107 protein-coding genes, 1 tRNA gene and 1 other RNA gene (1 of these 109 running past the window's edge) are annotated in these 113229 nt (G+C 63.5%); 46 read left to right on the forward strand and 63 right to left on the reverse strand.

Annotated elements, in window-relative coordinates; genetic code table 11:
* Positions 1-300, reverse strand: partial view of a DUF6013 family protein gene (locus L0U80_RS07680; RefSeq protein ID WP_233863363.1) — the 5' portion only. The gene continues 261 nt to the left of window position 1, outside the view; only the first 300 of its 561 coding nucleotides appear in the window; its start codon is at positions 298-300; the stop codon falls past the left edge of the window.
* Positions 301-618: 318 nt separating this feature from the next.
* Positions 619-1671 carry a non-homologous end-joining DNA ligase gene (ligD, locus tag L0U80_RS07685; RefSeq protein ID WP_373322121.1) on the reverse strand — a complete coding sequence of 351 codons (1053 nt, stop codon included), beginning with the start codon at positions 1669-1671 and terminating at the stop codon, positions 619-621.
* Positions 1672-1980: 309 nt separating this feature from the next.
* Between ligD and serB the strand changes: the two genes are divergently transcribed.
* Positions 1981-2820, forward strand: a complete 840-nt coding sequence (gene serB / locus L0U80_RS07690) for a phosphoserine phosphatase SerB (RefSeq protein WP_233863364.1) — start codon at positions 1981-1983, stop codon at positions 2818-2820.
* A gap of 167 nt (positions 2821-2987) precedes the next feature.
* Here serB and L0U80_RS07695 read toward each other — a convergent pair whose 3' ends face one another.
* The 6 genes from L0U80_RS07695 to rimO form a co-directional block, all read right to left on the reverse strand.
* Entirely contained in the window at positions 2988-3374 is a 387-nt protein-coding gene (locus L0U80_RS07695; RefSeq protein ID WP_233863365.1) for a hypothetical protein, read from the reverse strand.
* A gap of 538 nt (positions 3375-3912) precedes the next feature.
* Complete coding sequence (locus L0U80_RS07700; RefSeq protein WP_233863366.1) at positions 3913-5112, reverse strand: cystathionine beta-lyase; 1200 nt, start codon at positions 5110-5112, stop codon at positions 3913-3915.
* A gap of 4 nt (positions 5113-5116) precedes the next feature.
* Positions 5117-5758 carry a hypothetical protein gene (locus L0U80_RS07705; protein WP_373322188.1) on the reverse strand — a complete coding sequence of 214 codons (642 nt, stop codon included), beginning with the start codon at positions 5756-5758 and terminating at the stop codon, positions 5117-5119.
* Between the two features lie 98 nt (positions 5759-5856).
* On the reverse strand, positions 5857-7041 hold the full coding sequence (gene bktB, locus L0U80_RS07710; protein WP_233863368.1) for a beta-ketothiolase BktB: 1185 nt from the start codon (positions 7039-7041) through the stop codon (positions 5857-5859).
* Between the two features lie 63 nt (positions 7042-7104).
* Positions 7105-8031 (reverse strand): sugar kinase, encoded by a 927-nt coding sequence (locus L0U80_RS07715; protein WP_233863369.1) that lies wholly within the window; start codon positions 8029-8031, stop codon positions 7105-7107.
* A 5-nt stretch (positions 8032-8036) separates the two neighbouring features.
* Positions 8037-9374 carry a 30S ribosomal protein S12 methylthiotransferase RimO gene (rimO, locus tag L0U80_RS07720; protein ID WP_233865753.1) on the reverse strand — a complete coding sequence of 446 codons (1338 nt, stop codon included), beginning with the start codon at positions 9372-9374 and terminating at the stop codon, positions 8037-8039.
* A 265-nt stretch (positions 9375-9639) separates the two neighbouring features.
* Between rimO and L0U80_RS07725 the strand changes: the two genes are divergently transcribed.
* Both L0U80_RS07725 and L0U80_RS07730 read left to right on the forward strand, forming a co-directional pair.
* The gene (locus L0U80_RS07725) at positions 9640-9954 is read left to right on the forward strand and encodes a transcriptional regulator (RefSeq protein ID WP_233863370.1); all 315 of its coding nucleotides are present in this window, start codon (positions 9640-9642) and stop codon (positions 9952-9954) included.
* Positions 9947-10231, forward strand: coding sequence for a helix-turn-helix domain-containing protein (locus tag L0U80_RS07730; RefSeq protein ID WP_124150592.1), 285 nt, complete (start codon positions 9947-9949; stop codon positions 10229-10231). The genes L0U80_RS07725 and L0U80_RS07730 overlap by 8 nt, the downstream gene beginning before the upstream one ends.
* A 38-nt stretch (positions 10232-10269) precedes the next feature.
* On the opposite strand, the gene phaR is transcribed toward L0U80_RS07730, so the two are convergent.
* The 6 genes from phaR to L0U80_RS07760 all read right to left on the reverse strand — a co-directional run bounded on the left by phaR (position 10270) and on the right by L0U80_RS07760 (position 17609).
* Positions 10270-10857: a polyhydroxyalkanoate synthesis repressor PhaR gene (phaR, locus tag L0U80_RS07735; RefSeq protein ID WP_233863371.1), complete on the reverse strand. Its 588-nt coding sequence runs from the start codon at positions 10855-10857 to the stop codon at positions 10270-10272.
* 142 nt (positions 10858-10999) lie between these two features.
* Positions 11000-11740, reverse strand: coding sequence for a 3-ketoacyl-ACP reductase (locus L0U80_RS07740; protein ID WP_233863372.1), 741 nt, complete (start codon positions 11738-11740; stop codon positions 11000-11002).
* A gap of 226 nt (positions 11741-11966) precedes the next feature.
* Positions 11967-13148, reverse strand: coding sequence for an acetyl-CoA C-acetyltransferase (locus L0U80_RS07745; protein ID WP_233863373.1), 1182 nt, complete (start codon positions 13146-13148; stop codon positions 11967-11969).
* A gap of 80 nt (positions 13149-13228) precedes the next feature.
* Complete coding sequence (gene phaC / locus L0U80_RS07750; RefSeq protein ID WP_233863374.1) at positions 13229-15067, reverse strand: class I poly(R)-hydroxyalkanoic acid synthase; 1839 nt, start codon at positions 15065-15067, stop codon at positions 13229-13231.
* A gap of 383 nt (positions 15068-15450) precedes the next feature.
* Positions 15451-16311, reverse strand: a complete 861-nt coding sequence (gene pgeF / locus L0U80_RS07755; RefSeq protein WP_233863375.1) for a peptidoglycan editing factor PgeF — start codon at positions 16309-16311, stop codon at positions 15451-15453.
* Positions 16308-17609 carry an RluA family pseudouridine synthase gene (locus L0U80_RS07760; RefSeq protein WP_233863376.1) on the reverse strand — a complete coding sequence of 434 codons (1302 nt, stop codon included), beginning with the start codon at positions 17607-17609 and terminating at the stop codon, positions 16308-16310. Before L0U80_RS07760 ends, pgeF begins: the two co-directional genes overlap by 4 nt.
* Before the next feature lie 81 nt (positions 17610-17690).
* Between L0U80_RS07760 and L0U80_RS07765 the strand changes: the two genes are divergently transcribed.
* A complete protein-coding gene (locus L0U80_RS07765) occupies positions 17691-18569 on the forward strand; it encodes an outer membrane protein assembly factor BamD (protein WP_233863377.1) in 879 nt (292 codons plus the stop codon).
* Positions 18570-18687: 118 nt separating this feature from the next.
* Here the strand turns inward: L0U80_RS07765 and rlmD are convergent, their stop codons facing one another.
* On the reverse strand, positions 18688-20031 hold the full coding sequence (rlmD, locus tag L0U80_RS07770; protein ID WP_308444866.1) for a 23S rRNA (uracil(1939)-C(5))-methyltransferase RlmD: 1344 nt from the start codon (positions 20029-20031) through the stop codon (positions 18688-18690).
* A gap of 361 nt (positions 20032-20392) precedes the next feature.
* Here rlmD and L0U80_RS07775 point away from each other — a divergent pair, with 361 nt between their 5' ends.
* Together L0U80_RS07775 and L0U80_RS07780 are read left to right on the forward strand one after the other, a co-directional pair.
* Complete coding sequence (locus L0U80_RS07775) at positions 20393-20683, forward strand: outer membrane protein assembly factor BamE (RefSeq protein WP_233863378.1); 291 nt, start codon at positions 20393-20395, stop codon at positions 20681-20683.
* Between the two features lie 118 nt (positions 20684-20801).
* On the forward strand, positions 20802-21662 hold the full coding sequence (locus L0U80_RS07780; protein ID WP_233863379.1) for an endonuclease/exonuclease/phosphatase family protein: 861 nt from the start codon (positions 20802-20804) through the stop codon (positions 21660-21662).
* Between the two features lie 19 nt (positions 21663-21681).
* Here the strand turns inward: L0U80_RS07780 and L0U80_RS07785 are convergent, their stop codons facing one another.
* The 5 genes from L0U80_RS07785 to surE are packed head-to-tail and all read right to left on the reverse strand — an operon-like array spanning position 21682 to position 26299.
* Positions 21682-22458: a 3'-5' exonuclease gene (locus L0U80_RS07785; RefSeq protein ID WP_233863380.1), complete on the reverse strand. Its 777-nt coding sequence runs from the start codon at positions 22456-22458 to the stop codon at positions 21682-21684.
* Positions 22459-22479: 21 nt separating this feature from the next.
* A complete protein-coding gene (gene rpoS, locus L0U80_RS07790) occupies positions 22480-23562 on the reverse strand; it encodes an RNA polymerase sigma factor RpoS (RefSeq protein ID WP_233863381.1) in 1083 nt (360 codons plus the stop codon).
* Between the two features lie 12 nt (positions 23563-23574).
* Positions 23575-24450, reverse strand: coding sequence for a peptidoglycan DD-metalloendopeptidase family protein (locus L0U80_RS07795; protein ID WP_233863382.1), 876 nt, complete (start codon positions 24448-24450; stop codon positions 23575-23577).
* A 5-nt stretch (positions 24451-24455) separates the two neighbouring features.
* Entirely contained in the window at positions 24456-25541 is a 1086-nt protein-coding gene (locus L0U80_RS07800) for a protein-L-isoaspartate(D-aspartate) O-methyltransferase (protein WP_233865771.1), read from the reverse strand.
* Positions 25538-26299, reverse strand: a complete 762-nt coding sequence (surE, locus tag L0U80_RS07805) for a 5'/3'-nucleotidase SurE (RefSeq protein ID WP_233863383.1) — start codon at positions 26297-26299, stop codon at positions 25538-25540. The genes L0U80_RS07800 and surE overlap by 4 nt, the downstream gene beginning before the upstream one ends.
* Before the next feature lie 230 nt (positions 26300-26529).
* Between surE and L0U80_RS07810 the strand changes: the two genes are divergently transcribed.
* Positions 26530-27501 carry an NADPH:quinone oxidoreductase family protein gene (locus L0U80_RS07810; RefSeq protein ID WP_233863384.1) on the forward strand — a complete coding sequence of 324 codons (972 nt, stop codon included), beginning with the start codon at positions 26530-26532 and terminating at the stop codon, positions 27499-27501.
* 83 nt (positions 27502-27584) lie between these two features.
* On the opposite strand, the gene L0U80_RS07815 is transcribed toward L0U80_RS07810, so the two are convergent.
* The 8 genes from L0U80_RS07815 to ffs all read right to left on the reverse strand — a co-directional run bounded on the left by L0U80_RS07815 (position 27585) and on the right by ffs (position 35759).
* On the reverse strand, positions 27585-28409 hold the full coding sequence (locus tag L0U80_RS07815; RefSeq protein ID WP_233863385.1) for an ABC transporter permease: 825 nt from the start codon (positions 28407-28409) through the stop codon (positions 27585-27587).
* A 42-nt stretch (positions 28410-28451) separates the two neighbouring features.
* On the reverse strand, positions 28452-29264 hold the full coding sequence (locus tag L0U80_RS07820) for an ABC transporter ATP-binding protein (protein WP_233865773.1): 813 nt from the start codon (positions 29262-29264) through the stop codon (positions 28452-28454).
* Between the two features lie 89 nt (positions 29265-29353).
* Positions 29354-30394, reverse strand: a complete 1041-nt coding sequence (locus tag L0U80_RS07825; protein ID WP_233863386.1) for an ABC transporter substrate-binding protein — start codon at positions 30392-30394, stop codon at positions 29354-29356.
* 62 nt (positions 30395-30456) lie between these two features.
* A complete protein-coding gene (locus tag L0U80_RS07830) occupies positions 30457-31695 on the reverse strand; it encodes a CaiB/BaiF CoA transferase family protein (RefSeq protein WP_233863387.1) in 1239 nt (412 codons plus the stop codon).
* 159 nt (positions 31696-31854) lie between these two features.
* Positions 31855-32451 (reverse strand): recombination mediator RecR, encoded by a 597-nt coding sequence (gene recR, locus L0U80_RS07835; RefSeq protein ID WP_233863388.1) that lies wholly within the window; start codon positions 32449-32451, stop codon positions 31855-31857.
* A 143-nt stretch (positions 32452-32594) separates the two neighbouring features.
* Positions 32595-32921 (reverse strand): YbaB/EbfC family nucleoid-associated protein, encoded by a 327-nt coding sequence (locus L0U80_RS07840; RefSeq protein WP_233863389.1) that lies wholly within the window; start codon positions 32919-32921, stop codon positions 32595-32597.
* Positions 32922-33000: 79 nt separating this feature from the next.
* On the reverse strand, positions 33001-35394 hold the full coding sequence (locus L0U80_RS07845) for a DNA polymerase III subunit gamma/tau (RefSeq protein WP_233863390.1): 2394 nt from the start codon (positions 35392-35394) through the stop codon (positions 33001-33003).
* 266 nt (positions 35395-35660) lie between these two features.
* An RNA gene (gene ffs, locus L0U80_RS07850) (signal recognition particle sRNA small type) lies at positions 35661-35759 on the reverse strand.
* Positions 35760-36220: 461 nt separating this feature from the next.
* Between ffs and trxA the strand changes: the two genes are divergently transcribed.
* From trxA to L0U80_RS07900, 10 genes are all read left to right on the forward strand, one after another.
* The gene (trxA, locus tag L0U80_RS07855) at positions 36221-36547 is read left to right on the forward strand and encodes a thioredoxin TrxA (protein ID WP_027797264.1); all 327 of its coding nucleotides are present in this window, start codon (positions 36221-36223) and stop codon (positions 36545-36547) included.
* A gap of 307 nt (positions 36548-36854) precedes the next feature.
* Entirely contained in the window at positions 36855-38117 is a 1263-nt protein-coding gene (rho, locus tag L0U80_RS07860; protein WP_233863391.1) for a transcription termination factor Rho, read from the forward strand.
* A 179-nt stretch (positions 38118-38296) separates the two neighbouring features.
* The gene (locus L0U80_RS07865) at positions 38297-38827 is read left to right on the forward strand and encodes a MerR family transcriptional regulator (protein ID WP_233863392.1); all 531 of its coding nucleotides are present in this window, start codon (positions 38297-38299) and stop codon (positions 38825-38827) included.
* A complete protein-coding gene (locus L0U80_RS07870) occupies positions 38824-40380 on the forward strand; it encodes an MFS transporter (protein WP_233863393.1) in 1557 nt (518 codons plus the stop codon). The genes L0U80_RS07865 and L0U80_RS07870 overlap by 4 nt, the downstream gene beginning before the upstream one ends.
* Before the next feature lie 44 nt (positions 40381-40424).
* Positions 40425-41273, forward strand: coding sequence for a M90 family metallopeptidase (locus L0U80_RS07875; RefSeq protein WP_233863394.1), 849 nt, complete (start codon positions 40425-40427; stop codon positions 41271-41273).
* A gap of 151 nt (positions 41274-41424) precedes the next feature.
* Positions 41425-41688 (forward strand): type B 50S ribosomal protein L31, encoded by a 264-nt coding sequence (locus L0U80_RS07880; protein ID WP_233863395.1) that lies wholly within the window; start codon positions 41425-41427, stop codon positions 41686-41688.
* Between the two features lie 399 nt (positions 41689-42087).
* Entirely contained in the window at positions 42088-43842 is a 1755-nt protein-coding gene (locus tag L0U80_RS07885; RefSeq protein ID WP_233863396.1) for an ArnT family glycosyltransferase, read from the forward strand.
* A 7-nt stretch (positions 43843-43849) separates the two neighbouring features.
* Positions 43850-45229 carry an MATE family efflux transporter gene (locus L0U80_RS07890; RefSeq protein ID WP_233863397.1) on the forward strand — a complete coding sequence of 460 codons (1380 nt, stop codon included), beginning with the start codon at positions 43850-43852 and terminating at the stop codon, positions 45227-45229.
* A gap of 387 nt (positions 45230-45616) precedes the next feature.
* Positions 45617-46204 carry a ComEA family DNA-binding protein gene (locus L0U80_RS07895; protein ID WP_233863398.1) on the forward strand — a complete coding sequence of 196 codons (588 nt, stop codon included), beginning with the start codon at positions 45617-45619 and terminating at the stop codon, positions 46202-46204.
* Positions 46205-46344: 140 nt separating this feature from the next.
* Complete coding sequence (locus L0U80_RS07900) at positions 46345-46785, forward strand: YidB family protein (protein WP_233863399.1); 441 nt, start codon at positions 46345-46347, stop codon at positions 46783-46785.
* A 126-nt stretch (positions 46786-46911) separates the two neighbouring features.
* Here L0U80_RS07900 and clpB read toward each other — a convergent pair whose 3' ends face one another.
* Both clpB and L0U80_RS07910 read right to left on the reverse strand, forming a co-directional pair.
* Positions 46912-49509, reverse strand: coding sequence for an ATP-dependent chaperone ClpB (clpB, locus tag L0U80_RS07905; RefSeq protein ID WP_233863400.1), 2598 nt, complete (start codon positions 49507-49509; stop codon positions 46912-46914).
* Positions 49510-49729: 220 nt separating this feature from the next.
* Positions 49730-50236, reverse strand: coding sequence for an Rrf2 family transcriptional regulator (locus L0U80_RS07910; RefSeq protein WP_233863401.1), 507 nt, complete (start codon positions 50234-50236; stop codon positions 49730-49732).
* 133 nt (positions 50237-50369) lie between these two features.
* Here L0U80_RS07910 and L0U80_RS07915 point away from each other — a divergent pair, with 133 nt between their 5' ends.
* Entirely contained in the window at positions 50370-50936 is a 567-nt protein-coding gene (locus tag L0U80_RS07915; RefSeq protein WP_233863402.1) for a group III truncated hemoglobin, read from the forward strand.
* Positions 50937-51125: 189 nt separating this feature from the next.
* Here L0U80_RS07915 and L0U80_RS07920 read toward each other — a convergent pair whose 3' ends face one another.
* From L0U80_RS07920 to L0U80_RS07945, 6 genes are all read right to left on the reverse strand, one after another.
* Positions 51126-51608: a molybdenum cofactor biosynthesis protein MoaE gene (locus tag L0U80_RS07920; protein WP_233863403.1), complete on the reverse strand. Its 483-nt coding sequence runs from the start codon at positions 51606-51608 to the stop codon at positions 51126-51128.
* A 19-nt stretch (positions 51609-51627) separates the two neighbouring features.
* On the reverse strand, positions 51628-51885 hold the full coding sequence (gene moaD / locus L0U80_RS07925) for a molybdopterin converting factor subunit 1 (RefSeq protein WP_233863404.1): 258 nt from the start codon (positions 51883-51885) through the stop codon (positions 51628-51630).
* 10 nt (positions 51886-51895) lie between these two features.
* On the reverse strand, positions 51896-53122 hold the full coding sequence (locus L0U80_RS07930) for a molybdopterin molybdotransferase MoeA (RefSeq protein WP_373322189.1): 1227 nt from the start codon (positions 53120-53122) through the stop codon (positions 51896-51898).
* Positions 53123-53309: 187 nt separating this feature from the next.
* Positions 53310-54761 (reverse strand): threonine synthase, encoded by a 1452-nt coding sequence (gene thrC / locus L0U80_RS07935; RefSeq protein ID WP_233863406.1) that lies wholly within the window; start codon positions 54759-54761, stop codon positions 53310-53312.
* 10 nt (positions 54762-54771) lie between these two features.
* Positions 54772-56103, reverse strand: coding sequence for a homoserine dehydrogenase (locus L0U80_RS07940; protein WP_233863407.1), 1332 nt, complete (start codon positions 56101-56103; stop codon positions 54772-54774).
* A 98-nt stretch (positions 56104-56201) separates the two neighbouring features.
* Positions 56202-57449: a pyridoxal phosphate-dependent aminotransferase gene (locus L0U80_RS07945; RefSeq protein WP_267954776.1), complete on the reverse strand. Its 1248-nt coding sequence runs from the start codon at positions 57447-57449 to the stop codon at positions 56202-56204.
* 753 nt (positions 57450-58202) lie between these two features.
* Between L0U80_RS07945 and L0U80_RS07950 the strand changes: the two genes are divergently transcribed.
* From L0U80_RS07950 to L0U80_RS08005, 12 genes are all read left to right on the forward strand, one after another.
* The gene (locus L0U80_RS07950) at positions 58203-58577 is read left to right on the forward strand and encodes an Mth938-like domain-containing protein (protein ID WP_233863409.1); all 375 of its coding nucleotides are present in this window, start codon (positions 58203-58205) and stop codon (positions 58575-58577) included.
* A gap of 118 nt (positions 58578-58695) precedes the next feature.
* Positions 58696-60387 (forward strand): glycosyltransferase family 39 protein, encoded by a 1692-nt coding sequence (locus tag L0U80_RS07955; protein ID WP_233863410.1) that lies wholly within the window; start codon positions 58696-58698, stop codon positions 60385-60387.
* Positions 60388-60539: 152 nt separating this feature from the next.
* Positions 60540-60911: an SMR family transporter gene (locus tag L0U80_RS07960; RefSeq protein ID WP_233863411.1), complete on the forward strand. Its 372-nt coding sequence runs from the start codon at positions 60540-60542 to the stop codon at positions 60909-60911.
* A gap of 118 nt (positions 60912-61029) precedes the next feature.
* Positions 61030-62184: a DegT/DnrJ/EryC1/StrS family aminotransferase gene (locus L0U80_RS07965; protein WP_233863412.1), complete on the forward strand. Its 1155-nt coding sequence runs from the start codon at positions 61030-61032 to the stop codon at positions 62182-62184.
* Between the two features lie 137 nt (positions 62185-62321).
* Positions 62322-63380, forward strand: a complete 1059-nt coding sequence (locus tag L0U80_RS07970; protein WP_233863413.1) for a glycosyltransferase — start codon at positions 62322-62324, stop codon at positions 63378-63380.
* On the forward strand, positions 63377-64333 hold the full coding sequence (locus tag L0U80_RS07975) for a formyltransferase (RefSeq protein ID WP_233863414.1): 957 nt from the start codon (positions 63377-63379) through the stop codon (positions 64331-64333). The genes L0U80_RS07970 and L0U80_RS07975 overlap by 4 nt, the downstream gene beginning before the upstream one ends.
* Positions 64330-65376 (forward strand): bifunctional UDP-4-keto-pentose/UDP-xylose synthase, encoded by a 1047-nt coding sequence (locus tag L0U80_RS07980; RefSeq protein ID WP_233863415.1) that lies wholly within the window; start codon positions 64330-64332, stop codon positions 65374-65376. Before L0U80_RS07975 ends, L0U80_RS07980 begins: the two co-directional genes overlap by 4 nt.
* Before the next feature lie 23 nt (positions 65377-65399).
* Positions 65400-66296 (forward strand): polysaccharide deacetylase family protein, encoded by an 897-nt coding sequence (locus L0U80_RS07985; RefSeq protein WP_233863416.1) that lies wholly within the window; start codon positions 65400-65402, stop codon positions 66294-66296.
* A 139-nt stretch (positions 66297-66435) separates the two neighbouring features.
* Positions 66436-66897 (forward strand): peroxiredoxin, encoded by a 462-nt coding sequence (locus L0U80_RS07990; protein ID WP_233863417.1) that lies wholly within the window; start codon positions 66436-66438, stop codon positions 66895-66897.
* A gap of 378 nt (positions 66898-67275) precedes the next feature.
* Positions 67276-69105, forward strand: coding sequence for a PhoH family protein (locus L0U80_RS07995; RefSeq protein WP_233863418.1), 1830 nt, complete (start codon positions 67276-67278; stop codon positions 69103-69105).
* 220 nt (positions 69106-69325) lie between these two features.
* A complete protein-coding gene (locus tag L0U80_RS08000) occupies positions 69326-70405 on the forward strand; it encodes a C40 family peptidase (RefSeq protein ID WP_233863419.1) in 1080 nt (359 codons plus the stop codon).
* A 106-nt stretch (positions 70406-70511) separates the two neighbouring features.
* Positions 70512-71330: an SDR family oxidoreductase gene (locus L0U80_RS08005; protein WP_233863420.1), complete on the forward strand. Its 819-nt coding sequence runs from the start codon at positions 70512-70514 to the stop codon at positions 71328-71330.
* 81 nt (positions 71331-71411) lie between these two features.
* On the opposite strand, the gene L0U80_RS08010 is transcribed toward L0U80_RS08005, so the two are convergent.
* The 10 genes from L0U80_RS08010 to L0U80_RS08055 form a co-directional block, all read right to left on the reverse strand.
* Positions 71412-72422 (reverse strand): inorganic phosphate transporter, encoded by a 1011-nt coding sequence (locus L0U80_RS08010; protein ID WP_233863421.1) that lies wholly within the window; start codon positions 72420-72422, stop codon positions 71412-71414.
* A gap of 10 nt (positions 72423-72432) precedes the next feature.
* Positions 72433-73059, reverse strand: coding sequence for a DUF47 domain-containing protein (locus tag L0U80_RS08015; protein ID WP_233863422.1), 627 nt, complete (start codon positions 73057-73059; stop codon positions 72433-72435).
* Positions 73060-73238: 179 nt separating this feature from the next.
* The gene (locus L0U80_RS08020; RefSeq protein WP_233863423.1) at positions 73239-74621 is read right to left on the reverse strand and encodes a replicative DNA helicase; all 1383 of its coding nucleotides are present in this window, start codon (positions 74619-74621) and stop codon (positions 73239-73241) included.
* A 157-nt stretch (positions 74622-74778) separates the two neighbouring features.
* A complete protein-coding gene (gene rplI / locus L0U80_RS08025) occupies positions 74779-75231 on the reverse strand; it encodes a 50S ribosomal protein L9 (protein WP_233863424.1) in 453 nt (150 codons plus the stop codon).
* A 27-nt stretch (positions 75232-75258) separates the two neighbouring features.
* A complete protein-coding gene (gene rpsR / locus L0U80_RS08030) occupies positions 75259-75534 on the reverse strand; it encodes a 30S ribosomal protein S18 (RefSeq protein WP_233863425.1) in 276 nt (91 codons plus the stop codon).
* A 2-nt stretch (positions 75535-75536) separates the two neighbouring features.
* Positions 75537-75836, reverse strand: coding sequence for a primosomal replication protein N (gene priB / locus L0U80_RS08035; protein WP_233863426.1), 300 nt, complete (start codon positions 75834-75836; stop codon positions 75537-75539).
* A 46-nt stretch (positions 75837-75882) separates the two neighbouring features.
* Positions 75883-76254, reverse strand: a complete 372-nt coding sequence (gene rpsF, locus L0U80_RS08040) for a 30S ribosomal protein S6 (RefSeq protein ID WP_028204897.1) — start codon at positions 76252-76254, stop codon at positions 75883-75885.
* Positions 76255-76490: 236 nt separating this feature from the next.
* Complete coding sequence (locus L0U80_RS08045) at positions 76491-77375, reverse strand: zf-HC2 domain-containing protein (RefSeq protein ID WP_233863427.1); 885 nt, start codon at positions 77373-77375, stop codon at positions 76491-76493.
* On the reverse strand, positions 77372-78127 hold the full coding sequence (locus tag L0U80_RS08050) for an RNA polymerase sigma factor (RefSeq protein ID WP_233863428.1): 756 nt from the start codon (positions 78125-78127) through the stop codon (positions 77372-77374). Before L0U80_RS08050 ends, L0U80_RS08045 begins: the two co-directional genes overlap by 4 nt.
* 212 nt (positions 78128-78339) lie before the next feature.
* The gene (locus L0U80_RS08055) at positions 78340-79254 is read right to left on the reverse strand and encodes a LysR family transcriptional regulator (RefSeq protein WP_233863429.1); all 915 of its coding nucleotides are present in this window, start codon (positions 79252-79254) and stop codon (positions 78340-78342) included.
* A 145-nt stretch (positions 79255-79399) separates the two neighbouring features.
* Here L0U80_RS08055 and gcl point away from each other — a divergent pair, with 145 nt between their 5' ends.
* The 4 genes from gcl (at position 79400) to lysM (ending at position 84068) form a co-directional block, all read left to right on the forward strand.
* Positions 79400-81181 carry a glyoxylate carboligase gene (gene gcl / locus L0U80_RS08060; RefSeq protein WP_233863430.1) on the forward strand — a complete coding sequence of 594 codons (1782 nt, stop codon included), beginning with the start codon at positions 79400-79402 and terminating at the stop codon, positions 81179-81181.
* A 93-nt stretch (positions 81182-81274) separates the two neighbouring features.
* A complete protein-coding gene (hyi, locus tag L0U80_RS08065) occupies positions 81275-82072 on the forward strand; it encodes a hydroxypyruvate isomerase (protein ID WP_233863431.1) in 798 nt (265 codons plus the stop codon).
* A gap of 72 nt (positions 82073-82144) precedes the next feature.
* Positions 82145-83029, forward strand: coding sequence for a 2-hydroxy-3-oxopropionate reductase (locus tag L0U80_RS08070; protein WP_233863432.1), 885 nt, complete (start codon positions 82145-82147; stop codon positions 83027-83029).
* A gap of 553 nt (positions 83030-83582) precedes the next feature.
* Entirely contained in the window at positions 83583-84068 is a 486-nt protein-coding gene (gene lysM / locus L0U80_RS08075; protein WP_233863433.1) for a peptidoglycan-binding protein LysM, read from the forward strand.
* A 76-nt stretch (positions 84069-84144) separates the two neighbouring features.
* Here the strand turns inward: lysM and L0U80_RS08080 are convergent, their stop codons facing one another.
* The 6 genes from L0U80_RS08080 to L0U80_RS08105 all read right to left on the reverse strand — a co-directional run bounded on the left by L0U80_RS08080 (position 84145) and on the right by L0U80_RS08105 (position 90449).
* Entirely contained in the window at positions 84145-85176 is a 1032-nt protein-coding gene (locus L0U80_RS08080; RefSeq protein ID WP_233863434.1) for an asparaginase, read from the reverse strand.
* 84 nt (positions 85177-85260) lie between these two features.
* Entirely contained in the window at positions 85261-86187 is a 927-nt protein-coding gene (locus L0U80_RS08085) for a CysB family HTH-type transcriptional regulator (RefSeq protein WP_233863435.1), read from the reverse strand.
* A gap of 66 nt (positions 86188-86253) precedes the next feature.
* On the reverse strand, positions 86254-87315 hold the full coding sequence (locus L0U80_RS08090; RefSeq protein WP_233863436.1) for a sulfate/molybdate ABC transporter ATP-binding protein: 1062 nt from the start codon (positions 87313-87315) through the stop codon (positions 86254-86256).
* Between the two features lie 126 nt (positions 87316-87441).
* Positions 87442-88428, reverse strand: a complete 987-nt coding sequence (gene cysW / locus L0U80_RS08095; RefSeq protein ID WP_233863437.1) for a sulfate ABC transporter permease subunit CysW — start codon at positions 88426-88428, stop codon at positions 87442-87444.
* Entirely contained in the window at positions 88425-89327 is a 903-nt protein-coding gene (gene cysT, locus L0U80_RS08100) for a sulfate ABC transporter permease subunit CysT (protein WP_233863438.1), read from the reverse strand. Before cysT ends, cysW begins: the two co-directional genes overlap by 4 nt.
* Positions 89328-89414: 87 nt before the next feature.
* Positions 89415-90449 carry a sulfate ABC transporter substrate-binding protein gene (locus L0U80_RS08105; RefSeq protein WP_308444846.1) on the reverse strand — a complete coding sequence of 345 codons (1035 nt, stop codon included), beginning with the start codon at positions 90447-90449 and terminating at the stop codon, positions 89415-89417.
* Positions 90450-90743: 294 nt separating this feature from the next.
* Between L0U80_RS08105 and lexA the strand changes: the two genes are divergently transcribed.
* The 3 genes from lexA (at position 90744) to L0U80_RS08120 (ending at position 92554) form a co-directional block, all read left to right on the forward strand.
* Positions 90744-91394, forward strand: coding sequence for a transcriptional repressor LexA (lexA, locus tag L0U80_RS08110; RefSeq protein WP_124150659.1), 651 nt, complete (start codon positions 90744-90746; stop codon positions 91392-91394).
* Between the two features lie 27 nt (positions 91395-91421).
* A complete protein-coding gene (locus tag L0U80_RS08115; protein ID WP_233863439.1) occupies positions 91422-91820 on the forward strand; it encodes a hypothetical protein in 399 nt (132 codons plus the stop codon).
* A 131-nt stretch (positions 91821-91951) separates the two neighbouring features.
* Positions 91952-92554: a DUF2939 domain-containing protein gene (locus tag L0U80_RS08120; protein WP_233863440.1), complete on the forward strand. Its 603-nt coding sequence runs from the start codon at positions 91952-91954 to the stop codon at positions 92552-92554.
* Positions 92555-92616: 62 nt separating this feature from the next.
* Here the strand turns inward: L0U80_RS08120 and L0U80_RS08125 are convergent, their stop codons facing one another.
* Positions 92617-93087, reverse strand: a complete 471-nt coding sequence (locus tag L0U80_RS08125) for a universal stress protein (protein ID WP_233863441.1) — start codon at positions 93085-93087, stop codon at positions 92617-92619.
* Between the two features lie 252 nt (positions 93088-93339).
* Between L0U80_RS08125 and nodI the strand changes: the two genes are divergently transcribed.
* Positions 93340-94254 carry a nodulation factor ABC transporter ATP-binding protein NodI gene (gene nodI / locus L0U80_RS08130; protein ID WP_233863442.1) on the forward strand — a complete coding sequence of 305 codons (915 nt, stop codon included), beginning with the start codon at positions 93340-93342 and terminating at the stop codon, positions 94252-94254.
* Positions 94255-94309: 55 nt separating this feature from the next.
* Positions 94310-95146 carry an ABC transporter permease gene (locus L0U80_RS08135; protein ID WP_233863443.1) on the forward strand — a complete coding sequence of 279 codons (837 nt, stop codon included), beginning with the start codon at positions 94310-94312 and terminating at the stop codon, positions 95144-95146.
* A 55-nt stretch (positions 95147-95201) separates the two neighbouring features.
* Here L0U80_RS08135 and L0U80_RS08140 read toward each other — a convergent pair whose 3' ends face one another.
* From L0U80_RS08140 to L0U80_RS08155, 4 genes are all read right to left on the reverse strand, one after another.
* Positions 95202-95624 (reverse strand): hypothetical protein, encoded by a 423-nt coding sequence (locus L0U80_RS08140; RefSeq protein ID WP_233863444.1) that lies wholly within the window; start codon positions 95622-95624, stop codon positions 95202-95204.
* A 218-nt stretch (positions 95625-95842) separates the two neighbouring features.
* Positions 95843-96904, reverse strand: coding sequence for a permease (locus tag L0U80_RS08145; RefSeq protein WP_233863445.1), 1062 nt, complete (start codon positions 96902-96904; stop codon positions 95843-95845).
* Positions 96905-97122: 218 nt separating this feature from the next.
* Positions 97123-98175 carry an NADP(H)-dependent aldo-keto reductase gene (locus tag L0U80_RS08150; RefSeq protein ID WP_233865784.1) on the reverse strand — a complete coding sequence of 351 codons (1053 nt, stop codon included), beginning with the start codon at positions 98173-98175 and terminating at the stop codon, positions 97123-97125.
* A 200-nt stretch (positions 98176-98375) separates the two neighbouring features.
* Positions 98376-98696, reverse strand: coding sequence for an RcnB family protein (locus L0U80_RS08155; protein ID WP_233863446.1), 321 nt, complete (start codon positions 98694-98696; stop codon positions 98376-98378).
* 238 nt (positions 98697-98934) lie between these two features.
* Here L0U80_RS08155 and L0U80_RS08160 point away from each other — a divergent pair, with 238 nt between their 5' ends.
* Entirely contained in the window at positions 98935-99141 is a 207-nt protein-coding gene (locus L0U80_RS08160; protein ID WP_233863447.1) for a hypothetical protein, read from the forward strand.
* 89 nt (positions 99142-99230) lie between these two features.
* Here the strand turns inward: L0U80_RS08160 and L0U80_RS08165 are convergent, their stop codons facing one another.
* The gene (locus L0U80_RS08165; RefSeq protein ID WP_233863448.1) at positions 99231-99494 is read right to left on the reverse strand and encodes a hypothetical protein; all 264 of its coding nucleotides are present in this window, start codon (positions 99492-99494) and stop codon (positions 99231-99233) included.
* 372 nt (positions 99495-99866) lie between these two features.
* On the opposite strand from L0U80_RS08165, the gene dusA reads away from it, so the two are divergent.
* Positions 99867-100892 carry a tRNA dihydrouridine(20/20a) synthase DusA gene (gene dusA, locus L0U80_RS08170; protein ID WP_233863449.1) on the forward strand — a complete coding sequence of 342 codons (1026 nt, stop codon included), beginning with the start codon at positions 99867-99869 and terminating at the stop codon, positions 100890-100892.
* A gap of 94 nt (positions 100893-100986) precedes the next feature.
* Positions 100987-101062, forward strand: a tRNA-His gene (locus L0U80_RS08175).
* Between the two features lie 519 nt (positions 101063-101581).
* Here L0U80_RS08175 and L0U80_RS08180 read toward each other — a convergent pair.
* From L0U80_RS08180 to L0U80_RS08190, 4 genes are all read right to left on the reverse strand, one after another.
* The gene (locus L0U80_RS08180; protein WP_233863450.1) at positions 101582-101854 is read right to left on the reverse strand and encodes a hypothetical protein; all 273 of its coding nucleotides are present in this window, start codon (positions 101852-101854) and stop codon (positions 101582-101584) included.
* Positions 101855-102235: 381 nt separating this feature from the next.
* Entirely contained in the window at positions 102236-102469 is a 234-nt protein-coding gene (locus L0U80_RS31795; RefSeq protein ID WP_373322124.1) for a DegT/DnrJ/EryC1/StrS family aminotransferase, read from the reverse strand.
* Positions 102470-102486: 17 nt separating this feature from the next.
* Positions 102487-103722, reverse strand: a complete 1236-nt coding sequence (locus tag L0U80_RS08185) for a heme-binding protein (protein WP_233863451.1) — start codon at positions 103720-103722, stop codon at positions 102487-102489.
* Positions 103723-104174: 452 nt separating this feature from the next.
* Entirely contained in the window at positions 104175-104477 is a 303-nt protein-coding gene (locus tag L0U80_RS08190; RefSeq protein WP_373322190.1) for a LysR substrate-binding domain-containing protein, read from the reverse strand.
* Positions 104478-105117: 640 nt separating this feature from the next.
* On the opposite strand from L0U80_RS08190, the gene L0U80_RS08195 reads away from it, so the two are divergent.
* From L0U80_RS08195 to L0U80_RS08205, 3 genes are all read left to right on the forward strand, one after another.
* The gene (locus L0U80_RS08195) at positions 105118-106695 is read left to right on the forward strand and encodes an efflux transporter outer membrane subunit (RefSeq protein ID WP_233863452.1); all 1578 of its coding nucleotides are present in this window, start codon (positions 105118-105120) and stop codon (positions 106693-106695) included.
* Between the two features lie 338 nt (positions 106696-107033).
* Entirely contained in the window at positions 107034-108185 is a 1152-nt protein-coding gene (locus L0U80_RS08200) for an efflux RND transporter periplasmic adaptor subunit (RefSeq protein WP_233863453.1), read from the forward strand.
* Between the two features lie 11 nt (positions 108186-108196).
* Complete coding sequence (locus tag L0U80_RS08205; protein WP_233863454.1) at positions 108197-111250, forward strand: efflux RND transporter permease subunit; 3054 nt, start codon at positions 108197-108199, stop codon at positions 111248-111250.
* 87 nt (positions 111251-111337) lie between these two features.
* Here the strand turns inward: L0U80_RS08205 and L0U80_RS08210 are convergent, their stop codons facing one another.
* Entirely contained in the window at positions 111338-112234 is an 897-nt protein-coding gene (locus L0U80_RS08210; RefSeq protein ID WP_233863455.1) for a LysR family transcriptional regulator, read from the reverse strand.
* 95 nt (positions 112235-112329) lie between these two features.
* Here L0U80_RS08210 and L0U80_RS08215 point away from each other — a divergent pair, with 95 nt between their 5' ends.
* On the forward strand, positions 112330-113217 hold the full coding sequence (locus tag L0U80_RS08215; protein WP_233863456.1) for an aldo/keto reductase family oxidoreductase: 888 nt from the start codon (positions 112330-112332) through the stop codon (positions 113215-113217).
* Positions 113218-113229: the final 12 nt, after the last annotated feature.

Consider the following 113229-nt stretch of genomic DNA (forward strand, 5'->3'; position numbering starts at 1 on the left):
ATCAAGCGGAAGCGTGGCGAGGTCAGGGCAGCCTTCCGGCGCGGGTACGGCGCCACCGGGCGGCGTAGTGCGCCAGGTGAAGTCGTCGGTGTCGCCCGAGCGCAGCGTGCGCGTCTCCGATGCATTGCCGAACTGCTTCGACGTGACCTTGACCGTGTAGTGGATCGGCCCGTCGGTAGCGGCTTTGGATGTGACCTTGATCGGCGTGGCCGCGAGCGCCGGCAGCGCAATCGCGCACGATGCGGCGAGGGCAACACGGACAAAAGCCGCGCGAGCGCGGCGGGAGCGGCGGCAATGCATGCGTCACCTCCTGAGGGGCGCTGCCGCGCGTCGCAATTCCGGGCGACACGCGCAGTACGAGGCGGATCGTGGCGAATGATCCGTTCCTGAAGTCTAGCGCGCCACGCGAAGGCGTGCGCCGAGCGTATGCAACTCACGGACCAGGTTTTATCCCGCTTGTCACGCCGCGAATTCTGCTGGCGACGATCCGGCGAGCCCCGCCGGACGCCGGAACCTCAGCGCACGCGCCATGCAAACTTGCCGATTGAGTGATTGGGACGTCCGGCCTCGTCGACGCCTAGGCCCACTTGCGAACGCCCCACCCGCCAGGGCTCCACGCTACCTGCCACGCTCTTCGAGCCCGATCGTCAGTTCCGCCGTCACCTTCTGTTTCACGTGTCCGTATCCAGCCCACGGATCGGCCGCCTCAACCGCCGCAAGGCGCTCGTCGATGTTGTGCAACGTCCACTGTGCACCGCCGGTCGTTTCTGCGAGTTCGTCCCAGCTAATCGGCACCGACACGCCCATCCCGGGCCGAGCCCGCACCCCGTATGCCACGACTGTGCTCGCACCACGCGCGTTGCGCAGGTAATCGACGAAAATTCTCTTCTTGCGATGCTCGGGGCCCATCGTCGCCGTGATCCATGTCGGCGAATCCCAGGCGAGACGCTGCGCGACCGCGCGCGCAAACGCCTTCACGTCGTCCCAACCCGCCTCCGGTGTGAGCGGCGCGACGATATGCAGTCCTTTGCCGCCACTCGTCTTGCAGAACGCCTCCAGGCCCAGTTCGCGCAGTAGTGCGCGCGTCAAAGTGGCGGCCTCGATCATGCAGTCCCAGCCGAGCGCCGGATCAGGGTCGAGGTCGAATACCACGCGGTCGGGCCGCTCGATTTCGGCGACGCACGCGTTCCACGTATGCAGTTCGATGGTGTCCATCTGGGCGGCACCGACGAGCGCCACCTCTGAATCGATCGTGAGCAGCGGCGGATGACCGGGATCGAGTCCTTCGTACTGCGTGAGTCCCGGGATCGGCGCACGCGCAGCATGACGCTGGAAAAACATCTCGCCCGCAAGGCCATGCGGTGCACGCACGAGCGAAACGGGCCGGTCAAGCAAATGTGGCAGCAGCCAGCGCGATGCACGCTCGTAATAACGGACGAGGTCGATCTTGCGGATACCGCTCGCCACATCGATGACGCGTCGCGCGCTAGTGATCTGAACACCCGCGACGTCGGCGTCGGCCGGGGTATCGGGGACATGTCGACCGGCGCGCGTGGTGCGCTGCACGAACACGGCCTGCGTTGCCGGCGCGACCGCGTCCTGAACCTGCCCACGCGCGCCGCGCGGTGTTCGGGCTCGTGTCGTCTGTTGGGATCTGCGAGCGTCCTGCATACCGGTTCCCCTTGCGCGCATCGGCGCACGTGACGCGTCGCACGACGCGAACGGTTGACGGCACGCGACGGTCGTCCCCGTCGGACCACCGCGCAAGCTTTCATTATGAAACGAATGAGCGCGCAAGTCGGCGAAAGGTGCGCGAAGGGCCGGATCGTCAGACTGGTCGTCGTAAATCGCGTGCCGCCGCCAGACCTGAACCGCCTTGTGTCGATGAACCGTCCGCGGTCCGGACGGGATCGGCGAGCAGTTACAATGTCACGATTTGCCGCGCCCTCGTCCGTTTTTCGCCCGATTTTCGTCCACGTCATGAATCTCGTCATACAGAGTCTTGCCCCGCTGCCCGTCGCCCACCACAAGCCGCTTCTCGCGCTCGCACGCGGCAGCAGCCTCACGCCGATTGACGATTGCTCGATCCGCATCGAGAACGCTGTTCCCGCACAACGCGCGGATCTCGACGTCTATTGCGGCACGCATCAGCTCGATTACGCGTTTATCGGAGCAGGTCGCGCACTCGCGGACTTCGGCCTCGTCGCGATGGACATGGACTCGACGCTCATCACGATCGAGTGCATCGACGAGATCGCCGACTTCTGCGGGCTGAAGGCCGAAGTCGCGGCGATCACCGAAGCGTCGATGCGCGGCGAGATCAAGGACTTCAACGAGAGCCTGACGCGCCGCGTGGCGCTGCTCAAGGGGCTCGACGCGAGCGCGCTGGAACGCGTCTACGAGGAGCGGCTGCAACTGTCGCCGGGCGCGACGCAGATGCTCGCCGGTGCGAAGGCCACTGGGCTGAAGACGCTGCTCGTCTCGGGCGGCTTCACGTTCTTCACGGAGCGCCTCAAGGCGCGGCTCGGCCTCGACTACACGCGAGCAAACACGCTCGAGATCGTCGACGGGAAGCTGACAGGCCGCGTGATCGGCGAGATCGTTAACGCCGACGTTAAAGCACGCACGCTCGTCGAAACCTGCGCGGAACTCGGCATTGAACCGCGCCGTGCAATTGCGATGGGCGACGGTTCGAACGATCTGAAGATGATGGCTGAAGCGGGTTTGTCGGTGGCTTTCCGTGCGAAACCCGTCGTGCGCGAGGCAGCAAGCGTGGCGTTCAACTACGTCGGGCTCGACGGATTGTTGCGACTCTTCTGATCGTCGCTCCCCCCGCCTGATTCACACGGCCGTTGCGTATGTGAAGCGCAGCGGTCGTACAGCAATACGCAATTGCGGTTGCTCATCAGATCTGAGTGACGGCGCCGGGGTTATCCAACCGTTCCGATACCCACCAGAACCATTAGTTGCCGGGCTCGATCCTCGCATCAGAAATACACGGTCAGCGATGACAGCGTATAGGGCTGCGCCAAGGGATAGGGCTGCGAGGAATAGTCCACGCTGTTGTTGGTTAGAGCGGGCGAAACGGTTGTCGACCGATCAGGTTCGTTAAGTGAAGGCAAGCCGAATGCTTGTCGCTCACTGTCGTCCACGAGCCATTCCTCCAGTGACGTATCACCAAGGGTCAGATACGGGGTATCCGCAAGCGATATTTTTTGCCCGTAGCGTTTTCTGAGCTGTGCAAGCACGAATTTGCCAAGTATCAGCGTGCACTGTTCCTCGATTTTCATTTTCTGCTCGCGGGCTATTGCCCACTCCCGTTCAAGTACGAACATCCGGGCGTTAATCTGAGGCAGTGAAAATTCGTTATCCATAGTGAACTAACATGGCACACGGCCCGGCGAGAAAATCGGGACGACGATCTGGCAGACGTCTCGCCACGCGCATACAAGACACTTCGTAATTAAGGCCCCCGGGATAAACGATGCAGCTTCGCCGTCTTTTTCGCGGGGAACTGAGGGAGATCATGACAGCATGAGGCGATCGATTGAGACTCCCACCCCGACAGGGTGACGGGAAGTCCGCATGAGACTCTATACGATAGCTGACAGCGGCCGAAGCGAAATTACACGTCTAGTCCATGCAGGACAAATCTTGCTTGATTATCTAAAAATAAGATAAGCGGTGGAAACTGATATTCATCGAATTATCAATTCCCATTTAACAGATTAGATTGACTGATTTGACCGGCTTGCGCAGACCGCCCTGCGGAAATCGATCATCGGCGCTGCGATGCCGCCGAAAAGATGGCACAACTACGAAGCGTTCGATGAGGCGCCGGGCTCTGCGAATGGAAACCTCGTTGCGACGGGCGGTTGTCCCCGTCGCCGTCGCATTCACGTTCTCAGTGTCTCAGACCGACTTTCCGTGACAGGCCCGCTCCAACGCTTGTTCGAGGTCGGCGCGCAGGTCGGCCTCGTCTTCGAGCCCCACGTAAAAACGCACCAGCGTGCCGCGATGCGGCCAGTGCGAGGCCGTGCGCATCGACCCGATGTGGTACGGCATCACGAGACTATGCGCCCCGCCCCAGCTCCAGCCGATCGAAAACAGTTCGAGCGCTTCGCAGAAGGCGTCGACCTGCTCGTGGCTGTATCGATCGTCGAAGACCACCGAAAAGAGACCGCCCGCGCCGGTGAAATCGCGCTTGAATGATTCGTGGCCCGGACAGTCGGAGAACGCGGGATGCAACATGGCCGCAATCTCGCCGCGCGTCTTGAGCCAGCTCGCCAATGCGAATGCACTGCGATCGTGCGCCTCAAAACGGGCCTTCATGCTCGGCAGCGCGCGTAGCACGAGCGAACAGTCGTCCGACGAAACGCCGATGCCAAGGCGCATGCGCGCCTGCTTGAGTTTCAGGTGCAGTTCGCGATCGGTCGTGATCGCCGCGCCCATCAGCACATCGCTGCCGCCCGACTGATACTTCGTGAGCGCCTGCACCGAGATGTCGATGCCATGCTCGAACGGCTTGAACGCAAGCCCCGCCGAATACGTGTTGTCGATCGCCGTGACCACGTTGCGCGCGCGAGCCGCGGCCGTGATGGCGCGCACGTCGGGGACTTCCATCGTCACCGAGCCCGGTGCTTCCAGCCAGATCAGCTTCGTGTTGGGCCGGATCAGGTCTGCGATGCCGGCCCCGATCAGCGGATCGTAGTAGCGCGTCGTGATGCCGAAATCGCGGGCGAGCCAATCGCCGAGTTCCCGATTCGGCGAGTAGACGTTATCGGGAATTAGTACGTCGTCGCCTGCCTTCAGGATTCCGAAGTAGACATTCGAGATCGCAGATAGCCCGGACGGCTGCAAGAGCGCGTACTCGCCGCCCTCGATGGCCGCGAGGCGCTGGGTCAGCATCGCCGAGGTCGGCGTCGCGTGCAGGCCGTAGCGCCACTGTGCGTCGTTGCGCCAGTCGAGCGAGCGCAGCGTCGCGAGATCGGGGAACACCACCGTCGAGGCGCGCGTGATGGGCGCCGCGAACGATTCGAAACCCGGCGTGATCTCGCCCTCCGGGTGGACGATGCGCGTCTGCAGCGCGCGGCTGGAGTCGTTTTTCTTCATCGCGTTATTCGCCGGTCCTGAGATTGCTGACGCCGCCCACCGGCTGGCCGCCCTTGACCGCCGGCGTCGCCGATGGAGGCCCGCCGGCAGGCACCGGCTCCGCTTGCTCAGCCTTCGTAGCAGCCCTGGGCGCAGCCACAGACGCGGCCGGCACCGGCAGCCCGGCCGCGATCGGCTTCAGATTGAAGGCTACAGGGTCGGAGTCGTCCACTTCCATCCGGTCGCCGGACAGCGAGCCGTCGTCGGCGAACGTGCCGACCCAGTTGCCCGTGATATGCGTGCCGTCGCTCGACTCCTCGGCCTCGAGCGTGCTGCCCGCGCGGTCGCCCGCGATCAGGATCACTTCGCCCGTGTCGGTGAACTGATACTCGCCGTGGACGCCGGTCGGATCGTCCGACTTCGCTGCGAGGCGCATCACGATCTGGCGTTCGCCGAGCATGCCGACATAGCGCGGAAACTGCGCGAACTCGGGGCTCGGTTTGAGCGGCAATTCAGGCGCGGGCGGCGCGGCGAGCGCTTTCACAGGATCGACAGCGCCCTGTGCGAAGGCCGCCGACGAGAGCGCAATCTGTAGCGCAAACACCGCTGCAGCGAACGCGGACGCGCGCACCGGGCGCACCGGGCGCACCGGGCGCACCGGACGCATCACGCCGCGCGGCGCGGCGACTTGTTGCTTCGAGGTCGTTACTTCCATCCGATTCCTTCCTTCAAGTACACCGCGCGACAATCCGCCATTCCAACGCATCAGATGCGTTCGAACACAGCGGCAATACCCTGTCCGCCGCCAATACACATCGTCACGAGCGCGTAGCGGCCGCCGATCCGATGCAGTTCATAAAGCGCCTTCACGGTGATCAGCGCGCCGGTTGCGCCGATCGGATGGCCGAGCGATATGCCCGAGCCGTTCGGGTTGACCTTGGCGGGATCGAGCCCGAGTTCCTGCGAGACGGCGCAGGCCTGCGCTGCGAACGCTTCATTCGCCTCGATGACGTCGAGATCGGCGGCTGTGATGCCCGCGCGCTCCAGCGCCTTCTGCGTGGCCGGTACCGGGCCGATGCCCATGTACGCCGGATCGACGCCCGCATGCGCGTACGCCACGAGACGCGCGAGCGGCTTCGCACCGCGCGCGCGGGCCGCTTCGCCGCTCATCAGCAGGACCGCGGCGGCGGCGTCGTTGATGCCGGAGGCGTTACCCGCCGTCACCGTGCCGTTTTCCTTCGCGAACACGGGCTTGAGCTTCGTAAAGTCTTCGAGCGTGGCATCGGTGCGGACGTGCTCGTCAGTGTCGAACACGACTTCGCCCTTCTTCGACTTGAGCGCGATCGGCAGGATCTGGTCCTTGAAGCGACCTTCGGCGATCGCCTTCGCCGCGCGGCGATGCGATTCGAGCGCAAGCGCGTCTTGTGCCTCGCGAGTGATACCGAACTTCTTCGCGACATTTTCCGCCGTCACACCCATGTGGATCGACTGGAACGGGTCGTGAAGCGCGCCGACCATCATGTCGATGAGCGGAGCGTCGCCCATGCGCTGGCCAAAACGCGCGGCCGGCACCGTATAGGGCGCGCGGCTCATGCTTTCGGCACCGCCGCCGATGGCGATATCCGCATCGCCGAGCAGGATCGTCTGCGCCGCCGACACGATCGCCTGCAGACCCGAGCCGCACAGGCGGTTCACGGTCAATGCGGGCGTGTGCTGCGCGACACCACCGTTCAGCGCCGCGACGCGCGCGAGATACATATCCTTCGGCTCGGTGTGGATGACATTGCCGAACACCACATGACCGACCGCGTCACCCTCCACGTTTGCCCGCGTGAGCACCTCGCGCACGACGCGGGCACCGAGGTCGGTCGGCGCGAAATCCTTCAGACTGCCGCCGAAATCGCCAATTGCAGTACGAACTCCGCTCACCACCACTACGTCTCGTTGCATCGCTTGCTCCTCGTCTATCTGAGTGGAATTTCGTTATTCTGCTTGCGCGACGGTGCCAGGCATTCAGGTGACCAGCGCCCTCTCGACGACCTCGCGGCGTGGAATCGGCGCGACCGCGCCGTAACCTTGCGTCGAGAGCGCGGCCGCCGCGTTCGCGTAGCGGGCCGCCGCGAAGGGATCGTCGCCCGACACGAGCCGCGCGATAAACGCCCCCCCGAAACAGTCACCCGCGCCCGTCGCATCGACAGCCGCGACGACACGGCCCGGCACCATGCGGCGTTCGCTCTGCGTCGCCACATAGGCGCCTTCTTTGCCGAGTTTAAGCGCAACGACCTGCGGCCCCCGCGCCAACAGCCAGTCGACGATCGCGTCGCGATCGTCGAGGCCGGTCAGTACCGCGACATCGTCCCAACTCGGCAGGCAGATATCGGTCGCACGCAGCACTTCGATCATCACGGCCCTGGCGCGAGAAAGCGGCCAGAGCTTCAGCCGCAGGTTCGTGTCGAAGCTGATTTTGCCGCCATTCGCACGCACACGATCGACGGCTGCGAACGCTGCATCGCAGGCGCTCGTGCTGATCGCCACGCTGATGCCCGACAGATGCAGCACGCGCGCCGCAGCGAGCGCGTCGAGCGGCAAATCGCGCGGCGCGTACCGGCTTGCTGCCGACCCGGCCCGCAGGTAGTCGAATGCATGCCCTTCTGGGCCATGCGATACGAAATAGACGCCGGTCGGCGCGTTCGCATCGATTCGAACATTGGTCGTATCGACGCCTTCATGCGCCCACAGATCGAGCAGCAGGCGCCCGAACTGATCGTCGCCGACGGCCGAGACAAAACCCGTGCTCACACCCTGGCGCGCGGCGGCAATGCAGAAGTTGGAGGTATCGCCGCCAAAGCCTTGCAGGTACTCGGGCTTGCCCTTCGACGCCTGGTTGAACTCGACCATCGCCTCGCCGAACGCCAGAACCTGCGGTGCGCCTGCGCTCATACGGCTCAGACCTCGCCCCACAGATCGTGGCCGTCCGCGCCGGTGATCTTCACCGACACGAAATCGCCGACCTTGTAGCGCTTCGACGCCTTCGTCGAAGGCGCAACGTAGACGACGCCATCGATCTCGGGCGCATCGGCCGCGGTGCGGCCGATGCCGCCGTCGGCGTTGATTTCGTCGATCAGCACCTTGAGCGTCTTGCCGACCTTGCGCTGGATGCGCTTCGCCGACACGGCCTCGGCGACTTCCATGAAGCGCGAACGGCGCTCCTCGCGCACTTCGTCCGGCAGTGCGCCGTCGAGTTCGTTGGCGCTCGCGCCCTCGACCGGCGAATACGCGAAACAGCCCACGCGATCGAGTTCTGCTTCGCGAATGAAGTCGAGCAGCGTCTCGAACTGCTCTTCCGTCTCTCCGGGGAAGCCCGCGATGAACGTGCTGCGAATCGTGAGGTCTGGGCACATCGCGCGCCAGGCCTGCACGCGCTCGAGCACTTTCTCGGCGTTCGCCGGGCGCTTCATGCGCTTGAGCACTTCGGGGTGCGCGTGCTGGAACGGCACGTCCAGATACGGCAGCAGGTGACCCTTGTACGGGCCTTCCGCCATCATCGGAATGACTTCGTCCACGCTGGGATACGGATACACGTAATGCAGGCGCACCCATGCGCCGTACTGTGCGGCCAGCTCGCCGAGTGCACCGACGAGTTCGGTCATGCGCGTCTTCAGCGGACGGCCGTTCCAGAAGCCGGTGCGGTACTTGACGTCAACACCGTAGGCGCTCGTGTCCTGCGAAATGACGAGCAACTCCTTCACGCCCGACTTGAAGAGATTTTCGGCTTCGAGCATCACTTCGGCGACGGGACGCGAAACGAGATCGCCGCGCATCGACGGAATGATGCAGAACGAGCAGCGATGGTTGCAGCCTTCCGAAATCTTCAGATAAGCGTAATGGCGGGGCGTGAGCTTCACGCCTGCGGGCGGCACGAGATCGACGAAGGGATCGTGCGGCTTGGGCAGATGCGTATGCACGACCTGCATGACTTCGCCAACCGCGTGCGGGCCGGTGACAGCCAGCACTTTCGGATGCACATCGGCGATGAGGTTGGTACCGCTCGCGCTCTGCTTCGCGCCGAGACAACCCGTGACAATCACCTTCCCGTTTTCGTTGAGCGCCTCGCCGATTGCGTCGAGGCTTTCCTGCACGGCTTCGTCGATGAAGCCGCACGTGTTGACCACGACCAGGTCGGCGCCATCGTAGCTACCCGAGATTTCGTAACCCTCTGCGCGCAACTGGGTAATGATCTGCTCGGAGTCCACGAGGGCCTTCGGGCAGCCGAGGGAAACCATCCCGACACGCGGTGCGGGATTCTGGGAGGTCGTTGATTCAACAGGGTTTTTCACGTGTACGTCCGGATGTGGGGCGCAGGGCGGAACCGCGCCGCGCGAGATCAAGCCAATCCGCCATTTTAACCGTATGTCATATGGAGCGCCGATGCTTTGCCGGGTAGCCTCGGAGAAGTCGGGCCGGATGAGGGGCGCGCCGTGCGTCCTTCTTGTTCGTGCTCACTTTTCCAATATACGGCAAAGCCGTATAATCACTCACGATTCGTTCATGCTTACAGTCATCGAAACGGAAACGTTTCAACGCTATGCCGCCGATATCTGGAGCAACAGCGAACGCGAGGCGTTCATCACATGGCTCGCCGATCACCCGCTCGCCGGCGATGTGATCCCGGGCACTGGCGGACTTCGCAAGGTGCGCTGGAGACGTTTCGGGTTCGGCAAGCGCGGCGGCACGCGCGTGATCTACTACAACATGCTGGGTCAGGGCTGTATCTGGCTGCTGATCGTCTACGCGAAGGCGAAATTCGATAACCTGCCGGCGGCATTCCTCAACCGGCTCCGCGAAGAGGTGGAATATGGATAAGGAAATGGAGCAATTCCAGGCGGACCTGCTCAAATCCGTCGGAGAGATGAAGACGGGACGCGCTGCGCGCGTCACACGTGTCGAACCCACGGCTGCCGCGCTCGCGCGTGCGAAAGTGGGCCTTTCCCAAAGCGCGTTTGCCGCACTTCTGGGCGTGTCGACGCGTACGCTGCAAGACTGGGAGCAAGGGCGACGCCAGCCGACCGGTGCCGCGCAGACACTGCTGCGCGTCGCAGCGCTCCATCCCGAAGCGCTGCGCGACCTGAAGACAGTCTGACCGGCATCTCTGTCTGCCGGCCACTGCCACCCTCGGTTTTACTTCTTCTCGTCCTCGCTGCTCTCGGGCGCACTTTGCGCCGGAGCAGCCGGCTTGAACGGGAAACTGCTGAACATCGACTTCGCCTGGTTCTGCATCTGCTCCTGCATCTGCACGAACATGTTTTTCGACTGCTCGATGTAGCTCGTCATCATGCCTTGCATCATCGGCGCCTGCATATTCATAAACTGCGACCAGACTTCCGGGTTCATCGCGTTGCCTTCGTAGAGGCTCTTCGACTGATCAGCGAGCTTGTTCTGGATATCGATGAATGCCTGGATGTTCTTTTCCAGGTAAGTGCCCATCATGCCCTGCATCGCATGACCGTAGAACCGGATGATTTGCGACAGCATCGACGACGAGAACATCGGCAGACCGCCGCTCTCCTCTTCCAGGATGATCTGCAACAGAATGCTGCGCGTCAGATCTTCGTTGGTCTTCGCGTCAATGACCTTGAACTCCTCCTGATCGAGCACGAGTTGCTTCACGTCGCTCAACGTGATGTACGTGCTCGTCTCCGTGTCGTACAACCGACGGTTCGGATATTTCTTGATCAGTCGTTCGGCGGTTTTCTTTGTAGTCGTCATATGTCGCCCTTGTTCGCCCGTCACGCCCCTCGCGCGCGGAACTTGCCCGGTAGCGGCGCCTGCCCCGGTGAGCAAACAGGCGCGCTTCCGTTGTGGATCCATGCTGTGCCGCACGCCCCGAAAGGATGCGCGGCGCGCCGGATCAGCCCATGTGCAACCCGCCGTTAAGCGAGAAGTCAGCACCGGTTGCGAAGCCCGACTCCTCGGAGGCGAGCCACGCGACGATCGACGCAATTTCCTCGGGTGCGCCGAGACGGCGCACAGGAATCGTCGCAACGATTTTCTCCAGCACGTCGGGACGGATCGACTTGACCATATCCGTGCCGATATAGCCCGGCGAGACGGTATTGACGGTGACGCCCTTGGTCGCCACTTCCTGCGCGAGCGCCATCGTGAAGCCGTGAATGCCGGCCTTCGCCGTCGAATAGTTGGTCTGGCCAAACTGGCCTTTCTGACCATTCACCGACGAGATATTGATAATGCGGCCCCAGCCGCGCTCGACCATGCCGTCGATCACCTGCTTGGTGACGTTGAACAAGCTCGTGAGATTCGTGTCGATCACGGCGGTCCAGTCTTCGCGCGTCATCTTGCGAAACACGACGTCGCGCGTGATACCCGCGTTGTTGACCAGCACGTCGACCTCGCCGACCTCGGCCTTGACCTTGTCGAAGGCCTGGCGCGTGGAGTCCCAGTCGCCGACGTTGCCTTCCGAGGCGACGAATTCAAAGCCGAGCGCCTTCTGGTCCTCGAGCCACTTCGCACGGCGCGGCGAATGCGGGCCGCAACCGGCGACCACGATAAATCCTTGCTTCGCGAGGCGCTGGCAGATTCCGGTTCCGATTCCGCCCATGCCGCCGGTTACATACGCTACACGTTGTGACATAAACCCAACTCCATTATCGTTTCCCAGAGCGCCTGACGACGGCTCTGGCCTGGCCCCTCATGCGGTACCACCTGTGTTGCCGCTCAGGGCCTGCCTGCTGCGTCTCCACCATGCACCACTTTTCCCACACACGCCGATTCTGCACGTGCTGCCATCGCCCGAATCCCCCCGCGATGGCATCGAAGCGCATCGAAGCGGGCCACCGCGGCCCGCTTCGTTCACCACTTTACGGACGCTCGACCGCGAGCGCCACACCCATACCGCCGCCGATGCACAACGACGCGAGACCACGCTTCGCGTCGCGACGCTGCATTTCGTGCAGCAGCGTAACGAGGATCCGGCAACCCGACGCGCCGATCGGGTGACCGATGGCGATCGCGCCGCCGTTCACGTTGATCTTCGACGTGTCCCAACCCATCTGCTTGTTCACGGCGAGCGCCTGCGCGGCGAACGCTTCGTTGATTTCCATGAGATCGAGCTGCGCCGGCGTCCAGCCCGCGCGTTCGAGGCAGCGCTTCGAGGCCGGCACCGGGCCCATGCCCATGACCTTCGGATCCACGCCCGCGTTCGAATACGCCTTGATGCGCGCGAGCGGCTTGAGACCGAGTTCTTCCGCCTTCTTGGCGGACATCACGACCACCGCCGCGGCGCCGTCGTTGAGACCCGACGCATTCGCCGCCGTCACCGTGCCCTCCTTCTGGAACGCTGGCTTCAGGCCCGAGAGCGCATCGGCCGTGACGCCGTGGCGCACGAATTCGTCGGTCTTGAAGAGGAGCGGCTCGCCCTTTCTTTGCGGAATCTCGACCGGCACGATTTCGTCGTCGAAGCGGCCCGCCTTCTGCGCGGCCTCGGCCTTGTTCTGCGACAGTGCCGCAAACGCATCCTGTTCTTCGCGCGTGATGCCGTATTCCTTCGCGACGTTCTCCGCCGTCACGCCCATGTGGTACTGGTTGTACACGTCCCAGAGCCCATCGACGATCATGCTGTCGACGAGCTTCGTATCGCCCATGCGGAAGCCGTCACGCGAGCCCGGCAGCACATGCGGCGCGGCGCTCATGTTTTCCTGGCCACCCGCGACGACGATTTCCGCGTCGCCCGCGATGATCGCGTTCGCCGCAAGCATCACGGCCTTCAGGCCCGAGCCGCAGACCTTGTTGATCGTCATCGCCGGAATCGCGGAGGGCAGGCCCGCCTTGATTGCCGCCTGGCGCGCAACGTTCTGGCCCGACGCAGCAGTCAGCACCTGACCCATGATCACTTCGCTGACCTGCTCGGGTTTCAGGCCAGCGCGTGCGAGCGCCGCCTTGATCACCACGGCGCCCAGATCGGGGGCCGCGATCTTTGCAAGCGAACCGCCGAATTTGCCCACCGCGGTACGCGCGGCCGATACGATCACGATGTCCGTCATTTTCAGTTCCTCCGGGCAGCACGCCGTCGCGAGAGGCGCCGCCCCGTCAAGTTAAAAACGCATTTCCACAGCAACGCGCGTCAGTCGCGCTGCTGAACGTAACGCCCCGGCGCCGGCTCGATTGCCGGGAATTCCGCCGATCCTGCCTGTGCGCGCGGCTTCACTTTCTTGCCGCCAAACTGATCGAGCCATCCGGCCCACGTCGGCCACCAACTGCCGGGCTTCTCGTCGGCCACGCCAAACCACTCGTCGGCATCGGCCGGCAAATGCTTCGCGTCGGTCTCGACGCTCCAGAAGCTGCGCTTGTTCTTGGAAGGCGGATTGATCACGCCCGCAATGTGTCCCGACGCGCCCAGCACGAAGGTGATCGGCCCCGAAAGCAGCGGCACCGATGCATAGGCCGTGCGCCACGGCACGATGTGATCCTCGCGCGAACCGTAGATAAAGGTCGGCACGTCGATGCGCGAGAGGTCTACCTCTTCGCTGCACACTGTGAGCGCACCCGGTTCGCGCAGCTTGTTCTCGAGGTACGTATTGCGCAAGTACCACGCATACGCCGGGCCGGGCAGGCTCGTCGAATCGCTGTTCCAGAACAGCAGGTCGAATGGCGCAGGCGTGCGGCCCTTCAAGTAGTTGTCGACGACGTAATTCCAGACCAGATCGTTCGGACGCAGGAACGAGAACGTGTTCGCGAATTCGACGCCGCGCATGACACCCGGCACCGCACCGTTCTTGCCGCCGATGGTCTGCTCGCGCATCTGCACGTGAGCCTCGTCGACGAACACATCGAGCACGCCCGTATCCGAGAAGTCGAGCATGGCCGTCAGCAGCGTCATCGACGATGCCGGGTGTTCGCCGCGCGCAGCCGCGACAGCGAGCGCCGTAGCGAGCATCGTCCCGCCGATGCAGAAGCCGAGCGTGTTGATCTGCTCGCGGCCGCTGATGCTGCGCACCGTATCGATCGCCTCAAGCACGCCGTCGTCGATGTAGTCATCCCAGGTCTTGTGCGCAATCGACGCGTCGCCGTTACGCCAGGACACCAGGAACACCTGCTGGCCCTGATCGAGTGCATACGCGACAAGCGAATTCTCGGGCTGCAGATCGAGGATGTAGAACTTGTTGATGCAAGGCGGCACGATCAGGAGCGGTCGCTCGCGCACACTCGCCGTATGCGGCTTGTACTGGATCAGCTGGAACAGTTCGTTCTCGAAGACGACCGATCCCTCGGTCGTTGCGAGATTGCGGCCCACCACGAAACGCGATTCGTCGGTCTGCGAAATCTTTCCGCGCGTGAGGTCCCCGAGCAGGTTCATCACACCCTGGCGCAGGCTCTCGCCGTGCGACTCGAGCAAGGCGTTCTGCGCGTCGGGATTGAGCGCAAGGAAGTTGCTGGGCGAAGTCGCCGCGGTCCACTGCTGGACGGCGAAGCGAATGCGCTCGCGTGTCTTCGGATCGGTATCGATTGCGTCGACGAGTTCGTGCAGATAGCGCGCGTTCAGCAGATACCACGCCGCCGTGAACGCATACGCGGGCGTGGTTTTCCACGCGTCGGAACTAAAGCGCCGGTCCTTGAGCTCCGGTGCTTTCGGCGCGGTATCGGTGGCACCGCGCAGCAGTTCTAGCGCATCGCGCGAGTAGTCGGCCTGAAGTTGCTGCAGACGGGCAGGCTCGAACGATGCATTCGGGAGCTTGAACGCGCCGAACGGCGCCGCGCCATTAGCGGCATGCGGCCACCAGCCGTTCGGCATCGGCGCCGCCGCGCCCTGCGCCTGTTGGGCCGCATTCATGGCGTTGCGCCATGCGGACGTCCAGGCGTCGAGTATCTGCTGCATTCCGGCGGCGTCCGGAGTGAATTGTTGCGCACCGTTAGTTGAAGCGCCCGTACCCGGGGAGTTCGTGGAACGTTGAGATGCCGTCATGCCTGCTTTTGACCGATGTGTCCCGAAGGACTGGTTGAGAGGCAGGTGGAACGCAAGCGGGTGCGATCGCGTCGCACCCCGTTACGTCCTGTCCCGTAGGTGAAGGACATTCTTGCTCCCCGTTGCAAAGCATGTCAATGCTTGTGCCCGATTTTGCCGCACTGCGATATTTTTTTAATTATCGTTTTCCCGATGTAATCGTCCGGTCGTTCGATCCGGGCGAACGCCCGCTGGTGCACGCGAGAAAAAAAGTGCCTTAGGGCCAAGTGCTTGCAGCACGATGGCTCCGTGCGGGCACTCTCCTCGTTTCCGATGCTGCGGCGTGCTCCGCCGGGTTCGATGCAGTGCAGCAAAATATGGTCAGACGAGCCGCGAAAAGCTCCTCAGGGCGTCATCCACACCAGCGCAGCCATGCGCCCCGTGACGGGCTCCCGGCGATACGAGTAGAACCGGTCGCGCTGCGTGTAGGTGCACAGATCGCCGCCGCTGATCCGCTCGACACCCAGCGCAGCGAGCCTCAGACGTGCGAGTGCGTAGAGATCCGCGAGATATTTACCGGACGCTTCCGGCCGCGCAACGAACGCTGCGGCGGTCGCATCGCGTTGTGCACCGCCGACAGCGGCCGCGTGAGTCATGAAGGCGTCACGTACGTCTGCCCCGACTTCGAAGGCGCTCGGTCCGATCGCCGGACCGAGATACGCATGGAGGTCTTGTGGCGCGCAGCCCGCGAGCGCGGCCACGCGCTGCGCAGTCTTTTCGATGACGCCCGCGGCGAGTCCGCGCCATCCAGCGTGCGCCGCGCCAACGGAGCGGCCCGCGCTGTCGCAGAGCAGGACCGGCATGCAGTCTGCAACCATCACGGTGCACGCGATGCCCGGACGATCCGTCACGCTGGCATCGGCGCTGAGGAGTTCGCCGGCATGCACGGCATCGAGCGCAACCGCTGCATCGACGACATCCGCGCCGTGCACCTGCTTGAGCCACGCAGCCGGCACGCCCGCATACGCGATGAGGCGCGAGCGGTTCACCTCGACATGGTCGAGATCGTCACCCGAGAGCCGGCCCAGATTGAGCCCGCCCGACAGTTCGCGCCCTTCTCCGCTTGCGTCTGTCACCATCCAGCGCCCGAACGGTGGCTCGCTTACGCCACCATTGCGAGTCGTCACCACCGCACGCACATTCGGCGGAGCGTCCCATCCGGGATGCAGCAGATCCGCAGCGCTCAGTTCAGGCGTGATCGTCATGCGTGCGGATCCTCGCTGTCGTCATCGTGTTCTTCGTCGTAGTCGTCTTCATCGCTGCCGATGACGTAGCCTTCGTCCGTGTACGCGCTGTCGAAGACTTCGTCGTCGTAGCCGTACTCATCGCTCTCCGCACCAAAACCCAGGGCGGCGATCAGTGCGTCCATGTCGTCGGGAACGTCGGCGCGCCATTGCATCGCGCGGCCGGTGACCGGATGAACGAGCCCGAGGCGCCACGCATGCAGGGCCTGACGCGCGAACCCGTCGGGCAACGCCGCGACGGAGCGGCGTCCGCGCGCGTGCCCGTAGACCGGATCGCCAAGCAGCGGATGCCCGATATGCGCACAATGCACGCGGATCTGGTGCGTGCGGCCCGTCTCGAGATCGCAATGGATCGCGCTGACCGGCTGGCCGTGCCAGAGCGTCGAGTCGACCCGCCGGAAGTGTGTGCGCGCAGGTTTGCCCGCCGAACCCTGCACCACGGCCATGCGGGTGCGCTCGCGCGGATCGCGGCCGATCGGGGCGTCGATCGTACCCTCGTCGGCCATGTTGCCCCAGACGAGCGCCAGATAGCGGCGCTTGACCGTGCGCGCCTGCAGCTGGCGCACAAGGTCGGTCTGCGCCTCGAGCGTGCGCGCGACCACCATCAGCCCCGAGGTCTCCTTGTCGAGCCGGTGCACAATGCCCGCGCGCGGCAGTCCGGCGGCGCTTTCGCCATACCGGTGCAGGAGGCCGTTGAGGATCGTCCCGCTCCAGTTGCCCGCTGCCGGATGCACGACGAGCCCGGCGGGTTTGTTGATGACGACGAGCGCGTCGTCCTCGTAGATGACGTCGAGCGGAACGGGCTCGGGCGTAAATGCAAGCTGCTCGGGCAGCAGATCAGGCACGAGTTCGATCGTCGCGCCGAGCGGGACCGGCTGGCGGACCTTCGCCGGTGCGCCATCGACGCGCACGCGCTGCTCCTCGATCCAGCCCTGCAGGCGGCTACGGGAAAACTCGGGGAAGACTTTGGCGAGCACCTTGTCGAGCCGCTCGCCGGCTAGATCGTCGGGCACTTGCGCACGACGTGGCGCCTCTTCGGTACGCTTGCGAGCGCCGGCTGCGCCGCCGCCGGACGCGTTCGCGACGGCGTCGAGGTCGTCGTCAATCGAGTCACCGGGCGGTGCGTCATTGGGCACTTCGCCCAGGCTATAATGGTCGATGCTGTTTGGGGCGCCGGGGGCGCCGCCTGTCGGAAGCACGTCGGAAAGCCCCTCGGGAAGAACCCCGGGAAGCGCCGAGCGGTTAACTGAGCGGGTCATTGAGTCTGGGTCAACTGGGACCTGAAGCTGAACTGGAAAATGCGAGCCTTGAACACGATTACGAGATTGGCCCAACTTGCGATGGCCCGAAGCGCTGCACCTAATTCGGTCACTGCGTCAATCACTGCATCGAGCACGACGGCGATCGGCAAGATCGTCAACGTCGTTCGCATCGCTGCGTGCGGCGCCGCGCTAGCCGTTGTCGCGGCCTGCCATGGCCTGCCGCAAAAGACCGACGAAACGGCCGCGTGGAACAACAACAAATTATATACGGAGGCCCAGGACGCGCTATCCAGTGGCGACTGGGGCAAGTGCGCGAAGTACTTCGAGGCGCTTCAGGGCCGCGATCCGTTCGGCCATTTTGCCCAGCAGGCGCAGATCAACGTCGCCTACTGCAACTGGAAGGATAACGAGAACGACGCCGCCGACCAGGCGATCGACCGCTTTATCCAGTTGCATCCGGATCACCCGGACATCGCCTATGCGTACTACCTCAAGGGCATGATCCACTTCAACGACGACCTCGGCCTCTTCGGCCGTTTCTCGGGTCAGGACATGAGCGAGCGCGATCCGAAGTCGCTGCGCGAGTCCTATGACGCGTTCAAGGTCGTCGTCGATAAATACCCGCAAAGCAAGTACGCGCCTGACGCGGCGCAGCGCATGCGTTACATCGTGAACGCACTGGCGTCGCACGAAGTACACGCGGCCGACTACTACTACCGCCGTGGCGCCTACGTCGCCGCGATCAACCGCGCGCAGCTCGCAATCAAGGAGTACCAGAGCGCGCCGGCGATCGAAGATGCGCTGCACATCATGATCCTTTCGTACCAGAAGCTGGATCAGCCGCAGCTCGCCGAGGACACCCGCCGCGTGCTCGCCGCCACGTTCCCGGACAGCCCCTATATCACCGGCCACGCCCGCGCGGGCAAGGAAACGAAGTCCTGGTGGCAGATCTGGTGATCGTGGTTTTGGCCTGCTTCTGGCCTGATTCCGGTCTGAAAAAAAGCCCCGCGGACGCGGGGCTTTTTTATTTGCGTCGCGCCGCGCCATGATTCCGGCGCGACGCTATCTCCGGCGCTCAGTCGCGCTCGAACAGCGCAATCGACTCCACGTGCGACGTGTGCGGAAACATGTTCACGACGCCCGCCCCCTTGAGCCGATAGCCTGCCTCGTGCACGAGCAGGCCTGCGTCGCGCGCGAGCGTGGACGGATTGCACGAAACGTAGACGATGCGCTTCGGCAGCGGACCGTCGCCGCTCTGCGCGATGTCCGCAAGCGCCCTTGACACCGCGAACGCGCCTTCGCGCGGCGGATCGACGAGGAACTTGTCGAAGGCACCGAGCGCACGCATGTCGTCGGCGGTCACTTCAAACAGGTTGCGGCAAGCAAACGATGTGTGGCCGTCCACGCCGTTCTCGCGCGCGTTCTCGAGCGCACGCGCCGTCAGCGCGTCACTGCCTTCGATCCCCACCACCTCGCGCGCGAGCCGCGCGAGCGGCAGCGTGAAGTTGCCGATCCCGCAGAACAGATCGAGCACGCGGTCGCCCTTGTGCGGCGCGAGCAGGCGCAGCGCGCGGCCGACCAGCACGCGATTGATCTGATGATTGACCTGCGTGAAATCCGTCGGCTTGAACGGCATCCGGATGTCGAACTCGGGCAGCGTGTAATCGAGCTGCGCGTCGAGCGGATAAAACGGGAACACCGAGTCCGGGCCCTTCGGCTGCAACCAGAACTGCACGTTGTGTTCGTCGGCGAAGATGCGCAGCAATGCTTCGTCGGCTGCGGTGAGCGGCTCCAGGATGCGCAGCACGAGCGCTGTCACGCTCGAACCGACGGCCAGTTCGATCTGCGGCATGCGATCGCGGATCGACAGCCCTTCAACCAGCTTGCGCAGTGGCACCAGCATCGCCGAAACGTGCGGCGGCAGCACCTCGCAGCTCGTCATATCGGCAACGTAGCTGCTCTTCTTCTCGTGGAAACCGACCAGCACGCCGCCCTTCTTCGGCACGTTGCGCACGGTGAGACGAGCGCGGTAGCGGTAACCCCACGAAGGACCGTGAATCGGCCGGAACATCGATTCGGCGCGGACCTTGGAAAGATGTGCGAGGTTGTCTTCGAGCACACGCTGCTTGACCGCGATCTGGGCGCGCACGTCCAGATGCTGCATGGAACAGCCGCCGCAGATGCCAAAAAACTGGCACTGCGGTTTCGTGCGGATCGAGCTTTCGCGCAGCACATTCACCACCTGCGCCTGCTCAAAGCTTGGCTTCTTGCGGTAGCTCGAGTAGGTCACGCGCTCGCCGGGCAGCGCGCCCTCGACGAAGATCACCTTGCCCGGCTCGCCGGTCTCGGTGACGGTGCGGCCGACGCCGCGCGCTTCCATGTCGAGTGACTCGATCTCCAGAATCGGGGCATGAAGCACCGACGCGTCCGCGGCAGCGCGCCGTTCGGCCCGACGCTCGCGCTTCGAGCGCTTCGCGGGAACGGCAGCGGCATCCTGAGCGGGAGCGGCGTGGACGGGATCGGCTTGAGGGTCGGGGGCAGCTTGAGACACCAGCGGGTTCCTGACAAACAGTGGGGATGAAATATGGGCGAAGGCGAGATTGTAGACGAACTCGGCACCGCTACCCTCGACGAGCCGTAGCGGAGTCCACGTTGCCGCACCCTGGGGATTCCCCAATACGTCCGGCAAGGGGTAGCGCTGGCGTTTTCAGGGTAATTCGATGGAAAATCACGCGTGCAACATTGACTGATAACACCCCACTTTCATCGCTGGAGCCGAATTGAGCAAGTTATTACGCTTTGCGGCGGCCGTCGCGCCGCTTCTCGTCCTCGCCGCCTGTGCCTCGTCCGACAAGGAGCCCGAACGGCTGATCGCCTCCGTTACGCCGGGGCTCACGCAAACAGAAGTGATGCGACATCTTGGACCGCCTGATCACGTCTACGATTACGCCGGCCGTGACTGCTTCCAGTATGCGCTCGGCGACAAGAATGTCCCGCTCGCGGTCTATTTCGACGATCAAGGGCGAGTGGTCAGCTCCGTGCGCGAAGCATGCAAGGGCCGCATGCGCTGACGTTCGTTACGGCGGGCGTCGCTATTGTGCGCACCTGCCCGCTGCCGCGTTCTCTGGCGCTCCCGCGGTTTGCCTTTGGGCTACAGTGAAGCGATACCGCTTTGCGTCTGGATGGCCCATGAAACTGCTCAACTGGAACATTCAATGGGGCCGCGACGCAGCGGGTGTCGTGGATCTCGCGCGCACGGTGCGCGAGGCGCGACGGATTGTCGACTTCGACGTGCTTTGCCTGCAGGAAGTCACACGCGGCTTTGGCGCGTTGCCGGGCGCCCCCGGCGACGATCAGTTCGCGGAACTGGCAGCGCTTCTGCCCGGTTTCACGATCGTCGAGGGAATCGGCGTCGATCTTCCCGCGCCGCAAGACACATCGGGTGCGCGCCGGCGCCAGTTCGGTAACGCCATCGCGAGTCGTTTTCCCGTCGCACAGGTGTGGCGCCACCTGCTGCCGTGGCCCGCCGAACCAGCCGCACCGTCGATGCAGCGCGTGGCGCTCGAAGCGGTACTCGACGCGCCGGGCGGCGCGCTACGCGTGCTGGTCACCCATCTCGAGTATTACTCCGTACGTCAGCGCCTCGCGCAGGTCGACGAACTGCGGCGCTTGCAGCAGGAAGCCGCGGCACACGCCGCGTACCCGGCGCCGGCCGAAAACGACGCGGGTCCGTTCGCGTCGACTGCGCGTCCTGCGAGCGCCATCGTCTGCGGCGATTTCAACAGTGCGTGGGGCAGCGAAGCCTACACGCGCATGCTGGAACCGATCGCCGATAGCCTCTCGTTCGTCGACGCGTGGACAGCACTGCATCCGGGCTCGACACCGCCACCGACCGCCGGTGTCTACGACACCGTGCAATGGTCGTCCGGCCCGCTCGCGTGCGATTTCATCTTCGTCACGCAAGACCTGCTCGGGCGGCTTACACGCTGCGAGATCGACGGCGCGACGCAGGCGTCAGATCATCAACCGATCGCGCTGGAACTGGACTAAGACGTTTGGCGAATGCCGCTCAGGCGCCGAACGCCGCGAGATACTCGGCCCAATGCGGCGCGGGTTCGATGGCGAGCGCATTCTTGACGTGCGTGATCTCGTCTTCGTATTCGCGTTCGGTAAAGCCGCCGCGCATCAACTGGAAGCGGCAGTACAGCAGATACGTATTCACGACGTCGGTCTCGCAGTAGTTGCGAATTTCCTCGATGCGTCCCTGCTGGAACGCCGACCACACCTGGCCGCCGTCCATGCCGAGCTTGCCCGGAAAGCCGCAGAGTTTCGCGAGTGCATCGAGTGGCGCGTTGGCGCGCGCCTGATACATCGCGAGCACGTCCATCAGGTCGGTGTGACGCGAGTGATAGCGGCTGATGTAGTTGTTCCACTTGAAATCGCGGTCGTCTTCGCCGAGATCCCAGTAGCGGGACGCACGGATGCCGTGCACGAGCGCGCGATAGTGCAGCACGGGCAGATCGAAGCCGCCGCCGTTCCACGAGACGAGCTGCGGCGTGTACTTCTCGATGGTGCGATAGAACGACTGGATAAGCGCGGCCTCGCCGTCTTCGGGCGTGCCGAGGGAGCGCACGCGAAAACCCTGGCCATCGCGGAACACGCAGGAAATCGCGGCGACGCGCTGCAGATGATGCGGCAGGAAATCGCTGCCCGTTTTCTCGCGGCGCGCGGCGAACGCATGTTCGGCCACTTCGGCGTCGGTCAGCGAGGCGGGAAGATCTTCGAGACGGCGAATGCCGTCGACATCGGGAATCGTCTCGATGTCAAATACAAGGACAGGTGTCATCCGGTTCAGGTGCGCAGCAATTTACAGGACGGCGTCTTTACGCACGCCGTTGGAAGCGAAAAAGCGCTTGAGGCGCACCAGTGCTTCCTGCTGGATCTGCCGCACGCGCTCACGGGTCAGGCCCATCTCGTCGGCGAGTTCTTCGAGCGTCGCCGGTTCGATGTGATTCAGCCCGAAGCGGCGCTCGATCACGTGGCGATGCTTGTCGGACAGCCGCCCAAGCCAGGCGCGCGTAAGCGTTTCCAGTTCGCGATGTTGCACTTCCGCGTCGGGTGACTGGCTCTGGTCGTCGGAAAGGAGATCGAGCAGGCTGCTCGCGGGATCGAGGTCGAGCGGCGCGTCGAGCGAGGCCGTATGCTCGTTGAGTGCGAGGATGTCGGTGACTTCCTCGGTCGTCTTGCCCGTGAGGTAGGCGATGTCGTCGATGCTCGCGTCGCGCCGCTCGGACGCCGAGTCGGCGTTCAGCGAATTCTTCTCCAGGTGACGCTTCGCGCGCAGCACCTGGTTCAGTTCGCGGATCACGTGCACCGGCAGCCTCACCGTGCGCGCCTGATTCATGATCGCGCGTTCGATGCTCTGGCGGATCCACCACGTCGCATAGGTCGAGAAGCGAAACCCTCGCGCCGGATCGAACTTCTCGATCGCGTGCATGAGGCCGAGGTTGCCTTCCTCAATCAGGTCGAGCAGCGGAACGCCACGGTTCAGGTAACCCTTCGCAATGCTCACCACGAGCCGCAGATTGCGCTCGATCATCACCTGGCGCGCATCGAACTCCCCCGCCTTCGCGAGGCGCGAATAGCGCTGCTCCTCTTCGACGGTGAGCAGCGGCTTCACGCTGATGCGGTTCAGATAATGCTGGATCGTGTCGGCCGTGAGTTCGGCCTGCAGGATCGCGCGGAAATCGTCGGCGTCGGAAGCGGGTTCGGCAGCTTCGCGACCGCTTCCCTCCTCTTCAGCCGCTGTTTCGCGCTCTTCGAATTCGCGCGAATTGTCGAGTTCGGACAGCGTCTCGTCGTCGCCCGACGCAGCGCTGTCCTCCACCGAAACCGGGGTGGCCTCGCTGTCAGTCTCGGTTTGCTCCAGACGGCGCTTCGATTTCGGCATAGTCGGCTCGCTTCATTGCGGCGGCAAGTACTTCAGTGGGTCGACGGGCTTGCCCTGACGGCGGACTTCGAAATGCAGCATCACGCGGTCCGAATCGCTATTACCCATTTCAGCGATTTTCTGACCTTTCGAGACCGCATCCCCTTCTTTTACCATCAAAGCGCTGTTGTGTGCATACGCGGTCAAAAACGTCGCGTCATGCTTGATGATAATGAGATTGCCGTATCCGCGCAGCCCATTTCCGGCGTAAACCACGCGTCCATCGGCGGCGGCCTTGATGGGATCTCCGGCTGCACCACCGATATTGATGCCTTTGTTCTGCCCGTCGTCGAACCGGTTGAGCATCGGACCGCGCACCGGCCAGCCCAACGCGATACTGCTCGACACCGCTGCTGCGTCAACTGCATTGGCCAGCGGCGGCACCGTCGCGGCGTTCGCTCCCGGACCGGCGACCGGCGGCGTCACGGAGCCCGGCCCGATACTTTGCACATTGCCGGCCGGCACCGGTGCGGTGACCACGCCCGGCGTCGCCGCGGCAACGTTTGCTCCCGGCGGCGCAACGCGCAGCAACTGGTCCACTTCAATCTGATTCGGGTTCGCGAGATTATTCCACGCTGCGATGTCGCGGTAGTTCTGCCCGTTTTCTAGCGCAATTCGATAGAGCGTGTCACCCGGCTTTACCCGATAGTACCCCGGAGGCGCCGGCCCGAGCGGCACAGCAGGCTGCGCTGCGGCTGTGCCGGACGGCGCGGTGCGGTCTTCCACGGGTGCCAGATCGAACCGCGATGCGCAGGCCGTCAAGAGACAGAGCGCGATGACCGAGAGGCTGCGCTGGACTAAGGTCAGATCGACATTCAGGCGGTTTCCTGGCATCACGACAATATTCATCGGTTTCAGATCACTCCGGATTTTAAGGGGACAAAGAAAACGCGATCAAGCCGCGACTCACGCCATTGCGCAGGGCCCGTGCGCTCGACCAGCGTGAGCACCTGGGTCGCCTCGCCGCCGGCAGCGGCGGGCGACGCGACGGGCGCCACGAGCCTCCCGCCAATGGCGAGTTGTTCGAGCAGCGCCTGCGGCACGTCGAAGCCCGCGGCCGCGATCACGATCGCGTCGAACGGTGCAGCCGACGGCAATCCGAGCCGTCCGTCACCATAGTGCAGACGGATGTTCGGGATGCGCAACGGGCGAAGATTGGTCTTCGCCCGTTCGTACAGCGGCTTGATGCGTTCTATCGAATAAACATCGCGTGCGATCTGGCTCAGCACGGCCGCCTGATACCCGCAGCCGGTGCCGATCTCGAGCACGCGGTCGAGCGTACGGCCGGCGCCCGCGAGTTCGAGCATGCGGGCCACGACCGAAGGCTTCGAGATCGTCTGCTGATGGCCGATCGGCAGCGCCGCATCTTCGTAGGCCTGAGTCGCGAGACCCGGATCGACGAACATGTGGCGCGGCACGCCCGCGAGTGCCTGAAGCACGCGCGCATCGGCGAGGCCATTCGCACGCAGGCGTTCGACCATCCGCTCGCGAACGCGTTCCGAAGTCAACGCAAGTGCACTGTTGAGCGGCACGCCTGGCGCGCCGGATGTCGGCGTGCCACTCGTGCGCTGTGGAGCATTGGAGCGTATTGCGACCGAGCGGTTCGCGCTCGCCGGCGAAAGATGCGTAGCGGGTTGCGCTGCACGCGGCGCGGCATCACTGCGGCGCACATCGTTCGGACGCGCGGGCGCAGTCGATGCGCCGCTCATCGGGCTCTTGCTGACGGCGCCCTGCGGACGCCCTGGCATGCCGGCACCGACCCCGCCACCTGTGCGCGGCACCGATGGCTTTGCCACGTCCTTCGCCATGCCAGTCTTGCCCGCACCGCCGAGCGAGCCACGTGCTTCGCCGTGACGCGAATCGAGACCGTCGCGACGGCGCGGCTCGCGCACGAGGTCCGCGAGTCCGAGCGGAAAACGCTTCGTGCGCTCGCCAGTCATGAAGCGCTGTCGCCCCGACGCACCCATGCTTGCGTCTCTGGCAACATCTGCGTGTGGGTCAGATCGAGTTGCAGCGGCGTTATCGACACGTTGCCGTGTGACACCGCATGGAAATCCGTGCCCTCGCTCGCGTCGCGCGCGCTGCCCGATGGGCCGATCCAGTAGATCGGCTCGCCGCGCGGATTGGTCTGCCGGATCACCGGCTGCGACGGATGACGCTTGCCGAGGCGCGTAACGGACCATTCGCCGAGTTCGTCGTAGGGCAAGTTCGGAATGTTGACGTTCAGGAGCGGATGCCCCCGCAGTGGATTCGCGAGGTAATGCGACACGATTTCGGCAGCGACTCGCGCGGCGGAATCGAGATGGGCCCAGTCCTTGTCGACGAGCGAGAACGCAATGGCCGGCACGCCGAACATGATGCCCTCGGTAGCCGCGGCCACCGTGCCCGAGTAAAGCGTGTCCTCGCCCATGTTCTGGCCGTTGTTGATACCGGAGACCACGAGATCGGGCTTGTGCTCGAACATGCCTGTGAGCGCGATGTGCACCGAATCGGTGGGCGTGCCGTTCACGTAGTAGAAGCCAGTGGTCGCGGAGCGCAGCACCGAGAGCGGCCGCCACAGCGTGAGCGAGTTCGATGCGCCGCTGCAGTTCTGCTCCGGCGCCATCACCGTGACTTCGCCGAGCGGCTTGAGCGCCTCATAGAGCGCAGCGAGTCCGGGGGCGAGATAACCGTCGTCATTGCTGAGTAGTATTCGCATCGGACGATTGTAACCGAGGAAAGAAGGCAGGCGAACGACAGTCCGGGAAGCCCGCGCGAGGCGCTGCGCACACGCCGGTGTGCCACAAGCCTCGCTCCATTCCCAGCGCTCTTCTTCCCGATTTTTAGAGCCCGCACTGAATGAAACGATCGTTCGCGTCGCGGTCTGGTGCCGTACACTGTCCGCTGATCCCGGCTTCATGAACGACGCGACAGAACACAGGAGACACGATGCGCGCCATCCGCTGCAACCAGTACGGTCCGCCCGATTCGCTCACGCTCGAGGAGCTGCCCGACCTTACGCCCGACGCGGGTCAGGTCGTGATCGACGTGAAGGCAGCGGCCGTCAATTTCCCCGACGTGCTCATCATCGAGAACAAGTATCAGATGAAGCCGCCGCTGCCCTTTACGCCGGGTGCCGAGGTAGCCGGCGTCGTGCGCGCGGCAGGCGTCGGTGTGAAGCTCGCGCCGGGCACACGTGTGGCCGCCTACGTGGCTACTGGCGGTTTCGCCGAGCAAGTCATCGCCGATGCCTCCGCGTGCGTGCCGCTGCCCGATGGCGCCGATTTCGCGACAGCCGCCGCGTTCACGCTCGCCTATGGCACATCGCATCACGCTGTGGTCGATCGCGCGGCGCTGCGTCCGGGCGAGACGATGCTCGTGCTCGGCGCCGCGGGGGGGGTGGGCCTCGCGGCGGTCGAAATCGGCAAGGCGCTCGGCGCGCGCGTGATCGCTGCGGCATCGAGCGAGGAAAAGCTGGAGGTCTGCCGGCGCTTCGGCGCAGACGCCACCATCAACTACAGCACTGAAGATCTGCGTGAGCGCGTCAAGGCGCTCACCGACGGCAAAGGCCCGGACGTGATCTACGATCCGGTCGGCGGCGTCTACGCGGAACCTGCTTTTCGCAGCATCGGCTGGAGGGGGCGCTACCTGGTCGTGGGCTTCGCCAACGGCGAGATACCGAAGCTGCCACTCAACCTCACGCTGCTCAAGGGGGCGAGCATCGTCGGCGTGTTCTGGGGTGATTTCGCGCGCCGCGAGCCGCAGAACAACGCGGCGGCGTTCGCGCAGATGGTCGGCTGGATCGGAGAAGGCAAGCTCAAGCCGTATGTCTCGAAACGCTACAACCTCGCCGACACTGCTCAAGCGCTGAAGGACATGGCGTCACGTCGCGTGATGGGTAAGATCGTGATCGAACCCTGAGCCGGCGCTCTGCGGCCGGAACGAATACGGCGCGCCATGGCGCGCCGTTTTTTTTCGCCGACGGCAGCAGGCGCCGCCGCTCGTTAGAGCTTCTCGATGTCTGCCGTCCTCGGCTGCCACTTCATCAGACGCCTCTCCGCGAACCCGACAAGCGCATCGAGAACCAGCGCGAATGCCGTCAGCACGAGAATGCCCGCGAACACGGTATTGATGTCGAATGTGCCTTCGGCTTGCAGGATCAGATAACCGACGCCGCTCGCAGAACCGAGATACTCGCCCACCACTGAACCCACGAACGCAAGCCCCACTGAAGTGTGCAGGCTAGAAAACACCCAGCTCGTCGCACTGGGCAGATAGACGTGGCGCAGCAGTTGCTTGCGGTTCGCACCGAGCATGCGCGCGTTTGCGAGCACGACCGGGCTCACTTCCTTCACGCCCTGATAGACATTGAAGAACACGATGAAGAACACGAGCGTGACGCCGAGCGCCACCTTCGACCAGATACCGAGCCCGAACCACACGCCAAAAATCGGCGCGAGAATCACGCGCGGCATGGAGTTCGCAGCCTTGATGTAGGGATCGGAGAGCGCACTTGCCATGGGTGCGAGCGCGAGCCACAGGCCAACGCCGAGCCCACTGACGGTGCCGATCACGAACGCGAGCACCGTCTCGATCAGCGTGACCCACAGATGCAGCCAGATCTCGCCGCCCGTGAACCACTGCCAGATGCGCACGAGGACCTTCTGCGGCTCGCCGAAAAGGAATGCGGCCTTGTCGGGGTCATCGAAGTAGAACGGCGGCAGGATCGACGGACTCGTCAGTACATACCAGAGCGCGAAGCACGCGACGAGCAGCAGCCACTGCCACACGATGAGGTTGCCCCGGTTCGGGCGCAGCCGTTTCCACATGATGTTGTCTCTCCTGCTTTTCTTGTTCGGGCGCAGCGCGCTTCAGCCGGCGGCGAGCTGCTGCTGGTAGCCCTTGAGTACCTCTTCGCGCAGTACACCCCAGATCTGCGCGTGCAGCTCGACGAATCGCGGATGCGAGCGCACTTCCGCGACGTCGCGCGGACGCGGCAGATCGATCGCGAACTCGCCGATCGGATGCGTGCCCGGCCCCGCCGACAGCACGATGACGCGGTCGGACATCGCAATCGCTTCATCGAGATCGTGCGTGATGAACAGCACGGCCTTGCGGCGTGCGGCCCAGAGGTCGAGTAGCTCGTTTTCCATGAGCTGCCGCGTCTGGATGTCGAGCGCAGAGAATGGCTCGTCCATGAGAATGATGTCGGGATCGAGGATCAGCGTCTGGGCCATCGCAACGCGTTTGCGCATGCCACCCGAAAGTTGATGCGGATATCGGTCGCCGAAGCCACCGAGCCCCACGCGCTTGAGCCATTCCTCGGCCTCCCCGCGAGCCTCGCTGGCCGCTACGCCGCGAAACGTGAGGCCAGCCATCACGTTGTCGCGTGCGCTGCGCCACGGCATCAGCGCATCGGCCTGGAACATGTATCCCGCGCGACGGTTGAGGCCCGAAAGCTGCTCGCCGAACACGCTAACCGTGCCCTCGCCCGGCTCAAGAAGCCCCGCGCCGATGTTGAGCAACGTGGACTTGCCGCAGCCGGTCGGCCCGACAACCGAGACAAATTCACCCGGTGCGATGCGCAGCGTCGCATTCGCGACGGCGGTGTAGCGCTGCGAGCGGTTGTCGCGCGACGCGAAGGTGCAAGTAATATTCTCGAGCGCGAGTGCGGGTACGGTCATCGTCATTCAGGAACTACGCGGATTCGGGGAGTGGAAACGCCGCGGCGCGCGCGGCGTCCTCGCAATCGTGACAACGCGATCGCGCGACTTCAGCTTTTGACGGTCGCGAGCGCCTTCGTCACGAAGTCGTTGGTCCACGTCTTCGAGAGGTCGATGGGCTTGCCCTTCACGTTCGGATCGAACGCCTGCAGCGTCTTGAGCGATGTACCGGGACCGCCGGCCGGCATCAGACCGTCCGGCGAAAGCGCTTCCTTCACGTGGTCCCACGCCGCCAGATAGAGCGCGCGATCGCCGAGCAGATAGCTCTCGGGCACCGTTTCGATCAGCTGCGCACCGGTCGCCGCCTGCAGCCACTTCAGAGCACGAACCATTGCGTTGGTGAGCGCCTGCGTGGTGTTCGGATTCTTCGTGATGAACGCCTGCGACGCGTAGAGGCAGCCCGCCGGCATGTCGCCGCCGAACACCGCGTGCGTATCGGCGAGCGTGCGCGTATCGGAAACGATATGAATGTCGCCCGCGCGATCAAGCTTCGTCATCACCGGATCGAGATTGGCGAGCGCATCGATCTGGCCCGACTGCAATGCGGCCACCGCGCCGGCGCCCGCGCCGACACCGATGAACGACACATCGTTCGCCGTGAGACCGGCTTTCGCGAGCACGAAGCTCGCCATGATCGACGTTGACGACCCCGGCGCCGTGACACCGATCTTCTTGCCCTTCAGGTCAGCGATCGACTTGTAGCCAGACATCGTCTTCTTCGAGACGGCGAGCACGATCTGCGGCGCGCGGCCCTGCAGCACGAATTCGCGGAACATCTGGCGCTGGGCCTGCAGCAGGACGATGTGCTCGAACGCACCCGAAACGACATCGGCGCTGCCGCCCACGGCAGCCTTCAACGCCTGCGAGCCACCCGCAAAGTCGGAGATCTCGACTTCGAGGCCCTCGTCCTTGAAGAAGTTGCGGCGCTCGGCAATGGTCAGCGGCAGGTAATAGAACAGATTCTTGCCCCCGACGGCGATCGAAACTTTTTTCGTTTCCAGTTGGCCCGACTGCGCAAAAGCCAGCGACGGACCCGCGAGCGTGGCGCCCGCGAGCGCGGCGGTACCGGCGAGGAAGGTTCTTCGTTGCATGTGCGAGTCTCCTGTGGTCGCTGTGCTTGTCTTTCTTCGCGGCCGCGCCTCGCTCGTGCTACCTAGACGATCTGTTGTGCGCGCAACCGCTCTATTTGCTCTGCATCATAACCCAGCGCCTGAAGGACTTCATTGGTGTGTTCACCCAGCTCGGGGCCGAGCCAGCGCGTGTCGCCGGGCGTGGCGGAGAGCTTCGGCGTAACCGACGGCAACGCGACGTCGACCTTACCTTGCCAGCGGAACTGCTGGATCATCTGGCGCGCCATGAACTGCGGATCCGCGAACATGTCGGCGACGCTGAAGATGCGGCCCACCGGCACGTCGGCCGCATTGAGCACGTCGAGTGCTTCGTCGATCGTGCGCGTCGCCAGCCATGCGGCGATCGCCCCGTCGATCTCCTGCGTGCGCGGCACGCGGCCGTCGTTGTGCGCGAGGTCCGGATCGTTGGCGAGGTCTTCGCGGTCGATGGCCGTCATGAGACGCTTGAAGATGGGATCGCTGTTGCCCCCGATCACGATGCTGCCGTCCTTGCACGGATAGGTGTTCGACGGCACGATGCCGGGCAGCGACGCGCCCGTGCGCTCGCGCACCAGGCCATAGACGCCGTACTCCGGCACGACGCTTTCCATCATGTTGAACACAGCCTCGTAGAGCGCAACGTCGACGATCTGGCCGCTACCGCCGTTCATGTTGCGGTGATGCAGTGCCATGAGCGCACCGATCACGCCGTGCAACGCGGCAATCGAATCGCCGATGGAGATGCCGATACGCGGCGGCGGCAGATCCGGATAACCGGTGATGTGACGCAACCCGCCCATCGACTCGGCGATCGCGCCGAAGCCCGGACGATCGCGATACGGACCGCTCTGGCCGTAGCCGGAGAGCCGCACCATCACGAGGCCGGGATTCTCCTTCGAGAGCACGTCGTAACCCAGACCGAGTTTCTCCAGCAGGCCGGGGCGGAAGTTCTCGATGACGATGTCGGCTTCCTTCGCGAGGCGGCGGACGATCTCCTTGCCCTCCTCGGCCTTGAGGTTCACCGTCACCGACTTCTTGTTGCGCGCCTGCACGGCCCACCAGAGCGAAGTTCCGCCTGCTTCCGGATAGAGCTTGCGCCACTTGCGCAGCGGATCGCCGCCCTTCGGGTCTTCGATCTTGATGACCTCGGCGCCGAATTCGCCGAGAAATCGCGCAGCGAACGGGCCCGCAATCAGCGTGCCGAGTTCGAGCACCTTCACGCCGGCGAGCGGTCCCGCCGGACGTTCGCTGGCCGCGGATTCGGGAGAAGTGGCTGTGCTCATGAGTCTCCTTTTTTCGATACCAGTTTGTGCTTTAGCACTTACTGGTATCCATGCAAAGCTGTCGATGTCAGTTGGTGCTTTAGCAATTGCTGACATCCAATGCAAAGCAGTTCTTCGACGCGCGCCACGCGACACCACGCGCGGGGCGTCAGCGACGTATTACATCGTGCGACGATCGATCATCGCGCGGGCGATCGTGCCCGCATCGACGTATTCGAGTTCGCCACCCACCGGCACGCCGCGCGCGAGTCGCGTGACGGTCAGGCCGCGCGCCTTCAGCGCCTGGCCGAGATAGTGTGCGGTGGCTTCGCCTTCGTTCGTGAAGTTGGTCGCCAGCACGACTTCCTTGACGACGCCGTTCGAGGCGCGCTTCACGAGGCGGTCGAAATGAATTTCTTTGGGGCCGATGCCGTCGAGCGGACTCAGATGCCCCATCAGCACGAAATACATGCCTCGCCACGTCATGGTCTGTTCGAGCATGATCTGGTCGGCGGGTGTTTCGACGACGCACAGCAGCGTGGGATCGCGTTCCTCGTCGAGGCATGTTTCGCAGACCTGAGCTTCAGTGAATGTGTTGCACTTCTCGCAGTGCTTCAGGTGTTCGGTCGCATACATCAACGCGCGGCCGAGCTTTTCGGCGCCATCGCGGTCGTGCTGCATCATGTGATAAGCCATGCGCTGCGCCGACTTCGGCCCGACGCCGGGCAGCACACGCAGCGCCTCGACAAGCGCGGCCAGGGCGGAAGGTTGTTTCATGCGGGTTCAGCGTGGCGGATCGATGAGTCTTGCGGCCGTTTTTTCACGGCGGCCGCGAACCATGCGGGCGTTGTGCAATCAAGCACAGCGGCCCGGTGAAAAACGGGCCGCGGCGCATGAGCGCGCGGCCCGCAGGCACCAAATCAGAACGGCAGCTTGAAGCCCGGCGGAATCGGCAGGCCAGCGGTCATGCCGCCCATCTTTTCCTGCGACGTGGCTTCGGCCTTGCGCACCGCATCGTTGAACGCTGCGGCGACGAGGTCTTCGAGCATGTCCTTGTCGTCGGCAAGCAGGCTCGGATCGATTGATACGCGGCGCACGTCGTTGCGGCACGTCATCGTCACCTTGACCAGACCGGCGCCCGCCTGACCCTCAACCTCGATCTGGGCAAGCTGCTCCTGCATCTTCTTCATGTTTTCCTGCATCTGCTGGGCCTGCTTCATCAACCCGGCGAGTTGGCCTTTCATCATGATCGTGACTCCTTCTGAATCGTCTTTATCTGGATATCGGAAAAGCGCGCGGCATGATTGCCAGGCCGCGCGCCGAAAATCAATGGACGGTCGGACTGTTGCCCGGCGCGGCATCCGGCGACACCGGCCGGATCGAACCCGGCACGATGGTAGCGCCGAAGTCGCGAATCAGTTGCTGGACGAACGGGTCCGCGCCGATCTCGCGCTCTGCTTCGCGTTGCGCCTGAGCGCGCGCGGCGGCGTCGAGCGCGGCGGCCGTGCGGCGTGCGGGGCCGACTTCCACGGCGACATCCACGGCCTTGCCGAGCCGTTCGGCAAGCGCCGACTTCAGTTTGGCGACCTGCGACGCTTCGGCGTATTGCGGCACCGGCACGCTCAGTTTGAGCAGCGCACCGTCGAGCGCAGTCAGTTCGCTGTTGAACGCGAGCTGGTACGAAATGCCCTTGAGCGGCAGCGTCGCGGCGAGAGCGGGCCAGTCGCCAGAGAAACCAATCGCGTCGAGCGGAATTCCCGGTGGCAACTTGCTCACATCCACGACGGCCGCAGCAGGCGACGCGGCAGGTGAAGCTGCGCGCGGCGCGGCAGGTTCACTGTCATACGCCGGTACGAAGCCGTCATCTGGCGTCGCAAAGTAGGCGTCGTCAGCACCGAGCGGCACGTAGTCGTCGGGCGGAATGTCATCCCACGGTGACGCCGACGAGGCGTCCTGCGCGGACGCATTACGGGCCGGCTGGCGAGCCTGCGTTTCTTGCGCGACCACGACGCGACGGGCCGGATCGGGCGTCGGCACCTTGACCTCGGCGCGCGGTGCCGCGGATTTCGGTGCGGCAACGGCTGTCGCTGCAGATCCACCGGCCGCTGCACGGGCGGCGGGGTTGGAAACGCGCATGCCCTTGCTGCGCAGCACGTCGAGCGCCGCGCTTGCCCCACCGCGCGCGCCAGGCGCCACAGCAGGTTCTGCGGTTGCATCGGACCGGGATTGCTGCTCCGGTTCGGCCGGAACGGGCGTTGCTGCCGCCACGGGTGCTGCGGTCGTGATTTCGGGCGCAGCGTCTGACGTATCGCCTTGTGGCTCGTCCGCCGATTCCCACGGCGGCACGACGCGCGCCGCAGCGGACGCTGCCGGGGTGGTCGCGGGAGCCGCAGGCACCGTTTCAGCGCCAACGTCCGGTACAGCGGCGGACTTCGCCACTTCCACCGCGCTCGATCCTGGTAACGCCGCTGCCGGACGGGTGACCGCCGCAACGGCCTGCGGCGCAGCGACCGGTTGAGCCCTACCAGCCGGGACACTTGCAGCGGAAGACGCCATCGCAGGCGTAACTGCCCTCGCCCCGGGACCCGCCACTGCCGGCTTCGAAGCCGGTGCATTGCCGACGCTGCCCGCGCCAGAAGCGGGCTCGAACGCAAGCATCCGCAGCAAGGTCATCGTGAAGCCGGCGTATTCGTCGGGAGCGAGGCCCAGTTCATTGCGGCCAAGCGTCGCGATCTGATAGAAGAGTTGAACCTGCTCGGGCGAGAGTTCAGCAGCAAAGCGACGCAGGTCGGCTGCTTCGGGCCACTCGTCGAGCACCGACGCCGGCGCGAACTGCGCCCACGCGATACGGTGAAACAGGCCCGCGAGATCCTGCAATGCGGTCGAAAACGAGAGACTGCGCAACGCCATTTCGTCGGCGATCGAGAGCACGGCGGCACCGTCGCTCGCAACGAGCGCGTCGATCAGGCGGATCAGATAGCTCTGATCGAGCGCGCCGAGCATGCCGCGCACGGCCTCCTCGGTCACCTGATTCGCCGAGTAGGCAATCGCCTGATCGGTCAGCGAGAGCGCATCGCGCATCGAGCCGTCCGCAGCGCGTGCAAGCAAGCGCAGCGCCTGCGTTTCGAACTCGACCTTCTCCTCGCCGAGAATGTGCGTTAGGTGCTCGACGATGTTCGCCGCCGGCATCTGTTTCAGATTGAACTGCAGACAACGCGACAGGACCGTGACCGGGATTTTCTGCGGGTCGGTGGTCGCGAGGATGAACTTGACGTGCGGCGGCGGTTCTTCCAGCGTCTTCAGCATCGCGTTGAAGGCGTGGTTCGTGAGCATGTGCACTTCGTCGATCATGTAGACCTTGAAGCGCGCATCCACCGGCGCATACACGGCGCGCTCGAGCAGCGCGGCCATTTCGTCGACGCCGCGATTACTCGCCGCATCCATTTCGACATAGTCGACGAAACGGCCTTCGTCGATCTCCCGACACGCACGACAGACGCCGCACGGTTTCGACGTCACGCCGGTCTCGCAGTTAAGCGCCTTGGCGAAGATCCGCGACAGCGTCGTCTTGCCCACGCCGCGCGTGCCCGTGAAGAGGTACGCGTGATGCAGACGGCCGCCGTCGAGTGCATGCGTGAGCGCGCGCACCACGTGCTCCTGTCCGACGAGCGAAGCGAAGTCCTTCGGTCGCCACTTGCGTGCGAGAACTTGGTAGGTCATCCGGAAATTGTATCAGCATCGCCTGCGCGCACCGATGATTCGACGGGCCCCGAACGGACGCCCCGCGGCGCTAGCGATTTGCCCATGCACACGGTGCAGGTACGACGCATGTGAACCATGTCGCGAGGGCAAATACAGTAACGATCGAAACCGGTGCGCTGAGCGATCACGCGACTGACATCGGCGAGCACTCGACTAAAACCGCCTGCAAGGCTGGGGATAATTCGGGGGGAATACTGCCGGGAAACAACTAGAAGAAAGTAGAAGGTGACGAGCCTGACCCTCGGCACTGGCGGAAAACGGCTGTGGCTGCTTCGTTCCCGACCTGACCAGGTTGACCGCCCCTCCATGCGAGGAGGCCCGTCACGGCGCATTCTAACATTGGTTGCGCCGCAATGCGACTGCCTCACACGAAAAGCCGCAGAGGCGCGCGCTCTTGCAACCGCGCGTACTGCCTCCATATCGAGTGCGTGTGGCGAGGCATTCGGTCCGGAAGATCGCTCCCGATGCTATTGCGGTGCTGCCGGAACAGCAAAAGACGCGGCTCGAAAAATGCGCGCGAACTGTCGCTTGAGAGGCTGAAACCCTGATGGCGGTATGAGTACTATCACCATCGGCAACGCATAGGGATTTAGGCTACACTGGCGTCAGCAATGGGATCCACCGTGCACAACGGCTCCGCACGGAGCTTGCGCGGATCGGCCTGGCCGCTTGTCGATCTTCGTCGGTCTTCGTCGGCCTTCGGTCGACCCCGGATAAGTTTTCCGTTTTGGTGTATCGTGGCGAGCAATTTAGTCAGCCTCGAATCGAAAGAGGTATTCATAAAATGAGCGAACAAATCAAGCACATCAGCGACGCATCGTTCGAACAGGACGTCGTAAAATCCGACAAACCGGTTCTGCTGGACTTCTGGGCCGAATGGTGTGGTCCATGCAAGATGATCGCGCCGATTCTCGATGAAGTCGCGAAGGACTACGGCGACCGCCTGCAGATCGCGAAGATCAATGTCGACGAACACCAGTCGACGCCGGTGAAATTCGGCGTGCGCGGCATCCCGACGCTGATCCTCTTCAAGAACGGCGCCGTCGCTGCACAGAAGGTCGGCGCGCTCTCCAAGTCGCAACTCACCGCGTTCCTGGACAGCCACCTGTAAATCCCTTCGCCCGCCGCGTCGCGCTTAGCAGTTCCTTGTCTGTTCATTGTTTGTTCTTCATTGAACGCGCATGCGCCCCGCGGGCGAGTAACGGTGCGTGTTGTCCACCGACAACACGCACCGTAAAAAACATGCCAACTCCCCACACAGGCGGCCAGTGGCGTGTGCTATGCTAGAATTCATAACGCGTCTAACCAGACGCCAATAAAGTAGCAAGCAAAAGTCCCAAGCAAGTCCTAGAGCGATTCCGCTCGATTCTTTCCCCCAGACTTCATTTCGTCGCAGTTCTCCCCGACGGGTTCTCCGTATGCATCTTTCCGAGCTTAAGTCTCTGCATGTCTCCGAATTGATCGAGATGGCCAATGGCCTCGAGATCGAAAGTGCGAACCGCCTGCGCAAGCAGGAACTGATGTTCGCGATTCTTAAAAAGCGCGCCAAAACCGGCGAAACGATTTTCGGAGACGGCACGCTTGAAGTGCTTCCGGACGGCTTCGGCTTTTTGCGCTCGCCCGAAACCTCGTATCTCGCGAGCACCGACGACATCTATATCAGCCCGTCGCAGATCCGCCGCTTCAATCTGCACACCGGCGACACGATCGAAGGCGAAGTCCGCACGCCGAAGGACGGCGAACGCTACTTCGCGCTCGTGAAGGTGGACAAGGTCAACGGCCAGCCGCCGGAGGCCTCGAAGCACAAGATCATGTTCGAGAACCTCACGCCGCTGCACCCGAACAAGGTGCTGCTGCTCGAGCGCGAAATGCGCGGCGAGGAGAACGTAACGGGCCGCATCATCGACATGATTGCGCCCATCGGCAAGGGTCAGCGCGGCCTGCTGGTCGCCTCGCCGAAGTCGGGCAAGACCGTGATGCTTCAGCACATCGCGCACGCGATCAAACAGAATCACCCGGACGTGATCCTGTTCGTGCTGCTCATCGACGAGCGCCCGGAAGAAGTGACCGAAATGCAGCGCTCGGTGGCCGGCGAAGTGATCGCCTCGACCTTCGACGAACCGGCTGCGCGCCACGTGCAAGTCGCCGAAATGGTCATCGAAAAGGCCAAGCGCCTTGTCGAAATGAAGCATGACGTCGTGATCCTGCTCGACTCGATCACGCGTCTCGCGCGTGCGTACAACACGGTCGTGCCGGCTTCGGGCAAGGTGCTGACGGGTGGTGTCGACGCCAATGCGCTGCAGCGTCCGAAGCGCTTCTTTGGTGCTGCACGCAACATCGAGGAAGGCGGCTCGCTCACGATCATCGGCACGGCTCTTATCGAAACCGGCAGCCGCATGGACGACGTGATTTACGAAGAGTTCAAGGGCACCGGCAACATGGAAGTGCACCTCGAGCGCCGTCTCGCGGAAAAGCGCGTTTATCCGTCGATCAATCTCAACAAGTCGGGAACGCGCCGCGAAGAACTGCTCATCAAGCCGGACATCCTCCAGAAGATCTGGGTGCTGCGCAAGTTCATCCACGACATGGACGAAGTCGAGGCCATGGAATTCCTGCTCGACAAGATTCGCCAGACGAAGAGCAACTCCGAGTTCTTCGAGATGATGCGCCGCGGCGGCTGACCGCCCCGGCATCGCGCAAAACGCCCGCTCCATGCGGGCGTTTTTTTTGCGCGCTCATGCTCGCACGGGCAGCCCGTGTATTCGCGCATGCTTGCATCGCCCGCAACCTGCACGTGAACGTTCACGTTGACCTATAATTCAAAGCTCTCGCCACTGCCGCCGCCCCCGGCAAGCCACCAATGTCAAAGACTACCCAGGCGCTGCTCAACGTGCGCGACGCCGCGCTACGGTTGAACGTCACGCCGCGCACGCTCAAGTATTACGAGGAGCGTGGACTCGTCACGCCGTCACGTAGCGAGGGCCGCTACCGCCTCTATGACGAACGCGACCTCGAACAGTTCGCGCGCATCCTACGGTTGCGTGCGCTGGGCTTCTCCCTTCGCGGCATCGCCGAGATGCTCAAGCGCCCGCTCGAACCCGCGGGCGACGGACGCAGACGTTACTCGCAGGATTCGCTGCGGCATATCGCGGACGCTTTGGCGCAGCAGATCGATACACTCGATGCGCGCATCGCCGCCGTGCGACGCGAACTGAAGGAAGCGCAAACCGTGCGCACCGAACTCGCGGACGACCTCGACTACCTGAAAAAGCGCCTCGCGGGTGTGCCGTCCGAAACGCTGATCGACGAGCGCCTCGCCGCGAAGAAGCACCGCAAGGCCAGCAGCGGACAAGGCCGGACCAGTGGCGGCGACGGAGACGCATCCGAATGAATTCCGCCCCGCCCCGTCAGCCGATCTTCAGCGTGGAGCGTCTGCGTGGTGACTTCTACCCGTGGGTGCTGGCGTTCGCCACCGGCCTCGACTACTTCGACAACGCGATCTTTTCCTTTTTCGCGAGCTATATCGCGGGCGGCATCAACGCGTCGCCCGACGAACTCGTCTGGGCGTCGAGCACGTACGCCGTCGCCGCGGTGCTCGGCATCCTGCAGCAGCAATGGTGGGTCGAGCGTGTCGGGTACCGGCGCTACGTAGGCGGATGCCTGCTGCTCTACGCGGCGGGCTCCGTCTTTGCTGCGCTCTGCGAATCATCGATCCAGCTCGCCTTCGCGCGCGGTTTTCAGGGCTACTTCATCGGGCCGATGATGGGCACGTGCCGCATCCTCATCCAGAACAGTTTCACACCGCAGCGGCGCCCCGTGGCGACACGCGCGTTCCTCTCGCTGATCGTGCTGTCCAGCGCGCTGGCGCCGCTCGTGGGCGGCATCGTCGTCGCACAGTTCGACTGGCGCGCCCTCTTCGCCTGCACCGCGCCCGCGGGCGTCCTGTACGCCGTGCTCGCGCTTTTCGCCCTGCCCGACTCCGGTCACGTGCTGCCCGAGGAACGGGGCGAAGCGCACCTCTGGCCCTATATCATCTTCGCGTTCGCGCAGGGTGCACTCCAGATCGTCATGCAGCAGGTGCGCTTCGAACTCTTCAGCAAGTCACCCGGACTGATCTTGCTCACCATCGCCGGCGTCGGCTCGCTCGCGTGGTTCGGCTGGCATCAGTGGCATCATCCGAAACCGCTCGTGCGACTGCACGCGCTGCGCGAAAAGACCTTTCAGGTCGGCTTGCTACTCTACACGATCTATTACTTCCAGAGCACCGCGTTCAGTTATCTGATCTCGCGCTTCCTCGAAGGCGGCCTCAACTATCCGATCGAAAACGCCGGACGGCTCACGGGCATCACGTCGCTCATCGCGGGATCGGCGCTCTTCCTGCACTTCCGCTATGGGAAGCTGTTGCGGCGCAAAAAGTGGATGATTGTGCCCGGATTCGCGCTCGCGGCCTTCGTTGCCTTCTGGATGACACGGATGCCGCCCAACGTCAGCGAAGCCTGGCTCATCGCTCCGCTGCTGCTGCGCGGCCTGCTGCTGATCTTCATCGTGGTGCCGGTCGCCAACCTCACGTTCAGCATCTTCGCCGTCGAGGAATTCAGCCACGGCTACCGGCTCAAGAATATCGTCCGGCAGTTGACGATGTCGTTCGCTACGGCCACTGTCATCATCATCGAGCAACACCGGCTCGCGCTGCACCAGTCGCGACTGGCGGACTATGTAAATCCGTTCAACCCGGTCTTTCAGAACACCCTCGCGACGCTCACGCATGGCTTCGAAAACCTCGGCCGCTCGCCAGGAGAAGCGCACGGCCTCGCGATCGCCGAGATGAGCCGCATGGTCACGCAGCAGGCGAGCTTTCTGAGTTCGCTCGACGGTTTTTATTTCCTCATGGGCGTGGCCATCTGCGGTGGTATCTTTGCGGCCTGGCAGAAGCAGATCGAGTGACCGGTCACGACAATCCGCGGCACCCATTACGACACAATCCGGCGATGCTATCGAAACTGTCCCAGTGGTTCGGCGCGCGCCGCCGCGAAAAGGCGTTGCGCACCTATGCCATCGACGACGCGCTCTGGCAGGCGACGCTCGACGGCCTGCCGTTCCTCGCGCACCTCGATGCCGCCGACCTCGCACGCCTGCGCGATCTGACGAGCCTCTTCATCGCGCAAAAGGAGTTCTCGACTGCGCACGGCCTGGAACTGACCGACCGCATGACGGTATCGATTGCGGCGCAGGCGTCGCTGCCGGTTCTGAATCTCTCGCTCGATCTGTACCGCGGCTGGGTCGGCGTGATCGTGTACCCGGGCGAATTCGTGATCCGCAAGACAGTCGAGGACGAGGATGGCGTCGTGCACGAAGTCGAGCACGATGCGAGCGGCGAGGCATGGGACGGCGGGCCGGTGATCCTCTCGTGGGAAGACGCGCAGATGACCGACGGCACAGATGCCTACAACGTCGTGATCCACGAATTCGCGCACAAGATCGACATGGCGAACGGCGAGACGGACGGTCATCCGCCCCTTTATCGCCGCTGGCACGCGCCGCTCGATGCCACCGCCTGGGCAGACGTCTTCGACAACGCGTACGATCAGTTCTGCGCAAAGGTTGACGCGGTTTCGCAGCGGCAGTGGGCGCGCTTCGAGCGCGAATCGCTGATCGATCCGTATGCGACCGACCATCCGTCCGAGTTCTTCGCGGTCTGCAGCGAGGCGCTGTTCGTCAAGCCGAAGGCGTTCGAGTCCGAGTATCCCGAGCTGTACCGGCTGCTCGCCCGCTACTACCGGCAAGACCCGGCCCGAGTCGGCGCACTGGCGGGTTTTGGCGAACCGGACCTCAAATAATCGCCAACCGGCTGATTTTCTGGCATAATCTCCTTTTTTCGACCTTGTGTAAGTGGCTCGCGAGATCAAGGTCCTGTAACACCACATGCACCGGAATACCGGCGGGGTTACAGGCACGCGGGTTGGCTACCGCCAGATTTAAGGAATAATCATGAAAGAAGGCATTCACCCGGATTACCGCGAAGTCCTGTTCATCGACGTTTCGAACGACTTCAAGTTCGTGACCCGCTCGACGATCCAGACGCGCGAAACCGCCGAGTTCAACGGCAAGACCTACCCGCTCGCCAAGATCGAAGTGTCGTCGGAATCGCATCCGTTCTACACGGGCACGCAAAAGATCATGGACACGGCCGGCCGTGTCGAGAAGTTCAACAAGAAGTTCGGCTCGCGCGCCACGGGCAAGGTCGCGAAGTAAGCTTCGCGAGACACCTGAACCGGCTTCGCGCCGGTCCCGGACCAAAAAGGGCAGCGAACGCTGCCCTTTTTTGTTGTTGCGCCGCTCCTTACCAATCCTTGCGGCACTTCGCTGCTTTTCGCACCATTTGTCTCGCCGGTTGCCAGCTCCGCCCAGACCGGAACGCTTCGTATCAACGTTTGGGCTGGTCGATCACCGTTCCTGGCCAACGAATCGTGACGCACCGCTGGTGGCCCGGCTAGAATGCCGGATGCTTCGGACCAGCCCGATGGTTGTGCCCACTGCAGCGACCCGGCGTGCGTCGGCTCCGCCCTGGTTCGCCCAGAGGCACCGTGCCCCGCGGCAATGGCGCAACGGGGCCGCGCCAGCCGGTCCGCTCACCCGACTTTTTCGTACTGAATGAAGCCAGCCATTCGACTGACCGCCTCCGCCACCAGCGCCCTGCCACGCTGGCTGTTGCTGGCCATCTGTATCGTATTTGCGTCGTTCGGCCTGTTCGGCCGCGATCCCTGGAAGAACGAGGACGCTGCCGGGTTCGGTGTCATGTGGACCATGGCAGGCGGGACCTCCCACGACTGGCTGCTGCCGAACCTCGTCGGCAAGTACGTCACGGAAAACGGCCCGCTGGGCTACTGGCTCGGCGCACTCAGCATCCGCATCTTCACGCCGTGGGTGGACGCGAGTAACGCCTCCCGCATTGCTACCGGCTTGCTCTTCGTCGTCGCCTGTGCATTCGTCTGGTACAGCGCATATCTGCTGGGCCGCCGCCCAGAAGTTCAGCCGTTCAAATACGCATTCGGCGGAGAACCCGAGCCGCGCGACTACGGCCGCACGCTCGCCGACGGCGCGCTCCTGATCCTGCTTGCCTGCTTCGGCCTCGCGGAGCGTGGCCACGAGACGACGCCACAGCTCATGCAATTTGCCGGCATCGCGATGCTGCTTTACGGCATGGTGCGCGCCATCGACAAGCCGATTCAGGGCGCACTCTGGTGGGGGCTCGCGCTCGGTATCCTGACGCTGTCGAGCGGCCTCGTGCAAGTCGCCGCGCTGCTGCTGGGCACGCTTGCCATGCTGGCGCTCGCCCCTGCGACGCGCTCGCGCTGGCTGCTCGTGGCTGGGCTGCCGGTCGCGCTGATCGTCGCGCTGTCGTGGCCGATCCTCGCGCTGCACTTCTATCCCGACGATGCCGTCTGGTTCCTCAATCAGTGGATCCAGTCGAGCCTCAACTATTTCTCGGGGCCGCCGGGCACGGTCCTGCGCTACGCCGCCAAGAATCTGCCGCTCTTCACGTGGCCCGCATGGCCGCTGGCACTCTGGGCCTGTTTCAGCTGGGCGGGCCTGCGCCGCGCGCCACACATCGCGATTCCGCTGTCGATCATCCTGCCGCTCCTGGTCCTCGTAGTCGTGCAGAGTCACGAGACGAACAGCCTTTTCATGATCTCCCTGCCCGCGCTGTCGGTGCTGGCGACGTTTGCGCTGCCGACGCTCAAGCGCGGCGCGATCAACGCGATCGACTGGTTCGCCGTGCTGAGCTTCACGATCCTCGGCACGTTCGTGTGGCTGGTCTGGCTCGCCGGCATGACCGGATTCCCGGCACCGCTCGCGCGCAATCTCGCGCGCCTCGCTCCCGGCTTCACGCCGCAGTTCAAGATTCTCTCGTTCGTTTGCGCACTCGCCGTGACCGTCTGCTGGATGATGCTCGTCCAGTGGCGCGTCGCCCGGCATCCGAAGGTGTTGTGGCGCAGCGTCGTGCTGTCGAGCGGCGGCACCACGCTCATGTGGGTGCTGCTGATGACGCTGTGGCTTCCGGTCGTCAACTACAGCCGGACCTATCGCGACGTCGCACAACAGATCGCGGCCCACCTGCCAGCCGATTACACGTGCATCACGCCGGTCCGGCTCGGTGATGCACAAATCGCGACCTTCGCCTACTTCGGGAAGATGCACTTTTCGTTCGACGAAGACTGCGACGTGATCCTGCGCCAGGACACCCAGGACTACAGCGCACCGAGTCCGATGCCGAACTTCGCCTGGGATCTGGTATGGCAAGGCCGCCGCGCGGCCGACCGCGATGAGCGCTTCCGCCTGTACGTGCGCGTCGACCGGCCGCATCCGCCGGCGTCGCACCACGTCTGGCGCAAACGCCCGGACTGAGGTCGTCGTGACCGGGACCGTCCGCGGCGACGTACGCCGTATCGCCGGCCTCGCGTGGCCGGTGCTGGTCGGCCAGCTCGCGATCATCGCGTTCGGCGTGATCGACACGGCCATGGTGGGCCGCTACTCGGCGCTCGATCTCGCGGCGCTCGGGCTCGGTTCGTCGATTTACGTTTCGGTCTATATCAGCCTCACCGGCATCCTGAGCGCGCTGCAGCCTGTCGCCGCGCAACTCTTCGGCGCGCAGCGCGACGCAGAAATCGGCGAGGTGGTGCGCCAGGCGTTCTGGCTCGCGCTCGTGCTGATGGTGATCGGCTGTGCGGCGCTTTATTTTCCCGGTCCGCTGCTCGACCTCGCCCATGCGCCCGATGCGCTGCGCGAGCGCACCGTCGACTATCTGCGGCTGCTCTCGTTCGGGCTGCCTGCGGGTCTCTTCTTTCGCATCTACAGTTCGCTCGCCAATGCGGTCGGGCGGCCGCGCCTCGTGATGGTCATGCAGGTGGGCGCGCTCGTCCTCAAGGTGCTGCTCAACCGCTGGCTCATCTTCGGCGGACTCGGCGTCCCCGCGCTCGGCGGCCCGGGATGCGCACTCGCGAGCACTACGATCAACTGCGCGCTCGCGGCGCTCGCCGTGCTCGCGATGACGAGGCTCGACGTGTTCGCGCCGTTCCGCATCTTCAGACACTTCTGCTGGCCGCACTGGCAGCGACAGGCCGAACTGCTCAAGCTCGGCATCCCGATGGGGCTCTCGTATCTGATCGAGGTGACTTCGTACACCTTCATGGCGATCTTTATCGCACGGCTCGGCACGACGACGCTCGCGGGCCATCAGATCGCCGGCAATCTCGGCGCCGTGCTGTACATGACGCCGCTTTCGATTGGCGTCGCAACCTCGACGCTCGTCGCCCAGGCGCTCGGCGGCAACCGCCCGGCCGAAGCGCGCACGCTCGCGCGTCACGGCATCGCGACCGCCGTGACGATCGCGTGCTGCTTCGCCCTCGCCGTCTTCCTGCTGCGGCCGTTCATCATTGGCGGTTATACGCCGGACCCCGCGGTCGCCGTGGCCGCGATGCCGCTCGTCGCGATCGTCGCGCTCTATCACGTATTCGACGCGCTGCAGGTCTCGACGGCGTTCGCGCTACGGGCGTACAAGGTCGCCGTCGTGCCGACCGTGATCTACGCCGTCGCGCTCTGGGGCGTCGGCCTCGGCGGCGGCTATGCACTCGGCTTCGACGTGACCGGAACGGTGCCCGCGTGGGCGACCGGCGCGCGCGGCTTCTGGCTCGCTAACATGGCGAGCCTCGTGATCGCGGGCGCCGGGCTCATGGTCTATCTCGCGCACGTGAGCCGGCGTTATCTGCGCGTGGGCGCCGACACCCAGCGCTAACGGGCCGGCGAACGCGTGCGCATGATCGCCACGCTGCGCGCCCATCGCTGGTGCGTCAACGCCCCACGGCGCGCGACATCTTGCGCGCCACACCGTACCGGCGGATCGCCTAAGCCGGCAACGTCGCACCCAATCTCGCCTGAACACCATTCGCCTGCCCCACGGCAACACGCGCGACCGTTACCGCCCCTAATCCTCCGCAAACCGGATACACATAAGTATCAAACATTGTTTGGCACGATTTACGCGTCATAAATCGGGCGGTATAAGTCGAGCGCGTCCGGTTCATGGATACGCCAACTGTCCTATTCTTGTAGCGCAGCACCACTTGAAGGATGCGTCGTCCGTTCCCGGCTCCCTGGATTTGCCCTCAATGGAGTGATAGTCATGCTGAAAAAGCTGCTGATGCTGTTGGTTGCCTTTGGACTCTCGATGTCCGCGTTAATGGCGAGCGCAGTGGAAGTGAACACCGCCGATCAAACCGCGCTCGAGTCGGTCAAGGGCATCGGCCCGGTCCACGCGAAGGCAATCATCGACGAGCGCGCACAACACGGCCCGTTCAAGGACGCCGACGACCTCGTGAACCGCGTCAAAGGCATCGGCCCGAAATCAGTGCTAAACCTCGAAGCCGCCGGTCTGACGATCAACGGTTCGTCGGCGCCGCCGTCCGGCAAACCCGCTGCGACGTCGAAGAGCAGCAAGGCGGCCACGAGCGCAGCGCCCGCCGCTGCCGCCAACACGACGCCCAATCCGGCGACGACCGCCGCGGCGAACGCGCCGCAGACCGCTTCTGACGCCAAGGCCGGCAAGTCGAAGCATGAGAGCAAGAAACAAAAGGCCGCCGAAGCCGCGAGCGCTGCTGAAGCGAGTCCTGCGGCCGCAGCGCCAGGTGCCGCTTCGGAGACAAAAGGCAAGAAGTCTGGAAAGTCGAAGAAGAGCAAGGCTGCGTCCGATGCAGCCGCTTCGGGCGCCTGATTATCGGCGCCTGCTATCCGGCGGTTTCCGGCCGAGGCGGTGTTCGCCGACGCCGGTCCGCCACACGCGGTGCGCAACGTGTGCGCCGTCCGGTTTTCCGGCCACGTTTCCAGACGCGGCCATCATCCTGAGAGAAAGTCATGAGCCTTCTAGATACCCTCGGTTCCCTGTTCGGTTCGTCGTCGCAGCAACAAGGCGGTGGCCAGGCCCAGCTCGTCGCGGCGGCGATGGAGTTCGTCAACAACCAGCCCGGCGGCCTGAACGGCCTCGTCCAGAAATTCCAGCAAGGCGGCCTCGGCGACGTGGTGCAGTCGTGGGTCGGCACCGGCGAAAATCAGGCGATTTCGCCGGATCAACTGCACAACGTGCTCGGTTCCGATGTGGTCTCGGGCCTTGCACAAAAGGTCGGCATGCAGCCGGACCAGGTGAGCGGCCTGCTCTCCCAGGTCCTGCCGCACGTGGTCAACGCGGCGACGCCCAATGGCGAAGTGCCCGCCGACGGCCAGATCAACACCAGCAACGTACTTGGCACGCTGGGCAGCCTCGCCTCCCTGTTCGGTGGTGGCAACAAGTCCGCGTAAGTCACGTTCGCGCGCACGCGCGCGGGCATGAAAAAAAGGCAACGGAAAAATTCCGTTGCCCTTTTTTAATGACGTCGGCACATACGGCCCACGGCCCGATACGCCTGGGCCGTGCGCCTGTCCCACTCAATGCACGACGCGCTCGAAAACGAACTTGCCGTCGTGGATGTCGACCGGAATCACATCCTTCGGCCCGAACTTGCCCGCGAGTATCAGCTTGGCGACCGGATTCTCGATCTCCTGCTGTATCGCGCGCTTGAGCGGCCGGGCCCCGAACAGCGGGTCGTAGCCGACCTTGCCGATCTGCTCCAGTGCGTCGTCCGACACCACAAGCTCCATGTCGAGCTTTTCGAGGCGCTCGCGCAGGCGCTGCAACTGGATCTTCGCGATCGACTGGATGTTCGCGCGATCGAGCGCATGGAAAACCACGACCTCGTCGATCCGGTTCAGGAACTCGGGACGGAACTGCTGCTTCACTTCGTTCCACACCGCATCCTTCACTGCTTCCTGCGGCTCGCCCGCCATCGACTGGATGAGGTGCGAACCGAGGTTCGACGTCATCACAATCACCGTATTCTTGAAGTCCACGGTGCGGCCCTGGCCGTCGGTCATGCGGCCGTCGTCGAGCACCTGCAGCAGCACGTTGAACACATCCGGGTGGGCCTTCTCGACCTCGTCGAGCAGGATCACGCTATACGGCTTGCGGCGCACTGCCTCGGTGAGATAACCGCCTTCCTCGTAGCCCACATAGCCCGGCGGCGCGCCAATCAACCGCGCGACGCTGTGCTTCTCCATGAACTCGCTCATGTCGATGCGGATCAGATGATCCTCCGAATCGAACAGGAAGCCCGCCAGCGCTTTGCACAGTTCGGTCTTGCCGACACCCGTCGGCCCGAGGAACAGGAACGAACCATACGGCCGGTTCGGGTCCGCGAGGCCCGCACGTGAACGGCGGATCGCATCGGCGACGGCGTTGATCGCCTCGTCCTGGCCAATCACGCGTTCGTGCAGTTTGTCTTCGATCAGCAGCAGCTTTTCGCGCTCGCCCTGCATCATGCGCGAAACGGGGATGCCGGTCGAACGCGACACGACTTCCGCAATTTCCTCCGCGCCCACCTGAGTGCGCAACAGACGCCGACGCGTCGGATTGCTCTGCTCGTCCGCCTCGGCCTGCGTGACCTGCTTCAGTTGCGCTTCGAGTTGCGGCAGCTTGCCGTACTGCAATTCCGCCACTTTCTCGAGCTTGCCTTCGCGCTGAAGCTTCGTGATCTCGGCGCGCACGCGTTCGATCTCTTCCTTGATCTGTGCGCTGCCCTGCACCGCGGCCTTCTCGGTGGTCCAGATTTCTTCGAGGTCCTTATATTCCAGACTCAGGCGATCGATCTCTTCCTCAATCAGTTGCAGACGCTTCTGCGAAGCTTCGTCCTTCTCCTTCTTGACGGCTTCGCGTTCGATCTTCAACTGGATCAGGCGACGATCGAGCTTGTCCATCTCCTCGGGCTTCGAGTCGATTTCCATCTTGATCTTCGAAGCGGCTTCGTCGATCAGGTCGATGGCCTTGTCCGGCAGGAAGCGGTCGGTGATGTAGCGATGCGAAAGCTCTGCCGCCGCGACGATCGCCGGGTCGGTGATTTCGACGCCGTGGTGCAGTTCGTACTTCTCCTGCAGACCGCGCAGAATCGCGATGGTCGCATCGACCGACGGCTCGTCGACGAGCACCTTCTGGAAGCGGCGCTCGAGCGCGGCATCCTTTTCAATGTACTTGCGATATTCGTCGAGCGTGGTCGCGCCGATGCAGTGCAACTCGCCGCGCGAGAGCGCCGGCTTGAGCATGTTGCCCGCATCCATCGCGCCTTCGGCCTTGCCTGCGCCGACCATCGTGTGAATTTCGTCGATGAAAACGATGGTCTGTCCTTCGTCCTTCGCGATATCGTTGAGCACGGCCTTCAGGCGCTCTTCGAACTCGCCGCGATACTTCGCACCCGCGAGCAACGCAGCCATATCGAGCGAGAGCACGCGCTTGCCCTTGAGCGTCTCAGGCACTTCGCCATTGACGATGCGCTGCGCGAGCCCTTCGACGATCGCCGTCTTCCCGACACCCGGCTCGCCGATCAGCACCGGGTTGTTCTTCGTACGACGCTGCAGGATCTGGATAGAGCGGCGGATTTCGTCGTCGCGGCCGATCACGGGGTCGAGCTTGCCTGCGCGCGCGCGCTCGGTCAGATCGACGGTGTATTTCTTGAGCGCTTCGCGCTGGCTTTCGGCGTCCTGACTGTTGACCTGCGCGCCGCCGCGCACCGCGACGATCGCACTCTCGAGCGCCTTGCGCGTGAGACCGTGCTTGCGCGCGAGCTGGCCTACGCTGCCCTTGTCGTCAGCGACGGCGAGCAGGAACATCTCGCTCGCGATATAGGTGTCGTTGAGCTTTTGCGCTTCCTTGTCGGCCTGATTGAGCAGTCCGGCGAGATCACGGCCGATCTGCACGTTGCCGTCGGTGCCCTGCACTTGCGGCAAGCGGCTGATTGCATCGTTGAGTGCGTTCTGAAGCGCCTGGACCTGCACGCCCGCACGCGACATCAGCGAGCGAGCGGAACCGTCCTGCTGCGCGACGAGTGCTGCGAGCAGGTGAACGGGTTCGATGTACTGGTTATCGTGGCCGACGGCGAGACTCTGCGCATCGGAAATCGCTTCCTGGAACTTGGTGGTGAGTTTGTCGATTCTCATTAGAACGAGACCTCCAGTTTCTTAACTGTCACCAAATCTGAGGGGCAATATTCGGGTTTCAAGCACCCGTCACGTCATTTTTTCCGGTTTTCTCAATTAGACGCACGAACGCGCCTCGCGCCCGCGACGTTGGGGCGCGCTTGAGCCCTCTGGAGCCGGTTGAGGCTCGCAGGGCCTCGATGCGGCCAGATGTCGCACTCGGAAAGCGCTTTGCGGAGGATCAATATTCGCGCGACGGGCGGCGCGACGCCAGCTTTTTTGCCGGCGTAGGCACGATGGTGACTGGTGCTAGGCCGAGCAGGCCCGACAGTTCGGCCGTCGGCTGCGCAAGTTCGCCTATCGTGTAGCCGTCCAGTTCGGCCAGGAATGCCTCACGGGCGGCCCATAGCGCATGCTTGAGGCGACAATGCGGCTCGATGACACAGGTGCGGCGCTCGACTTGCTCGCCGCCGAAACAAGCTACGAGCGCGAAGTCGTTCTCGGTATGCCGCACGACCTCGCCCACGGAAAGCGTGAGCGAAGTCGGTGCGAGGCGCAGCCCGCCATTGCGACCGCGGATCGTGTCCACCCAGCCTAGTTCGCCGAGCCGCTGCACGACCTTCATCAGGTGGTTCTTCGAGATGCCATACGCATCCGAGATCTCCTGGATCGTCGCGAGCTCCTCGCCGCGCAGGGCGAGGTAGAGCATGACGCGCAGCGAGTAGTCGGTGTAGTCGGTCAGTTTCATGATCAGCAGCGGGCGCGGGCGACAAAAACCATACAATAACATGCAGTTGCGATGCAGGTTTTGCGCTGGTTGGGTATGATAGGTACTTCTGATAAAAGGGCGGGCATGCTCGTCCGAAATTCCCGGTTGTACGATGACTTCAACTGATGCCCCCGTCGCCGACACGCGACACGCTGAACCCACCGAAGCAAATATTCGCGACCTCGTCTACGCGTTCTACGACCGCGTGCGCGCGCATGCAACGCTGGGTCCCGTGTTCGAGGAAGCACTGGCGGGCCGCTGGGACGACCATCTTCCGAAGATGTGCCGATTCTGGGGCAGTCTGGTGCTCGGCAGCAAGACTTACCGCGGCAATGTGCAGCAAGTGCATCAGCCGCTGCCCGGTATCGAGCCGACCCATTTCAGCCATTGGCTTTATCTGTTCCTCGATACCGTCGAGTCGAGCTATCAACCCGCCGCGGCTATTCAGTTCATGGAGCCTGCGCTCCGGATCGCGCAGAGCCTGCAGTTGAGCCGCTTTGGCTGGGACTACACGATTCCGGCCGAACAGCAGGCGCTTCTGGAGCGTATATCGCCGCGCAAGCGACCGGCGGACTCGGAGCACGATCGCGCAGTTCCGGCGCGCCCGGCTGGCGAGCCATTTCCCGCGAAAATCGTCGGGCGGCCGGTAGACGCCGACGACGGTAACGACGCGGGCTAGCGCTCCGCAGCGACGCAGCGATTTGGCTGTTAGTTGCATTTCACCGTCGAAATCCATTTCCTGGATCTCGACGGGAGCCCTTCGCGGCAGCGTTCGCTCCACCGCGGCCCCACCATGCACAAGCATGGCGGTCCAGCACACGGAACAAGGAATGTCGCCCAGATGCGCCCGCCAGGTGGCGCGACGCACTCACCCCTTCTCCGGCGCTGAATTCCCCGAAGCGATCCCCCAGCGCGCGAGCGCCGCATCATCGGTTACGCGGGCGTCCACCCAGCGGGCGCCATGCTCGGTCTCTTCCTTCTTCCAGAACGGCGCTTCGGTCTTGAGGTAGTCCATCACGAATTCGCACGACGCGAACGCGTCGCCACGATGCATCGAAGTCGTCGCCACGAGGACGATCTGGTCGAGCGGCGCCAGTTTGCCCACCCGATGCACGACCAGCACCTCGATGCCAGGCCACCGGCGCTGCGCCTCGGCGACGATGTTCTCCAGCGCCTTTTCGGTCATGCCGGGATAGTGCTCCAGCTCCATCGTCGCGACGGTACTGCCCTCGTTCAGGTCGCGCACGGTGCCGACGAAGCACGCCACCGCGCCGATCGCAGGATTGCGCGCACGCAGTTGCGCGACTTCCGTCGTCAGGTCGAAATCTTCGGTTTGCACGCGCACAGGCATGACTGCTCTCCTTGGCGCTTTAGCCGCCCGTCACCGGTGGGAAAAACGCCACCTCGCAGCCTTCGGTAATCCGCGTACCCGGCTCGGTCATGACGTGATTGCAGGCCATGCGCAGTGCGCGGCCTTCCGCCAGCGTCTCTGCCCACGCACCGCCGCGCGCGCGCAGCCAGCCACGCACGTCGCCTACCGTTGCAATGCCATCGGGCACCGTCACCGATTCCTCGGCCACGCCCAACGCCTCGCGCACGCTCGCAAAAAATCTCAACTGGATCTTCATAACGTCCGACTCAATACAGCAATTCAGTGAAAGGGATGAAGCGCACCGTTTCGCCGGCGCTGATCGCGTGATTCGGTGGGTTGTCGATCAGGCCGTCGCCCCAGACCGTCGAGGTCAACACCGCCGAACTCTGGTTCGGGAACAGATCGAGGCCGCCCGCCTGATTGACGCGCGCGCGCAGGAACTCGTTGCGGCGGTCGCCCTTCGCCTGCGTGAAATCGGCGCGAAGCGACAGCGCACGCGGACTGACCTGCGTCACGCCCGAGAGGCGCAGCAGGAACGGCCTGACGAACAGCAGGAAGGTGACGAAACTCGACACGGGGTTCCCCGGCAACCCAATGAAGTACGCTTCGCCCGTCTGCGCGTCACCACGCAGCACTGCACCGAACGCGAGCGGCTTGCCCGGCTTCATCGCGATTTGCCACATCGCGAGCCGCCCTTCGGCTTCAACCGCTGGCTTCACGTGATCCTCCTCACCCACCGACACGCCACCAGAGGTCAGGATGAGATCGTGCGCGGCAGCGGCCTCGCGCAGCGTCGCGCGCGTGGCGTCGAGTTGATCCGGCACGATGCCGTAATCGGTCACCTCGCAGCCGAGGTTACGCAGCAGGCCATTTAGCGTGAAGCGGCTCGAGTTGTAGATCGCGCCGGGTCGCAGCGGCTCGCCGGGCATCGTCAGTTCGTCGCCGGTGAAAAACACCGCGACTTTCACGCGGCGCGCCACTTCGAGCGTCGCGCAGCCCACCGATGCCGCCAGCCCGAGTGCCTGCGGCGTGAGCCGCGTGCCCGCGGGCAGGATCACGGAGCCCTTGCGGATGTCCGCACCCTGCGCCGTGATCCATTCGCCAGGCTTCGGCGTGTGGACAAAGACCACGTCGTGGTCGATGGCCTCCGTCTGCTCCTGCATCACTACGGCATCCGCGCTGGGCGGCACAGTCGCGCCCGTGAAGATGCGTGCCGCCGTACCGGCCGCCAGCGGCTCCGGAGCATGGCCCGCCGGTATGCGCTGCGAGACCGCCAGCCGGCGGCTGCCCTGCACGAGGTCGGCGACACGCACCGCGTAACCGTCCATCGCGCTCGTGTGCATCGGCGGCACGTCGAGCGGCGACACCACGTCGGCGGCGAGCACGCGGTTCAGGGCGTCGAGCGTCGGAAGCGTTTCGGTCCCGTTATCAGCGAGCGCGAGCGGGCTCGCCGCGCCCAGCAGCGTCGCGAGCGCCTCGGCCGTGGAAAGCATCGGAGCGCGCGCGGCAGGAGCAGTAGTGGGGGAATTGGACATCGGAGCGTCTGGGAGACGGCTTTCGAGCCGCCTGCAACGGTTGGTCTGCCGCTATTGTAGCGGCGAGGACACGGCACTGTGCCGCGTCCTCGGTACGCAGTCGACTCCGGTCCGCCAGAAGCGGCGGAAAGCGGCTAAACCGGGATTAGTCCGCCGTATGCACAGCGATGTAGTCCTTCACGCGCTGTGCGCTTGCAGGCACCACCTCGAAGCGCTGCGGCAGCGATTCAAGCCCCGCGAACGCTGCCGGACGCTCGGCTTCGCGATCGAGCGCCTCGCGGATCGTCTCGCCGAACTTGATCGGCTGTGCGGTCTCCAGCACGACCATCGGCACGCCCGGCTGCAGATGCTCGCGCGCAACCTTCACGCCATCGGCCGTATGGGTGTCGATCATCGTGTTGTAACGCGCGTAGACATCGCGGATCGTCTCGATGCGGTCGGCGTGGCTGCTGCTGCCCGACACGAAGCCGAACTGCGCGACACGCGCGAAGTCGCCGCTCGCCGCGAGGTCGAAGCCGCCCTTCTCCTCGACGTCGCAGAACAGTTGCGCGACGCGCGCCGGATCGCGGCCGAGCAGATCGAAGACGAAGCGCTCGAAGTTCGACGCCTTCGAGATGTCCATGCTCGGGCTGCTCGTGTGCCACGTTTCTGCGGAGGCACGCACCCGGTAGATGCCGGTGCGGAAGAACTCGTCGAGCACGTCGTTCTCGTTCGTCGCGACGACGAGCTTTTCGATCGGCAGGCCCATCATGCGTGCGATGTGGCCCGCGCAGACGTTGCCGAAGTTGCCCGACGGCACCGTGAACGACACGCGCTCGTCGTTGCTCTTCGTGGCCGCGAAATAACCGGCGAAGTAGTAGACGACCTGCGCGACGACGCGCGCCCAGTTGATCGAGTTCACCGTGCCGATCTTGTGCTGCGCCTTGAACGCCAGGTCGTTCGAGACGGCCTTCACGATGTCCTGGCAGTCGTCGAACACACCTTCCACTGCGAGGTTGAAGATGTTCGGGTCTTGCAGGCTGAACATCTGCGCGGTCTGGAACGCGCTCATCTTCTTGTGCGGCGAGAGCATGAACACGCGCACGCCCTTCTTGCCGCGCATCGCGTATTCGGCGGCGCTGCCGGTATCGCCCGAGGTCGCGCCGAGAATGTTCAACTGCTGGCCGGCCTTCGCGAGCGCGTACTCGAAGAGGTTGCCGAGCAACTGCATCGCCATGTCCTTGAACGCGAGCGTCGGACCGTTCGAAAGCTCGAGCAGCGAAATCTGCGTGCCGTTTTCCTCGCCGAGCGCGGTGAGCGGCGTGATCTTGCTCGCGTCCTCGCCGTGGCGCACGTTGCAGTACGTCGCCGACGTGTAGGTGCGGCGCGTGATGTCACGCAGGTCCTCGGCGGGAATGTCGTCGCAGAACTTCGAGAGGATCTCGAACGCGAGATCCGCGTAAGACAAGCCACGCCAGCGCGCGAGTTCTTCCGCGGTCGTCCGCGGATACTGCGACGGCAGATACAGCCCGCCGTCGCGCGCGAGGCCGCCCAGCAGGATGTCCGAAAACGAGTGATGCTCGCCGGCGCCGGCGCCGCGCGTCGATACGTAATTCATTGCCATGCCCTTAGTTCAGTCCTTCCATGCGCAGCTTCGTCACCGACGACCGCACGGTCGCGAGTTTCTCGATTTGCGCGATCGCCGCGTTCACCTTCTTTTCGACGGTGAGGTGCGTGATCAGGATGATGTCGGTCTCCGCCTTGCCTTGCGCGTCGATCTGCTCCGATTCCTTTTGCAGGAGCGCGTCGATTGAGATACTGCTGTCGGCAAGGATGCGCGTGATGTCGGCCATCACGCCGGTCTGATCGGCGACGCGCAGGCGCAGGTAGTACCCGCTCGTAACGTCGTCGATCGGCAGGATCGGCGTGTTCGAGAGGCTCTCCGGCTGGAACGCGAGATGCGGCACGCGATGCTCGGGATCGGCCGTGTGCAGGCGCGTGACATCGACGAGATCGGCGACGACCGCGGAGGCCGTCGGCTCGGCGCCCGCGCCCTTGCCGTAGTAAAGCGTCGTGCCGACTGCGTCGCCGTGCACGACGACCGCGTTCATCGGGCCTTCCACGTTGGCGAGCAGGCGCTTGGCCGGAATCAGCGTGGGATGCGTGCGTAGTTCGATGCCGTGCTCCGTGCGTCGCGCGATGCCGAGCAGCTTGATGCGATAGCCGAGTTCCTCGGCGTACTTGATGTCGATGGCGTCGAGCTTGCTGATGCCTTCCACGTAGGCTTTGTCGAACTGCACCGGCACGCCGAACGCAATCGCGCTCATGATCGTGGCCTTGTGCGCGGCGTCCACGCCTTCGATGTCGAAGGTCGGATCAGCTTCGGCGTACCCCAGTTCCTGCGCGCCCTTCAATGCGGTCGCGAAGTCGAGGCCGCGCTCGCGCATTTCCGAGAGGATGTAGTTGGTCGTGCCGTTGATGATGCCCGCGATGTACTCGATGCGGTTCGCCGTGAGCCCCTCGCGCAGCGCCTTGATGATGGGGATGCCGCCCGCCACCGCCGCCTCGAACGCGACCATCACGCCCTTTGCGCGCGCAGCCTCGAAAATCTCGGTGCCGTGGACCGCCAGCAGCGCCTTGTTCGCCGTGACGACGTGCTTGCCGTTGGCGATCGCGCGCAGCACGAGGTCCTTCGCGAGGCCAGTGCCGCCGATCATTTCGGCGACGATGTCGATCGACGGATCGTCGACAACCGCGTTGAAGTCGGTCGTGAGGTCCACCGTGCCAGCGGCGTTACCGAGCGCCGCCGTGGCCTTGGCCGGGTTGCGCGCGGCGATGCGCGTCACCTCGATGCCGCGGCCGGCGCGACGTTTGATTTCTTCCTGGTTGCGGCGCAGTACCGTGAAGGTGCCGCTGCCCACCGTGCCGAAGCCCAAAAGACCTACTTTGATCGGTTCCATGCAGCGTGTGTTCGTCTCAAATGTGTGAAAGGGAATGCTTTGTTATCTGTGGCGCGCTTGTACCGCGTTTGTACCGCGTTTGTGCCCGTCAGAGCCGCTCAAGTGCCGTGCCGCATGCGGTAGCCGTCGAGGAAGCGCGCGATGCGGTTGATCGAATCGGTCAGGTCGTCGACGTTCGGCAGGAACACCACGCGGAAGTGGTCCGGCTGCTTCCAGTTGAAGCCCGTGCCCTGCACGAGCAGCACGCGCTCCTGCAGCAGCAGGTCGAGGATGAACTGCTGATCGTTCTCGATCGGATAGAGCTTCGGGTCGAGGCGCGGGAACATGTACAGCGCCGCCTCGGGCTTCACGCAGCTCACGCCGGGGATCGCCGTGAGCATGTTGTAGGCGAGTTCGCGCTGGCGATACAGGCGCCCGCCCGGCAGGATCAGTTCGTTGATGCTCTGGTAGCCGCCGAGCGCCGTCTGGATCGCGTACTGGCCCGGCACGTTCGCGCACAGGCGCATCGACGCGAGGATGCCGAGCCCTTCGGTGTAATCCTTCGAGCGGCGGCGGTTCTCGCCCGTCATGCCGGAGAGGAACATCCAGCCCGCGCGGTAACCGCACGCGCGATAGCTCTTCGAGAGACTGTTGAGCGTGACCGTGAGGACGTCTTCGGACAGCGAGCCGAGTGCGGTGTGCGTCTTGCCGTCGTAGATGATCTTGTCGTAGACCTCATCGGCGAAGAGGATGAGGCCGTGCTCACGCGCGATCGCCACGAGCCCGCGCAGCAGATCGTCCGAATAGAGCGCGCCGGTCGGGTTGTTCGGGTTGATGACAACGATCGCGCGCGTGTTGGGCGTGATTTTCGCGCGGATGTCGTCGAGGTCCGGCATCCAGGCGTTCGACTCGTCGCAGATGTAGTGAACCGGCGTGCCGCCTGAGAGGCTCACCGCCGCCGTCCACAGCGGATAGTCGGGCGCGGGCAGCAGCACTTCGTCGCCGTCGTTCAGGAGCGCCTGCATCGCCATGACGATCAGTTCGGATGCACCGTTGCCGATGTAGATGTCGTCGAGTTCGACGCCCTTGACACCCTTTTGCTGCGCGTAATGCATGATCGCCTTGCGCGCGGCGAACACACCTTTCGAATCGGAATAGCCGGAGGCCCCCGGCAGGTTCAGGATCATGTCCTGAATGACCTCGTCCGGCGCGTCAAAGCCGAACGGGGCGAGATTGCCGATGTTCAGCTTGATGATGCGGTGGCCTTCTTCTTCGAGGCGCTTCGCATGTTCGAGCACCGGTCCGCGAATGTCGTAGCAGACATTCTGCAGTTTGTTGGATTTCAGGATCGGTTTCACGGCGAGCAGTCAGTTAAATGGGGTAAATCGGGCCGAACAACGGCTGAACAGGGGTTGTAACGGCAACGGGCTGCGCTTTGCGGCGCAACGGCCCGCGAAAAACCCAGTGCTGCCCCGGATGGCGCGGACCACGGGTCCGCACATCCCTGGCAGACGCCCCGCGTCTTGCCGCGTACGCCGCCCAGACGGGCGCCATCGACCAGACCGGAACCTCAGTGGAATAAGATGCGGGGCCGCGGCCGGGGAAAACGGCCGTGGGCAGCGCTTCGAGCCCGGTCCGGGGCGCACACCCCGGCTACTGCCACGAGGTTGCTGCCTTACGAACCCGCCCGGTGGACGCGCGTCTTGTCCCATCCTGGGGTTGTCTGGCGGAAACCTCAGCCTGCCTGATAGCTCGTCTGTTGATGGCGGAGCAGGCCGCACAGCTTGTGGCAGACGGCGCGCGAAGCGAGGGGCGCCGCAGCAGCGGCTAAAAAGTTATAATTTAGCGGATATTGGCCGACTTCCGCAATGCGCAAGACGCCACGTCGGCCGCGCCGGGCGTGCCGGAGAACCCGGAATGACAACCAGGCGCGCCCACTGCCACACCCTGCGACGCCCTTAGCGCCTTCCACGGCGAGCGCTTCCGCCCCGCCAGCTGGCCGCCCTCGAGGCGGACTGCGAAGCGGACCGCAAAGCCGACTGCGGCGGCCGAGTGTGAACGCGCGGATCACCGAACGGCGACCGAGCGGCAACTAAGCGGCGACAACCCGGAACAACGTTTTGAAACTACACCAGGACTCGAGCGGTGCGCTCAACACCGTCACCGGCTATGGCGCCGACTACGTCGAAGTCAATTTGCAACGCCACGAAGGGAGCGTCATCGTCATACCGGACTCGCCGGTCATCCCTTGGCCTGTGAGTTCGTTCGACGCCCTGACCCCCGAGCTTTTCGACATGCTGCTTGCCCCCGCTCCCGAAGTCGTCGTGTTCGGCAGCGGCGAGCGACTGCGCTTTCCGCATCCGCGCCTGACCGCGGCGCTGGCGGCGCGGCGAATCGGCGTGGAGGCGATGGACTTCAAGGCTGCATGCCGCACCTACAACATCCTGATGGCCGAGGGCCGCCGGGTTGCCGCGGCGCTTCTGATCGAACGCTGATCTGTCTCGCAAGTTAATCGAGCCTTAAGCCGCCGGGCAGCCCGATGACGTACACTTGCGCGCCGCGCGCCCCAGGGCGCCGCGATCGTACCCCGAACGCAATAACAGGCTGGAACCCATGAACGAAACGCTTTCGAGGCCGCTTAGCCGCGCCGCGATCCTGCTGCTGATCGTGGCGCTCGCTGTGATCTGGTTCGCGCCGCTCGGCTGGCGCCACCTGTTGCCGAGCGACGAAGGCCGCTACGCCGAAATGGCGCGCGAGATGCTCGCGACCGGCGACTGGATCACCCCGCGCTACAACGCCTACAAGTACTTCGAAAAACCGCCGCTCCAGACCTGGGCCAACGCGCTCACGTTCATGTGGTTCGGCATCGGCGAATGGCAGGCACGCCTCTATACAGCGCTCACGGGCTTCGCGGGTGTGCTGCTGATCGGCTACACGGGCACGCGCGTGTTCAACGCGGCGACCGGCTTCTTCGCGGCGCTCGTACTGGCGACCGCGCCCTACTGGAACCTGATGGGGCACTTCAACACGCTCGACATGGCCCTGTCGTTCTGGATGGAGCTCACGCTCTGTGCGCTGCTGCTGGCCCAGCGCCCGGGTCTGCCCCGGAACCAGGTGCGGCTGTGGATGTGGGTCTGCTGGGCGGCTATGGGGCTTGCGGTGCTCTCGAAGGGGCTGGTCGGGCTGATCCTGCCGGGTGCCGTACTCGTCCTCTATACGTTCATTGCGCGCGACTGGGCGCTCTGGAAGCGCCTCTACCTCGTGAGCGGGCTGATCGTCTTCTTCGCGATCGTCGCGCCGTGGTTCATCCTCGTCCAGCAACGCAATCCCGAATTTTTCAACTTCTTCTTCATCGTCCAGCAGTTCCGCCGCTATCTCACCCCCGAGCAGAATCGCCCCGGCCCGCTCTGGTACTTCGTTCCGGTGATCCTCGTGGGTTTCCTGCCGTGGCTTTCAGTGAGCGTGCAAAGCCTGCGTCACGCGCTCTCGACGCCGCGCCAGCCCAACGGGTTCGCGCCTGTCACGCTGATGCTCGTCTGGAGCGTCTTCATCTTCGTGTTTTTCAGCGTCTCGCACTCGAAGCTGCTGTCCTACACGCTGCCGATCGCCCCGACGCTCGCGCTCGTGATCGGCCTGTACCTGCCGCTGATGACCCGAGAGCAATGGCGCCGCCACCTTGCGGGCTATATGTTCCTGTGCCTCGCGCTTGCGATCGGCTCGTTCTTCCTCACGCGACTCGGCGACGCGCGTAATCCGAACGCGCTCTATCGCGAATTCCAGGTGTGGGTGTTCGCTGCGGCGGCGGTGGGCTTTGTCGTGACGGCCATCGGCCTGTGGCTGAACCGCTCGCCGCGCACGCCCGCGACAGGCGCGGCCTCCCCGGCCGTCGCGCTCGGCGCGGCATGGCTCCTGCTCGCGACGATAGCCGGCACCGGCCACGACGTCTTCGGCACCCTCAGTTCGGGTGCGCCGCTCGCGCCCGCCGTGCGCGCGGCCATCGCAAAATTGCCGCCCGACACGCCGTTCTATTCGGTGGGCGTGCTCGACCACACGCTGCCGTTTTACGTACGCCACACCATGACGATGGTAGCGGTCACCGACGAGCTCAAATTCGGCATCGACGAGGAGCCGCAGAAGTGGATTCCGACCATCGACGAGTGGAAAGAGCGCTGGAAAGCGTCCCGCTACGCGCTCGCATTGCTCCCGGCGCAGCGGTACGACGAACTGGTCGCACAGGGCCTGCCGATGCAGGTGATCGCGCGTGACGCCCGGCGCGTGGTGGTAGAAAGGCCTGCACAGCCGTAAGCGCCGGCAAGCGGTAGCAAGCGGCGGCACCCGCCCAGGCGATAATTCCGGCTGGGCGCGCAGGCGCCAGGCCGGATCCACGCGGATGGCGCGCGAATGCCAGGTAAGCGACCACCACCATCCGCCCCCAATATCTGTCGAATTTTCCTAAAATGAATCCGATTTCCCTCTTCTGCATCCTCGCCGGCGTCGGCCTGAATGCCTGCGCGCAACTGTTGCTGAAAGCCGGTGTCAATGCCGTTGGACACTTCGATTTCACGCGTGCGAACATTCTGCCCATCGGCCTGAAGCTCGCAACGCAAGTGCCGATCATCGGCGGACTGGCCTGCTACGTGGTGAGCGTCGTCGTCTGGATTGTCGGGTTGTCGCGCGTCGACGTCTCAATCGCCTACCCGATGCTCTCGCTCGGCTACGTGGTGAACGCCTTCGCGGCGTGGTACCTGTTCGGCGAGGTGCTGTCAGTCCAACGGCTCGTCGGCATCGGGATCATCCTGATCGGCGTGTTCGTGCTCGCGCGCAGCTAGAAGCGTCCGCGCGGGCACTGTGGCCTTGCGGCAAGCCATTTCAGGCCCCATATAAGTAGTTTGCAAGGTTGCCGGCGCATCCTTGCGTCTCGTCCCAATCTTCACGAGCAAAGCATTCATGACCCAGTCCAACGTTGCGTTCCTGCCGTTCGTCAAACCCGAGATCGACGAAGAAACCATCCAGGGCGTCGCCGACGTGCTGCGTTCAGGCTGGATCACGACCGGCCCGCAAAACCAGGCGTTCGAAGCCGCGCTGTCAGAATTCTGCGGCGGCCGCCCGGTGCGCACGTTCAACTCAGGCACGGCGACGCTCGAAATCGGTCTGCGCATCGCGGGCGTAGGTTCAGGCGACGAGGTCATCACGACGCCGGCGTCGTGGGTCGCAACGAGCAACGTGGTCTACGAAGTCGGCGCGACGCCCGTGTTCGCCGACATCGACCCCGTCACACGCAACATCGACCTCGACCGTCTCGAAGCCGCGATCACGCCGCGCACGAAAGCAATCATCCCCGTCTATCTCGCGGGCATGCCCGTCGACATGGACCGCCTCTACGCGATCGCCCGCCAGCACGGCCTTCGCGTGATCGAGGATGCGGCCCAGGCGTTCGGCGCGACGTGGAACGGCAAGCGCATCGGCGCGTTCGGCGACCTCGTGTCGTTCAGCTTCCACCCGAACAAGAACCTCACGTCGATCGAGGGCGGCGCGCTCGTCCTGAACAACGAAGCCGAAGCCGTGCTCGCCCAGAAGTACCGTCTGCAGGGGATCACGCGCACGGGCTTCGACGGCATGGACTGCGACGTGCTCGGTGGCAAGTACAATCTCACGGATGTCGCGGCGCGCGTGGGCCTCGGCCAGCTCAAGCACATCGAGCGTTTCACCGAACAACGGCGCAAGCTTGCGCGCGCGTACTTCGCGGGCTTTGAGGACGGCGCGGCACGCAAGCTGGACGTGGGTCTGCCTGTGGCGGACTTCGCAAACAGCAACTGGCACATGTTCCAGATCACGCTGCCGCTCGAAAAGCTCACGATCAGCCGCGCCGGATTCATGGAACAACTGAAGGAACGTGGCATCGGCTCGGGCGTGCACTACCCGGCGATCCACCTGTTCACGCTCTATCGCGAGCGCGGTTTCAAGGAAGGCATGTTCCCGCACGCGGAGCGATTCGGCGCGACCACGGTCACGCTGCCGCTTTTCACGCAGATGACGGACGACGACGTGGCGCGCGTGTGCCGCGCCGTGAACGAAATCTGCGAGCAGTACGCGAAAGGCTGAGGCACGCGCCACGGCCGAACGCAAGGACAGGGAGACGGCGCGCATGGCCGCCGTCCGCGCCTGTCAGGGGAAGCCCCCCATACAAAAATAATGAATACACCCCACGGCCGCACAACGAAAACGGAAAAGACGCACTCATGAGTCAAACGGAACACAGCACCTTGACCCCGGAAGCACCGGAAGTCTCGGTCATCATTCCGGTCTACAACGAGGAAGCCGGACTCGACGCGCTGTTCGAGCGCCTCTATCCGGCACTCGACAAGCTCGGCACGTCGTATGAAATCATCTTCATCAACGACGGCAGCCGTGACCGCTCGGCCGCCATGCTCGCCGCGCAGTTCCGCCTGCGCCCCGACACCACGCGAGCGATCCTGCTGAACGGCAACTACGGCCAGCACATGGCGATCCTTGCGGGCTTCGAACAGTCGCGCGGCCAGATCGTCATCACGCTCGACGCCGACCTGCAGAACCCGCCCGAGGAAATCGGCAAGCTTGTCGCCAAGATGCACGAAGGTTACGACTACGTCGGCACGATCCGCATGCAGCGCCAGGACAGCATGTGGCGCCGCAAGGCGTCGCGGGCGATGAACAGCCTGCGTGAGCGCATCACACGTATCAAGATGACCGACCAGGGCTGCATGCTGCGTGCGTACAGCCGCCAGATCGTCGACACGATCAACCGCTGCGGCGAGATCAACACGTTCATCCCGGCGCTCGCTTACACGTTCGCGCAGAATCCGGTCGAAGTCGATGTCGCGCACGAAGAGCGCTTCGCGGGCGAGTCGAAGTACTCGCTCTACAGCCTGATCCGGTTGAACTTCGACCTCGTGACCGGCTTCTCGGTCGTGCCGCTGCAATGGCTGTCGTTCATCGGCGTGATACTTTCGCTCGGCTCGGCCGGCCTCTTCGTCCTGCTGCTGATCCGCCGCTTCATTCTCGGCGCGGAAGTGCAAGGTGTGTTCACGCTGTTCGCCATCACGTTCTTCCTGCTCGGCGTGATCATTTTTGCGCTCGGGTTGCTCGGCGAATACATCGGACGCATCTATCAGCAGGTGCGCGCACGTCCGCGCTATCTCATCCAGACGATCCTCGAAGAGCGTAACGGCGTGGCCATTGGGCAAATGCCGCTTCAGGACGTCGTGCAGCCTGCACAGCCCGTGCACGCGGCCTCGCTCGGTCAGGGAGCGCAAAAGTGAAACCTCGCGCAGTCGTCTTTGCCTATCACAACGTCGGAGTGCGCTGCCTGCAGGTGCTGCTCGCGGGCGGCATCGACGTCGCGCTCGTCGTCACGCACGAGGACAGCCCGACCGAGAACATCTGGTTCGGCAGCGTGAAGTCGGTGGCCGAGGAGCACGGCATCGACGTCATCACACCCGCCGATCCGAAGAGCGCCGAACTGCGTGCAGCCGTTGCCGCGGCGCAGCCCGACTTCATCTTCTCGTTCTACTACCGGCACATGCTGCCGACCGACCTGCTCGCGCTCGCCGGCCGAGGCGCGTACAACGTGCACGGCTCGCTCCTGCCGAAGTACCGGGGCCGTGTGCCGACGAACTGGGCGGTGCTGCGCGGCGAGACCGAAACCGGTGCGACGCTGCATGAAATGGCTGCAAAACCCGACGCGGGCGCCATCGTCGCGCAGACGCCTGTGCCGATCCTGCCCGACGATACCGCCGCGCAGGTCTTCGACAAGGTCACCGTCGCGGCCGAGCAGACGCTCTGGCGCGTGCTACCAGCACTCATCGCCGGCGAAGCGCCTCATCTGCCGAACGATCTCGCCCAGGGCAGCTATTTCGGTGGCCGCAAGCCCGAAGACGGCCGCATCGATTTCAGCCAGAGCGCACAGCACGTCTACAACCTGATCCGCGCGGTCGCGCCGCCCTACCCGGGCGCGTTCACCGACATCGGCGGCGAGCGCTTCGTGATCGGCCGCGCACGCCTCGCGCGACCGGGCGCAATCAGTGCGACGCTGGCCGGATTGCCCGCCGGCATCCACGTAAGCGATAATGCGCTTTTCGCCGTCTGCGGCGACGGACGCGCCATCGCGATCCACGAACTGCGGCACCAGCGGCGAGGGGACGAAAACCGTCACGAAACCATCGTCACTCCAGCCGCGTTCGCCGAACTCACCTCATCTGCTTCCCGTCCATGAAAAAAGTCCTGATCCTGGGTGTGAATGGCTTCATCGGCCACCACCTCTCCAAGCGCATTCTCGAAACCACGAACTGGGAAGTGTTCGGGATGGACATGCATACGGACCGCCTCGGCGATCTCGTCAAGCATGAGCGGATGCACTTCTTCGAAGGCGACATCACGATCAACAAGGAGTGGGTCGAATACCACGTCAAGAAGTGCGACGTGATCCTGCCGCTCGTCGCGATCGCCACGCCCGCCACCTACGTGCAGCAACCGCTGCGCGTGTTCGAACTCGACTTCGAGGCGAACCTGCCCATCGTGCGTTCGGCCGTGAAGTACGGCAAGCACCTCGTGTTCCCGTCGACCTCCGAGGTCTACGGCATGTCCACCGACAGCGAATTCGACCCGGACGCCTCGCCGCTCATCTACGGCCCGATCAACAAGCCGCGCTGGATCTACGCGTGCTCGAAGCAACTCATGGACCGCGTGATCTGGGGTTACGGCATGGAAGGCCTGAACTTCACGCTGTTCCGTCCGTTCAACTGGATCGGCCCGGGCCTCGACACGATCTACACGCCGAAGGAAGGTTCGTCGCGCGTCGTGACGCAGTTCCTCGGCCACATCGTGCGCGGCGAGAACATCAGCCTCGTCGACGGCGGCGCGCAGAAGCGCGCGTTCACCGACATCGACGACGGCATCGACGCGCTGATGAAGATCATCGACAACAAGAACGGCGTGGCGTCGGGCAAGATCTACAACATCGGCAACCCGACCAACAACTTCTCGGTGCGCGAACTCGCGCACAAGATGCTCGCGCTCGCCGCCGAATATCCGGAATACGCGGAAACGGCCAAGAAGGTGCAGCTCGTCGAAACTTCGTCAGGTGCTTACTACGGCGCGGGCTATCAGGACGTGCAGAACCGCGTGCCGAAGATCGACAACACGAAGCAGGAACTCGCCTGGGCGCCGAAGTCGACCTTCGACGACGCCTTGCGCAAGATCTTCGAAGCGTACCGAGGCCACGTCGCCGAGGCCCGCGCGCTCGTCGAACAGCAGTAACGCGCACGCGAGGACCTGGCAACTTGGCCCGCATCGTCCTGAAAATCGACGTCGACACGCTGCGCGGCACGCGTGAAGGCGTGCCGAATCTCGCGCGCATCTTCGACCGCTACAAGGCCCGCGCGACGTTCCTCTTCAGCCTCGGCCCGGACCACACGGGCTGGGCGCTGCGCCGCGTCCTGCGCCCGGGTTTTCTGAAGAAGGTCTCCCGCACATCCGTGGTCGAGCACTACGGCGTGAAGCAGCTGATGTACGGCGTACTTCTGCCGGGTCCGGACATCGGCGTGCGGGCAGCCGCCGACATGCGTGCAATCCACGAGGCCGGCTTCGAATGCGGCATTCACACGTGGGATCACGTTTACTGGCAGGACAACGTGCGTAGCCGCGACGGTGGCTGGACCGCGCGCGAGATGCAGAAGAGCTACGAGCGCTTCACGCAGATCTTCGGCGCGCCGCCCGTCACGCACGGCGCGGCGGGCTGGCAGATGAACGACGCGGCCTTCGAGCAAATCGACGCCTGGGGCATGCACTACGCGTCGGACGGCCGTGGGCATTCGCCGTATCGGCCGGTGGTGAAAGGCCGTACGCTCAACCATGTGCAGATGCCCACGACGCTGCCCACGCTCGACGAAGTGCTCGGCGTGGACGGCATCGATACGGACACTGTCGCCGCATGGATGCTCAAGCGCACGGAGAACAATCCGCACGACCAGGTCTTCACGCTGCATGCGGAACTCGAAGGCCAGAAGCTGGCCCCGGTCTTCGAGCAGTTGCTCGCGGGATGGCGCGCGCAAGGCCATACATTTGCCACGATGGGCGACTACCATGCCACGCTGGACCGCGACATGCTGCCATCGTACCCTGTCACCTGGGGCGAGATCACTGGCCGTTCGGGCCAGTTGATCGTGCAGCCCGACTGAACCCGCCTCCCGTGCGCGCGTGCCGCCCCGAGGCGGCCGCCGTCCTGGCGACGCGGCGCACACCAGTGCGTGTGCTCCCGCCAGCGCCCTTTCCGCCGCGCCCGCGCACATCGCCCGACAATAACGACCGGAGAATCACGTGTCCATCGCAGTCGACCAACCCGTTCCCGACTTCACAGCGCCGGCCACCGGCGGCGACTTCACGCTGTCGAGCCTCAAGGGCAGCAAGGTGGTCCTGTACTTTTATCCGAAAGACAACACGCCAGGCTGCACGACCGAAGGGCTGCAGTTCCGCGATCTCCATCCGAAGTTCAAGCGGGCGGGCGCGCAGATCGTCGGCGTCTCGCGCGACAGCGTGCGCTCGCACGATAACTTCAAGGCCAAGCTCGAACTGCCGTTTACCTTGGTATCGGATGCGGACGAAGCGCTGTGCACGCTCTTCAATGTCATCAAAATGAAGAAAATGTATGGCAAAGAAGTCCGTGGAATCGAACGCTCCACCTTCCTCATCGACGCCGACGGCGTGCTGCGCCGCGAGTGGCGCGGCATCAAGGTGCCGGGCCATGTCGACGACGTTCTGGAGGCTGTACAAGCGCTTTGAGGCGCGTTATATTGGGTTTTAATGAGTGCCTGTCCACCCCATTTTCTGTCGCGTTGCGAACGAGGTGCAGCCGGACTTCCGAAGGTCGGCCACGCATACCCGGGGCAACACGCCACCACCGCAGTCGAGCCGCTTGCCTCGTTAGCCGGGGCAGCGGCTTTTTTGTTGGCTTTTTTGTTTGCAATCCCGCCATCGCCGCGACGGATTACCCTCCGGTCGCGCGTCTTTGCCAAGGAGGCGATCGAAAACCAGGCGAACCGGCATTTCCAGACCTGAGCGCGCACTGAGCACGGCAGCGCGTGGCGCCTACCCGGTACCACCTGCACCGTCCCAAAGCGCACCTACTCGACCACTCGACCCGAATTTTCGAGGGACACCATGCCTTTGCCTACCCCCCCCAGCAAGCTCGGAAACCTGCTGCCGCCCGAAGAATTCAAGGCGCGAGCGCGTAACACGCGCAGCACCCGGAAAGCGGCGAGCGAGCACGACGCAAGCGACGTGACGGAATACGGTCCCGCGAACGTTGCCGAGCCGATGACACCCGCAGCGAATGCCGCCACCACGCTGCGCACGGTGCCGCTGCCCTCCGGCAGCGCGGAGCTGGCCGCCCTCGAGCCCGTGACGGCCGCACCTGCCCGAAAGCGTAAGCAGCAACCACAGCAAGCTGCACTGCTGCAGCCGGTTCAATCGCGCGCTGAGCCCGAAGCGCCAGTCGCACGCAGCGGCAAGCAGTCCCCCGCGAAACTGGACACGGCCGCGGCCACCGGCACGCGCGGCGCCGCGAAGAAGCGCCTGCATCCTGAAGAAAGCACCCAGGTGCGCAAGCTCTTCGTGCTCGACACGAACGTGCTGATGCACGATCCGACCTGCCTCTTCCGCTTCGAGGAACACGACGTCTATCTGCCGATGATGACGCTCGAGGAACTCGACAACCACAAGAAGGGCATGTCCGAAGTGGCGCGCAACGCGCGCCAGGTGAGCCGCACGCTCGACCAGCTGGTCGCGAACGCGGGCACGATCTCGGAAGGCATCTCGCTCGCGCGTCTTGGAAGCCGTGAAGCGCTCGGCCGGCTGTACTTCCAGACGACGCTAACGCACATCGAGCCGGTCGACGGCCTGCCCGAGGGCAAGGCGGACAACCAGATCCTCGGCGTCGTGCGCGCGCTGCAGCGCGACCGGCCGGACCGCCTCGTCGTGCTGGTGTCGAAAGACATCAACATGCGCATCAAGGCGCACGCGCTCGGCCTGCCGGCGGAAGACTACTTCAACGACCAGGTTCTCGAAGACAAGGATCTGCTCTACTCGGGCATCCGCGCGCTGACGCAGGACTTCTGGACGAAGCACGCGAAGGGCATGGAGTCGTGGCAGGACACGAAGACCGGCACGACCTACTACCGCGTGACCGGACCGGAATGCGCGTCGATGCTCGTGAACGAGTTCGTCTATCTGGAGCCGCAGAACGGTGAGCCGGCGTTCCACGCGATCGTGCGTGAACTCAACGGCAAGACGGCGCTCCTGCAGACGCTGCGCGACTACGGCCACCACAAGAACAACGTGTGGGGCATCACGGCGCGCAACCGTGAGCAGAACTTCGCGCTCAACCTGCTGATGAACCCCGAGATCGACTTCGTCACGCTGCTTGGCCAGGCGGGCACGGGCAAGACGCTCGTCGCGCTCGCGGCGGGTCTCGCGCAGGTGCTCGACGACAAGCGCTACAACGAAATCATCGTGACGCGCGCGACGGTGCCGGTTGGCGAAGACATCGGCTTCCTGCCGGGCACGGAAGAGGAAAAGATGCAGCCGTGGATGGGCGCCTTCGACGACAACCTCGAAGTGCTCCAGAAAACCGACGACGCAGCCGGTGAATGGGGCCGCGCCGCAACGCAGGAACTGATCCGCTCGCGGCTGAAGGTGAAGAGCATGAACTTCATGCGGGGACGCACCTTCGTCGACAAGTACCTCATCATCGACGAAGCGCAGAACCTCACGCCGAAGCAGATGAAGACGCTCGTCACGCGCGCGGGTCCGGGCACGAAGATCGTGTGCCTCGGCAATATCGCGCAGATCGACACGCCTTATCTGACCGAAGGCAGCTCGGGCCTCACGTATGTCGTCGACCGCTTCAAGGGATGGGCGCACAGCGGCCACGTGACGCTCGCACGCGGCGAACGCTCGCGACTGGCCGATTACGCGTCGGATATCCTGTAAGCACAGCGCGGGCGAACCGCGCAAGCCGTTCCGAAGGGCCGTATCTGGATCGCCAGATACAGCCCTTTTTTATGCTCGAGCGTTCCGGTAAAGCAACAGTTGGCGCACGAACCTCATGTAAATTATCAAGAATTCTTGCGAGCGCCCCGCCAGAAGGGCTACCATCGCCGCATCACCAGCTATCCACTGCGGCGGGCGCCCTCGTCCGCCAACGCGTTTCATGCGCCGACTCTGGCTTCCGCTACTGATCGTGGTCTTTCTCGCGGCGTGTTCGAGTGCGCCGGATAGAGTCGCGCGCAGCGGCAGCTCGTCCTCCTCCTCTGACGCCTTGCGCACCCGGCCGCCCGGCCTCCCGAATTTCGTCGATCACAGCATCGGCCGCGAAGAGATCTCGATCCAGGCGATGGGCCTCGTCGGTATTCCATACCGTTGGGGCGGCAATACACCCGATAGCGGCTTCGACTGCAGCGGCCTCGTCAAATACGTGCTCGCGCGCTCAGCGTCCGTGACCTTGCCGCGCACCACGGCGGAGATGAGCGAGCGCGGCGAGTCGATCGACCCCGGCGAAATCGCCGCCGGTGATCTCGTGTTCTTCAATACGACCGGGCGCCCGCATTCACACGTCGGCATCTACGTCGGCAATCTGCGCTTCGTCAACGCGCCTTCGACGGGCGGAACAGTGCGGCTCGACTATCTGACGAACGCTTACTGGGCTAAGCGCTTTGACGGCATACGCCGAATGGCGCCACCAAGGAGCGCACCGGCACCGTTCGATACGCCGACGCTGGAGGCGTCTGCGCCAGTGCAACGCCCTGCCGCCGCGGCTACCGCAACGGCGGTGGAGCAGAACCGGCCGATGGCCGCTGCACTGTCGGCGCCGGCGTCGCCACCCGCACCAGCAGTGGCGGACGCGTATGAGCCGCCTCCTGCTGCCCTCAGTACGGCGCAAGTGCAGGCACGCAGCGCCGGGGCGGTGACGCCGGTTGTCGCGCCATCCGCATCGATTGCGACCGCCAGCGGTGGCGCCACGCCGGGCCCGATTGCCAATTTAAGCACGCAGGCTGGCCCGAGTCAGCCCGACCCGATCAACGCCGCTGCGGATGCCTTCGAACCGCCCCCGCCCGCCGCCGTTGCCGCCGCTCGCCAGGCGGCGCAGGCCGGATCGGTTGCCGTCGTACCCTCCACATCCCCGACCCCGTCAGCACCGTTCATGCGCGCTTCGACGACCATCGGCGCACCGCGCGCACCGGCGCAAACAACCGACGACCCCATCGCCCGTTTCGCGAACGGCGCTTTCTGATTTCCCGCACGCTCCGGCGTGCGCGGCCTTGTCCGAATCGCCAGCAAGGTTCTCGCGGCCCGCTGCGTCTGCTATCGTTTTGGTACTTTTTCGCAGCGAGGCAGCGATGGATCTCGGACTCAGCAACAAGGTGGTACTGGTGACGGGTGGCAGTAAGGGCATCGGGCTCGCTTGCGCCCGCGCGTTCGCGAAAGAAGGTGCGAAAGTCGCAATCGTGTCGCGCGACCCCGCCAACCTCGCCCGCGCACGCGAGCAACTCGCGAGTGAGGGACTGCACGTTCATCTCACGCGCGCCGACCTGCACGAACCGCACAGCGCTGCGGACGTGGTCGAAGATGTGTCGACAACCGTCGGCCCAATCGACATCCTCATCAACAGCGCGGGCGCGGCGCGCCGTTACGATCCGGAGGCGCTGGACGCCAACGCGTTCAAGGCGGCAATGGAAGCGAAGTACTTTCCGTACATCTACCCGCAACAAGAAGTGCTTCGGCGGATGGTGGAGCGCGCAAAGGCAAACGAGAAAGCGGGCGTGGCGGCCGAACCCGGAACGATCATCAACATCATCGGTATGGGCGGCAAGCACGCGAGTGACATCCATATCGCGGGCGGTGCCGCCAATGCCGCATTGATGCTCGCGACGGTGGGACTTGCTCACTATCATGCGCGCTACGGCATCCGCATCAACGCCATCAACCCGGGCGCGACGCTCACAGAGCGACTGCAGGAAGCGCTGAAGCTCGAAGCGGAACGGGAAGGTATCGACGAAGCGACGGCGCTCGCGCGCGGACAGGCAAAGCTGCCGCTCGGACGCTATGCGAAGCCGGAGGAAATTGCAGACGTCGCGCTGTTTCTGGCGAGCCCCCGTGCGAGCTATGTCACAGGAGCGCTCATTCCGATGGACGGTGGGGGCGCGCCGATCATCTGACCGGGGCTTGATCTGCGCGCTCGACCGGCGCGTTGATACGACCGCCCGGCGCTGCCACATACGACAGCGCCGGGCGGCGTTTTACATCAGGCGGTGGCCGAGCCACCAACCGGCGGCAGAGAGCGCCGCCGAAGCCGGAATCGTCAGAATCCACGCCCAGACGATATTGCCTGCCACGCCCCAGCGCACAGCCGAAAGCTTCCGGGTGGCGCCAACACCGACGATCGCGCCGGTGATGGTGTGCGTCGTCGAAACGGGAATGCCAAGCCAGGACGCAGTGAAAAGCGTCATCGCCCCGCCCGTCTCTGCGCAGAATCCGCCGACTGGCTTGAGCTTGGTGATCTTCTGCCCCATCGTCCGGACAATCCGCCAGCCGCCGAACAGCGTGCCGAGGCCCATCGACAGGTAGCAGCCGCCCACGACCCAGATCGGCGGCGCGTCGGCGGTCGCTGCAGCGTAGCCCGTGGCGATCAGCAGCATCCAGATGATGCCGATGGTCTTCTGCGCGTCGTTACCGCCGTGGCCAAGGCTGTAGAGACTTGCGGAAATCAGCTGCAGGCGGCGGAATCGCCGGTCTACCTTGCTGGGCGGCGTTCGGAAATAGAGCCATGACACCAGCAGCATGAAGAACGAGCCGAGGATGAAGCCGAGCAGCGGTGAGAGGAAGATGAACGCGACGGTGTTCATCAGGCCGTGCATGTTCAGCGAGTGCCAGCCCGACTTCGCAAGCGCCGCCCCCACGAGACCGCCGATCAGCGCGTGCGACGAACTGGACGGGATCCCGTAGTACCAGGTCAGCACGTTCCAGCCGATCGCGCCCACCAGCGCGCCGAACACGACGTAGTGGTCGACGATATTGGGGTCGATGGTGCCTCTGCCCACTGTCTGCGCCACTTTCAGGTGGAAGACGAAATAGGCAATGACGTTGAACATGGCCGCGAAAGCCACCGCCTGCTGCGGCTTGAGCACGCCGGTCGACACGACGGTGGCGATCGAGTTCGCCGCGTCGTGAAAGCCGTTCATGAAGTCGAAGATGAGCGAAATGGCCACGAGTGACGCGACCACCCAGATGGCGAGTTGTATCGATTGCATCGTGGCGAACTCAGGCGTTTTCCAGCACGATGCCTTCGATGATGTTCGCAACATCCTCGCACTTGTCGGTGACAGCTTCGAGCAATTCGTAGATCGCCTTCAGCTTGATCAGCGTCTTGACGTTGTCTTCCTCGCGGAAGAGCTTCGACATCGCCGAACGCAGCAGCCGGTCCGCCTCGGACTCGAGCCGGTCGATCTCCTCGCAGGCCTTCAGGATCTCGCGAGCCTGCTTCATGTCGGACAGCAGCGCGACAGCGGCTTCGACGCGCCCGACGCATGCCGTGCAGACACGCGCGAGCTGGTTCGCTTCAGCCGTCACCGCCTGGACGTCATAGAGCGAAATGGCGGTGGCCACGTCCTCCATCAGGTCGAGCACGTCGTCCATCGTCGAGATCAGCTTGTGGATCTCGTCGCGGTCAAGCGGCGTGATGAAGGTCTTGTGCAGCAGGTCGATCGCTTCGTGCGTCAGCTTGTCAGCTGCCTTCTCGGCGGCCTGTACATTCTGCTTGTGGACTTCGGCATCGGCCAGATTGTCCATCAGAAGCTCAAGCTCCCGGCTTGCGGAAACGAGGCACTTCGCGTGCTCATTAAAAATTTCGAAAAACTTGCCCTCAGTGGGCATGAATCGGCCGAACATTTGAATCCCGGAAATAGGTCTCGGATTGCCGTTGCGATACGGCAAGCTATCCGTCATAAAACGGCAAGCATGCCGTCACAAAACGGCCACATTGTAACGTCGGAGGGAAGTGCCCGCACTTGTTGACGGACAGGAGCGCGGCGTTTGACCACGGGGGTGCAACCGCGCGCTACCGGACGCTACTCGCCGTAAAAAGTCTGCGCTCCGGCAAAATTATCGAACTTCGTGAATTGACCATGGAACGTGAGTCGAACAGGTCCGATCGGCCCGTTACGCTGTTTGCCGATGATGATTTCGGCGGTGCCCTTGTCGGGACTGTCTGGGTTGTACACTTCGTCGCGGTAAATGAACAGGATCACGTCCGCGTCCTGTTCGATAGCGCCCGATTCGCGCAGGTCCGACATCACCGGCCGCTTGTTCGGACGCTGTTCCAGACCCCGGTTCAGCTGTGAGAGCGCGATCACCGGGACATCGAGTTCCTTGGCGAGACTCTTGAGCGAACGCGAGATTTCAGAAATTTCCGTCGCGCGGTTCTCGCCCGACGAGGATCCGCTCATCAGCTGCAGGTAGTCGACGATGATGAGCCCAAGCTTGCCGCATTGCCGCGAAAGACGCCGCGCGCGCGAGCGCAGTTCCATTGGATTCAGACCGCCGGTTTCATCGATGAAGATCTGAGCCTCGCTCATTTTCTGCACGGCATGCGTGAGCTTCGGCCAATCTTCGTCTGTCAGGCGGCCCGTGCGCATACGGTGCTGGTCCAGACGCCCGACCGAACCGAGCATACGCATGATGAGCTGCGTGCCCGGCATTTCCATCGAGAACACCGCCACGGGCAGGCCGTACTCGACGGCCACGTACTCGCCGACGTTCATCGAGAACGCGGTCTTACCCATCGACGGGCGCCCCGCCACGATGATCAGTTCGCCGCCGTGCATGCCCGAAGTCATGCGATCGAGGTCGATGAAGCCAGTCGGCGTGCCCGTCACGTCACTCGGATTGGCCGTGTGATAGAGCGTATCGATGCGCTCCACGACCTGCGTGAGCAGCGGCCCGATTTCGAGGAAACCCTGGGTGCCGCGCGCGCCGTCCTCGGCGATCGAGAACACCTTCGCCTCGGCCTCGTCGAGCAGCTGGCGCACTTCCTTGCCCTGCGGATTGAACGCGTCCGCCGAGATCTCGTCGGCGACCGACACCAGACGTCGCAGCACCGCGCGGTCGCGCACGATTTCGGCGTAGCGGCGGATGTTCGCCGCACTCGGCGTGTTCTGCGCTAGCGCGTTTAGATACGCGAGGCCGCCCACGTCTTCCGCCTTGCCGGCGTTGCCGAGCGCCTCATAGACGGTCACCACGTCGGCCGGGCGCGCGGACGAAATCAGGCGTCCGATATGCTCGAAGATGATGCGGTGATCGTAGCGGTAGAAGTCGCTTTGGGAGAGAAAGTCGGCAATCCGGTCCCAGGCGCCGTTGTCCAGCAACAGGCCGCCGAGCACCGATTGCTCGGCCTCGATCGAATGCGGGGGGACCTTCAGCGACTCGAGTTGGGGATCGTTGGGAGCGTTCATGAGGGGCAATTATCGGACAAGCCGCCCGTCAGGAACAAGCAGCAAAACAGCAAATCGACAGCGACCCGGTGCACAACAAAAAAGGCAGAAGCCGTTGGGCTCCTGCCTTTTTCGAAAATGACAGCGGTCGAGCGGCCCTGACGGGCCGCCGCGGCGCTTAGGCGTGCTCGCCCAGCACCGACACCGTGACGTCCACGAGAACGTCGGTGTGCAGCGAAACGTGCACCGGGTGGTCGCCCACCATCTTCAGCGGGCCTTCCGGCAGGCGCACTTGCGCCTTTTCCACTGCGAAGCCTTGCTTCGTCAGCGCGTCGGCGATGTCGGCGTTCGTGACCGAGCCGAACAGACGGCCGTCCACACCAGCCTTCTGGCCGATCTGAACGGTCAGGCCGTTCAGCTTTTCGCCTTCTGCCTGAGCGGCTGCCAGCTTTTCAGCAGCGGCCTTTTCGAGTTCGGCGCGGCGAACTTCGAATTCGGCAATCGCGTCCTTCGTGGCACGGCGAGCCTTCTTGTTCGGGATCAGGAAGTTACGTGCGTAACCGTCCTTCACCTTGACGATGTCGCCGAGGTTACCCAGGTTGACGACTTTTTCGAGAAGAATGATCTGCATTCGGATGCTCCTTATAGCGTCGTCGGGTTAGGCCTTGTGCTGGTCCGTGTACGGCATCAGCGCCAGGAAACGCGCGCGCTTGATAGCCGTGTCCAGCTGACGCTGATAGTGGGCCTTGGTACCCGTCAGACGCGCCGGCGTGATCTTGCCGTTCTCGCCGATGAAGTCCTTCAGCGTTTCGATGTCCTTGTAGTCGATCTGATCGACGCCTGCAGCCGTGAAGCGGCAGAACTTCTTGCGCTTGAAGAGCGGGTTTTGCTGTTGACGACGCTTGTCGAATTTCTTGCCAGTCGGTCGGGCCATGATTAGTCCTTTCCTGTACCTTGAATCTCTGTGATGTGAAACACCAGGGTTCGCGCGTTGCGGTGCTTTTTCGCCAGAAAACCCGTGAAGAGCGTCTCGACGCCCATCTCACAGCTTTCCAGCTTGCCGCATGCTTCGCCGGCGGCCACCGCGTCCATCGTCAGTTCCACGAGGCGGGCGATACCGGCCTCGGCGACTTCGGTGCGGTGATGCAACGTGCAGCCTGCAATCGGAACGCCGGCCGGGGTGTACCGCACCGGTTCGCGTTCGACGACGCTAGCCGTCAGTTGCAGCCTGTTCACGTGGCGAATTTACGCAAATGCGCTTGAATCCTGATGGCTTGTGTAATTAAGCCTGCGCTTCGGTCGGCTGGGCAGCCGCCTTCTTGGCTTCTTCGCGCTGCACTTCCTTCATCATCGGCGACGGGCCAGTTTCGGCCTTCTTCATCTTGACGATGAGGTGACGCAGAACGGCGTCGTTGAACTTGAACGCGTGTTCCAGCTCGTCGAGCGTGGTCTGGTCGCATTCGATGTTCATGCAGACGTAGTGAGCCTTCGCGAGTTTCTCGATCATGTAGGCCAGTTGACGACGGCCCCAGTCTTCGATGCGGTGGATCTGGCCACCGTGCGACGTGATCGTGCCCTTGTAGCGCTCGATCATCGCGGGCACTTGCTCGCTTTGATCGGGGTGCACGATGAAGACGATTTCATAATGACGCATACACACTCCTTATGCTGACTTTTGGATAGAAGCCACCCGGGCGTCGAACCGGTGCGGCAAGTGAGAAGCCGAAGATTGTAACGCGACAGGGCTGCTCGCGCAACTGAAATCGGCCGAAAGAGGTGTGGGTTGTGCCGCAAATCGGGCGTGTTTTCAATGACTTGCGAGGCGCTTCGCCCATGGGGTGCGAGCCGCGAAAGCTCCGTAGGGGCTCTGCGTAGCGGTTCAGTGGCCGTTCAGCCGCCATGCAGCCGCGCGAGGAGCGCGTCGCGCAGGCCTGTGAGCACGCCAGCCTCCCCGTCGGTCACGGCCCACCAGGTCATGCCGTCAGCCTCCCAGCGCGCGAGTGCGTAGCCCTCGCTGGTGGGCGGCGCGCTCGTCGTCACGGCTGGCCCTGCGCTGCCTGGCGGGAACACGTAGACATCGATCACGTGCTTGTCGTGGTGATAGACGAGCACCGCCACGCGTTCGCGCCCCACATAGTCGAGCCGCCCACCGACGAGCGGAAAGCCCGCCACCGCGAGATCCTCGACAGGCGGTGCATAGTCGATCTTGCCGTTGAACCACGGCTTGACCGTGTGCTTGTCCGTCGAGATCACATCGAGATCGCGACCCGAGATCTGGGCACGGACGTGGCTCGATACGATTTCGTCGACAAATGCGCCGCCTGCAGCCGGATGGCGCAGGTTCAGCGCAGCCGCGAGTCCAAGCGCGAAGAGCACGAGCAGTGCGCCGGTCAGCCAGCTGAATCCCGCCGACGGCGTGCCCACACTTCCGCCGGAGCCGAATCCGTCGTGGCGTGGCCAGGTCAGCCAAGATGACGCGCCCCAACCTGTTTTGCGTGCGCGCGGGCGCACGGGTTGCGCGCCGGTTTCTCTCGCGAATACATCCTCACCCGACGCAATCGGCGGCAAAGCCGCGGCGATGCGCGCACCAAGCCCCTCGGGCGCGCGGTAATAGGTCGCCGATCTCGTGGCCTTCGAAATCGCCTGCACTATCTGCTCTTCGTGCTGGCATCGCTCGCATCCAGCCAGATGCTCGCGCACGCGCCATTCGTCGGCGGCAGAAAGTTCGCGGTCGACGCTCGCGTCGACAAGTGGGTGCGCTTCGTCACAGTTCATCGAGCGCCTCCCTCCGTAGTGTGGCCGCTAGTACGCGGCTGCGGTCCGCCGTCGACGGCCGGTTCCTCGCGGACCCGGCCGTCGTTTTCCCGGACGGATGGTCTCCCTGGCTGACTGCTTTCCCCATTGCCTGCGCTGTTGCTCTTTACTTGCCGCGCGTGAGGCGCGTCGTAATCCGTGCGCCCCTGCTGAGCCGCCAGCAGTGTCGCGAGGCGCCGGCGTCCGCGCGCGAGCCGCGACATTACGGTCCCGACCGGCACGTCCACGATCACAGCGATCTCGCGATAACTCAAATCTTCCATCTCGCGCAACACCAGCACTTCTCGATACTCGACCGGCAGCCGTTGTATCGCATCCTGCACGTTGCGCGAGTCCTCAGCGCGCATCGCGAGTGTTTCCGGATCTTCGCTCGCCGTCTCCCATCCTTCGAGCGGCGTGTCGTCGCGCAGCTCGTCGATGGGCGTCACCTCCTCCGACGTCGACCGCCGCCGCCACTCGTCGTACCAGACGCGCCGCACGATCGTCAGAAGCCAGGGGCGAGCAAGGTCACCGTGAAACGTGTCGAAAAAACGGAATGCCCGCAGGTACGCCTCCTGGGCGATGTCCTCGGCATCGCGCGAGTTGTGCGAGAGCCAGCGCGCGAGGTTGTAGGCCGCGTCCAGATGCGGCATCGCGAGCAACTGAAAGCGGCGGCTGCGTGCAGCCTCATCGCTTTCAGACGGATCGATCTGCTCGTTCGCGCTCGCGCCCACGCTCGCCCCTCGTGCCCACTGCGGTGTCTCTCGTCCTTCGAACCGCCGTCACCTTCCTGCTAGCACTACCGGCACCGCAGCCAGTGTATTCCCGCTTTGGGTTTCCGCGAGTGAAAAATAAATCGCGGATGTCCAGCGCGATCTGGCCGAAAACCGTCACCTCCGTTTCACGCGAGATCCCAATGCACTCCAGCCTGAGCCGGCGCGGCGGCTCAGGTCGCTTCACCGCTCCAGTAACCAGGTTGCGCGTAGACCGCCTTGAGGTAATCGATGAAATAGCGCACCCGGGCCGGCACGTAACGCTGCTGCGGATAGACCGCGAGGATGTCGTAGTCGGGCAGCGCATATTCGTCGAGCACCGTTTCGAGTTCGCCGCGCTCGAGTTGCGCGTCGATCTCCCACGTGGACCGCCAGCCGAGCCCAAGCCCTTCCGCGGCCCAGCGATGCAACAGTTCGCCGTCGTTGCAATCGAGCGCGCCGCTCACGCGCACGGTCACGAGCTTGCCGTTGCGCCGGAAATACCAGCCGCGGTTTTGCCCGCCCTGCAGGTTGAACGCGAGACAGTTGTGGTTCTGCAGGTCTTCGAGCGTCTTGGGCCTGCCATGCCGGCGAAAGTACTCGGGCGTACCGCACACCACGCGCCGGTTCGACGCCAGCTTTACGGCGACGAAGTTCGGATCAACCGCGCCGCCGATCCGGATCGACAGGTCGTAGCCCTCGCGCACGAGATCGACCACGCGGTCGGTCAGGTTGAACGACATCTGGAGTTCGGGCTTGTCGGCCAGAAACGCGGGCGCGAGCGGCGCGACGTGCTTGCGCCCGAAGGACGCCGGCGCCGACACGATCAGATGCCCGTTCACGACACGGCGCCCAGCCGAGATTTCGTTTTCCGCCTGCTCCCATTCCGCGAGCAGGCCGCGGCAGCGCTCGAGAAATGCGCCGCCCTCTTCGCTCACGACGAGCCGCCGTGTCGAGCGATACAGGAGCTTCACGCCGAGCCGTTTCTCCAGCGCGTCAAGACGCCGCCCGAGGATCACGGGCGACACGCCCTCCTCGAGCGCCGCCGCCGCGAGGCTGCCAGCCTGAACGACGCGTACGAATGTTTCGATCTGCTTGAAGCGGTCCATGGGGTGTCTCCTCTCTCCACGGCATTCGATACTTTTAGTTTCGAAATAAGCGACCTGGACTGATCTTATCAAACCTTTCGTACGATCCTAAAGTGCGTCTCAACAACTCGTCATTTGTGCAGTTCGCGAAATTCAGGAGACAGTCATGGCCAAAATGAGAGCCGTAGACGCCGCGGTACTGGTACTCGAGAAAGAAGGGATCGACACGGCCTTTGGCGTGCCGGGCGCTGCCATCAACCCGTTCTATTCGGCGCTCAAGAAGGCAGGTGGCATCACGCACCTGCTCGCGCGCCACGTCGAGGGCGCTTCGCACATGGCGGAGGGTTATACGCGCGCCGCACCGGGCAATATCGGCGTGTGCATCGGCACGTCGGGACCGGCCGGGACCGACATGATTACCGGCCTCTATTCGGCATCCGCGGACTCCATTCCGATCCTCGCGATCACGGGTCAGGCTCCGCGCGCCAGGCTCTACAAAGAAGACTTCCAGGCCGTCGACATCGAGTCAATCGCCAAGCCCGTCACCAAGTGGGCCGTGACGGTGCGCGAGCCCGCGCTCGTGCCACGCGTATTCCAGCAGGCGTTCCACCTGATGCGCTCGGGCCGCCCGGGTCCGGTGCTGGTCGACCTGCCGATCGACGTGCAACTCGCGGAAATCGAATTCGACATCGACCTCTACGAGCCGCTGCCGGTCTATAAGCCGAAGGCAACGCGCAAGCAGATCGAAGCCGCGCTTGCGATGCTCAACGCGAGCGAAAAACCGCTGATCGTCTCCGGCGGCGGCGTGATCAACGCAGCCGCTGAAGACCTGCTCGTCAAGTTTGCCGAAACGGTGGGCGTGCCCGTCATCCCGACGCTGATGTCATGGGGCGCCATCGCCGACGATCACCCGCTCATGGCGGGCATGGTCGGCCTGCAGACGTCGCATCGCTACGGCAACGCGACGATGCTCGCCTCCGACTTCGTGCTCGGCATCGGCAATCGCTGGGCGAACCGCCACACGGGTAGCGTTGAGGTGTACACGAAGGGCCGCAAGTTCGTGCACGTCGACATCGAGCCAACGCAGATCGGCCGCGTGTTCGGCCCGGATCTCGGCATCGTGTCGGACGCAAAGGCCGCGCTCGAACTGTTCGTCGAAGTCGCGCAGGAATGGAAAGCGGCGGGCAAGCTCAAGGATCGCGGCGAGTGGGTCGCGGACTGCCAGCAACGCAAGCGCACGATGCACCGCAAGACGCACTTCGACGTCACGCCGATCAAGCCGCAGCGCGTGTACGAAGAGATGAACAAGGTGTTCGGGCGCGACACGTGCTACGTGAGCACCATCGGCCTTTCGCAGATCGCCGGTGCCCAGTTCCTGCACGTCTACAAGGCGCGCAACTGGATCAACTGCGGCCAGGCGGGCCCGCTCGGCTGGACGATTCCCGCAGCGCTTGGCGTGCGCGCAGCCGATCCTACCCGCCCGATCGTCGCGCTCTCCGGCGACTACGACTTCCAGTTCCTCATCGAGGAGCTTGCCGTCGGGGCGCAGTTCAAGCTGCCCTACGTTCACGTCGTGGTGAACAACTCGTACCTCGGCCTGATTCGCCAGGCTCAACGCCAGTTCGACATGGACTTCTGCGTGCAGCTCGCGTTCGAGAACATCAACGCACCTGAACTCAACGGCTACGGCGTCGATCACATCGCGGTCGCCGAAGGGCTCGGCTGCAAGGCGCTGCGCGTCTTCAAACCCGAGGAGATCGCGCCGGCGCTCAAACAGGCGCAGTCGATGGCTGCCGAGTTTAGCGTGCCGGTCGTGGTCGAAGTCATCCTCGAGCGCGTGACCAATATCGCGATGGGTACCGAGATCGACGCGATCAACGAATTCGAAGAACTTGCCGAAAAGCCGGAGCACGCACCGACCGCGATCGCACTGCCGGGCGAAGCGTAAGCGTCCCCCCCGCTGATCGCCTTGCGGCGGACACCCCCGTTCACCGCAAGGCGATTCAGATTCATCCACTGACCGACCAGCGAGACAAGCACCATGCCGAAATTCGCAGCAAACCTCACCATGCTGTTCAACGAAGTTCCGTTCCTCGACCGCTTTGCCGCAGCCGCTGAGGCAGGCTTCGACGCCGTGGAATTCCTGTTCCCCTATCCGTACAGAGCCAGCGAACTGGCCGAACGGCTTGACGCACACAAGCTCAAGCTCGTGCTGCACAACCTGCCCGCTGGAAACTGGGAAGCCGGCGAGCGCGGTATCGCCTGCCTGCCCGGACGCAAAGGCGAGTTCCAGGAGGGCGTAGGCCGCGCCATCGAGTACGCGAAAGCGCTCAAGGTGCCGCAACTGAACTGCCTCGTCGGCATTCCGACGGCCGGCGTGTCGCGCGACGCGGCGCTCGCCAACATCGTCGACAACCTGACGTTCGCTGCGGACGCGCTCAAACACGAAGGCATCCGCCTGCTCGTGGAGCCGTGCAACTCGTACGACATTCCGGGATTCGCGCTCAACCGTTCGGCCGAAGCGCTCGACGTGATCGCGAAGACGGGCTCGGACAACGTCTTCCTGCAATACGACATCTATCACATGCAGCGCATGGAAGGCGAACTCGCGGCGACGATCCGCAAGCACTTCGCGAAGATCGCGCACATCCAGCTGGCCGATAACCCCGGCCGCAACGAACCGGGTACCGGTGAAATCAACTACCCGTTCCTGTTCGACCTGCTCGATACGCTCGGTTACGAAGGTCATATCGGATGCGAATACAAGCCGCGCACGACGACACTCGACGGTCTCGGGTGGCTGCGTGGCGCACGGCAGCGCTCGGCTGCGCTCGCGTAAGCGCGCCGCGTTCCATTGCGCCTTCAATCGCGCATTTAACCGAATACACAGGACTCAACGGAGAAACGCAAGATGGCAAAGATCGGCTTCATCGGGCTCGGCATCATGGGCTCGCACATGGCGCGCAACCTCATCAAGGGCGGACACTCGCTCACCGTCAACGGCAAGTATCCGGTGCCGGACGATCTGCGCACGCAGACCCAGGTCGTCGCCGATTCGACGGCTGTCGCGCAAGCCGCGGACGTCGTCATCATCATGGTGCCGGACACGCCTGACGTCGCGAACGTCCTGTTCGCCGACGATGGCGTCGCAAGCGGACTCTCGACCGGCAAGCTCGTGATCGACATGAGCTCCATCTCCCCGCTCGATACGCAGGAGTTCGCGAAGAAAATCAATGCGCTCGGCTGTGACTACCTCGACGCACCGGTCTCGGGCGGCGAAGTCGGCGCCCGGGAAGCGACGCTCACGATCATGGTGGGCGGCCCGCAGAAGTCGTTCGACATCGCGAAGCCGCTCTTCGAACTGATGGGCAAGAACATCTCGCTCATCGGCGACAACGGCGCGGGTCAGACGTGCAAGGTCGCGAACCAGATCATCGTCGCGCTCAACATCGAAGCCGTGGCCGAAGCGCTGTTGTTTGCCTCGCGCTCGGGCGCCGATCCTGAGCGCGTGCGCCGTGCGCTGATGGGCGGCTTCGCTTCGTCGCGCATTCTCGAAGTACACGGCGAGCGTATGACGAAGCGCACGTTCAACCCGGGCTTCCGCATCGAACTGCACCAGAAAGATCTGAATCTCGCACTCGATGGCGCGCGCAAGCTCGGTATTTCGCTGCCCCACACGGCGAGCGCGCAGCAGCTCTTCAGCTCGTGCGTCGCGAACGGTGGCAAGGCGTGGGACCACTCGGCCATGATCCGGGCGCTGGAAATCATGGCGAACTTCGAGATCGCCAACGCTTGAGACGCTTAGGTGTTGGTTGCCTGAGGCCTCGAATATGAAGTGGACCGGGCGGCGCGGCGGCGCCTGCCGCTTGTGCGAACTCGCGAACTCGCGAACGTATGAACGCGCGGTGAGGACCGCGCTTCGCCCCCCGCGACGCAAGCCGTGACACGGCTGTCGCAAACGAATTCCGGCTGGCGCGAAAGAAACGCGACAGCCACTGGTGGGGCGCTCCGCGGCGGCGGCACCGTCGTGGAGCAAATCGTGGCCGCTCTGGGCTGAGGGCGGCCTGTGGGGTCCGCAGCGGCGCCCGGTGACGACGTGGAAGCCTTGGTCGGTCAGGCGTCGTCATCGGGTGTCCGCCTGTCGGATTGCCTTGCACCGGGCCAGCAGCCCGGCTTCACTCGCGCGCATCACACGCCGCGCAACTTTCACACTAATTGAAATTTCGCCGATAGATCGTTCCGCCCGGTTCGACCTACCATGACCCTTCATCCGTCTGTCATGCAGACGGCGCAAGGTGGTCGTAACACGCGATCAACCAGTCATTTCCAGCCAGTGAGGATTGCAATCGATGGGCATTATCAACTTCATCAAGGAAGCGGGCGAAAAACTCTTCGGCTCGGCGTCGACGTCCGCCGCCGCACAGCCGGCAGCCGACCCGGCCGCTGAAAACCAGAAAGCCGCCGACGCCATTTCCGCCTATATCGCTTCGCAGGGCCTGCGTGCGGACAATCTAGGCGTGAACTACGACGGCACCACGCGCACGGTTACGGTGACCGGCACGGTTGCCGATCAGGCGACGAAAGAGAAGATCCTCGTGGCCGCTGGCAATGTTCAGAACGTGGAAAAAGTCGACGACCAGTTGACGGTGACGAACCCGGCCCCGGCAGCGCAGCACCACACGGTGGTCTCAGGCGACAATCTCTGGAAAATCGCCGAGAAGTATTACGGCAGCGGCGCGAAAAACGATGTGATCTTCCAGGCGAACACGCCGATGCTCAAGAGCCCGGACAAGATCTACCCGGGTCAGGTTCTCGTGATTCCGCCCCTGCAATAAGCAAGACGTCGGGCAACGCAAAGCGCCACGCGTAAGCGTGGCGCTTTGCATTTATGCCCGCAGACAGACGAGCCGGTCAGTACGTATCGAACACGCGTTGCAATCCGCCGCGCTCGTTGATTCCGCCCGCCAGCGCAAGCGCCAGCAGCACGCGCGCCTTGTAGGGGTTGAGCGTGCCAGCGCAGACGAAGCCGAGCGCGTCGTCTTTCGCCGCGCCGTTGTGCATCACGTGGCCCGAGCCTACACGCGACGCGCGCACGACGGCCACGCCCCTGGCGGTGGCAGCAGTAAGCGCATCCTGCAACGTGGCGTGAATCGAACCATTGCCGGTGCCGGCCACAACGATCCCACGCACGCCCGCCGCGACGAGCGCATCGACGGCAACACGCGAAACGCCCGCATAACTCACTACGATCTCGACTGACGGCCACACCACGTCGGCGGTAAACGGCGAATCCACTGTATGCGGACGCAGCGCGCGGCGCTGGAATTCCACGCGAGCGTCCTGCACCCACCCCAGCGCGCCGATCTCGGGTGACTGGAACGCATCGACCGCATACGTGCTGGTTTTCGTGACGTCGCGCGCGCAGTGAATGCGGTTGTTGAACGCGACGAGCACACCCTGCCCCGCCGCAGCACCGCTCGCAGCGAGCGTCACCGCGTTCAGCAGATTGAGCGGACCGTCGGCTGAAAGCGCCGTGGCGGGCCGCATCGCCGCGGTAATCACGACAGGCTTCGTGCTCTTCACCGCGAGGTGCAGCAGATACGCCGTTTCTTCGAGCGTGTCGGTCCCGTGCGTGATGACGACGCCGTCGATGTCATCGCTCGCCAGCAACGCATTCACGCGTCGTGCGAGCGTCGTCCACAGCGCGAGCGGCATGTCCTTGCTGTCTATGCTCGCGACCTGTTCGGCCTCGATCTGCGCGATGGCATCCAGACCAGGCACGGCCGCGAGTAACTGCGCGACACCGATCACACCGGCCTGGTAGCCGGCCGTATTCGTTGCGTCGGGCGCGGCGCCTGCGATGGTGCCGCCAGTGGCGAGCAAAGCGATGCGTGGCAGCGGCTTCGCCGTCGCAGAAGAGGAAGTGGAAACGGGTGTGTTCATGGCGGCGATTTTAAGCGATCCACCGCCGCGCGCCACCTGGCCCAACGGCCAACCGCGCATGCGTGCGGCCACCTCCCCAGATCCTCAAGCCGTCTCGCGCAACTGCCCCGCGATCTGCTGCTCAGTCAACTGCGGCGCGAACATCTCGATCAGCCGGTACGCGTACTGGCGCAGGAACGCGCCCTTGCGCAGGCCGATGCGCGTCGTGCTCGCCTCGAACAGATTCTGCGTATCGAGCGCCACGAGTCCGGTATCACGCTCCGGATCAAAGGCCATCGCCGCCACCACGCCGACGCCCATGCCGAGTTCGACATAGGTCTTGATGACGTCCGCGTCGATCGCCGTCAGCACGACATCGGGCACCGCACCCGCCTTCGCGAACGCCTGGTCGATATGCGAGCGGCCCGTGAAATCCTGGTCATAGGTAATGACCGGATACTCGGCGACTTCTTCGAGCGTGAGGTTCTTGCGTCCCACGAGCGGATGCGCCTTCGGCACGACCACGACGTGATGCCACGAATAGCACGGGAACGTCACGATGTCCGGAAAGCGGTCGAGCGCCTCGGTCGAGATGCCGATATCGGCCTCGCCGTTGATGATCGACTGCGCGATCTGCTGCGGACTGCCCTGACGCATGGCGAGACGCACGTTAGGGAACACCTGCCGGAACTCATGCACGACCTTGGGCAGCGCGTAGCGCGCCTGCGTGTGGGTCGTCGCGACGACGAGGTGGCCGCTGTCCTCTTCTGCGAACTGGCGCGCAACGCGCCGCAGGTTCTCGGCGTCGAGCAGCATGCGCTCGATGAGCTGATGGACTGCCTTGCCCGGCTCGGTGAGACCCGTGAGGCGCTTGCCACGGCGGATGAAAATATCGACGCCGAGTTCGTCCTCCAGATCCTTGATCTGCTTCGAGACACCTGACTGCGACGTGTAAAGCACGTTCGCCACTTCGGTCAGGTTCATGTTCTGGCGAACGGCTTCGCGCACGAAGCGCAACTGCTGGAAATTCATGTTCTTCTCTCCGGCACTGCCAATGGATTCCGATTCAATACGCGGGACTGCGCGCGCGACTGCAGATCACTGCGCGGGAAACACGCGCAATCCGCGCGGTACGGCGGTTACACTCTCGCCGACCGAGAGGCTCAGCGCACGCCACGTCTCGCGGTCGAATTCGGCTTCGAGCGCGCCGCCGCCCGCGCGGTTTTCCAGCTCGACGCGCACGGAACCGCCGAGCGTCACCACGCGGCGCACATCGACGACGATGCCATCGCGATCCGCGGTCTGCTGCGGATACAGGGCGATGTCGTGCGGCCGCACATACGCGAGCGCCGGGCCTTCGAAACCTGCCTCGACGGCGATGGGCTGCGCCGCGCCATCGGCGACGAAGCCTTGCGCGTTCACGCGGCCGCGCAGGCGGTTCGCAGCGCCGAGGAATTCGTAAACGAACGCCGTCTGAGGATGATCGTAGACGTCCTGCGGGTGGCCCACCTGCTCGACGTGCCCGTGATTGAGCACGACGATGCGGTCGGCAACCTCGAGCGCTTCCTCCTGATCGTGCGTGACGAAGATCGTCGAAATGTGCAGGTCGTCGTGCAACCGGCGCAGCCAGCTGCGCAATTCCTTTCGCACCTTCGCATCGAGCGCGCCGAACGGCTCGTCGAGCAGGAGCACCTTGGGCTCGACCGCGAGCGCCCGTGCGAGGGCGATACGCTGGCGCTGTCCGCCCGAGAGTTCGGACGGATAGCGCTGCGCGAGCCAGTCGAGCTGAACGAGCTTGAGGAGTTCATGCACCTTCTTGCGGATCACCGACTCGGATGGCCGCTCGTTGCGCGGCTTGACGCGCAGCCCGAACGCAACGTTCTCGAACACCGTCATATGACGGAACAACGCGTAATGCTGGAATACGAAGCCCACCTGGCGCTCGAGCGCGCCCACGGTGCCCACGTCCTCGCCCTGCAGCACGACCTGGCCCGCGTCTGCGTATTCGAGGCCCGCGATCACGCGCAGCAGCGTGGTCTTGCCACAGCCGGACGGCCCGAGCAGCGCGACGAGTTCACCCGGCGGAAAATCGAGCGAGACGTTGTCGAGCGCGGTGAAGTCGCCGAAACGCTTTTGCAGATTGCGAACAGTGATGCCCATGATTTACAGCTCTCCTTGTGTCGACGGAAGTTGGCGCTTCAGCACCTGCTCCCGTCACATGCCTAAGGCACGTCGGCCAGAGTCGGCGCTCTAGCGCCTTACCCGCGGCCCCATGCAAGATGACTTCTATTGCGCGTGCCGGGCAATACCCGGTCGCGAACCGTGTGGTGCACCGTGCTGCGTATCGGCAACAATCGCCTGCGCAGCCGACTGCGCGCGCGGCGGCCCCGCATACGCCGGCACCGCACCGGTATCTGCGCGTTCGGTCGAAAGATGACGCTCGGCGAGCAGCTTGAGCCCAAGCGTCACGAGCGCGAGCAGCGCCAGCAGCGACGCCACGGCGAAGGCCGCCGCGAAGTTGTATTCGTTGTAGAGAATCTCGACGTGCAGCGGCATCGTGTTGGTCTGACCGCGGATATGCCCCGACACCACCGACACCGCGCCAAATTCGCCCATCGCGCGCGCATTGCAGAGAATCACGCCGTAGAGCAGTCCCCAGCGGATGTTGGGCAGCGTGACACGGCGGAACATCTGCCAGCCGGACGCGCCCAGCACGTGCGCGGCTTCTTCCTCGTCGTTGCCCTGGGACTGCATCAGCGGGATCAGCTCGCGCGCGACGAACGGGAACGTGACGAAGATCGTCGCGAGCACGATGCCGGGCACGGCGAAGACGATCTGCACGTCGTGGTCCTGCAACCACGGACCGAGCCAGCCCTGCGCGCCGAACAAGAGCACGTAGATGAGACCCGAGATCACAGGCGAGACCGAGAACGGCAGGTCGATCAACGTCGTGAGCAGCGCCTTGCCGCGGAACTCGAACTTCGCGATCGCCCACGACGCCGCGAGGCCGAACACGAGATTCAGCGGCACGGCGATCGCAGCGGTGATGAGCGTGAGCTTGATCGCAGAAAGCGCATCGGGGTCAGTCAGCGACGTGAAGTAGAAGCCGATCCCCTTCGACAGCGCCTGCCAGAACACCGCGACGAGCGGCACCACGAGAAAGAGCGCGAGAAAAACGAGCGCGATGCCGGTGAGGACCCATCGCACCCAGGGCGATTCGATCACCGGATCGGGGCCTTGCGGCGCGCGCGGCTGTCGTGCGGACGTGCTCATTGCGCACCTCCCGCAACGGCGCCGAGCGCGGCGTCACCGCTGCTGGGCGTGGACGACGACGAGCCGCGGCTCGTGCGCCGCTGCAGATACCACTGCAACGAATTGATGATGAGCAGCATGACAAACGAGGCACACAGCATCACGACTGCGAGCGCCGTCGCACCCGCATAGTCGTACTGCTCAAGCTTGGTGATGATGAGGAGCGAGGTGATCTCGGACTTCATCGGCACATTGCCCGCGATGAAGATCACCGAGCCGTACTCGCCAAGCGCACGCGCGAAGGCAAGCGCGAAGCCCGTCAGCAACGCGGGCAGCACGGCGGGAAGCACGACGCGGCGGAACGTGAGCCAGCGCGACGCACCGAGACACGCAGCGGCCTCTTCCTGCTCGCGCTCGAAATCTTCGAGCACGGGCTGCACCGTGCGCACGACGAACGGCAAGCCGATGAAAGTAAGCGCGACGAGCACGCCCAGCGGCGTGAACGCGACCTTGATGCCAAGCGGCTGGAGAAACTGGCCGAGCCAGCCGTTGCCCGCGTAGACAGCCGCGAGCGAGATGCCGGCGACCGAAGTCGGCAGCGCGAACGGCAGATCGACAATCGCATCGACGACGCGCTTGAACGGGAACGGATAGCGCACGAGCACCCAGGCGAGCAGGAAGCCAAACACCGCGTTGATCAGCGCGCCGCCGAGCGCGGCAGAAAACGTGAGGCGGTACGACGCGAGCACGCGCGGCGATGCCACGGCGCGCACGAACTGGTCCCAATCGAGGGTAGCGGTCTTGAGGAAGGTGGCCGCGAGCGGAATCAGCACCACGAGGCTCAGATAAGCCAGCGTGATGCCGAGCGTCAGGCCGAAGCCCGGCAACGCACTCGGCTTGTGAAATCGAAACGTCGTCATGCTTGTTGCTCTTTCAATAAACTCAGGCGCACCATGCGCCAAAAAGCGCGTCCTTTCGGGCGCGCCTTGCGTGATTGCCGCTTTGCGTCACTGCGGCTGGTAGATCGAATCGAACACTCCCCCGTCCGCGAAATGTGTCTTCTGTGCGTTCGCCCAGCCGCCGAACGTGTCGTCGACCGTGTAGAGCTTCAGCTTCGGAAACTTCGCCGTGAGCGCCGCCGGGACCTTGTCCGAACGCGGACGGTAGAAGTTCTTCGCGGCAATCTCCTGACCTTCCTGCGTGTAAAGGAACTGCAGGTAGGCCTCCGACACTTTGCGCGTACCGCGCTTGTCCACCACCTTGTCGACCACCGCGACAGGCGGCTCGGCGAGAATGCTCACCGACGGCACCACGATCTCGAACTTATCCGGCCCAAACTCCTTGACCGAGAGGAACGCTTCGTTTTCCCAGGCGATCAGCACATCACCGATGTCGCGCTGCACGAAACTCGTCGTCGCGCCACGGGCGCCCGAGTCCAGCACGCCAGCGTTCTTGTAGAGCTTCGAGACGAATTCCTTCGCCTTCTGGTCGTTGCCGCCCGGCCGGTGCTCCGCGTACGCCCACGCTGCGAGGTAGTTCCAGCGTGCGCCGCCGGAAGTCTTCGGATTCGGCGTGACGATCGAGACACCCGGCTTCACGAGGTCGTCCCAATCCTTGATGTGCTTCGGATTGCCCTTGCGCACGAGAAACACGATCGTCGAGGTGTAAGGCGACGCGTTGTCGGGCAAGCGCTTTTGCCAGTCCGCATTCACGATGCCCTTGTTCGCGAGCGCGTCGATGTCCCAGGCGAGCGCGAGCGTCACGACGTCGGCCTGCAGTCCGTCGAGCACCGAGCGCGCCTGCGCACCCGAGCCACCATGCGATTGCTTGATCGTGAGCGTCTCGCCCGTTTTCGCCTTCCAGTCTTTGGTGAATGCCGTGTTGATGTCCTGATACAGCTCGCGCGTCGGGTCGTAGGAAACGTTGAGCAGCGACGTGTCCGCGTGCGCCGCGACCATGCCGAAAAGCGGCACCGCTCCGATGACAAGTCTCGTCGCCAGCGTTTTCAACCAGCCTGCCTTCCCCGTGTTCTGACTGCCCATCCGCCCTTCTCCGTGTTGTGTTGACAGCATGCGACCCTCGATGAAAGGCAGTCTAACGATCGTTTTTAATCATTAAAAATAATGTTTCTTCATTTTTTAATACCCAAAAGTGGTAAAGACCGCCGTTGGGGCGGCGCGCGGGCGATTTTTCCCGTGGTTTCGCCCCTATGCGCCCGGATGGAGGCCTCAAATCGGCGCAATCGCAACATCAGGATGGAGAACTTCAAGTAACACTTGAAAAGCGCCGAATACTGTATAAAAATACAGTCACCTGTCTATCCATACAGTGGCGCCATGACAAAACTCACCGCACGACAGCAGCAGGTTTTCGATCTGATCCGGCGCGCGATCGAGCGCACGGGTTTCCCGCCCACGCGCGCCGAGATCGCGGCCGAACTCGGCTTCAGTTCCGCGAATTCGGCGGAGGAGCATCTGCGCGCGCTGGCGCGCAAAGGCGTGATCGAACTGGCTGCGGGCGCGTCGCGCGGCATCCGTCTGATGCCCGGCCCGGATGACCTCCCGCACCAGTTCACGCTGCCGCACGCGAGCATCATGCAGCTTTCGCTGCCGCTCATCGGGCGGGTGGCGGCGGGTAGCCCGATCCTCGCGCAGGAACATATCTCGCAGCACTACGCGTGTGACCCCGCGCTCTTTTCGAGCAAGCCCGACTACCTGCTGAAGGTGCGCGGACTCTCGATGCGCGACGCGGGCATTCTGGACGGCGACCTGCTCGCGGTGCAGAAAAAGAGCGAGGCAAAGGACGGCCAGATCATCGTGGCGCGTCTGGGCGACGACGTCACGGTAAAACGCCTGAAGCGCCGTCCCAACGGCCTCGAACTGATTGCCGAGAACCCCGATTACGACAACATCTTTGTCGAAGCGGGCAGCGCGGAATTTGCGCTCGAAGGCATCGCTGTCGGCCTGATCCGGCCCACCGAATTCTGATCATCTGAACGCTGCCTGGAGGGAGTCATGGAACGCCTTGCCCGTCTGTTGCCCTTTCGTCAATTTGGCCGCTTGCGGCATCTGCGTGGCCTTGCCAGTTGCGCGGCGCAGAATGCGCGCGCGTCGGCAGGGGCGCTGTCCGGCTCGCTTTTTGACGATCTCTCCGAGGTCGGACGAAGCCAGACTTCGCACCTGGACGCGCACCTGGGCGATCTTCCGCCGTTGCCCTCCGCGCAGCCCGCATTTGCGCGCGTCTCGCTCAACAGCACGCTGAACCACGCTGATCCGCAACGCCGTGCGCCGGTACGCGTCTATCACGGACCATCGCGGCTCATCATGGTCGGCACGGTCGATGCCGTCTGCCGGATGATCGACCGCTGCATCGCCGAGCAGCACGGTGACATGCCCGCGGCACTTCAGAAGTAAGGAATTCGCTGTAAAGAAACATTTAGCAGCGGGATCGTTTGGGCGTTTGCGCGGTCCACACGTAGTGTGCCTTTGACGAACCAAACCTGAAGATGACCGAATCTGTCTCGCCCCAATCGACGAAACGCTGGATGAAACCTGTCGCGATCACCGTAGCCGTGGCGATGGTCGTGGTAACGGTGGGCTACAGCTATGCGTCGCCGTATGTGGTGCTGCACCGGTTGAAAGCTGCAGCCGATGCGCGTGATGCGATCGCGCTCAGCGACTACGTCGACTATCCAGCGTTGCGGGTGAGCCTCAAGGAGCAGGCTGGCGAAATGGTGCAGCGCCGGATCGGAGCGGAGCACAGCAACAATCCGCTGTTGCTGTTCGGCGCGGCGATCGGCACGGCGCTGATCGGGCCGATTGTGGATGCTTATGCGACACCTGAAGGCGTCGCCGCGCTGCTCAATGGAATACCGCCCAGCGGCAAACCGGGTGAAACGCCGCCGCCAGTCAGTGATGGCAGCGACGCGCCCTCGCCCGCGCGATCCGGTGTGCCGGCTGCGCCGGACGAGAACAAACAGGCTCGCCCGCAATCCACGGCGGGCTATCGTAGCCTCAACGAATTCGTCGTAACGTGGCAGCAGAGCGCGAACGGTGAACACTATTCCGCCGTCCTGCAGCGTCACGGGCCGTTTTCATGGAAGCTTGCGGCCGTCGAACTGAACGAGCCTGCACGACCAGCTCATTAACGCCCAATAGTGCCCGCTAGTGCGAATTAGCGAGCCTTAGCGCGTTGCCGGCGAGCGAACCATCAAGCGGCCGCTTGCTCCTGTTTCTGCTCTGCCGGCGACGAACACGCCACGAGAATGCTGCAGGAAACGCGGTCGAGCAGCGGCGTGTTCCCCGCACCCATCCACCAGCGCGAGAGTCCGGTGCGGCACCGATGGCCCACCACGACCAGATCCACCTGCAGTTCATTGGCGAGATTCGCAATCTCGTCGATCGGGTGTCCGAAAGCGAAATGGCCCTGCGCGCGCACACCCCGCTCGGTCAGCCAGTCCACGCCTTCCTGAAGGATCTCGCGCGCCGTTTCCTCGAAGCGGCCGCAGGCCACGTCGGTCAGGAGGCCGGCGCTTTGTGCGATCGTCGAGCGCATGTCGACGACCGACAGCAGGTGGGTTTCAGCATGCAGATCCAGCGCAAGGTCCGCGCCGCAACGTAGCGCCTTGCGGCCTTCGCGCGAGCCGTCGTAACAGAGAAGGATTTTCTTGTAGCTCGCCATGATGATCTCTCCCCGGCCGATGCGGATCGCCGGCCGTGCAACTTCATCATCGTGCGCCGCAATTCCACATGCAAGCGCTGGAAAACGCCAGGTCCGGCCCCGATACCGCTCTGCGCTCTGCGCCCTGCACCGCCACGGTGCCTGTGGCCGCAAGGTTCGCCGCCAGCCGTCTCTTCGGCAATGTTCTAGAATAGGCCGCCTCGAGGTGCACCGTTTGTGTGCCACACCACCCGACTCACGCTCATACGTTCCATGCCCGCACCCGCCATCGAATTCGAGCAGGTCATCAAACATTACGGAGACAGGACGGTCGTCAACGGCCTGTCGTTTAACGTCGTCCCCGGCGAGTGCTTCGGACTCCTCGGGCCCAACGGCGCAGGCAAGACCACGACGCTGCGCATGCTGCTCGGCATCGTCGCACCGGACGCCGGACGCATTAGCCTGTGCGGCGAACCCGTGCCGGCGCGTGCGCGCGAGGCCCGTACGCGTGTCGGTGTCGTGCCGCAGTTCGACAACCTGGACCCCGATTTCACCGTCCGCGAAAACCTGCTCGTGTTCGGCCGCTACTTTGGTCTGTCCGCGAGCGAGACGCGCGCGCTCGTCGCTCCGCTGCTCGAATTTGCGCGGCTCGAAAGCAAGGCCAACGCGCGCGTCGGCGAACTTTCCGGCGGTATGCGGCGGCGTCTCACGCTCGCGCGCGCACTCGTCAACGATCCCGACGTGCTCGTCATGGACGAGCCGACCACAGGCCTCGACCCGCAAGCGCGCCATCTGATCTGGGAGCGCCTGCGCTCGCTGCTCGCGCGCGGCAAGACGATCCTGCTCACGACGCATTTCATGGAGGAAGCCGAGCGGCTCTGCAACCGCGTTTGCGTGATCGAAGAAGGGCGCAAAATTGCCGAAGGCGCGCCGCGTACGCTGATCAAGTCGGAGATCGGCTACGACGTGATCGAGGTGTACGGGCCCGATCCGGCCGCGCTACGCGATGAACTGGCGCCTTTCGCCGAACGCACGGAAATAAGCGGCGAGACGCTCTTCTGCTACGTCGACGACCCACAGCCCATTCATCAGCGGTTGCGGCATCGCGCCGATTTGCGCTACCTGCACCGGCCCGCGAATCTCGAAGACGTATTCCTCCGGTTGACGGGTCGCGAGATGCAAGACTAAACCCGGCAGGACCAACCCAACAGGATCAAACCCGCAGCCCCACTCGCGAGACACCATGGACGCACGCACCAACAACCCGCCGCCGACGTACCCGGCCAGCACGCCGCAGCGCGATCCGCGCGCCGCGCTGCCGTCGAACGCGACGCACTGGATCGCGGTCTGGCGACGCAACTACCTCGTGTGGCGCAAGCTCGCGATCGCGTCGATGTTCGGCAACCTCGCCGATCCGATGATCTATCTGTTCGGCCTCGGCTTCGGGCTCGGGCTGATGGTCGGGCACGTCGACGGTGTCTCGTACATCGCGTTTCTCGCAGCGGGCACGGTGTCGTCGTCGGTCATGATGTCGGCGAGCTTCGAGGCGATGTATTCGGGCTTCTCGCGCATGCATGTCCAGCGCACGTGGGAAGCGATCATGCATACGCCGCTCTCGCTCGGCGACATCGTGCTCGGCGAGATCGTCTGGGCCGCCAGCAAGTCGGTGCTCTCCGGTGCGGCGATCATGCTGGTAGCGGGCGCACTCGGCTACGCGAGCTTTCCGTCGATGCTGCTCGCGCTGCCGGTGATCGCGCTCTGCGGCCTCGCGTTCGCGAGCTGCGCAATGATCGTCACGGCACTCGCGCCTGCATACGACTTCTTCATGTTCTACCAGACGCTCGTGCTCACGCCGATGCTGCTGCTCTCCGGCGTGTTTTTTCCGATCACGCAGCTACCGGCGGCCGCGCAGCACATCACGCTGATGTTGCCGCTCGCGCACGCAGTCGAACTGATCCGCCCGGCGATGCTCGGGCGCCCGATCGAAAACGCGGGGCTGCATCTGTTCGTGCTGGTGGTTTATGTGGCGGTGCCGTTCGCGATCGCGACGGTGCTGTTCCGCAGGCGCATGATGCGCTGAGGGTGTGGGCGGCGCAAAGGCGCGCCGCCCACGTATAGCGGGAAAAACTGACGAATCAATCCTCGTCGTCGCCCCAGGGAATATCGACGTCCGAAATAAATGCGACCGTCGCGAACGGACCGCCCTCCTGGCGGCCGAGCTTGCCGTCCGCGCGATGCCATTCGACACGGAACGTCGTCGCCGTCGTTTGCGAGAGCAGACGAACGGTGCGGATCTCCTCGGGATCCGAATCCTCGACCGGACCGTCGAGCGACACCAGCAGCGACTGCGGCCACAGACCATCGGCGGGATCGTAGATACGGTCACCTTCAGGGATCGACGTGAACGCCTCGACGCCGATCGTCGCCGACGCCTCCACGATCATCTTGCCGAGCGCCCGCAAAACGGCGGTCGCGCGCGCCGAGTTCGCCTGCCGGATGGCGAGGTCACCGCGCGTCAGTGCCTGTTCGAGCTTCGGATTCGTCTTTTGCTGTGTCATGCTGATTTCAGGGCTGCAGCCCTCTCCTGTGCCAACGGACACGTAAGCATCCGCCGTTACTGCATCATTCATGCGCCATGCAATGCTTCAACCTTGCATTGCGAGCCTGGCGCAAGACCTGTACGGCCGCTTTGGCGCGCCAAAGCGGCCATAGCGGCGAGCTACGCCCTTCGGGCGTGTGACCTGAGCAAGCGCAAAGGCGCCAACTCTGCCGGACATCAAAAACCGAGTGCAAGCGCCGCGAAGCCCGCGACGATACCAAAGAGCACCACCACCGCCGCGACGATCGCGAGCACACGCGGACGGAACGAGCCCCCCAGCATGGCGAGCGACGGCACGCTCACCGGCGGCAGCGTCATCAGCAACGCGGCTGCGGGAGCGACGCCGATGCCGAGCGCGAGCATCGCCTGAATGATGGGCACCTCGCCTGCCGTCGGGATCACAAATAACATGCCCGCCACCGCGAAAGCGATGACCCAGCCAAGGCTGCTCGTCACGTCCGGCCCGATATGCGGAAAGAGCCACGCGCGCGCCGCACCGAGCAGCAGCACGAGTACGACGTACTCAGGAATAAGCCGCACCGCCATGCGCAGGAAAAGCTGGAGCCACCGCACGAACACGTTGCCGCCGCTCGCCTGCTGTTGCGTGAACTGGGCCAGGCGATCGTCGGCGGCGCGCGCCTCGTCTTGTGTGACGAACCGGTTGGCGAGCCAGCCGAGCCCGAACACCATCAGCACGCCGAGCACCAGACGCAGTGCACTCCATTGCCAGCCGAGCACGAAACCCATGAAGACGAGCGTGGCGGGATTGAGCACGGAGTTGCCGAGCCAGAACGCAATCGCTCCGCCCGCCGACGCGTTGCGCGAACGCAATCCGGCCACGACCGGCGCGGCGCAGCAGGTGCACATCATGCCGGGCACGGCGAGCAGCCCGCCCGCGGCCACGCTGCCGAAGCCGTGCCGGCCGAGGACACGTGCGACCCACTGCACGGGCAGCAGGACCTGGACCGCCGAGCCGAGCAGCAGGCCCAGCACCATCGCCTGCCAGATCGCCTTGCCGTAGGCCCACGCGAAGTCGAGCGCGGCAGAGAGCGACGGCGTGGGCGGACTCGCTTCGGTGCCCATCAGGATGGATTTGCCGATCGAATGCGTTGCCTCGGCCGTGAAGGCGCGGTGGTAGTACGGGAACCACTTCACGTAAAAAAGACCGACGACGGCCAGCAAAATGAAGATGGGCCAGCCATACGAAGGCGTTGTCTGGGCGTCGCGTGCGGTCGTCATTGTGAACCTGCTCCGGGAGATTGTTGTGCCGGCTGCGGGGGCGCATCGTTTGATGCGGTCCCCGCAGCGCAAGCTGGATCGTAGTGTATGGGTCGCGAATCGCCAACGGCTTTCGCCGCGGCGGGGGCGTATTCTGGCACGCAATGTGGGACACCACGCGCCCGGATAGACTGAGTGTGCGCGCCGCCTGTGCGACGGCGGGGGGCGTGTCGGAACGCTTACGGCGCGGGATTGGGCTGCAGCTCGTGCAGCGCGTCGATTTGAGCTAGCACCTCAGGCGAGAGCGTCACATCGACGCTGGCAATGTTCTCCTTCAACTGTGCCATCGAAGTCGCGCCGATCAGGTTGCTCGTCACGAACGGCCGGCTGTTGACGAACGCCAGCGCCAGCTGGGCAGGCGTCATGCCGTTCTCCCTCGCGAGAGCGACGTAGCGCGACGTCGCCGCGACGGCCTCAGGCTTGCTGTAACGCGTGAAGCGTTCGAACTTCGAGATGCGAGCGCCCTCGGGTCTCGCCCCGCCCTCGTACTTGCCGGAGAGCCAGCCGAATGCCATCGGCGAATAGGCCAGCAGGCCGACCCCTTCGCGGTGCGTGAACTCCGAAAGCCCGCTCTCGAACGTGCGGTTCACGAGGTTGTACGGATTCTGAATGCTGACGATGCGCGGCAAGCCGAGCTTTTCCGCCGCGCGCAGGAACTGCGCGACGCCCCACGGCGTCTCGTTCGACACACCGATGTGACGCACCTTGCCCGCCTTGACGAACTCGGCGAGCACAGAAAGCGTCTCTTCGATCGGCACGGTGTACGCATCATCGATCCAAGGATAAGCGTTACGGCCGAACGTCATCGTGCTGCGGTCGGGCCAGTGCAGCTGATAGAGGTCGACGTAATCGGTCTGCAGACGCTTGAGACTGCCGTCGAGCGCCTCGATCAGGTTCTTGCGGTCGAACTGGTTCCCCTCGCCGCGAATGTGCCGCGGATTGTGCGGCTGGCGTGCCGGACCGGCGATCTTGGTCGCGAGCACGATGCGCTCGCGAAGAGCCGGATGCTTCGCGAGCCAGGTCCCGATGTAGCGCTCCGTCAAACCTTGGGTCTCGGGGCGCGGCGGCACGGGGTACATCTCCGCGGCATCGATCAGCGTGACGCCGTGATCGAGCGAGTAGTCGATCTGCTCGTGCGCATCGCGCTCTGTGTTCTGCTCGCCCCAGGTCATGGTGCCGAGGCCGATCAGACTCACCTTGACGTTCGTGTCGCCGAGTGTGCGGTATTCCATCGAAACGTATTCCATTTATTGTCAGTTGAGGAGGACCCCGAAACTACCACGGCGCGCCGGATTTTTCACGGACGCGACCAAGGCGCCGCTCGCCGACAGCACGCAAAAAGGCAGCAAAAAAGCCGGAGCCGGCATGGCCGGTCCGGCTGCGCGCGGATCGCGCCTCGGTGAGTCGAAACGACATGAACCGCCGAGGGCCGTTACGGCCCGACGCGCTCGACAGTCCAGTTCGAGCTGCGCACGAGGTAATACCGCCCCGCGAGACCTACCCAGTGACGGCCACGCGGCGGCGGCTCAAGACCGTGCTGGCGCCAGTCGTCGACCACGAATTGACGGTTGCGGAACTCGGGGCCGACACGGTCGCCCTTCTGCAATTGCGGCGGCAGGTCGCCCGGCGGCATGTGGGCCGGCGGCTCACCACCGCGATAGGCCCCCGGTGGTCGCGTCTGCGCGAACGTCGAGAACGACGCCAGCATGGCCGGAAGGGCCAGCGTGGCGAGAAGCACGGAACGTCTATCCATCGTTCACCTCCTGTTTTGCCTGTCACGGCCTGGCGCTGCGGTGTAAGCCCGTGCGGCCCGCCGCACGGACACCCTCTGCTGGTCATCTTAGTACAGGGCGCGACAAGACCTGCGGGAGCTGTTCCGGTGCGTCCGTACAACCCGTTGAGCGAAGCGCGCCAACAGCCGGAGACGCTCCAGAATCGAGCCCGCCCGAACACAAAGTCACACGATGGAAAACCGGCGCGCCTGCGAGTAGATGGGCTTCGACATCGCCGCCGGCGTCGACGGCGACAATGAGCACAGCTCACTCAACTCATCGCAGACGAATCACAGCGTCAAAGAGGAAGACGTGACGGCCGGGCCACCGATCTACGGTATCGTCGCCGGGTGTTTTTCGCCCCAGGACAACGTGCTCGACCGGATCCCCGACGCCATCGACAAACGAATGACTGCGCCCAGCTGAAAGGCCGCACGGACAAAACAAAACGCCGGGTGTCTTGTGGACACCCGGCGTTTTTTGCTCTCACTGCCCGATAAGGCGGGCGGCGAAACTTACTGGCCGTTGGACGCCGACTGCGAGCCGCTGGCGTGATTGCCCGACTGCGACGCCGTCGAGGCGACACCGCCGTAAGCAACGTTGGCGCCTTGCTGGCTACGCTCAGCCGCGACGGTCTGAGCGCTCACGCCGCGCTGCGACGCCGGCGCGCCGACGTTCGGACGGTAGAACGGCGCCGGGCCATAGCCGCTGGCGAACGCCGGAGCGGCAACAGAAGCGGAAGCTGCGATGAGCAGTGCTGCGATCAGTTTGGTCTTCATGATGGACTCCAATATCAGGTTCAGTTGCGATTCGGAATTGCGCCGCACCCGGGACCTTTGAGCCCATGAGCTGCGTCAACGAGACCTAGTGTATACACCTACTATCGAAAAATAATGGCGATAATTTGAATTAACCATTCCTGATTCCGAAACAATCCTGACAGCCAATCAGCATAAGGCTGACAGACGGACAGACCCTAATAAGCGCCATCAAAATAATTTTGCGACGCACAAAATCCGGCGCGGTATACATACCGAAAACAGGGTTTTCAGGACGCTGGGCGTAATTTCGTACGGTTTGCACGGCCCGAAATGCGTTTTGACGGATGAGTTAAAATTCATGGTTGTTCCACGCTAGCCCGCTGATCTGCCATGTCCGCCAACCGTATTTCCAGCCCTCGTCGCGTGTCGGTAGCGCCGATGATGGACTGGACCGATCGCCACTGCCGTTCGCTGCACCGTTTCATCTCCCGGCACACGTGGCTGTACACGGAGATGGTGACGACGGGTGCACTGCTCCACGGCGACGTGCCGCGCCATCTCGCGTTCACGCCAGCCGAAGCGCCCGTAGCGCTGCAACTGGGCGGCAGCGAGCCCGATGACCTCGCGCGCGCGGCAAAGCTCGGCGAACAATGGGGCTATGACGAGATCAATCTGAACTGCGGCTGCCCGTCTGAGCGCGTGCAGCGTGGCGCGTTTGGCGCTTGTTTGATGAACGAGCCGCAGCTGGTGGCCGACGGTGTGAAGGCGATGCGCGACGTCGTCTCGGTGCCGGTGACCGTGAAGCACCGCATCGGCGTTGACAGTGTCGAAGCGTATTCGTTTGTGCGCGACTTCGTCGGCACGATCGCAGAGGCCGGCTGCGATGTGTTTATCGTCCACGCACGCAACGCGATTCTCAAGGGTCTGAGTCCGAAGGAAAACCGCGAGATTCCCCCGCTCAAGTACGAGTACGCGTATCAACTCAAGCGCGATTTCCCGCAGCTCGAGATCATCATCAACGGCGGCATCAAGACGCTCGATGAGGTGGAGACGCATCTCGAGCACGTCGACGGCGTCATGCTCGGCCGCGAGGCGTATCACAACCCGTACGTGCTGGCCGATGTCGACGCGCGCTTCTACGGCGCGAGCGGCCCGGCGCTCACACGCGAAGCGGTCGAAGCGAAGCTGATTGAGTACTGCGCACACGAATTGGCGCGCGGCACGTATCTCGGGGCCATCACGCGTCACGCGCTGGGGCTCTATCGCGGCGTTTCGGGTGCTCGCGGCTGGCGGCGCGTGCTCTCCGACAACCGTAAGCTCGCGAAAGGCGATCTCGCCATCTTCGATGAGGCACGCGAGCATCTGCACGCTTCTTCGACCGCGGACGCGCAAACGCCCGCCGAAATATTTGAATAAAAAGCTAGGCAAGCGTTATTGAGTGTGTATATAATCTTTTTTCTCGACTGACGCCACACTATCGTGCAGCGAATGCCGGGAAAGTTGTTCAGTGGTGGCTGTAGCTCAGTTGGTAGAGTCCAGGATTGTGATTCCTGTTGTCGTGGGTTCGAGTCCCATCAGCCACCCCAGAGAATTCAGACAAAAAGCCCAGTCCATGTGACTGGGCTTTTTGCTTTCGTGCGGGCGTGAGGCACCATGTAGGCATTTGCCGTCAACGCGGCGCGAATTCGGAAAGTTGCCGCCTGGCGCCATTCACCCTGGTTGCGGTGGAACAACGAGCAATCCGGATTGGTTGAGCTGTAGAGTCCGGAGCATTCGGCGCGCCAATCGGAGATAGCGTCCACCGCTGCATCATGGGCAATTCGCCGGATATGCTCGTCCTCTAACAGACAATCGCCGGACGGGTCCTTGTAGGTGCATACGAGCCTTTCGCGCCACGAAATCGGCCGAGCAATACGCACGCACGCCGACCATCGCGACAATGGCCCAGAACACGAAGCTCCCAATTTTCTTCATGTTGTGCTCCCCGTTATGCCAATCGGCGCCAGATTACCTTGGACGTCGGACAGCACAGCCAGGCTATATGAGTCTTCTCTAACGTCGGAGAGGTCGAGGATGCTGCCCTCCGTGGCTGAGTGACAAGCGCCCTATTGGTCCTTTTTCACGACCAGCCACAGAAAGAACAGCGTCGCCAAGCTGACGGGGATAGCGGCCAGCCATCGCAGAAAGAAAAAGCTGACCAGGGCAAAGACTAGAAGCAAGAGTGCCTCGTATATCACGAACGCCGCCATCAAGATGAGCACAAACGCGACCCACGCGGCAGTGCTGGGCTGGTTCGAGAGCCAAATCCCTCCTGCTACCATTGCAACGCCAATCGGGTAGCGGAAGTACCAAGCGTCGGATTTTTTCGGATTCTCCACGGTGCCGCTCGAACTGGAGTTCCTGCGCGTTTAATTGTGGCCCTCGCGCAGGCGAATTGGTCCGAAGAAATCAGGCAGATCACGGCGTCTGCTTCAACCCCGACATCTACGAGGACAATGTCCTTCACTTCCTCGACCGCTGCCTGTCTCATTTGACTAGCCCATTCTTGTCGGGCCGAGATGAAGATCACTACGTTGCGTTCAAAGCTGCGCTTCCAGGAGGCTTTAGTTCGAACGAGATGGGGCGCTACTGGAATCAGCACCACGAACTCATTCGTCAACGAGTCTCGCGCATAGAAGACCGGTACGTAGCCACACCCAACTACAAAGCTTCGTACAGCGAAGATCTGGCTCAAATCTTCTCAGTACTTGATGAAATGGCTAACGAAGCAACAGTGGTTGAAGCAGCGTCGGATAAGCCTTCGCCGAGTCCGGCTTGAATGCTGTACTCGGCGGGGTAACGTCACCACCCTCCATCGATGCCAGAGCCTTGTTCGCACGAAAACTGAACCAACCCGCAACATCGAATAAATCGATACTCCCGCAGCTCAAGCTTGAACCCAGTGCCTGAGCCGCGTCTTCGATGGCCGGATAAACAGTTTGCCGACAATCCATCTAATCCAACGCCAACATCATCCCCAAACCGAATCCGGCACCGTCTGCGTATCGCATGGCACCAGCGTCGCGACTGAAACGTGCGGCCAGATCAGGCCGCCGAATTTTAGAAACACCACTTGCGAATACTGGATCTGGGTCGAGGTCACCGTGATAGTGATCGGCTTGAGCAGTTCGCGCGGGGGTAATACGTCGAATACCGGGGCCGGCAGACCGGGTTTGGCTGGCGTGGCAGGTATTTTCAACACCGGATCACCGGGCTTGAACGGCGGAACCACAATCTTGTGTTCCACGGCTTCAATCCAGAACGTGGCGTTCATGCTGACCGTGTCAGCATTCGGGTTTGTGGTGTTGGCATCGCCCTCGAGGAATGCGATGTTGTCCGCCCCGCCGCCGAATATGGGTGGTGTCGGCGTCGTGGAAACGGTGAAGGTGATGGTGCTGGTAATGGTCTGGCCCGCGATGGCGTTGCGAAGTACCTGGTTAGGGTCGTTCAGGATATCCTGGGTAATGGTTCCTGCGGCGATGAAGGCCGTCAGGTCCTGCGGGATACGTGGCGTGTTCTTGTTGCTAGCTGTCTGGCTTATGAACGGGACGAACGTCACGTGGTTGTTGTTGATGAAGAACGGGGTAATGTTCACTGGTGGAATGGTGGGCGGTCCGTTTGTAGCTGACTTCGGATCAACACCTTGTGCATTGATGGTGGTGCCATGCGGGATCGATGCCATGCGCACCAGGGAGGCTGCGAGCTTGGGAGTGGTTTCGGTCGTGGGCACGTGCATCCAGAGGCCTGGCTCGAAGTGGATCGCGGTCGCCGCGCCATCGCCGCGACCGGTAGCCGGGTTGGTCACATCGTTGATGGCTTGCGCATACGGGACGCCATTGAGGACGATGTCGTTCTGCGCTTCCAGCCCGCGATTGGGCACGGTACCCAGCGACAACGCAAAAGACAGTTTTTCGTGTGTCAAATTGAGTTCGAGCACGTTCTCGCTGGGGGGCGCCGGTGGCGCTGGGATGACGGTGTTGGTGAAGGTGGTCGTGGTCGGCGCTGCGCTGTTGGGGCGGAATATCGTATTGAAGCCCGTGCCGCAGAAGGTTCCCTTGAAGTGGGACAGTGCGATCCCCAGCGGGGCTTCGGGCTTCAAGACGCCGACCACACCCTCCGGCAGCACTTCGCGTATCTTGAAGTTTTCTGGCAGTGAAACTAGTGGCTTGATCGTTTCAACCAATGGTTTATTTGCTTCGTTTTCCATGATGAGATAATCCTGGTTATGTTTCAGTTAACAAATCCTTGGATTGTTTACTCGAATGAATTCAATCTGATGTTACGCACTCCGTAATTCACCGAGTGCAGTAATACTTCCACATCTACTTCACCACAATTAAATGCAGCATCTCACCCGGTTATTTTTTATGACGCGTTTTATTAAATATGACATCCACTACTGAAAAACATAACATTTGATAACGCTCTATATAAGCGATCTCTGCACACGTATTTTTCAGATTGCTTTATCTTCCTTTCTTGTACAAATTGTACGTAGTGCAAAATATGACGCATTTAGCGATGCGTATATCGGTAAAAATAGATCAAAAAAAATCGATGTGGCAAATTTTTATCGCGTGAATTTTCGATAAAAATATTTAGCTCCCCCGCTCGGGATTCGTTCCGAAACGAATGCGTCTTCAGGTGTTTCCTCATATATCAGCCACCGGACTGTTCCACTAGCCAGTCGATTAATGCTCGCATTTTCGGCGGGAGGAGCCGGTTCGGCGGATACAGCAGCCAGACAGGCCCGCTATAAGCGCGTGGCTCGAACGCCCATTCGGGCAGTACCTGGACCAGCCTGCCGGCACGGAGGTCGTCTCCTACCGCAAACTCCGGCGGGCTTGCCACGCCCCAATCCTCCAGCGCAGCCTCACGCCGTGCTAGCGATGACCGCCGTGCAATCGGGCGTTGTTTCGTTCGGCTGTGCCGTGCTCGCTCTGACCGTTGCGAGATCGCAATGGCAGCCCTTGCCTGCGTTCGCCGGCTATGAGCGTTTCTGGATGATCGTCATGTATCTGGTCGCGGGCTGTACGTTGCTCGCATTCTTCGTGCAGAACTATGTATGCAATAGGCATGATCCGACCCAAAGCAGCCTTTACAGGCTCTCTCGACTTCGGCGGCGACAATCGAACAGACGTTGCGGCAAACCCGCTGCGTCTCGAAACAATCGGCGCAAGGCGCCACGCAATCGCGGGGGCGCGAGCCCCCTCCCAAATGAAGGCCGCAGACGCACACTCGTTGCCTGAAACGGCGTCGTGAGAATGCCGGGCACACCCACCGGACGGTGCTGCTGGGTCACATGAATTGCAGCTCAAAAAGAACCTGTGCGGACGACTGTCCAGGTTCCACCGAACGACTGCCCCAGCGATCGAACGTCGAATCAATCTGATGATTCACTGTGCCTGCCGGCGTGCGGCCAAATCCAGGCTGGATTGCGCGTAGCCGGAACGCAGTCGGTATCGCATTCGGCTGCCACTTGCAACCAGGCGCAAGCACCTCCCAGTACCGTTCGCCGTTCACGCGCCCCTGTTGTGGCATGATTTCAAACGCTGCACCGGCAGTTTCGTTCGTAATCCGCGCGGTAAACCAGGGTGGATACATGATCGATGACGTCAACCGCGGTTTCAGTCGCAGTCGATTGCACTGGCATTCGCGCAGCGCGCCTCGCCGCCATGCAACCGATGAGATGGTCACGCGTGCTGCATTGATCACTGTCCTGATCACCGTTTCCGGCTGCACGGTCGGCCCTGATTACCACACGCCCGCCCCGCCCGCTACCGACGCCTACACGTCCACACCCCTACCCGATCAGACGGCCTCGTCGCCGGGCGCATCAGGCAGCCCGCAACAGTTCGTGGCCGGCCTCGACATTCCGGCCCAGTGGTGGACGCTCTTTCATTGCGAGCCCCTCGACGCCCTGATCCGCGAAGCGCTCGCCAACAGCCCCAACGTCGCCGCGGCGCAAGCCGCGCTCAGGCAGGCCGGCGAGAATCTTCGCGCGCAAATCGGCACCACGCTGTATCCGTCCGTCGACGCGAAGGCCAATGCGACGCGCGAGAAATTCAACGGCGTCACGTTCGGCGAGCCACAGCTCACGGAAGTGCTGAACCTCTATAACGCCTCGGTGAACGTGTCGTACAACCTCGATGTGTTCGGCGGCGGAAGGCGCGAACTGGAATCGCTGCGCTCGCAGGTCGATTACCAGGGCTTTCAGTTGCGGGCGGCGTATCTCGCGTTGTCCGCAAACATCGTGACGGCGGCCATCAAGGAAGCCTCACTGCGCGAGCAGATCGACGCCACCGCGCGCATCGCCGACGACGAAGACGCGCAGCTCGGCGTATTGCGCCAGCAGTTCGGACTGGGCGGCGTGAGCCGCGTCGCCGTGCTTTCACAGGAAACGCTCGTGGCGCAGACACGCGCAACATTGCCGCCGCTGCGTCAGTCGCTCGATCAGACGCGTCACCAGCTCGCGGTCCTTGCGGGCAAACTGCCGAGCGATTCGGACGTGCCTGAGTTCAGGCTGTCGATGTTCACGCTGCCGCAAACGCTGCCGGTCAGTGTGCCGTCGTCGCTCGTGCGGCAGCGTCCCGACATTCTCGCCGCCGACGCCACGCTGCATCAGGCGAGCGCCCAAGTGGGCGTCGCGACGGCAAACATGTATCCACAGCTCACGCTCTCCGCGAGTTACGGTCCGCAGGCGTTGACGCCCGCGGGCCTTCTCAAGTACGCCGATATGATCTGGAACATCGGCGCAGGCATCACACAGCCGATCTTTCACGGCGGCCAGCTAAGCGCGCAAAAGCGCGCAGCAGAAGCTGCATTCGATCAGGCCAATGCGCAATACCGGCAAACGGTGCTGCTCGCGTTCCAGAATGTCGCCGACACATTGCGCGCGCTCGAACACGATGCAACCGGTCTGCGCGCTCAGACGGAAGCATGGCACGCGGCCAGCGGTTCGCTCGACCTGACGCGCGGTCAGTTTCGCCTCGGCGGCGTCAGCTATCTGGCGCTGCTCGACGCGCAGCGTCAATACCAGCAGACCGTTGTGAATCTCGCGCAGGCGCAAGCCGCGCGCTACGCGGACACGGCGGCGCTGTTCCAGGCGCTTGGCGGCGGCTGGTGGAACAACACGGCGACGAGCGAGGCAACCCAGTCCACGCCGGTTACGCCGAAGTGAATTTCTCGCGGTAGCCGCGCGTCGCATGCGATCAGACCGCAGCAGCGCCGGACGAGCAAGTGCCTCAGTTGTCGACCGGAGTTAGCGCTTTAGCTGTCGGCGGGAGTTAGCGCTTCAGCGCTTACTCCCGCCCCATGCAGAGCACTTACTCAGGTCCCATGCAAAGCGGTCGACCTGAGTTAGCGCTTCAGCTGTCGGCCGGAGTTAGCGCTTCAGCGCTCACTTCGGCCCCATGCAGAGCACTTACTCCGGTCCCACCCAAAGCTGTCGACGGGAGTCCGCGCTTTAGCGCTCACTCCCGCCCCACGCAGAACTGTTTGTCCTGCAAGGACGCGACGATGACGACGAAAAAACCGATGGCAAAGCGGATGATCATCATGCTGATCTGCGTTGGCCTGCTGCTCGGCGCACTGGTCGGCTTCAATCTCTTCCGGGCGCACATGATCAAGCAGTTCATGGCGAGCAACGCAGCGCCGCCTGCCACCGTTACGGCCGCTGTCGCAAGCTATCAGACATGGCAGCCACAGCTTGCCGCCGTGGGCAGTCTGCGCGCGGTGCGCGGCGTCGAGGTGACGACGGAAGTGGCCGGGCTCGTGCGCGAGATCGCGTTTAACTCTGGCCAGGAGGTGAAGACCGGCCAGGTGCTCGTGCGTCTGAACGACGATTCGGATCGTGCGCAGCTCGCGTCCCTGCAAGCAGCGGCCGAACTTGCGCAAACGGTCTACAAGCGCGACCAGGCGCAGTTCGGCATTCAGGCGATTGCCAAGGCGCAGCTCGACGCCGATGCCGCCGACCTGAAAAGCAAAAGAGCCCAGGTCGATCAACAGGCCGCCCTAGTCGAAAAGAAGACGATACGCGCGCCGTTCGCGGGGCGCGTCGGTATCACAACGGTCAACCCCGGCCAGTACATCAATCCGGGCGATGCCATCGTCACGCTTCAAGCCATCGACCCGATTTACGCCGACTTCTATCTGCCGCAAAAGCAACTCGGGCAATTGCAGGTCGGCCAGGCCATCGTCGTCGATACGGATGCGTTCGGCAATCGCGCGTTCGACGGCAAGATCCGCTCGATCAATCCACGCGTGGACAGCGCGACGCGCAACGTGCAGATCGAGGCGACCGTCGACAATCGCGAGCGCAAGCTACTGCCCGGCATGTATGCGAACGTCAAGATCGATGCGGGCACCGTGGAGCGCTATCTGACCTTGCCGCAAACGGCGATCACCTATAACCCGTATGGCGCGACGGTGTTCGTCGTGAAGCCTGGCCAGCAAAAGAATGCGCAAGGCAAGGTCATGCCCGTCGCGCAACAGGTATTCGTTACGCCGGGTCCGACGCGCGGCGACCAGGTCGCGATTCTCAAAGGCATCAACGAAGGCACGCAGGTCGTAACGAGCGGCCAGCTGAAACTGAAAAACGGCACGCCACTGGTGATCGACAACCGCGTGCTGCCTGCGGACAACCCGAATCCGGCGCCTCAGGAACAATAAAAGGCTGCGCGATGAAATTCACCGACATTTTCATTGAACGCCCGGTACTCGCCTCAGTGGTGAGTCTGCTGATACTCGTGCTCGGGTTACGCTCGCTTGCGGCGCTGAAAGTCAGCGAGTATCCGCAAACCGAAAACGGCGTGGTGACGATCACCACCGCCTACTACGGCGCGAGCGCCGACACGATGGCCGGCTTCATCACGCAGCCGCTCGAAGCCGCTATCGCGCAGGCACAGGGCATCGACTACATGTCGTCGACAAGCAGCACGGGCGTCTCGACGATCACCGCAACGCTGCGCCTGAACTACGACTCGAATCGCGCGCTAACGCAGATCAACACGCAGATCGCATCGGTACGCAACCAGTTGCCGCCTCAAGCGCAGCAGCCCGTGCTCACCGTGCAAGTGGGTCAGACCACAGACGCGATGTACATGGGTTTCTACAGCGACGTGCTGCCGAGCAACAACGTCACGGATTATCTGCTGCGCGTCGTGAAGCCGAAGCTCGATTCGATCCAGGGCGTGCAAACGGCGGAGATTCTCGGTGGCCGTCAGTTCGCGCTGCGTGCGTGGCTCGACTCGGGCAAGCTTGCCGCACACAACGTGACGGCTTCGGACGTATTCACGGCGCTCGGCAACAACAACTATCTTGCGACGCTCGGCACGACCAAAGGCCAGATGATCAGCGTCGATCTGAATGCCGGCACCGACCTGCATTCCGTCGATGACTTCAAGAAGCTCGTTATCACGCAGAAGAACGGCGCGATCGTGCGCCTCGAAGACGTCGCGAATGTCGTGCTCGGCGCGGACAGTTACGACTTCAACGTCGCATTCAGCGGCAAGCGATCGGTGTTCATCGGCATCAAGGTGGCGCCCGATGCGAACGTGCTCGACGTCGCGAAGCGCGTGAAAGTGGTCTTTCCGGACCTGCAGAAGCAATTTCCGACTGGCATGACGGGCGACATCGTCTACGACGCGACCGACTTCATCAACACCGCCATCGTGGAAGTGGTGAAGACCCTCATCGAAGCGCTGCTGATCGTGACGGCCGTGATCTTCCTTTTCCTCGGCAGTTTCCGCGCGGTGATCGTACCCGTGATCGCGATGCCGCTCTCGTTGATCGGCACGTTCTTCGTGATGCAGGTGCTTGGCTATTCGATTAATCTGCTGACCTTGCTTGCGCTAGTTCTCGCGATCGGTCTTGTCGTCGACGATGCAATCATCGTGGTCGAGAACGTCGACCGGCATATGAACGAAGAAGGCAAGCCGCCTTTTGAAGCCGCACTGATCGCCGCGCGCGAACTCGGCAGCCCGATTCTCGCCATGACTGTTGTGCTGATCGCCGTGTACGTACCGATTGGCTTTCAGGGCGGACTGACCGGCGCGCTGTTCACCGAGTTTGCATTCACGCTGGCGGGGGCCGTCACGGTGTCGGCTGTCATCGCGCTGACGCTTTCGCCGATGTTGTGCTCGCGCTTTTTCCGCAAGGACCAGGAGTCGGGGCGCTTCGCGCACTTCGTCAACCGGCAGTTCGAACGCGTGCGTCACGGTTACGGGCGTCTACTACATGCGATGCTCGACACGTGGCCCGTTTTCATCGTGATGGGCGCGCTGCTCCTGTGCGGCGCCGTGTTTCTCTTCATGACGTCGAAATCGGAACTCGCCCCTCAAGAGGACCAGGGCATCGTGCTATCCCAGATCCTTGGGCCGCCGAACGCGACGATCCAGCAGATGCAGACCTACGCGGACCAGGTCTTCGATATCTCGAAGCAAATGCCCGAATACTCACAGATGTTCCAGCTCACGGGCGCGCCGACGTTGAACCAGGGCATCGGTGGCGTGCTCTTCAAGACGTGGGACAAGCGCAAGAAAGGCGCGACGCAATTGCAGCAGGAATTGCAGGAGAAGTGGAACGGCATTGCGGGCGCGCGTGTCGCCGCGTTTCAGTTTCCGCCGCTCCCGGGCGCGCAAGGTTTGCCTGTGCAATTCGTCATTAGCACGACGGAGCCGTTCGAGAACCTCAACGAAGTGTCACAAGCCGTGCTGCAAAAGGCGCGCGAAAGCGGCATGTTCTTCTTCGTCGACAGCGATCTGAAGATCGACAAACCAGAAAGCGTGTTGCTCGTGGATCGCGACAAAGTCGCTACGCTCGGCCTGACGCAAAGCGATGTTGGGCAAGCGCTCGGCGCGGCGCTCGGCGGTAACTTCGTCAACTACTTTTCGATTGCGGGCCGCTCGTACAAAGTGATTCCGCAGGTGCTGCAAACGGACCGGCTGAACCCGTCGCAAGTGCTCGACTATTACTTGCGCACGCCCGACGGCAGCGTGATACCGGCATCGACGGTCACGCGTCTGAAGCCAAACGTCGTACCCGAATCGATCAATCACTTCCAGCAGCTCAACTCGGCAACGATTTCCGGCGTGGTCGCGCCGGGCATCTCGCAGGGCGAAGTGCTCGACTTCCTGCGCCAAGCCACCATCGCCGCCGCGCCGACGGGCTACACGGCCGACTATTCAGGTCTGTCGCGACAATTCGTGCAGGAGTCTGGCGGCTTCCTGATCACGCTGTTGCTCGCAACGATCATCGTGTTTCTCGCGCTCGCCGCTCAGTTCGAGAGCTTCCGCGATCCGGTCGTGATTCTCGTATCGGTACCGATGGCGCTGTTCGGCGCGCTGATTTTCATCAACGTGGGCCTTACGACGCTCAACATCTACACGCAAGTGGGTCTCGTCACGCTGATGGGCCTCGTCAGCAAGCACGGCATTCTGATCGTGCAATTCGCGAACGAGCTGCAACGCGCGGGACGCGGCAAGCGCGAAGCACTCGAAGAAGCGGCTGGCGTGCGTTTGCGGCCAATCCTGATGACAACGGCCGCGATGGTGCTGGGCGTGCTGCCGCTCGTGATCGCATCGGGTGCGGGCGCGGCCGGCCGCAACGCAATGGGGCTCGTGATCTTCACGGGGTTGTCGATCGGCACGCTGTTCACGCTGTTCGTCGTGCCTGCGATGTATATGTTCCTCGCCGCGGACCATCATCGGGATAGAGAGCATCCGGTGGAGGCCTGAGCGATTCGCGCATGACGACATTGGCGAACCGGTACGGAAGGGACCGCGTACCTGCTGCAACTCGATAGACGCAGCACGGGTCCGGCGTCAGTTCGCCTTGATGAAGTCGACAAACGCGCGCAAAGGCGCGGGCACCAGACGCCGCCCTGAATAGTAGAGAAATGGGCCCGGGAACGAGGGCCACCAGTCTTCGAGAACGGGTTCGAGCGCACCACTTTCGAAATGCGGGCGCAGCCAGTCTTCGAAGAGAGAGACCAGCCCGGTCCCTGCAATGGCGGCATCGACGAGAAGATCCACGGCCCCGCCGACCTGAACCAGCAACGGGCCGGCGGGATCGACGCGCACCACTTCACCATGCCGCTCGTATTCCCAGGGCGGCATCGCCCCACTCGCGAAACGCCCGCGAAAACACGCGTGGCCGAGCAGATCACGCGGATGCGCCGGCCGCCCGCGACAATCGAGGTAAGCCGGCGAGGCGGCAGTCGCGAAGCGCTGAGTACGCGGGCCGATCGGCACGGCGATCATGTCTTGCTCCAGCCGCTCGCCGTAACGAATGCCCGCATCGCATCCGGCCGCCAGCACATCGACAAAACTCTCCTCGGCGATGACTTCCAGCTGGATCTCAGGATAGGCGGCGAGAAACCCGGGCACGATGGCGGGAAGGATCAGGCGCGCCGCACTGAGCGGCACGTTGAGCCGAAGCGTGCCCGCCGGCCTGTCACGGAAGGTATTGACGACATCGAGTGCCGCTTCCACTTCGTTTAACGCGGGCCGCAGACGTTCGAGCAGGCGCTCGCCCGCCTCGGTGGGCACGACGCTGCGCGTCGTGCGGTGCAGCAGTCTTACGCCGAGCCGCGCTTCGAGCCGGCGGACCGCCTCGCTCAGCCCGGAGGCGCTGGAGCCGATGGCGCGAGCGCCCTCCCGGAAGCCCTTCGCGCGTGCGACCGCCACAAAAGCGTTTAAATCGGAGAGATCGATCTGCATTGTGCGCATCCTCGTACAACCTGTGCAGATTATGAGGGCTTATCGACCAGTGATTCAAGTTCTAAGCTCTGGTCGTCCACTGCAAGGAGAACGGTATGTCCAGTGTCCAGTCATCCGGCACATTCAAGCTCGGCGATTCCACCGTCAATCGGCTCGGTTATGGCGCCATGCAACTCGCGGGCTCCGGCGTATTCGGGCCGCCGAGGGATCGCAACGCCGCGCTGGCGGTATTGCGCGAGGCGGTCGAATCCGGCGTCAATCACATCGATACCAGCGACTTCTACGGTCCCAACGTGACCAATCAATTGATTCACGAGGCGCTGCATCCGTATCGCGACGATCTCGTCATCGTGACCAAGCTCGGCGCGCGTCGTGGTGACGACGCCGCATGGCTGCCCGCGTTTTCAGCCGAAGACCTGACCCGCGCGGTGCACGACAACCTGCGCAACCTCGGTCTCGACAGACTGGACGTAGTCAATCTGCGCAGCATGTTCGGCATTCACGGGCCAGCGGAGGGATCGATCGAAGCGCCGTTGACTGCGCTCGCCGAATTGCAGCGACAGGGGCTCGTGCGTCATATCGGACTGAGCAACGTCACGCCCGCGCAGATTGCACAAGGGCAACAGATCTGCGAAATCGTCTGTGTTCAGAACCACTACAACATCGCGCATCGCGCCGACGACGCCTTGATCGACGATCTCGCCCGCGACGGGATTGCCTATGTGCCTTTCTTCCCGTTGGGCGGTTTCACGCCGCTGCAGTCATCCAGCCTGTCCGAAATAGCTGCCCGTCTCGGGTCGACGCCGATGCAGGTCGCCCTTGCCTGGCTACTACGTCGCGCTCCGAACATGCTACTGATTCCCGGCACGTCGTCCGTTGCGCATCTGCGCGAGAATCTGGCCGCTGGCACGCTCGATCTGCCGGACGATGTGCTTAAACAACTCGATCGAGTTGGTAACGCCAGCGCTGCGGGGCACGAATGATTTCAGGCAATT

Source organism: Paraburkholderia adhaesiva (assembly GCF_021390575.1).
GTDB classification, from domain to species: Bacteria; Pseudomonadota; Gammaproteobacteria; order Burkholderiales; family Burkholderiaceae; genus Paraburkholderia; species Paraburkholderia adhaesiva.

Excerpts from the sequence above, each read along its gene's own strand:
- ligD (WP_373322121.1), bottom strand. The coding sequence starts at position 1,671 with ATGCAGGACGCTCGCAGATCCCAACAGACGACACGAGCCCGAACACCG.
- serB (WP_233863364.1), top strand. The coding sequence starts at position 1,981 with ATGAATCTCGTCATACAGAGTCTTGCCCCGCTGCCCGTCGCCCACCAC.
- L0U80_RS07695 (WP_233863365.1), bottom strand. The coding sequence starts at position 3,374 with ATGGATAACGAATTTTCACTGCCTCAGATTAACGCCCGGATGTTCGTA.
- L0U80_RS07700 (WP_233863366.1), bottom strand. The coding sequence starts at position 5,112 with ATGAAGAAAAACGACTCCAGCCGCGCGCTGCAGACGCGCATCGTCCAC.
- L0U80_RS07705 (WP_373322188.1), bottom strand. The coding sequence starts at position 5,758 with ATGCGTCCGGTGCGCCCGGTGCGCCCGGTGCGCCCGGTGCGCGCGTCC.
- bktB (WP_233863368.1), bottom strand. The coding sequence starts at position 7,041 with ATGCAACGAGACGTAGTGGTGGTGAGCGGAGTTCGTACTGCAATTGGC.
- L0U80_RS07715 (WP_233863369.1), bottom strand. The coding sequence starts at position 8,031 with ATGAGCGCAGGCGCACCGCAGGTTCTGGCGTTCGGCGAGGCGATGGTC.
- rimO (WP_233865753.1), bottom strand. The coding sequence starts at position 9,374 with ATGGTTTCCCTCGGCTGCCCGAAGGCCCTCGTGGACTCCGAGCAGATC.
- L0U80_RS07725 (WP_233863370.1), top strand. The coding sequence starts at position 9,640 with ATGCTTACAGTCATCGAAACGGAAACGTTTCAACGCTATGCCGCCGAT.
- L0U80_RS07730 (WP_124150592.1), top strand. The coding sequence starts at position 9,947 with ATGGATAAGGAAATGGAGCAATTCCAGGCGGACCTGCTCAAATCCGTC.
- phaR (WP_233863371.1), bottom strand. The coding sequence starts at position 10,857 with ATGACGACTACAAAGAAAACCGCCGAACGACTGATCAAGAAATATCCG.
- L0U80_RS07740 (WP_233863372.1), bottom strand. The coding sequence starts at position 11,740 with ATGTCACAACGTGTAGCGTATGTAACCGGCGGCATGGGCGGAATCGGA.
- L0U80_RS07745 (WP_233863373.1), bottom strand. The coding sequence starts at position 13,148 with ATGACGGACATCGTGATCGTATCGGCCGCGCGTACCGCGGTGGGCAAA.
- phaC (WP_233863374.1), bottom strand. The coding sequence starts at position 15,067 with ATGACGGCATCTCAACGTTCCACGAACTCCCCGGGTACGGGCGCTTCA.
- pgeF (WP_233863375.1), bottom strand. The coding sequence starts at position 16,311 with ATGACGATCACGCCTGAACTGAGCGCTGCGGATCTGCTGCATCCCGGA.
- L0U80_RS07760 (WP_233863376.1), bottom strand. The coding sequence starts at position 17,609 with ATGACCCGCTCAGTTAACCGCTCGGCGCTTCCCGGGGTTCTTCCCGAG.
- L0U80_RS07765 (WP_233863377.1), top strand. The coding sequence starts at position 17,691 with ATGGCCCGAAGCGCTGCACCTAATTCGGTCACTGCGTCAATCACTGCA.
- L0U80_RS07780 (WP_233863379.1), top strand. The coding sequence starts at position 20,802 with ATGAAACTGCTCAACTGGAACATTCAATGGGGCCGCGACGCAGCGGGT.
- L0U80_RS07785 (WP_233863380.1), bottom strand. The coding sequence starts at position 22,458 with ATGACACCTGTCCTTGTATTTGACATCGAGACGATTCCCGATGTCGAC.
- rpoS (WP_233863381.1), bottom strand. The coding sequence starts at position 23,562 with ATGCCGAAATCGAAGCGCCGTCTGGAGCAAACCGAGACTGACAGCGAG.
- L0U80_RS07795 (WP_233863382.1), bottom strand. The coding sequence starts at position 24,450 with ATGAATATTGTCGTGATGCCAGGAAACCGCCTGAATGTCGATCTGACC.
- L0U80_RS07800 (WP_233865771.1), bottom strand. The coding sequence starts at position 25,541 with ATGACTGGCGAGCGCACGAAGCGTTTTCCGCTCGGACTCGCGGACCTC.
- surE (WP_233863383.1), bottom strand. The coding sequence starts at position 26,299 with ATGCGAATACTACTCAGCAATGACGACGGTTATCTCGCCCCCGGACTC.
- L0U80_RS07810 (WP_233863384.1), top strand. The coding sequence starts at position 26,530 with ATGCGCGCCATCCGCTGCAACCAGTACGGTCCGCCCGATTCGCTCACG.
- L0U80_RS07815 (WP_233863385.1), bottom strand. The coding sequence starts at position 28,409 with ATGTGGAAACGGCTGCGCCCGAACCGGGGCAACCTCATCGTGTGGCAG.
- L0U80_RS07820 (WP_233865773.1), bottom strand. The coding sequence starts at position 29,264 with ATGACCGTACCCGCACTCGCGCTCGAGAATATTACTTGCACCTTCGCG.
- L0U80_RS07825 (WP_233863386.1), bottom strand. The coding sequence starts at position 30,394 with ATGCAACGAAGAACCTTCCTCGCCGGTACCGCCGCGCTCGCGGGCGCC.
- L0U80_RS07830 (WP_233863387.1), bottom strand. The coding sequence starts at position 31,695 with ATGAGCACAGCCACTTCTCCCGAATCCGCGGCCAGCGAACGTCCGGCG.
- recR (WP_233863388.1), bottom strand. The coding sequence starts at position 32,451 with ATGAAACAACCTTCCGCCCTGGCCGCGCTTGTCGAGGCGCTGCGTGTG.
- L0U80_RS07840 (WP_233863389.1), bottom strand. The coding sequence starts at position 32,921 with ATGATGAAAGGCCAACTCGCCGGGTTGATGAAGCAGGCCCAGCAGATG.
- L0U80_RS07845 (WP_233863390.1), bottom strand. The coding sequence starts at position 35,394 with ATGACCTACCAAGTTCTCGCACGCAAGTGGCGACCGAAGGACTTCGCT.
- trxA (WP_027797264.1), top strand. The coding sequence starts at position 36,221 with ATGAGCGAACAAATCAAGCACATCAGCGACGCATCGTTCGAACAGGAC.
- rho (WP_233863391.1), top strand. The coding sequence starts at position 36,855 with ATGCATCTTTCCGAGCTTAAGTCTCTGCATGTCTCCGAATTGATCGAG.
- L0U80_RS07865 (WP_233863392.1), top strand. The coding sequence starts at position 38,297 with ATGTCAAAGACTACCCAGGCGCTGCTCAACGTGCGCGACGCCGCGCTA.
- L0U80_RS07870 (WP_233863393.1), top strand. The coding sequence starts at position 38,824 with ATGAATTCCGCCCCGCCCCGTCAGCCGATCTTCAGCGTGGAGCGTCTG.
- L0U80_RS07875 (WP_233863394.1), top strand. The coding sequence starts at position 40,425 with ATGCTATCGAAACTGTCCCAGTGGTTCGGCGCGCGCCGCCGCGAAAAG.
- L0U80_RS07880 (WP_233863395.1), top strand. The coding sequence starts at position 41,425 with ATGAAAGAAGGCATTCACCCGGATTACCGCGAAGTCCTGTTCATCGAC.
- L0U80_RS07885 (WP_233863396.1), top strand. The coding sequence starts at position 42,088 with ATGAAGCCAGCCATTCGACTGACCGCCTCCGCCACCAGCGCCCTGCCA.
- L0U80_RS07895 (WP_233863398.1), top strand. The coding sequence starts at position 45,617 with ATGCTGAAAAAGCTGCTGATGCTGTTGGTTGCCTTTGGACTCTCGATG.
- L0U80_RS07900 (WP_233863399.1), top strand. The coding sequence starts at position 46,345 with ATGAGCCTTCTAGATACCCTCGGTTCCCTGTTCGGTTCGTCGTCGCAG.
- clpB (WP_233863400.1), bottom strand. The coding sequence starts at position 49,509 with ATGAGAATCGACAAACTCACCACCAAGTTCCAGGAAGCGATTTCCGAT.
- L0U80_RS07910 (WP_233863401.1), bottom strand. The coding sequence starts at position 50,236 with ATGAAACTGACCGACTACACCGACTACTCGCTGCGCGTCATGCTCTAC.
- L0U80_RS07915 (WP_233863402.1), top strand. The coding sequence starts at position 50,370 with ATGACTTCAACTGATGCCCCCGTCGCCGACACGCGACACGCTGAACCC.
- L0U80_RS07920 (WP_233863403.1), bottom strand. The coding sequence starts at position 51,608 with ATGCCTGTGCGCGTGCAAACCGAAGATTTCGACCTGACGACGGAAGTC.
- moaD (WP_233863404.1), bottom strand. The coding sequence starts at position 51,885 with ATGAAGATCCAGTTGAGATTTTTTGCGAGCGTGCGCGAGGCGTTGGGC.
- L0U80_RS07930 (WP_373322189.1), bottom strand. The coding sequence starts at position 53,122 with ATGCTTTCCACGGCCGAGGCGCTCGCGACGCTGCTGGGCGCGGCGAGC.
- thrC (WP_233863406.1), bottom strand. The coding sequence starts at position 54,761 with ATGAATTACGTATCGACGCGCGGCGCCGGCGCCGGCGAGCATCACTCG.
- L0U80_RS07940 (WP_233863407.1), bottom strand. The coding sequence starts at position 56,103 with ATGGAACCGATCAAAGTAGGTCTTTTGGGCTTCGGCACGGTGGGCAGC.
- L0U80_RS07955 (WP_233863410.1), top strand. The coding sequence starts at position 58,696 with ATGAACGAAACGCTTTCGAGGCCGCTTAGCCGCGCCGCGATCCTGCTG.
- L0U80_RS07960 (WP_233863411.1), top strand. The coding sequence starts at position 60,540 with ATGAATCCGATTTCCCTCTTCTGCATCCTCGCCGGCGTCGGCCTGAAT.
- L0U80_RS07965 (WP_233863412.1), top strand. The coding sequence starts at position 61,030 with ATGACCCAGTCCAACGTTGCGTTCCTGCCGTTCGTCAAACCCGAGATC.
- L0U80_RS07970 (WP_233863413.1), top strand. The coding sequence starts at position 62,322 with ATGAGTCAAACGGAACACAGCACCTTGACCCCGGAAGCACCGGAAGTC.
- L0U80_RS07980 (WP_233863415.1), top strand. The coding sequence starts at position 64,330 with ATGAAAAAAGTCCTGATCCTGGGTGTGAATGGCTTCATCGGCCACCAC.
- L0U80_RS07995 (WP_233863418.1), top strand. The coding sequence starts at position 67,276 with ATGCCTTTGCCTACCCCCCCCAGCAAGCTCGGAAACCTGCTGCCGCCC.
- L0U80_RS08000 (WP_233863419.1), top strand. The coding sequence starts at position 69,326 with ATGCGCCGACTCTGGCTTCCGCTACTGATCGTGGTCTTTCTCGCGGCG.
- L0U80_RS08005 (WP_233863420.1), top strand. The coding sequence starts at position 70,512 with ATGGATCTCGGACTCAGCAACAAGGTGGTACTGGTGACGGGTGGCAGT.
- L0U80_RS08010 (WP_233863421.1), bottom strand. The coding sequence starts at position 72,422 with ATGCAATCGATACAACTCGCCATCTGGGTGGTCGCGTCACTCGTGGCC.
- L0U80_RS08015 (WP_233863422.1), bottom strand. The coding sequence starts at position 73,059 with ATGTTCGGCCGATTCATGCCCACTGAGGGCAAGTTTTTCGAAATTTTT.
- L0U80_RS08020 (WP_233863423.1), bottom strand. The coding sequence starts at position 74,621 with ATGAACGCTCCCAACGATCCCCAACTCGAGTCGCTGAAGGTCCCCCCG.
- rplI (WP_233863424.1), bottom strand. The coding sequence starts at position 75,231 with ATGCAGATCATTCTTCTCGAAAAAGTCGTCAACCTGGGTAACCTCGGC.
- rpsR (WP_233863425.1), bottom strand. The coding sequence starts at position 75,534 with ATGGCCCGACCGACTGGCAAGAAATTCGACAAGCGTCGTCAACAGCAA.
- rpsF (WP_028204897.1), bottom strand. The coding sequence starts at position 76,254 with ATGCGTCATTATGAAATCGTCTTCATCGTGCACCCCGATCAAAGCGAG.
- L0U80_RS08045 (WP_233863427.1), bottom strand. The coding sequence starts at position 77,375 with ATGAACTGTGACGAAGCGCACCCACTTGTCGACGCGAGCGTCGACCGC.
- L0U80_RS08055 (WP_233863429.1), bottom strand. The coding sequence starts at position 79,254 with ATGGACCGCTTCAAGCAGATCGAAACATTCGTACGCGTCGTTCAGGCT.
- gcl (WP_233863430.1), top strand. The coding sequence starts at position 79,400 with ATGGCCAAAATGAGAGCCGTAGACGCCGCGGTACTGGTACTCGAGAAA.
- hyi (WP_233863431.1), top strand. The coding sequence starts at position 81,275 with ATGCCGAAATTCGCAGCAAACCTCACCATGCTGTTCAACGAAGTTCCG.
- L0U80_RS08070 (WP_233863432.1), top strand. The coding sequence starts at position 82,145 with ATGGCAAAGATCGGCTTCATCGGGCTCGGCATCATGGGCTCGCACATG.
- lysM (WP_233863433.1), top strand. The coding sequence starts at position 83,583 with ATGGGCATTATCAACTTCATCAAGGAAGCGGGCGAAAAACTCTTCGGC.
- L0U80_RS08080 (WP_233863434.1), bottom strand. The coding sequence starts at position 85,176 with ATGAACACACCCGTTTCCACTTCCTCTTCTGCGACGGCGAAGCCGCTG.
- L0U80_RS08085 (WP_233863435.1), bottom strand. The coding sequence starts at position 86,187 with ATGAATTTCCAGCAGTTGCGCTTCGTGCGCGAAGCCGTTCGCCAGAAC.
- L0U80_RS08090 (WP_233863436.1), bottom strand. The coding sequence starts at position 87,315 with ATGGGCATCACTGTTCGCAATCTGCAAAAGCGTTTCGGCGACTTCACC.
- cysW (WP_233863437.1), bottom strand. The coding sequence starts at position 88,428 with ATGAGCACGTCCGCACGACAGCCGCGCGCGCCGCAAGGCCCCGATCCG.
- cysT (WP_233863438.1), bottom strand. The coding sequence starts at position 89,327 with ATGACGACGTTTCGATTTCACAAGCCGAGTGCGTTGCCGGGCTTCGGC.
- L0U80_RS08105 (WP_308444846.1), bottom strand. The coding sequence starts at position 90,449 with ATGGGCAGTCAGAACACGGGGAAGGCAGGCTGGTTGAAAACGCTGGCG.
- lexA (WP_124150659.1), top strand. The coding sequence starts at position 90,744 with ATGACAAAACTCACCGCACGACAGCAGCAGGTTTTCGATCTGATCCGG.
- L0U80_RS08115 (WP_233863439.1), top strand. The coding sequence starts at position 91,422 with ATGGAACGCCTTGCCCGTCTGTTGCCCTTTCGTCAATTTGGCCGCTTG.
- L0U80_RS08120 (WP_233863440.1), top strand. The coding sequence starts at position 91,952 with ATGAAACCTGTCGCGATCACCGTAGCCGTGGCGATGGTCGTGGTAACG.
- L0U80_RS08125 (WP_233863441.1), bottom strand. The coding sequence starts at position 93,087 with ATGGCGAGCTACAAGAAAATCCTTCTCTGTTACGACGGCTCGCGCGAA.
- nodI (WP_233863442.1), top strand. The coding sequence starts at position 93,340 with ATGCCCGCACCCGCCATCGAATTCGAGCAGGTCATCAAACATTACGGA.
- L0U80_RS08135 (WP_233863443.1), top strand. The coding sequence starts at position 94,310 with ATGGACGCACGCACCAACAACCCGCCGCCGACGTACCCGGCCAGCACG.
- L0U80_RS08140 (WP_233863444.1), bottom strand. The coding sequence starts at position 95,624 with ATGACACAGCAAAAGACGAATCCGAAGCTCGAACAGGCACTGACGCGC.
- L0U80_RS08145 (WP_233863445.1), bottom strand. The coding sequence starts at position 96,904 with ATGACGACCGCACGCGACGCCCAGACAACGCCTTCGTATGGCTGGCCC.
- L0U80_RS08150 (WP_233865784.1), bottom strand. The coding sequence starts at position 98,175 with ATGGAATACCGCACACTCGGCGACACGAACGTCAAGGTGAGTCTGATC.
- L0U80_RS08155 (WP_233863446.1), bottom strand. The coding sequence starts at position 98,696 with ATGGATAGACGTTCCGTGCTTCTCGCCACGCTGGCCCTTCCGGCCATG.
- L0U80_RS08160 (WP_233863447.1), top strand. The coding sequence starts at position 98,935 with ATGGGCTTCGACATCGCCGCCGGCGTCGACGGCGACAATGAGCACAGC.
- L0U80_RS08165 (WP_233863448.1), bottom strand. The coding sequence starts at position 99,494 with ATGAAGACCAAACTGATCGCAGCACTGCTCATCGCAGCTTCCGCTTCT.
- dusA (WP_233863449.1), top strand. The coding sequence starts at position 99,867 with ATGTCCGCCAACCGTATTTCCAGCCCTCGTCGCGTGTCGGTAGCGCCG.
- L0U80_RS31795 (WP_373322124.1), bottom strand. The coding sequence starts at position 102,469 with ATGGATTGTCGGCAAACTGTTTATCCGGCCATCGAAGACGCGGCTCAG.
- L0U80_RS08185 (WP_233863451.1), bottom strand. The coding sequence starts at position 103,722 with ATGGAAAACGAAGCAAATAAACCATTGGTTGAAACGATCAAGCCACTA.
- L0U80_RS08195 (WP_233863452.1), top strand. The coding sequence starts at position 105,118 with ATGATCGATGACGTCAACCGCGGTTTCAGTCGCAGTCGATTGCACTGG.
- L0U80_RS08200 (WP_233863453.1), top strand. The coding sequence starts at position 107,034 with ATGACGACGAAAAAACCGATGGCAAAGCGGATGATCATCATGCTGATC.
- L0U80_RS08205 (WP_233863454.1), top strand. The coding sequence starts at position 108,197 with ATGAAATTCACCGACATTTTCATTGAACGCCCGGTACTCGCCTCAGTG.
- L0U80_RS08210 (WP_233863455.1), bottom strand. The coding sequence starts at position 112,234 with ATGCAGATCGATCTCTCCGATTTAAACGCTTTTGTGGCGGTCGCACGC.
- L0U80_RS08215 (WP_233863456.1), top strand. The coding sequence starts at position 112,330 with ATGTCCAGTGTCCAGTCATCCGGCACATTCAAGCTCGGCGATTCCACC.